General features: G+C 40.6%; 114 protein-coding genes and 1 pseudogene (1 of these 115 cut by a window edge). 35 read left to right on the forward strand and 80 right to left on the reverse strand.

Going from position 1 to position 115,343, the window contains the following annotated elements:
• The 9 genes from F3G76_RS03000 to F3G76_RS03040 all read right to left on the reverse strand — a co-directional run.
• A partial coding sequence (locus F3G76_RS03000; RefSeq protein ID WP_149705872.1) for a cache domain-containing protein occupies positions 1-1,320 on the reverse strand: 1,320 nt, incomplete at its 3' end.
• Between the two features lie 114 nt (positions 1,321-1,434).
• Positions 1,435-2,004: a ComF family protein gene (locus F3G76_RS03005; RefSeq protein WP_149705873.1), complete on the reverse strand. Its 570-nt coding sequence runs from the start codon at positions 2,002-2,004 to the stop codon at positions 1,435-1,437.
• The gene (locus F3G76_RS03010) at positions 2,004-2,561 is read right to left on the reverse strand and encodes a YajG family lipoprotein (RefSeq protein WP_012001474.1); all 558 of its coding nucleotides are present in this window, start codon (positions 2,559-2,561) and stop codon (positions 2,004-2,006) included. Before F3G76_RS03010 ends, F3G76_RS03005 begins: the two co-directional genes overlap by 1 nt.
• A gap of 10 nt (positions 2,562-2,571) precedes the next feature.
• Positions 2,572-3,294: a hypothetical protein gene (locus tag F3G76_RS03015; RefSeq protein ID WP_149705874.1), complete on the reverse strand. Its 723-nt coding sequence runs from the start codon at positions 3,292-3,294 to the stop codon at positions 2,572-2,574.
• Entirely contained in the window at positions 3,288-3,518 is a 231-nt protein-coding gene (locus F3G76_RS03020) for a 2-hydroxymuconate tautomerase family protein (protein ID WP_009294206.1), read from the reverse strand. Before F3G76_RS03020 ends, F3G76_RS03015 begins: the two co-directional genes overlap by 7 nt.
• Positions 3,519-3,705: 187 nt before the next feature.
• Positions 3,706-5,496: a translation elongation factor 4 gene (lepA, locus tag F3G76_RS03025; protein ID WP_149705875.1), complete on the reverse strand. Its 1,791-nt coding sequence runs from the start codon at positions 5,494-5,496 to the stop codon at positions 3,706-3,708.
• Positions 5,497-5,585: 89 nt separating this feature from the next.
• Positions 5,586-5,981 (reverse strand): transporter, encoded by a 396-nt coding sequence (locus F3G76_RS03030; RefSeq protein ID WP_107936215.1) that lies wholly within the window; start codon positions 5,979-5,981, stop codon positions 5,586-5,588.
• Between the two features lie 26 nt (positions 5,982-6,007).
• Positions 6,008-6,928, reverse strand: a complete 921-nt coding sequence (locus F3G76_RS03035) for a cation diffusion facilitator family transporter (protein ID WP_149705876.1) — start codon at positions 6,926-6,928, stop codon at positions 6,008-6,010.
• Entirely contained in the window at positions 6,906-7,790 is an 885-nt protein-coding gene (locus F3G76_RS03040; RefSeq protein WP_149705877.1) for an ABC transporter six-transmembrane domain-containing protein, read from the reverse strand. The genes F3G76_RS03035 and F3G76_RS03040 overlap by 23 nt, the downstream gene beginning before the upstream one ends.
• A 151-nt stretch (positions 7,791-7,941) precedes the next feature.
• Between F3G76_RS03040 and F3G76_RS03045 the strand changes: the two genes are divergently transcribed.
• The 3 genes from F3G76_RS03045 (at position 7,942) to F3G76_RS03055 (ending at position 9,480) form a co-directional block, all read left to right on the forward strand.
• Complete coding sequence (locus tag F3G76_RS03045; protein WP_149705878.1) at positions 7,942-8,316, forward strand: cupin domain-containing protein; 375 nt, start codon at positions 7,942-7,944, stop codon at positions 8,314-8,316.
• Between the two features lie 26 nt (positions 8,317-8,342).
• Positions 8,343-8,966: an NAD(P)-dependent oxidoreductase gene (locus tag F3G76_RS03050; protein WP_223227418.1), complete on the forward strand. Its 624-nt coding sequence runs from the start codon at positions 8,343-8,345 to the stop codon at positions 8,964-8,966.
• A gap of 100 nt (positions 8,967-9,066) precedes the next feature.
• Entirely contained in the window at positions 9,067-9,480 is a 414-nt protein-coding gene (locus F3G76_RS03055; RefSeq protein WP_149705880.1) for an Rrf2 family transcriptional regulator, read from the forward strand.
• Positions 9,481-9,527: 47 nt separating this feature from the next.
• On the opposite strand, the gene F3G76_RS03060 is transcribed toward F3G76_RS03055, so the two are convergent.
• The 15 genes and pseudogenes from F3G76_RS03060 to F3G76_RS10430 all read right to left on the reverse strand — a co-directional run.
• Positions 9,528-10,553: an aspartate-semialdehyde dehydrogenase gene (locus F3G76_RS03060; RefSeq protein WP_002939724.1), complete on the reverse strand. Its 1,026-nt coding sequence runs from the start codon at positions 10,551-10,553 to the stop codon at positions 9,528-9,530.
• 70 nt (positions 10,554-10,623) lie between these two features.
• Positions 10,624-11,778, reverse strand: coding sequence for a sigma-54-dependent transcriptional regulator (locus tag F3G76_RS03065; RefSeq protein WP_149705881.1), 1,155 nt, complete (start codon positions 11,776-11,778; stop codon positions 10,624-10,626).
• A gap of 12 nt (positions 11,779-11,790) precedes the next feature.
• Positions 11,791-12,183: a hypothetical protein gene (locus tag F3G76_RS03070; RefSeq protein WP_149705882.1), complete on the reverse strand. Its 393-nt coding sequence runs from the start codon at positions 12,181-12,183 to the stop codon at positions 11,791-11,793.
• Positions 12,159-12,659, reverse strand: coding sequence for an LPP20 family lipoprotein (locus F3G76_RS03075; protein WP_107964898.1), 501 nt, complete (start codon positions 12,657-12,659; stop codon positions 12,159-12,161). Before F3G76_RS03075 ends, F3G76_RS03070 begins: the two co-directional genes overlap by 25 nt.
• A gap of 44 nt (positions 12,660-12,703) precedes the next feature.
• The gene (gene gyrA, locus F3G76_RS03080) at positions 12,704-15,325 is read right to left on the reverse strand and encodes a DNA gyrase subunit A (RefSeq protein WP_149705883.1); all 2,622 of its coding nucleotides are present in this window, start codon (positions 15,323-15,325) and stop codon (positions 12,704-12,706) included.
• 88 nt (positions 15,326-15,413) lie between these two features.
• Positions 15,414-16,238, reverse strand: a complete 825-nt coding sequence (locus F3G76_RS03085) for a CheR family methyltransferase (RefSeq protein WP_149705884.1) — start codon at positions 16,236-16,238, stop codon at positions 15,414-15,416.
• Positions 16,228-16,794 carry a CheB methylesterase domain-containing protein gene (locus F3G76_RS03090; RefSeq protein WP_021092891.1) on the reverse strand — a complete coding sequence of 189 codons (567 nt, stop codon included), beginning with the start codon at positions 16,792-16,794 and terminating at the stop codon, positions 16,228-16,230. The genes F3G76_RS03085 and F3G76_RS03090 overlap by 11 nt, the downstream gene beginning before the upstream one ends.
• Before the next feature lie 34 nt (positions 16,795-16,828).
• Positions 16,829-18,529 (reverse strand): methyl-accepting chemotaxis protein, encoded by a 1,701-nt coding sequence (locus F3G76_RS03095; RefSeq protein ID WP_149705885.1) that lies wholly within the window; start codon positions 18,527-18,529, stop codon positions 16,829-16,831.
• Between the two features lie 65 nt (positions 18,530-18,594).
• A complete protein-coding gene (locus F3G76_RS03100; protein ID WP_223227339.1) occupies positions 18,595-18,861 on the reverse strand; it encodes a FlhB-like flagellar biosynthesis protein in 267 nt (88 codons plus the stop codon).
• Positions 18,858-20,504, reverse strand: coding sequence for a flagellar hook-length control protein FliK (locus F3G76_RS03105; RefSeq protein ID WP_149705886.1), 1,647 nt, complete (start codon positions 20,502-20,504; stop codon positions 18,858-18,860). Before F3G76_RS03105 ends, F3G76_RS03100 begins: the two co-directional genes overlap by 4 nt.
• A gap of 3 nt (positions 20,505-20,507) precedes the next feature.
• Complete coding sequence (locus F3G76_RS03110) at positions 20,508-21,752, reverse strand: MFS transporter (protein ID WP_107796577.1); 1,245 nt, start codon at positions 21,750-21,752, stop codon at positions 20,508-20,510.
• Complete coding sequence (locus F3G76_RS03115; RefSeq protein WP_223227400.1) at positions 21,742-22,257, reverse strand: hypothetical protein; 516 nt, start codon at positions 22,255-22,257, stop codon at positions 21,742-21,744. The genes F3G76_RS03110 and F3G76_RS03115 overlap by 11 nt, the downstream gene beginning before the upstream one ends.
• Positions 22,244-22,522, reverse strand: a complete 279-nt coding sequence (locus tag F3G76_RS03120; protein ID WP_149705888.1) for an AtpZ/AtpI family protein — start codon at positions 22,520-22,522, stop codon at positions 22,244-22,246. The genes F3G76_RS03115 and F3G76_RS03120 overlap by 14 nt, the downstream gene beginning before the upstream one ends.
• Complete coding sequence (gene hemL / locus F3G76_RS03125; RefSeq protein ID WP_149705889.1) at positions 22,522-23,805, reverse strand: glutamate-1-semialdehyde 2,1-aminomutase; 1,284 nt, start codon at positions 23,803-23,805, stop codon at positions 22,522-22,524. The genes F3G76_RS03120 and hemL overlap by 1 nt, the downstream gene beginning before the upstream one ends.
• 293 nt (positions 23,806-24,098) lie before the next feature.
• Positions 24,099-24,434, reverse strand: a pseudogene (locus F3G76_RS10430) (c-type cytochrome); the annotation flags it as partial.
• A gap of 83 nt (positions 24,435-24,517) precedes the next feature.
• Here F3G76_RS10430 and folD point away from each other — a divergent pair.
• The 3 genes from folD to F3G76_RS03145 are packed head-to-tail and all read left to right on the forward strand — an operon-like array spanning position 24,518 to position 26,929.
• Positions 24,518-25,369 (forward strand): bifunctional methylenetetrahydrofolate dehydrogenase/methenyltetrahydrofolate cyclohydrolase FolD, encoded by an 852-nt coding sequence (gene folD / locus F3G76_RS03135; RefSeq protein ID WP_149705891.1) that lies wholly within the window; start codon positions 24,518-24,520, stop codon positions 25,367-25,369.
• An 11-nt stretch (positions 25,370-25,380) separates the two neighbouring features.
• Positions 25,381-26,286 (forward strand): signal peptidase I, encoded by a 906-nt coding sequence (gene lepB / locus F3G76_RS03140; RefSeq protein ID WP_149705892.1) that lies wholly within the window; start codon positions 25,381-25,383, stop codon positions 26,284-26,286.
• Entirely contained in the window at positions 26,273-26,929 is a 657-nt protein-coding gene (locus F3G76_RS03145) for a site-2 protease family protein (RefSeq protein WP_149705893.1), read from the forward strand. Before lepB ends, F3G76_RS03145 begins: the two co-directional genes overlap by 14 nt.
• A gap of 18 nt (positions 26,930-26,947) precedes the next feature.
• Here F3G76_RS03145 and F3G76_RS03150 read toward each other — a convergent pair whose 3' ends face one another.
• The gene (locus F3G76_RS03150) at positions 26,948-28,333 is read right to left on the reverse strand and encodes a DUF4139 domain-containing protein (RefSeq protein WP_149705894.1); all 1,386 of its coding nucleotides are present in this window, start codon (positions 28,331-28,333) and stop codon (positions 26,948-26,950) included.
• Positions 28,334-28,442: 109 nt separating this feature from the next.
• Here F3G76_RS03150 and rpiB point away from each other — a divergent pair, with 109 nt between their 5' ends.
• Genes rpiB through ychF form a run of 6 tightly spaced genes read left to right on the forward strand, consistent with a single transcriptional unit; the run spans position 28,443 to position 32,926 of the window.
• Complete coding sequence (gene rpiB, locus F3G76_RS03155; protein ID WP_149705895.1) at positions 28,443-28,886, forward strand: ribose 5-phosphate isomerase B; 444 nt, start codon at positions 28,443-28,445, stop codon at positions 28,884-28,886.
• Entirely contained in the window at positions 28,883-29,215 is a 333-nt protein-coding gene (locus F3G76_RS03160; protein WP_002939538.1) for a hypothetical protein, read from the forward strand. The genes rpiB and F3G76_RS03160 overlap by 4 nt, the downstream gene beginning before the upstream one ends.
• A 20-nt stretch (positions 29,216-29,235) precedes the next feature.
• Complete coding sequence (apt, locus tag F3G76_RS03165) at positions 29,236-29,784, forward strand: adenine phosphoribosyltransferase (protein ID WP_149705896.1); 549 nt, start codon at positions 29,236-29,238, stop codon at positions 29,782-29,784.
• Between the two features lies 1 nt (position 29,785).
• A complete protein-coding gene (locus F3G76_RS03170) occupies positions 29,786-30,391 on the forward strand; it encodes a DedA family protein (protein WP_054196332.1) in 606 nt (201 codons plus the stop codon).
• Positions 30,372-31,823: a leucyl aminopeptidase gene (locus tag F3G76_RS03175; protein WP_149705897.1), complete on the forward strand. Its 1,452-nt coding sequence runs from the start codon at positions 30,372-30,374 to the stop codon at positions 31,821-31,823. Before F3G76_RS03170 ends, F3G76_RS03175 begins: the two co-directional genes overlap by 20 nt.
• A complete protein-coding gene (ychF, locus tag F3G76_RS03180; RefSeq protein WP_149705898.1) occupies positions 31,823-32,926 on the forward strand; it encodes a redox-regulated ATPase YchF in 1,104 nt (367 codons plus the stop codon). The genes F3G76_RS03175 and ychF overlap by 1 nt, the downstream gene beginning before the upstream one ends.
• A gap of 863 nt (positions 32,927-33,789) precedes the next feature.
• Here the strand turns inward: ychF and F3G76_RS03190 are convergent.
• Positions 33,790-35,061 (reverse strand): anthranilate synthase component I family protein, encoded by a 1,272-nt coding sequence (locus F3G76_RS03190; protein WP_149705899.1) that lies wholly within the window; start codon positions 35,059-35,061, stop codon positions 33,790-33,792.
• Between the two features lie 144 nt (positions 35,062-35,205).
• Between F3G76_RS03190 and F3G76_RS03195 the strand changes: the two genes are divergently transcribed.
• Positions 35,206-35,946, forward strand: coding sequence for a sulfite exporter TauE/SafE family protein (locus tag F3G76_RS03195; RefSeq protein WP_021087879.1), 741 nt, complete (start codon positions 35,206-35,208; stop codon positions 35,944-35,946).
• Between the two features lie 29 nt (positions 35,947-35,975).
• On the opposite strand, the gene F3G76_RS03200 is transcribed toward F3G76_RS03195, so the two are convergent.
• The 25 genes from F3G76_RS03200 to lpxB all read right to left on the reverse strand — a co-directional run bounded on the left by F3G76_RS03200 (position 35,976) and on the right by lpxB (position 62,510).
• Positions 35,976-37,436, reverse strand: coding sequence for a methyltransferase regulatory domain-containing protein (locus F3G76_RS03200; RefSeq protein ID WP_149705900.1), 1,461 nt, complete (start codon positions 37,434-37,436; stop codon positions 35,976-35,978).
• Positions 37,436-38,515: a phosphoserine transaminase gene (gene serC / locus F3G76_RS03205; protein ID WP_149705901.1), complete on the reverse strand. Its 1,080-nt coding sequence runs from the start codon at positions 38,513-38,515 to the stop codon at positions 37,436-37,438. Before serC ends, F3G76_RS03200 begins: the two co-directional genes overlap by 1 nt.
• A 2-nt stretch (positions 38,516-38,517) precedes the next feature.
• Entirely contained in the window at positions 38,518-39,684 is a 1,167-nt protein-coding gene (gene xseA, locus F3G76_RS03210; protein ID WP_149705902.1) for an exodeoxyribonuclease VII large subunit, read from the reverse strand.
• Positions 39,677-40,399 carry a bifunctional demethylmenaquinone methyltransferase/2-methoxy-6-polyprenyl-1,4-benzoquinol methylase UbiE gene (gene ubiE, locus F3G76_RS03215; RefSeq protein ID WP_149705903.1) on the reverse strand — a complete coding sequence of 241 codons (723 nt, stop codon included), beginning with the start codon at positions 40,397-40,399 and terminating at the stop codon, positions 39,677-39,679. The genes xseA and ubiE overlap by 8 nt, the downstream gene beginning before the upstream one ends.
• Before the next feature lie 13 nt (positions 40,400-40,412).
• Complete coding sequence (locus F3G76_RS03220; RefSeq protein WP_223227401.1) at positions 40,413-41,819, reverse strand: CYTH and CHAD domain-containing protein; 1,407 nt, start codon at positions 41,817-41,819, stop codon at positions 40,413-40,415.
• A gap of 139 nt (positions 41,820-41,958) precedes the next feature.
• Positions 41,959-42,369: a Fur family transcriptional regulator gene (locus tag F3G76_RS03225; RefSeq protein ID WP_009294652.1), complete on the reverse strand. Its 411-nt coding sequence runs from the start codon at positions 42,367-42,369 to the stop codon at positions 41,959-41,961.
• A 71-nt stretch (positions 42,370-42,440) separates the two neighbouring features.
• Positions 42,441-44,267, reverse strand: a complete 1,827-nt coding sequence (dxs, locus tag F3G76_RS03230) for a 1-deoxy-D-xylulose-5-phosphate synthase (RefSeq protein ID WP_149705904.1) — start codon at positions 44,265-44,267, stop codon at positions 42,441-42,443.
• The gene (gene fliH, locus F3G76_RS03235) at positions 44,260-45,126 is read right to left on the reverse strand and encodes a flagellar assembly protein FliH (RefSeq protein WP_149705905.1); all 867 of its coding nucleotides are present in this window, start codon (positions 45,124-45,126) and stop codon (positions 44,260-44,262) included. Before fliH ends, dxs begins: the two co-directional genes overlap by 8 nt.
• Entirely contained in the window at positions 45,123-46,154 is a 1,032-nt protein-coding gene (gene fliG, locus F3G76_RS03240) for a flagellar motor switch protein FliG (protein WP_012001435.1), read from the reverse strand. The genes fliH and fliG overlap by 4 nt, the downstream gene beginning before the upstream one ends.
• Positions 46,154-47,851: a flagellar basal-body MS-ring/collar protein FliF gene (gene fliF / locus F3G76_RS03245; RefSeq protein ID WP_149705906.1), complete on the reverse strand. Its 1,698-nt coding sequence runs from the start codon at positions 47,849-47,851 to the stop codon at positions 46,154-46,156. The genes fliG and fliF overlap by 1 nt, the downstream gene beginning before the upstream one ends.
• A gap of 4 nt (positions 47,852-47,855) precedes the next feature.
• Complete coding sequence (gene hisC / locus F3G76_RS03250; protein ID WP_149705907.1) at positions 47,856-48,953, reverse strand: histidinol-phosphate transaminase; 1,098 nt, start codon at positions 48,951-48,953, stop codon at positions 47,856-47,858.
• A complete protein-coding gene (gene pheA, locus F3G76_RS03255; protein WP_009294657.1) occupies positions 48,953-50,032 on the reverse strand; it encodes a prephenate dehydratase in 1,080 nt (359 codons plus the stop codon). Before pheA ends, hisC begins: the two co-directional genes overlap by 1 nt.
• Positions 50,016-51,239 carry a diaminopimelate decarboxylase gene (gene lysA / locus F3G76_RS03260; RefSeq protein ID WP_103608949.1) on the reverse strand — a complete coding sequence of 408 codons (1,224 nt, stop codon included), beginning with the start codon at positions 51,237-51,239 and terminating at the stop codon, positions 50,016-50,018. The genes pheA and lysA overlap by 17 nt, the downstream gene beginning before the upstream one ends.
• Before the next feature lie 55 nt (positions 51,240-51,294).
• On the reverse strand, positions 51,295-52,359 hold the full coding sequence (locus F3G76_RS03265) for an LptF/LptG family permease (RefSeq protein ID WP_149705908.1): 1,065 nt from the start codon (positions 52,357-52,359) through the stop codon (positions 51,295-51,297).
• Positions 52,356-52,904 (reverse strand): aminoacyl-tRNA hydrolase, encoded by a 549-nt coding sequence (gene pth, locus F3G76_RS03270; protein ID WP_149705909.1) that lies wholly within the window; start codon positions 52,902-52,904, stop codon positions 52,356-52,358. The genes F3G76_RS03265 and pth overlap by 4 nt, the downstream gene beginning before the upstream one ends.
• Positions 52,905-52,915: 11 nt before the next feature.
• Positions 52,916-53,452, reverse strand: coding sequence for a 50S ribosomal protein L25/general stress protein Ctc (locus tag F3G76_RS03275; RefSeq protein ID WP_002939542.1), 537 nt, complete (start codon positions 53,450-53,452; stop codon positions 52,916-52,918).
• Positions 53,453-53,519: 67 nt separating this feature from the next.
• Entirely contained in the window at positions 53,520-54,680 is a 1,161-nt protein-coding gene (locus tag F3G76_RS03280; protein WP_103598339.1) for a type IV pilus twitching motility protein PilT, read from the reverse strand.
• Positions 54,680-55,672: a transaldolase gene (locus tag F3G76_RS03285; RefSeq protein ID WP_149705910.1), complete on the reverse strand. Its 993-nt coding sequence runs from the start codon at positions 55,670-55,672 to the stop codon at positions 54,680-54,682. Before F3G76_RS03285 ends, F3G76_RS03280 begins: the two co-directional genes overlap by 1 nt.
• A gap of 4 nt (positions 55,673-55,676) precedes the next feature.
• Positions 55,677-56,303 (reverse strand): phosphoserine phosphatase SerB, encoded by a 627-nt coding sequence (serB, locus tag F3G76_RS03290; RefSeq protein ID WP_149705911.1) that lies wholly within the window; start codon positions 56,301-56,303, stop codon positions 55,677-55,679.
• An 8-nt stretch (positions 56,304-56,311) separates the two neighbouring features.
• On the reverse strand, positions 56,312-56,809 hold the full coding sequence (locus F3G76_RS03295) for a chemotaxis protein CheW (RefSeq protein WP_021087872.1): 498 nt from the start codon (positions 56,807-56,809) through the stop codon (positions 56,312-56,314).
• A 10-nt stretch (positions 56,810-56,819) separates the two neighbouring features.
• A complete protein-coding gene (locus F3G76_RS03300) occupies positions 56,820-59,171 on the reverse strand; it encodes a hybrid sensor histidine kinase/response regulator (RefSeq protein ID WP_149705912.1) in 2,352 nt (783 codons plus the stop codon).
• An 8-nt stretch (positions 59,172-59,179) separates the two neighbouring features.
• The gene (locus tag F3G76_RS03305) at positions 59,180-60,133 is read right to left on the reverse strand and encodes a chemotaxis protein (protein ID WP_107914591.1); all 954 of its coding nucleotides are present in this window, start codon (positions 60,131-60,133) and stop codon (positions 59,180-59,182) included.
• Positions 60,133-60,924 (reverse strand): UDP-2,3-diacylglucosamine diphosphatase, encoded by a 792-nt coding sequence (locus F3G76_RS03310; protein WP_149705913.1) that lies wholly within the window; start codon positions 60,922-60,924, stop codon positions 60,133-60,135. The genes F3G76_RS03305 and F3G76_RS03310 overlap by 1 nt, the downstream gene beginning before the upstream one ends.
• A 62-nt stretch (positions 60,925-60,986) precedes the next feature.
• On the reverse strand, positions 60,987-61,472 hold the full coding sequence (greA, locus tag F3G76_RS03315; RefSeq protein WP_012001423.1) for a transcription elongation factor GreA: 486 nt from the start codon (positions 61,470-61,472) through the stop codon (positions 60,987-60,989).
• Between the two features lie 3 nt (positions 61,473-61,475).
• On the reverse strand, positions 61,476-62,510 hold the full coding sequence (lpxB, locus tag F3G76_RS03320) for a lipid-A-disaccharide synthase (RefSeq protein WP_149705914.1): 1,035 nt from the start codon (positions 62,508-62,510) through the stop codon (positions 61,476-61,478).
• Between the two features lie 102 nt (positions 62,511-62,612).
• Here lpxB and surE point away from each other — a divergent pair, with 102 nt between their 5' ends.
• On the forward strand, positions 62,613-63,389 hold the full coding sequence (gene surE, locus F3G76_RS03325; RefSeq protein ID WP_149705915.1) for a 5'/3'-nucleotidase SurE: 777 nt from the start codon (positions 62,613-62,615) through the stop codon (positions 63,387-63,389).
• Positions 63,379-64,029, forward strand: a complete 651-nt coding sequence (locus F3G76_RS03330) for a tRNA threonylcarbamoyladenosine dehydratase (protein WP_109146826.1) — start codon at positions 63,379-63,381, stop codon at positions 64,027-64,029. Before surE ends, F3G76_RS03330 begins: the two co-directional genes overlap by 11 nt.
• Before the next feature lie 815 nt (positions 64,030-64,844).
• On the opposite strand, the gene F3G76_RS03340 is transcribed toward F3G76_RS03330, so the two are convergent.
• The 9 genes from F3G76_RS03340 to pheS all read right to left on the reverse strand — a co-directional run bounded on the left by F3G76_RS03340 (position 64,845) and on the right by pheS (position 75,304).
• Positions 64,845-65,456, reverse strand: a complete 612-nt coding sequence (locus F3G76_RS03340; RefSeq protein WP_149705917.1) for a DUF4304 domain-containing protein — start codon at positions 65,454-65,456, stop codon at positions 64,845-64,847.
• A gap of 24 nt (positions 65,457-65,480) precedes the next feature.
• The gene (gene efp, locus F3G76_RS03345; protein WP_004317246.1) at positions 65,481-66,047 is read right to left on the reverse strand and encodes an elongation factor P; all 567 of its coding nucleotides are present in this window, start codon (positions 66,045-66,047) and stop codon (positions 65,481-65,483) included.
• Positions 66,048-66,068: 21 nt separating this feature from the next.
• Positions 66,069-67,649, reverse strand: coding sequence for a phosphoglycerate dehydrogenase (gene serA, locus F3G76_RS03350; RefSeq protein ID WP_223227419.1), 1,581 nt, complete (start codon positions 67,647-67,649; stop codon positions 66,069-66,071).
• Positions 67,643-68,125, reverse strand: a complete 483-nt coding sequence (locus tag F3G76_RS03355) for a hypothetical protein (RefSeq protein ID WP_148788322.1) — start codon at positions 68,123-68,125, stop codon at positions 67,643-67,645. Before F3G76_RS03355 ends, serA begins: the two co-directional genes overlap by 7 nt.
• A 5-nt stretch (positions 68,126-68,130) precedes the next feature.
• Entirely contained in the window at positions 68,131-69,807 is a 1,677-nt protein-coding gene (locus tag F3G76_RS03360) for a 30S ribosomal protein S1 (RefSeq protein ID WP_148788323.1), read from the reverse strand.
• A gap of 80 nt (positions 69,808-69,887) precedes the next feature.
• Positions 69,888-70,712 (reverse strand): 4-hydroxy-3-methylbut-2-enyl diphosphate reductase, encoded by an 825-nt coding sequence (locus tag F3G76_RS03365; RefSeq protein ID WP_021093116.1) that lies wholly within the window; start codon positions 70,710-70,712, stop codon positions 69,888-69,890.
• Positions 70,693-71,979: a 3-phosphoshikimate 1-carboxyvinyltransferase gene (gene aroA / locus F3G76_RS03370; RefSeq protein ID WP_149705919.1), complete on the reverse strand. Its 1,287-nt coding sequence runs from the start codon at positions 71,977-71,979 to the stop codon at positions 70,693-70,695. The genes F3G76_RS03365 and aroA overlap by 20 nt, the downstream gene beginning before the upstream one ends.
• A complete protein-coding gene (gene pheT / locus F3G76_RS03375) occupies positions 71,976-74,312 on the reverse strand; it encodes a phenylalanine--tRNA ligase subunit beta (RefSeq protein WP_149705920.1) in 2,337 nt (778 codons plus the stop codon). Before pheT ends, aroA begins: the two co-directional genes overlap by 4 nt.
• Complete coding sequence (gene pheS, locus F3G76_RS03380) at positions 74,309-75,304, reverse strand: phenylalanine--tRNA ligase subunit alpha (protein ID WP_004317202.1); 996 nt, start codon at positions 75,302-75,304, stop codon at positions 74,309-74,311. Before pheS ends, pheT begins: the two co-directional genes overlap by 4 nt.
• A gap of 118 nt (positions 75,305-75,422) precedes the next feature.
• Between pheS and F3G76_RS03385 the strand changes: the two genes are divergently transcribed.
• On the forward strand, positions 75,423-75,776 hold the full coding sequence (locus F3G76_RS03385) for a histidine triad nucleotide-binding protein (protein WP_004317216.1): 354 nt from the start codon (positions 75,423-75,425) through the stop codon (positions 75,774-75,776).
• 56 nt (positions 75,777-75,832) lie between these two features.
• Here the strand turns inward: F3G76_RS03385 and F3G76_RS03390 are convergent, their stop codons facing one another.
• Genes F3G76_RS03390 through F3G76_RS03405 form a run of 4 tightly spaced genes read right to left on the reverse strand, consistent with a single transcriptional unit; the run spans position 75,833 to position 81,717 of the window.
• Positions 75,833-78,712, reverse strand: coding sequence for a DNA-binding transcriptional response regulator (locus F3G76_RS03390; protein WP_149705921.1), 2,880 nt, complete (start codon positions 78,710-78,712; stop codon positions 75,833-75,835).
• Entirely contained in the window at positions 78,702-79,436 is a 735-nt protein-coding gene (locus F3G76_RS03395) for a hypothetical protein (RefSeq protein WP_149705922.1), read from the reverse strand. The genes F3G76_RS03390 and F3G76_RS03395 overlap by 11 nt, the downstream gene beginning before the upstream one ends.
• Positions 79,433-81,250 carry an excinuclease ABC subunit UvrC gene (uvrC, locus tag F3G76_RS03400; protein WP_149705923.1) on the reverse strand — a complete coding sequence of 606 codons (1,818 nt, stop codon included), beginning with the start codon at positions 81,248-81,250 and terminating at the stop codon, positions 79,433-79,435. Before uvrC ends, F3G76_RS03395 begins: the two co-directional genes overlap by 4 nt.
• Positions 81,244-81,717, reverse strand: coding sequence for a hypothetical protein (locus F3G76_RS03405; RefSeq protein ID WP_188116561.1), 474 nt, complete (start codon positions 81,715-81,717; stop codon positions 81,244-81,246). Before F3G76_RS03405 ends, uvrC begins: the two co-directional genes overlap by 7 nt.
• A gap of 9 nt (positions 81,718-81,726) precedes the next feature.
• Between F3G76_RS03405 and F3G76_RS10435 the strand changes: the two genes are divergently transcribed.
• From F3G76_RS10435 to guaA, 3 genes are all read left to right on the forward strand, one after another.
• The gene (locus F3G76_RS10435; RefSeq protein WP_012001408.1) at positions 81,727-81,894 is read left to right on the forward strand and encodes an LptM family lipoprotein; all 168 of its coding nucleotides are present in this window, start codon (positions 81,727-81,729) and stop codon (positions 81,892-81,894) included.
• A gap of 113 nt (positions 81,895-82,007) precedes the next feature.
• Entirely contained in the window at positions 82,008-83,396 is a 1,389-nt protein-coding gene (gene nhaD, locus F3G76_RS03410; protein WP_009294572.1) for a sodium:proton antiporter NhaD, read from the forward strand.
• Positions 83,397-83,406: 10 nt separating this feature from the next.
• Positions 83,407-84,939: a glutamine-hydrolyzing GMP synthase gene (gene guaA, locus F3G76_RS03415; RefSeq protein ID WP_103638370.1), complete on the forward strand. Its 1,533-nt coding sequence runs from the start codon at positions 83,407-83,409 to the stop codon at positions 84,937-84,939.
• Positions 84,940-85,348: 409 nt separating this feature from the next.
• On the opposite strand, the gene F3G76_RS03420 is transcribed toward guaA, so the two are convergent.
• The 6 genes from F3G76_RS03420 to mscL form a co-directional block, all read right to left on the reverse strand.
• Positions 85,349-86,149, reverse strand: a complete 801-nt coding sequence (locus tag F3G76_RS03420; RefSeq protein ID WP_149705925.1) for a phosphatidylserine decarboxylase — start codon at positions 86,147-86,149, stop codon at positions 85,349-85,351.
• A 1-nt stretch (position 86,150) separates the two neighbouring features.
• Entirely contained in the window at positions 86,151-87,263 is a 1,113-nt protein-coding gene (locus F3G76_RS03425) for a metallophosphoesterase (protein ID WP_149705926.1), read from the reverse strand.
• 221 nt (positions 87,264-87,484) lie between these two features.
• A complete protein-coding gene (locus tag F3G76_RS03430) occupies positions 87,485-88,852 on the reverse strand; it encodes a multiheme c-type cytochrome (RefSeq protein WP_107952959.1) in 1,368 nt (455 codons plus the stop codon).
• A 9-nt stretch (positions 88,853-88,861) separates the two neighbouring features.
• The gene (locus tag F3G76_RS03435; protein WP_009294580.1) at positions 88,862-89,434 is read right to left on the reverse strand and encodes a cytochrome c3 family protein; all 573 of its coding nucleotides are present in this window, start codon (positions 89,432-89,434) and stop codon (positions 88,862-88,864) included.
• 120 nt (positions 89,435-89,554) lie between these two features.
• Positions 89,555-90,193 (reverse strand): Crp/Fnr family transcriptional regulator, encoded by a 639-nt coding sequence (locus tag F3G76_RS03440; RefSeq protein ID WP_149705927.1) that lies wholly within the window; start codon positions 90,191-90,193, stop codon positions 89,555-89,557.
• 100 nt (positions 90,194-90,293) lie between these two features.
• Complete coding sequence (gene mscL, locus F3G76_RS03445; RefSeq protein ID WP_002940088.1) at positions 90,294-90,701, reverse strand: large-conductance mechanosensitive channel protein MscL; 408 nt, start codon at positions 90,699-90,701, stop codon at positions 90,294-90,296.
• Between the two features lie 147 nt (positions 90,702-90,848).
• On the opposite strand from mscL, the gene gltX reads away from it, so the two are divergent.
• The 3 genes from gltX to F3G76_RS03460 are packed head-to-tail and all read left to right on the forward strand — an operon-like array spanning position 90,849 to position 94,058.
• A complete protein-coding gene (gltX, locus tag F3G76_RS03450; protein ID WP_149705928.1) occupies positions 90,849-92,144 on the forward strand; it encodes a glutamate--tRNA ligase in 1,296 nt (431 codons plus the stop codon).
• 8 nt (positions 92,145-92,152) lie between these two features.
• Entirely contained in the window at positions 92,153-92,443 is a 291-nt protein-coding gene (locus F3G76_RS03455) for a YggT family protein (RefSeq protein ID WP_149705929.1), read from the forward strand.
• Positions 92,421-94,058 (forward strand): lytic transglycosylase domain-containing protein, encoded by a 1,638-nt coding sequence (locus F3G76_RS03460; protein WP_149705930.1) that lies wholly within the window; start codon positions 92,421-92,423, stop codon positions 94,056-94,058. Before F3G76_RS03455 ends, F3G76_RS03460 begins: the two co-directional genes overlap by 23 nt.
• On the opposite strand, the gene F3G76_RS03465 is transcribed toward F3G76_RS03460, so the two are convergent.
• Positions 93,979-94,458: a hypothetical protein gene (locus tag F3G76_RS03465; protein WP_149705931.1), complete on the reverse strand. Its 480-nt coding sequence runs from the start codon at positions 94,456-94,458 to the stop codon at positions 93,979-93,981. The genes F3G76_RS03460 and F3G76_RS03465 overlap by 80 nt on opposite strands.
• A 121-nt stretch (positions 94,459-94,579) precedes the next feature.
• Between F3G76_RS03465 and mobB the strand changes: the two genes are divergently transcribed.
• From mobB to F3G76_RS03490, 5 genes are read left to right on the forward strand one after another with little or no spacing between them, the layout of a single operon-like run.
• Positions 94,580-95,059 (forward strand): molybdopterin-guanine dinucleotide biosynthesis protein B, encoded by a 480-nt coding sequence (gene mobB, locus F3G76_RS03470; protein WP_107915997.1) that lies wholly within the window; start codon positions 94,580-94,582, stop codon positions 95,057-95,059.
• Complete coding sequence (locus tag F3G76_RS03475) at positions 95,059-95,922, forward strand: class 1 fructose-bisphosphatase (protein WP_002940090.1); 864 nt, start codon at positions 95,059-95,061, stop codon at positions 95,920-95,922. The genes mobB and F3G76_RS03475 overlap by 1 nt, the downstream gene beginning before the upstream one ends.
• A complete protein-coding gene (locus tag F3G76_RS03480; RefSeq protein WP_103595766.1) occupies positions 95,922-96,140 on the forward strand; it encodes a hypothetical protein in 219 nt (72 codons plus the stop codon). Before F3G76_RS03475 ends, F3G76_RS03480 begins: the two co-directional genes overlap by 1 nt.
• 15 nt (positions 96,141-96,155) lie before the next feature.
• Complete coding sequence (gene metG, locus F3G76_RS03485) at positions 96,156-98,087, forward strand: methionine--tRNA ligase (protein WP_149705932.1); 1,932 nt, start codon at positions 96,156-96,158, stop codon at positions 98,085-98,087.
• Positions 98,088-99,065 carry a ferrochelatase gene (locus tag F3G76_RS03490; protein ID WP_149705933.1) on the forward strand — a complete coding sequence of 326 codons (978 nt, stop codon included), beginning with the start codon at positions 98,088-98,090 and terminating at the stop codon, positions 99,063-99,065.
• 34 nt (positions 99,066-99,099) lie between these two features.
• Here the strand turns inward: F3G76_RS03490 and hcp are convergent, their stop codons facing one another.
• Complete coding sequence (gene hcp / locus F3G76_RS03495) at positions 99,100-100,428, reverse strand: hydroxylamine reductase (protein WP_103615712.1); 1,329 nt, start codon at positions 100,426-100,428, stop codon at positions 99,100-99,102.
• A 220-nt stretch (positions 100,429-100,648) separates the two neighbouring features.
• Here hcp and F3G76_RS03500 point away from each other — a divergent pair, with 220 nt between their 5' ends.
• Positions 100,649-101,293 carry a flagellar biosynthesis protein gene (locus F3G76_RS03500; protein ID WP_149705934.1) on the forward strand — a complete coding sequence of 215 codons (645 nt, stop codon included), beginning with the start codon at positions 100,649-100,651 and terminating at the stop codon, positions 101,291-101,293.
• A gap of 56 nt (positions 101,294-101,349) precedes the next feature.
• On the opposite strand, the gene queC is transcribed toward F3G76_RS03500, so the two are convergent.
• Positions 101,350-102,048, reverse strand: coding sequence for a 7-cyano-7-deazaguanine synthase QueC (gene queC, locus F3G76_RS03505; RefSeq protein WP_262974840.1), 699 nt, complete (start codon positions 102,046-102,048; stop codon positions 101,350-101,352).
• A 24-nt stretch (positions 102,049-102,072) separates the two neighbouring features.
• Here queC and ybeY point away from each other — a divergent pair, with 24 nt between their 5' ends.
• Positions 102,073-102,510: an rRNA maturation RNase YbeY gene (gene ybeY / locus F3G76_RS03510; protein WP_103585628.1), complete on the forward strand. Its 438-nt coding sequence runs from the start codon at positions 102,073-102,075 to the stop codon at positions 102,508-102,510.
• 13 nt (positions 102,511-102,523) lie between these two features.
• Here the strand turns inward: ybeY and F3G76_RS03515 are convergent, their stop codons facing one another.
• The gene (locus tag F3G76_RS03515; protein ID WP_149705936.1) at positions 102,524-103,078 is read right to left on the reverse strand and encodes a DUF1523 family protein; all 555 of its coding nucleotides are present in this window, start codon (positions 103,076-103,078) and stop codon (positions 102,524-102,526) included.
• 71 nt (positions 103,079-103,149) lie between these two features.
• Positions 103,150-105,381, reverse strand: coding sequence for a nitric-oxide reductase large subunit (locus F3G76_RS03520; protein WP_149705937.1), 2,232 nt, complete (start codon positions 105,379-105,381; stop codon positions 103,150-103,152).
• A gap of 218 nt (positions 105,382-105,599) precedes the next feature.
• On the opposite strand from F3G76_RS03520, the gene F3G76_RS03525 reads away from it, so the two are divergent.
• From F3G76_RS03525 to F3G76_RS03540, 4 genes are all read left to right on the forward strand, one after another.
• Complete coding sequence (locus F3G76_RS03525; protein WP_087581093.1) at positions 105,600-106,655, forward strand: ABC transporter substrate-binding protein; 1,056 nt, start codon at positions 105,600-105,602, stop codon at positions 106,653-106,655.
• 3 nt (positions 106,656-106,658) lie between these two features.
• A complete protein-coding gene (locus F3G76_RS03530) occupies positions 106,659-107,666 on the forward strand; it encodes a FecCD family ABC transporter permease (RefSeq protein ID WP_021084752.1) in 1,008 nt (335 codons plus the stop codon).
• The gene (locus tag F3G76_RS03535; RefSeq protein WP_149705938.1) at positions 107,666-108,439 is read left to right on the forward strand and encodes an ABC transporter ATP-binding protein; all 774 of its coding nucleotides are present in this window, start codon (positions 107,666-107,668) and stop codon (positions 108,437-108,439) included. The genes F3G76_RS03530 and F3G76_RS03535 overlap by 1 nt, the downstream gene beginning before the upstream one ends.
• Before the next feature lie 111 nt (positions 108,440-108,550).
• Positions 108,551-108,874, forward strand: a complete 324-nt coding sequence (locus F3G76_RS03540; protein WP_149705939.1) for a hypothetical protein — start codon at positions 108,551-108,553, stop codon at positions 108,872-108,874.
• A gap of 287 nt (positions 108,875-109,161) precedes the next feature.
• Here the strand turns inward: F3G76_RS03540 and recG are convergent, their stop codons facing one another.
• Genes recG through F3G76_RS03555 form a run of 3 tightly spaced genes read right to left on the reverse strand, consistent with a single transcriptional unit; the run spans position 109,162 to position 113,248 of the window.
• Positions 109,162-110,982, reverse strand: coding sequence for an ATP-dependent DNA helicase RecG (gene recG / locus F3G76_RS03545; protein WP_149705940.1), 1,821 nt, complete (start codon positions 110,980-110,982; stop codon positions 109,162-109,164).
• Positions 110,972-112,201, reverse strand: coding sequence for a M16 family metallopeptidase (locus F3G76_RS03550; protein ID WP_149705941.1), 1,230 nt, complete (start codon positions 112,199-112,201; stop codon positions 110,972-110,974). Before F3G76_RS03550 ends, recG begins: the two co-directional genes overlap by 11 nt.
• Positions 112,202-113,248, reverse strand: coding sequence for a dehypoxanthine futalosine cyclase (locus F3G76_RS03555; protein WP_149705942.1), 1,047 nt, complete (start codon positions 113,246-113,248; stop codon positions 112,202-112,204). It lies immediately after the preceding gene.
• 132 nt (positions 113,249-113,380) lie between these two features.
• Between F3G76_RS03555 and F3G76_RS03560 the strand changes: the two genes are divergently transcribed.
• Entirely contained in the window at positions 113,381-113,593 is a 213-nt protein-coding gene (locus tag F3G76_RS03560; protein WP_103617023.1) for a hypothetical protein, read from the forward strand.
• 20 nt (positions 113,594-113,613) lie between these two features.
• Here the strand turns inward: F3G76_RS03560 and F3G76_RS03565 are convergent, their stop codons facing one another.
• Both F3G76_RS03565 and F3G76_RS03570 read right to left on the reverse strand, forming a co-directional pair.
• The gene (locus F3G76_RS03565; RefSeq protein ID WP_149705943.1) at positions 113,614-114,006 is read right to left on the reverse strand and encodes an NfeD family protein; all 393 of its coding nucleotides are present in this window, start codon (positions 114,004-114,006) and stop codon (positions 113,614-113,616) included.
• On the reverse strand, positions 114,003-114,917 hold the full coding sequence (locus F3G76_RS03570; protein ID WP_021089647.1) for an SPFH domain-containing protein: 915 nt from the start codon (positions 114,915-114,917) through the stop codon (positions 114,003-114,005). Before F3G76_RS03570 ends, F3G76_RS03565 begins: the two co-directional genes overlap by 4 nt.
• 82 nt (positions 114,918-114,999) lie before the next feature.
• On the opposite strand from F3G76_RS03570, the gene F3G76_RS03575 reads away from it, so the two are divergent.
• Positions 115,000-115,343, forward strand: the 5' portion of a protein-coding gene (locus tag F3G76_RS03575) for a copper resistance protein NlpE (RefSeq protein WP_087581100.1). The gene runs 85 nt beyond the window's last position; the window shows 344 of its 429 coding nt (coding positions 1-344); the start codon lies at positions 115,000-115,002; its stop codon lies beyond the right edge, outside the window.

The raw sequence follows: 115,343 nt of genomic DNA on the forward strand, positions 1-115,343 counted from the left end.
AAAGTCTTGGTTTTTATAAGTGTTTAGTAGATCAAGTACATCTTTGCCGTTACTTGAGATTGCATTTTTAAGAGCAAGTTGTAGATCTTTAAATGTGCTTTTTAGTTGATTTAGAGCTGGGTTATTAGTATCTGCTTCTAAGCTTGCTTCATAGTTGCCATCTTTTATCTCATTTACAAAGGTGTTGGCTTTTTGGATGAAGGTGTTCTCTTTTTCTTTAGATGTTTGGATCTTTTGGATGTTTTCATTTATAAGAGAAGACATAACGCCAAATTCATCTTTAGAAACGATATTTGACTTAACTGGCTCTTTGATCTCGTAGTTTAGAAATTTAAAGAACGAAATAAGCGAATCAGATATCTTTGAGAGTGGCTTAAGCGATCTGCTAACGATAAATATAAGAAGCGCTACGATGACTACTATAAATATAACTGATGAGATGACTTGTGAGACAAGCGTTTTGCTAAGGCTTGCATCATAATCGCTCCAAGAGTTTGCAGAGCATACAAGCCAGTTTGCTTGATCGTAAAGCTCACAAGCAAGAAGTCTTTCTGTGCCTCTAAGATTATAAGTAAATGTTTTATCTCCATTTTTCTTATACTCGTTTGAGTAGTCGTCAATGATCTTCATAGCTTCACTAGAGTCAGATAGCACAAGGTCTTTATGAGTAAAGTGTATGATCTTTTTGTGCTCTAAATCCATCAAAGCTATTGCGCTACTTGAAGTTGGTTTTATCTTATTAAGCTCATTATCAAGCTTATCTATACCCATATCCACGCCAAATACACCAACAACCTTGCCATCAACGACTATCTTTTTAGCGATAGTTAAATTTAAGCCACCAGCTGAGCTTGTGTATGGAGCTGAAAAGATAATGCCCTCTTTTGCGATAGCGTCCTTGTACCAGCCTTTAACCCTCGCATCATAGTTTTTTCTCTGATCAAAAACCATAAATTTACGCTCTTTGCCATCAAGCACAGCGTTATAAACAGCACCATCAGCTGCATAGCCAAAGTAAAACTCAGAAAAATCAGTAACCTGCGCTGCGTTCATCAGCACTTTTTCTAAAGCCTCTTTGTCATCCAAAATTTGCGGATGCGCCTCGATGTAACTAGCAAAATTTTGAACGGCTGCAAGCTTATCTTCAAAAAATGCATTCATATAAAACTGCAAAATTTTTGAAGATGAAGTCTTAGACTCCTTTGCTAGATCGTAAATCCTCTCCTTGGTATTTGTGTAATTCACCGTTGAAAACACGCCAAGCGAGACAACTAAAAGCACCACGATAATGAGTGCAATCTTGTTTGCTGCTTTTTTCATAAACAAAATCCCTTTGTGTAAAATTTTATCTTTATATCGGCAAAAAATTTTTATGGTTAATAGCTATTTACAATTATTTAGGTGTGAAATTTCAAGTCAAATTTCACATAAATTTTAGTTTCTAGCATCTGCTAAAACAAGTGCAAAAAGCGCATCAATGCCTGCTTTTTGAAGCGTATCTCTAGCTTCTAGTATCGTTGTGCCAGTGGTTACTATATCATCAACCAAGATAACTGGCACGGTGATCTTTTTTAAAATTTTAAAATTTCTTGGATTGTTTTGTCTAAATTTAAGATCCTTGCCGCTGTAGCTGACACTGCTTGTCGCATGCAGGGTGTGAAAGATGGGTTTAAGGTTTTTAGCACGAAGTTCATTTGCCAAAATAGCCGTGTGCGAGTAGCCATGATGCACTCTATCATCTATCGGCAGAGCATAAATTTGCTCTGGAAAGCTAAAGCTTTTAGCAAATTTCTTAAATGCAAATTTGGCTAAATTTTTATAGATAAAAAGTCCGTGCATTTGGTGCTTTGAGTGGATGAGCTCTTTGATCTCAGAGTAGCCGTAGAAGCTATAAATTTTAAAGCCCTCTAGCTCTCTTACCAAAGGGCTTGGCTCGCTTAAAATTTGCGAGCAGGTTTTACAAAATGTCTTTAGCGTAAAGCTCTTGCAAAATGCACAAAACATCAGCTATTTAAGATAGCGATCGCAGAGCGTTTAACAGCGTCATTTATGATGTCTGTTAAGAATGGCTTAAATGCTCCGCCAGTGCGAACTAGCTCAAATTTGGTTTGGTTGTTTGAGATATTTTTGATGATGCTTTGATCGCCTTTTTGGATTTTAAGAGTGATCTTTATCTTGCCCTTTGTGTTGTCGCTGCCATATCCGCTCATATTTGCTTCAAATTCGTTTATGAAAACTTCAACCACGACGCCACCCATGCCATTTACATTTGCGCCACGTGCCGCAAGCTCTCTTTTAAGGGAGTCACTAAAGTAAGTCGCAAGATCGTTTTGAAGCACGACATACTCTTTTACAGTGCCTCTGCCATCGGTTATAGTTGCGATAGTGCTTTTGTTTTTGCGACTATCATGCACCGCGCTTATATAGACTTCAAGTCCGTTAGCTTGCTGACTTGCAGCAGTTTTGTAAGGATCGAAGGCAACTACTGTCTGAGTAGGAGCGCAACCGCTCAAGAATAGGACAAAAAGTCCAAAGATAGCTAGAAATTTAAATTTACTCATATTTTTCCTTTCAAAGTTTAGTGATCTCATCAGCCACTTTTATGGCAGCTTGCTTGACTAAAAGTGCGATAAAGAAGTCGAACTGACCGCTTCTTGACGCCTCAAGCTCCTCCACATGGTGTCTAGTCGAGATAGGAATTCGTTTTTTGAAATTTATATCTGAAAGCACAAGCTCGCCATATAGATGTCCGTTTAAAATTTCAGAGCTTCTAGAGTAAGTGCCTCTAAGCTCGTCAAATCTAAAATCAAGCCTATATGTATAAGGCGATGTTTGCGTATCCACGACAACGATGCCACGCGAATTTAGCTCACGTTTTAAAAACATATAAAAGAGCACTTCAAGGCGTGGATTTGAGTTAAAGACTACGCCGCTACCATCTTCTCTTGTGTAGTAAATCGACCTTGCGCTGCTTCTAGCATCCACGATCCTGTGAAAATAGACCTTCTTTAGCCCGACATTTATGTCGATCATATTTTTTTCTAAGCAGCAGTTTATCGCCACGTCGCTTCTATACTTGACGCCATTTATAAAGACGCCATCGCCCCTGCCCTTGCACGCGCTGCAGTCGGCTGGTATGCGTAAAACCTCTTCAAAATATGTCTTATCTTGGCTGCTTATGCTTGCACTTTGCACGCCGTCTATGCCCTCGCACGATAGACAAAGGCTAGCTTTTGCCACGCAGCCAGTTAGAAAGACGGCTGCAAAAATTGCTAATAATGTCGCTCTTAGCATTTCACTTCCTTTTGCTCTTTTTGTTTTTTGCGGAGATTTTTCACGCTCTCGCCTGCGATGCCGTAGTTGTTCGTATCGATCTCATCGATAATGACAACGGTATTTTGAGCGCTTCTACCTAAAATTTCGCTTATTAGCTTTGTAACTCCGCTTATCATCTTCTCTTTTTGCTCCACGCTTGGGCTATCACCCTCTTTTGTCACGCAAATTTTCACAAACGGCATAGAACTCCTTTTTGTAAATTTAGCACTTAAATTTTAATCAAAAACTATCCACAAAACAAGCTCCCTAATGCGGCAGTATCGCAAAGTCAGACAAGGCGTGGGTAAAATTTACGACGGGAGTTACCATGGCAGGTAATGACCGAGTAAATTTTAGACACAACGAAGTATGACAAAGCGAGACAACGCATTAGTCTATTTTTAGGACTGATAAAAACGCCTCCTGCGGCAAATTCACCTTACCTATCGCCTTCATCCTCTTCTTACCCTCTTTTTGCTTTTCTAGCAACTTTCTCTTACGAGTGATGTCGCCGCCGTAGCACTTGGCGGTGACGTTTTTGCCCATTGATTTTACGGTTTCACGAGCTATGATTTTGTTGCCGATGCTAGCTTGTATCGCCACCTCAAAGAGCTGACGTGGCACGATCTCTTTCATCGCCTTTACGAAGTCTCTGCCCTTTGTCTGTGCCTTGCTCTCAGGCACGATGATAGAGAGCGCATCGACCGTCTCGCCGGCCACTTTGACATCAAGCTTCACTAGATCGCCCACGCGGTAGTCGCTTGGCTCATAGTCAAAGCTTGCGTAGCCTTTGGTGCTTGACTTTAGCTTGTCGTAAAAGTCCATCACGATCTCGTTCATCGGTATGTCATACTCGAGCAATACGCGGTCAGTCGTGATGTAGTCCATCTTTGTTTGGATGCCGCGGCGATTGTTTAAGAGTGTGATTATATTGCCCAAAAACTCGCTTGGCGTGATGATAGTAGCCTTCACGTATGGCTCAAGGATTGAGTCTATTTTATTGACTGGTGGCAACTGACTTGGGTTTTGAATTTTTAAATTTAGCCCATCAGTTTGGATGACTTCATAAGTCACAGTTGGCGCTGTGGCGATGAGATCAAGGTCAAACTCACGCTCTAGCCTCTCTTTGACGACCTCCATGTGAAGAAGACCTAAAAAGCCAACCCTAAAGCCAAATCCAAGTGCGACCGAGGTCTCTGGCTCGTAGCTAATGGAGCTGTCATTTAGCTTTAGCTTATCCAGCGCGTCACGCAGATCTTCAAATTTATCAGTTTCTATTGGATAAAGTCCCGCAAAAACAAACGGCTTAGCCCTCTCAAAGCCACCAACTGGCTCTTTTAGAGGATTTCTTGACTGCGTTATCGTATCTCCAACTTGCACGTCACTAACGTTTTTAAGCCCCAAAACCACGATGCCAACCTCGCCAGCGCTAAGCGTTTTGGTCTTGATCGGAGCTATAGGATTTGGATACATGAGGTCTAGCACGATATGTTTTTTGCCCGTGCCCATGACCAAAATTTCATCATTTTTTGAAATTTCACCATCATAAACACGCACAAGAGCAAGCGCGCCAAGGTAGTTGTCAAACCAACTATCGTAGATTAGCGCCTTTGTAGGCTTGCTTACGTTGCCATTTGGCGCAGGGATCCTCGTGATGATCGCTTCAAGCAGCTCTTTTATGCCAACGCCTGTTTTTGCGCTCACTTCGATCGCTCCTGAGCAGTCAAGTCCGATGATGTGCTCGATCTCGTCCTTTACCCTAGCAGGGTCAGCCGCTGGTAGGTCGATCTTGTTGATGACTGGGATGATCTCTAGGTTGTTTTCAAGCGCGATATAGACGTTTGCGATGGTTTGCGCCTCCACGCCCTGGCTGGCATCCACAACAAGCAGCGCGCCCTCGCAGCTAGCTAGGCTACGGCTCACCTCATAGCTAAAATCGACGTGTCCTGGGGTGTCTATCAAATTTAGAACAAAATTTTGCCCATTTAGTGCGTAGTTTAGGCGGACAGACTGGGCCTTGATCGTGATGCCACGCTCTTTTTCGATGTCCATCGTGTCCATGATTTGCGAGCTCATCTCACGGTCGCTTACAGCGCCACACTCCTGAATGAGGCGATCAGCAAGCGTGCTTTTGCCGTGGTCGATGTGAGCTATGATGCTAAAGTTTCTAATGTTTTTCATGAAATCCCTAGTTAAATTTTAGGCGATTTTATAAAAAAAATCGTTAAAGTTGAGTAAAAATGAGTTTGCTAGGCTAGCAAGGCTTAAATTTAAAGCTCAAATTTAGCTCTTAAAATTTTACGCAGATCACAGAGCACAACGCAAAGCGAATATAAAAAATAGGCGTAAGCCACAAGCGGCAAAAAAATAAGAAAACCTGAAGCATAAACTAAAGCACTAAGCATGTATGTCGCATTTGCAAGCGCTGGCACGTGATAAGTCCAAAGCTCTGGTTGTTCAAACGGAGCATCTATGGCATTAAAATATAGAGCAAAATTTAACCCTAACAACAAAATAAATATATAGCCCTTTTTCATACAAAATAGAGCGCAGATCAAGGCTACTACAAAATTTACTGCGATAAGAGGAACTATGACACTGCCCATAAAAGTGCAAAACAAACCCATAGCCACGACCATTAGATATTCATTTTTTATGCGAAACATTAAATTTAAACCTTTTGCGTCAAATTTTAGTGATGATGCCCAAAATGTTCGTCCTTATGCGCGCTTTTTAGCTCGCAGATGAGATCGTCTTTATGTCCAAGGCTCTCGCTCTCAAACTGAAGCGTGACATGGCCGATGCCTGCGTGAGAAAGCTCGTGTTCGATGCGCTTTATCATCTTTGAAATTTCAGCCACGCTTAGCGCATCATCCACCACCACGTGGGCTATGAGCGCGTTTGTGCCAGCATTTATCGCCCATATATGCAGGTCATGCACGATTTTAACGCCATCTACGCCCTTTATGACGCCCAAAATTTCATCCGTATCAAGCTTAAGCGGCACAGCTTCGATTAGGATATTAAAGCTATCTTTTAGCAAGCTAGCGCCGCTTTTTATGATGAGTAGCGAGACAAAGATGCTTGCGATGCTATCAGCCTGCGTGAAGTTAAATTTCATCACAAGAAGCGCTGCAACGATGGCACCAACCGAGCCAAGCGTGTCGCCAAGCACGTGCAGATAAGCACCTTTCATATTTAAATTTTCTTTTGTATCAGCACTTTTGTGCATGTAAATAGCCACGACTAAATTTACCACAAGCCCCAAAATGCTAACAAATAGCATCGTTTCAGCCTCTATCTCTGGCTCGTTAAAAAGTCTGATGATAGCTTCGACTATGACAAAAACGGCAAGTGCGATAAGGGCGATGGCGTTTATGAAAGCAGCGATGATCTCGACCCTTTTGTAGCCAAAGGTCTTTTGTAAATTTGCCCTTTTTTCTGCGATCTTAAAAGCAACCAGCGACAAAAAGAGAGCCGCGGCGTCTGAGAGCATGTGAAATGCGTCGCTAATAAGCGCAAGCGAGTTTGAAACGAAGCCAAAAACGGCCTCAACTATCATAAACGTGAAAATTAGAAAAAACGAATTTCTAAGAACGCTCTTGTTGTGCATCATTATCCTTCTTTTCGGCGTCGATCCTCTTGCCGATATCTTTTAAATTTGAAAATTCCTCGATGAGCTTTGGCGAGTCGTCAAGACTGATGACGAAATTCCATATATAGGTCATCACAGAGTAGATGTGGCCGGCATTTGTCTGCTGCGAGCTTAGCACTATTATCGCCACCAAAAAGAGCAGCGAAGCGCTAATGCCGATGATAAAATAGCTCATCGCCTCCCTATTTGAGATCGCTATACGAAATTTAGAAACGACATCGTAGTGCCTATTTAGCGTGCTTTTATTAAAAACACCTATCACCTTTGCCTCTTTTTCTAGGCGGTCATTTAAGCGAAGATAAAGGTCGTCATTTTTCTTAATATATCTTGGTAAAAATATAAGAAAAAAGGTCATCACTACAAAGCACGCCACAGCGACCTTTGGCTCGACAAAGATGAGCATAAACGCTGAGCCGATGATCGAAATGACCGATGTAAAAAACATAGGAAAATGCGTCTCAAAGAAATTTACAAACTCTCGCGAGAGCGCTACTCTGGCGATGATGGCGGAGTCGTCTTTGGCATTTTGTTTTTCATTCATGATGACATTTACAGCAAGCTTTGCGTAGATATTTGCAAAAACTTGCGTATCCACGCGGCGCCTAATGGCTCCTACAAGCCACGCTACGAGCACAAAAAGTGCGTAAATGAGGGCATTTAACGTATTTCCCTGCATGATTGCGTTGATCGCAAAGCCCGCAAATATCGGGTATGCTAGAAAAAGTCCGTTCTCTGCTAGCACCAAGGCAAAGGTCAAAATGAGCTTTTTGTTGTGCTCGGTCGCTATGCTCTTTAGCGTTTTAAAGGCGTTATTTTGCAAATTTACTCCTAAAAATTTTGCGAATTTTAGCTCAAATTTATAAATTTTGAAAAATTTTTGTTGTAACTCTTGACATTACAACAAAAAATTACTATACTTCGCTCATCGGTTGTAAATAAAAATATTACAACATAAAAACAAGGAGAACAAAATGAAAAATTATCAGGTTGCAAAGGTCGCAAACGAGCCAAGAGTCGAGCTAAAAGAGGCTTTAAATTTAACTGGCTGTGAGGTATCTATAAACGAACTTCCAGCAAATGTGAGCGTGCCATTTGTCCATTCGCACAAACAAAACGAGGAGCTTTACATCATCACCGATGGCGATGGTGAGCTTTTCATCGACGGCGAAGTGATAAAAGTAAGCAAAGGCGACGCAGTGCGCATAGATCCAGATGGTAAAAGGTGCTTTAGGGCTGGCAAAAACGGCATCAAAATGATCTGCATCCAGACAAAACGCGGTAGCCTAGAGCAATACACAATGACTGACGGCGTGATAGTTGATGACGTAAAGCCAAGCTGGCTGTAAATTTAAAAAGCAAAATTTAAATAGCAATCTTAGGCACAAACGGCAAAAGCGGTGCAAATTTAGTAAATGAGGCCCTAAAACAAGGTTACGACGTCACAGCGATCATTAGAAACAAAGAGTATAAAAACGAAAGCGTAAAGGTCGTTTACAAAGATATTTTCGAGCTTACAAAGTTTGGTCTAGCCGGCTTTGACGCGGTTATCAGCGCATTTGCAGCATGGAGCGAAGAGACTTTCCCACTTCACAAAAAAGTGGCCGCCCACCTAGTAAATTTACTAGAAGGCACTAGCACAAGGCTCATCGTAGTTGGCGGCGCTGGCACGTTATTTGTTGATAGCAAAGGCACTATGGTCATGGATACGCCAGACTTCCCAGCAGCATATATGGGCGTGGCAAAGGCGACGGCGGAGTCATATTTTGAGCTAAAAGGTAGCACAAATGTGCTTTGGACATACGTAAGTCCAGCAGGCGACTACGACGCAAACGGCGCTCGCACGGGCAAATACGTGCTTGGCGGAGATGATCTCATACTAAACTCAAAAAATGAGAGCTACATAAGCTACGCAGACCTTGCACTTGCGATCATCGATGAGCTAAAGAACAAGAAATTTATCCAAAAGCGCTTTACCGCGGTCGGCGAGAGAGCGTGAGTTTATAAATTTGACAGCTGGCGAAGGCTCGTAAGTCAAATTTAGCTGGCTGTCTTTGGCAGAAAATTTAAGTATAATCACGAAAAATTTAAGGACGATCATGCAAGTTGGCATTAAATTTTCAACCGCGATACACGCGCTTTTGTGTGCTAAATTTTTTGAAAATGAGAAGGTTACAAGCGAATTTATAGCTGGTAGCATAAATACAAACCCAGTTATCGTTAGGCGCCTACTTGGCACTCTAAAGGCCGCAGGGCTAGTAAATGTCGCAGCTGGAGTTGGTGGGGTGAGCCTTACAAAAGAGCCAAAAAATATAAATTTACTTGAAATTTTTAACGCAGTAAACGACAAAGAAAAACTTTTTAAAATTCACTCCGACTCACCAAAAGCCTGCCCAGTCGGCGGCAGGATAGAAGAGCTTTTGTCTGGGCACTTTTTAAGAGCGCAAACTGCCCTAGAAAATGAGCTAAGAAACGTCACTTTGCAAGATTTATTAGACGAACTTGCGGGATAAATTTAGGCTAGAACTTGATCCTTTCTAGCCAAAGACAAATTTACAAACTACTCCTGCATCGTGATCCATTTTTGTGCGATCCTGACGGCATTTGTCGCAGCTCCCACACGGATCTGGTCGGCACTGCACCAAAGGTGAAGCACATTTGATCTAAAGTTATCAACCCTAATTCTGCCAACGTAAGTCTCGTTTGTATCACTTGAGATAGTAGGCATCGGATACTCTTTTTTAGCTGGATTATCGACTACGACGACGCTTGGAGCTTTACTTAGAACCTCTCTTGCCGCATCTGCACTCACGTCTTTGTCAAAGTGGATAGTGATCGCCTCAGAATGGCTTCTAAGCACCGGCACACGCACGCATGTCGCGCTCACTTCGATATCTTTGTGAAGAATTTTTTGCGTTTCATTGACCATTTTCATCTCTTCTTTTGTATAGTCATTATCCAAAAAGACGTCGATGTGTGGGATCACGTTTAGCGCTAGGCGGTGCGCAAAGACCTTTGGCTCGCACTCATCAAGCTTAAATTCAAAAAACTTTTGCATCTGAACAACAAGCTCCTCCATGCCCTCTTTGCCAGCGCCACTTGCTGCTTGATAGGTAGAAACATCGACCCTGTTGATGCCAAAAGCGTCGTTTAGTGGCTTTAAAATTTGCACCATTTGGATAGTTGAGCAGTTTGGATTAGCGATAATGCCGCGGTTTTTCCACATAGCGATGTCACTTGGGTTACACTCAGGCACGACTAGCGGGATATCTTTATCCATCCTAAAATGGCTAGTATTGTCGATAACTACTGCGCCACTGTCGGCTGCAAATTTGGCAAATTTCTCTGAAACTGAGCCGCCTGCACTAAAAAATGCGATATCGATCTCATGCTCGCTAAAAACTTTCTCGGTTAGCTCTTTTACTTTGTAGTGTTTGCCCTTAAATTCGATCTCCATGCCAACGCTCTTTGCACTTGCAAGTGGCAAAAGCTCACCAACTGGGAAATCAACCTCCTCCATAACTCTAAAAAGCTCTTCGCCGACCGCTCCAGTAGCACCAACGACCGCTACGTTAAATTTTCTCATCTGCTCTCCTTGGTTTCTTTTAATTTTCTTAATTTGCATAATTTTACTAGCCAAAAACTTAAATTTTTACCTATTTTTTACTTCTTGCTTGCAAAAATAGATCTTTTGGCAAAATTTCATCGCCCTCGCTTAGTATCGCTGCACGCTGCACGACCGAGATAAGCTCTCTTATGTTGCCTGGATAGTCATAGCCCAAAAGCTCCTCTTTGGCTGCTTTTGAGAAATTTTTAGCCTCAAAGCCATACTCTTTGCAGCATTTGTCCAAAGCATCCTGCGCGATAGGCAAAATTTCATCCTTTCGCTCGCGAAGTGGCGGGATGAAAAGCGGGATCGTGTTTAGGCGGTAGAAAAGATCCTCTCTAAACCTGCCCTCTTTCATCGCAAGCTCTAAATTTGCATTTGTAGCGCAGATGATGCGAACGTCTATCTTTTCGCTCTTTGTGGCGCCAAGTCTTGTTATCTCGCGCTCTTGAAGCGCACGAAGCAATTTTGGCTGTAAATTTATAGGCATCTCGCCGATCTCATCTAAAAATAGCGTCCCACCATTTGCCAGCTCAAACTGCCCTTTTTTGGTAGTAGCTGCGTCGGTAAAAGCGCCCTTTTCAAAACCAAAAAGCTCACTTTCTATCAAATTTTCAGGTATCGCAGCCATATTTAAAGCGATAAATGCAGCATCTTTTCTTGGTGAGTTTTCGTGGATAAATTTAGCAAAGACCTCCTTGCCAACGCCACTTTCGCCACTAAGCATGACAGAAGCGTCAGTTCTTGCAGCTTTTAGCGCGATATTTAGCGTCGCTTCAAGCGCTTTTGAAGTGGCTAAAAAGCCGTTATTTTCACTTTTAGTTTCAACTTTTTTTATGCTTTTTGGAGTCTTTTGTTTTAGCGTCTCTACCCTTTTTATCGCTTCATATAGCGTTGAGACGTCAAATGGCTTTGTTAAAAAGTCCTTCACGCCGAGCCTAACGCTCTCGATCGCCTTGTTAAGTGTGGCGTTTCCAGTCATTATGATGACGTCAAATTTGCCGTTTAACTCCTTAATGAACTCAAGTCCGTCCATCTTTGGCATGTTTATGTCGGTGATTATTAGATCAGTGTCGTCGCTTAGCTTTTTTAGAGCTTCAACTGCGCTCTTATAGCTTTTGATGTTTAGCTCTTCATACTCGCCAAGTGCGATCTCAAGCGACTTTCGCATATTGATGTCATCTTCTACTATGACGATATTCATTTGATCTCTTTTTTATTGAAGTATGCCGATGATAGCGGATTTTGGCTTAAATTCCACCATAAATCTAACTGGCAAAATTTTCAAATTTGAAGCATTTGTGACCTGCGTATTTTTGACATTAAGCTCATTTTTTATCATCACTTTTTTTAAAGCAAAGCAGTCAAAAATTTCATCTTTGTGTAAATTTAAAAAACCAAGAGTTGTGGTGTTTTCATCTTTAAAGGCGTCTATCTGGCAAAGAAATTTTGGTTTTGGATTTGGCGTTAAAGTCATCGCCTTAGAAAATGAAATTTCCTCATGAGCGATGATATGATTTGTCGTATCGACCTTTGCCCAGAAGATAAACTCCTCCAGGCAAAAGGCGAAATTTAAAAGTATCGTTAGTAAGAAAAGACTTCTCGCCACTTATCTTCGTCTATCTTAAGCTCCATATTTACCTTATAAAGCCCGTCTTTGAAATTTTCATTCACGATCCTTGCGTTTTTAACAAGGCCTTGAACCTTTGAAGTGATAGATGAGTCGTTTAGCATCGCGTCTCTTACGGTGTCTTCAGCGTTGATCTTTACGCCATAAAGCTTGCCTGCAAGCTGCGAATAAGCATCAGCCATCGCTGCTCTTTTTGCAAGAGTAACTGACTGAGCGTATGAGAGCGAATTTAGCGGAGCTATGCCCTCGCCTGTGGCTCTAAAAGTGGTCTCTCTTGGAGCGCTATCATATATCATCTTCTCTTTTTTCATCACCTCTCTAAGATCGTCTTTATCGACCTTTTGGATGACTACGTTGCGGTTTGATGTGCTAGTTGGCTCGCCCATAAAGCCATTAAATGAGCAACCGCTAAAAATAGCGATCATCAAAGCAAAAGATAAAATTTTAACCTTCATAAACAACCTTTTTTATGCTTTTATTTAAAATTTAATAGCAAAATTTATTCCAAAAGCCCCATATCTTCGCTTGGTGCTTCATCCTCGTCTTCGCCATCATCTGCCTTAGGACATCTTGCGATACTTACAACATCATCGCCATCGACGTTTACGACGATAACGCCACTTGTGTTACGTCCTGCTTTGCGGATGCTTTGCATATCAACTCTTATCATCTTGCCGCTTGATGTTAGAGCCATTAGGTCTTGCTCTTCATCAACCATTACAACGCCTACTAGATCGCCTGTTCTGCTTGTTAGCTTCATGCAGATGACGCCTTTGCCGCCGCGGTTTGTCAAGCGGTACTCATCAGCGGTTGTGCGCTTGCCGATACCTTTTTGAGATATGCTTAAAATTTCTTGGTCGTTGCTTTCTATGACTGCTGCGCCTACGACTTCATCGCCTGGCTCTTTAAATTTAATGCCAGTTACGCCACGTGCAGTTCTTCCCATTTGGCGAACCTTGCTGATCTTAAATTTAAGACACATACCTTTTTTAGTAACGACAAATAGCATTGTCTCATCGCCTGAGTTTGCATCCTCTTCAGCATTTGCGCTATCTTCATCGATCTCGTTTTGAAGCTCTTCAACTTCAAGCACCTCTGTCTCTACGCTTAGCTCATTTTCAGGGTCAGTGACCGGCATATCATCGTATGTTTGAGCAATGAGCGCAGTTACAAGCTCGTCGTTCTCGTCAAGACTGATCGCTCTTACGCCAACTGAGCGGATATTTTTAAACTCACTTAAATTTGTGCGTTTTACGATGCCGTTTTTAGTGAAGAATGCTAGCGATTTGCTCTCGTCAAAGTCAGTCGTTGGGATGATAGCTTTGATCTTCTCATCAGGCTGTAACTGGATCAAATTTACAACTGCTTTGCCCTTTGCCGTGCGGCTTCCCTCTGGGATCTTATAGACTTTTAGCCAGTATAGCTGTCCGCGATCAGTCACAAACATAAGCGTATCGTGAGTATTTGAAGTAAAGAAGCTCTCTATAAAGTCATCGTCGTATGTCGTGACCGCTACTTTGCCCTTACCGCCGCGTTTTTGCTTCTCGTACTGCTTGCTTGGCACACGCTTGATGTAGCCGCGGTGAGTTATGGTTACGACCATATTTTCATTTGGTATGAGGTCTTCAATGTCGATATCATCGTAGTCATCAACGATCTCAGTCACTCTTGGTACTTTAAATTTATTTTTGATCTCAAGAAGCTCTTCTTTGATCAAATTTTCAAGCAATGTCTCGCTCTTTAAAATTTCATCAAGTCTTGCGATCTCAGCCATAAGCTCAGCTAGCTCGGCCTCTAGTTTTTCTCTCTCTAGGCCTGTAAGCTTGCTTAGACGCATATCAAGGATAGCGTTTGCTTGAAGCTCTGAGAGGTTAAATTTACTCATCAAGCCTTCTCTGGCAACCGCCGTATCAGCACTATTTCTAATAAGCTCGATTACCTCGTCGATGTTATCAAGTGCGATCTTTAGACCCTCTAAAATGTGGGCTCTTGCACGCGCTTTTTCAAGCTCAAATATCGTCCTTCTAATGATAACGGTTTTTCTGTGATTTAAAAATAGCTTAAGTAGCTCGATAAGGTTAAATACCTTTGGCTCTTTGTTATTAATAGCAAGCATAATAACGCCAAAAGTGCTCTCCATCGTGGTTGATTTAAAGAGATTATTTAGCACGATGTCACTCATTGCGTCGCGTTTTAGCTCGATGACTACGCGGATGCCGTCCTTGTCAGACTCATCTCTAACCTCGCTGATGCCATCTATCTGCTTATCTTTTACAAGCTCGGCGATCTGCTCGATAAGCCTTGCTTTGTTTGTCTGATAAGGTAGCTCGTCGATAACGATGACATCTTTGTTTGGCTTTTTTTCTATGTGAGTTTTGGCTCTTAGTTTGACCCTGCCACGACCTGTGCGGTAGGCCTCTATGATGCCTTTTTTACCAAAGATGATACCGCCAGTTGGGAAGTCTGGACCTTTTATAAATTCCATCACCTCTTCAAGTGTCGCCTCTTTGTTTTCAAGAAGCAGCAAAAGACCGTCTATTAGCTCATCAAGGCTGTGTGGTGGAATATTTGTCGCCATACCGACCGCGATACCGCTTGAGCCATTTAATAATAAATTTGGCACACGGCTAGGCAAAACATCTGGCTCAACCTCTCTATCGTCATAGTTTGGTACAAAATCAACCGTGTCTTTGTCGATATCTTTTAAAAGTTCTTCAGTAAGCATAGTCATTCTAGCTTCGGTATAACGCATCGCAGCTGCGCTGTCGCCATCAATCGAGCCAAAGTTTCCTTGTCCATCAACGACTGGATAGCGCATAGAAAATTTCTGAGCCATACGAACAAGTGCGTCATAAACCGCTATGTCGCCGTGTGGGTGGTACTTACCGATGACTTCACCGACGATACGAGCTGACTTCATATAAGCACTTCTGCTGCCAACGCCGAGGTTATCCATAGCGTATAAAATTCTTCTATGAACTGGCTTTAGTCCGTCTCTAGCGTCAGGCAAAGCACGTCCAACGATGACACTCATAGAGTAGTCAAGATAGCTATTTTTTATAGAATCTTCGATATCAACTGAAGCGATATCTTGAGTTAATTCAAGTAGATTGTCTTTCATTTTTATCCTTAAATTTAGCTTGTGGGATTTTAGCCAAAAATTGATAAAAACTTTCTAAGGGCAAAGCGGCCTGGGTTAAATTTAACCCTTAGGCGCGCTCGTAATATGTAGCTCCGTTTGAAAAACGCTTTGTGTAAAGCGGGGTGTATGGCACAAGATCAGCGTGTCCAGCATAAAGCCTGCCCTCTGGTTTAAGCATCCTATGCAGCCTCTCAACGCACTTTAGTCTAAATTCGTCGTCAAAATATATCATCATATTTCTTGAAAGGACGATGTCAAATTTACCAAGATTAAACATTGCATCGTCAAAAACATTTAAAATTTTAAACTCACACCTTGGTAAAATTTCTTTTTTGATGAAAAATTTGTCATCTTTTTTTGTAAAAAATCTCTCTTTTTGAAACTCGCTTAGCCTATGTAAGCTCCTCTCGCCGTAGCATCCGACGCTACAAGCTTGTATAGCTTCTGAGTTTATGTCGATGCCAGTTAGCTGGATATCGCTTTGTTTAAGGCCAAATTCATAAGCAAGCATAGCAAGCGAATAGACCTCATCGCCGCTCGAGCAAGGCGCACATAAAATTCTAGCCTCCCCAAGCTCTTTTGCGTAGTAGATCACGTCTTTTAGCTGGGCTAGCTCTCTATAAAAATATGTCTCATTTACGGTGACTAAATTTAAAAGATCTTGCCTAAGTAGCGTGTCAAATCTTATCATCGAAACTAACTCTTTAAAGCTTTTTATCTGGCGATTTTTGGCAAATATACTAACTCTTTGCAGAGTGATATCCCTCTTTGGCTCTAGATCGACCCCGCAAAGCGTCTTTATAGTGCTCATAAATTCGTTAAATCCATCCATGTCGCTTGGTGCTTTTGCCTCTAAAACTTCGCTTTGTTTATCCACTTTGTTAAAAAGCATTTAAAAACTCCTCAAGCTCTTTTCTTATCATCATTAAATTTAACGATTTTAAATTTTGATTTAGCTCTTTAGCACGCTTTGGCATGCCATAAACTATCGCGCTCTCTTCGTTTTCAGCTATGCATTTTGCACCTGCTTTATAGAGCTTATCAAGCCCAGCTGCGCCATCATCGCCGATGCCAGTTAGCAAGATCGCAAGTAAATTTACATTTTTGGCGATCTGCGTGCCTGAGTTAAAAAGCACATCAACATTTGGCGTATATATCGTTTTTATCTCAGGTTGTGGCTTTGCACTAACTGGCAAAGTCGCTGAAATTTCAAAATTTTGATCACAGATATAGACGATATTTTCTCTTAAATTTGTCTTTTCGCTTAGAATTTCAACATTTATATTGCACTCCCTGCCCATTTGCGTGACAAATGAGTTTATAAACATCTTGTTCATGTGCTGAGCGATGACGACCATCGCACCATTTAAATTTATATCTTTTAATAGTTTTTTTATATGACCTGGGCCTCCTGTTGAAGCCCCTATTAAGACCAGTTTTTGAGCCACTAATTGCCTTTAAAATTAAAATTTATCGCACAAATCAAGTTCTAAATTCGCCAAGTTTTGCATTTAGCGTATCTGTCATCTTATTTAGATGCTCAGCAGCTGAAGCTATCTCTTCTACGCTTCTTGCACTTTGAGATGAAATTTGACTTATGCCCTCCATGCTTTTTACTATATCGTCAATATCCTTGCCAGTCTTTATATAATCCTCGATAGTCTTATCAGATAGTCCTATGGCTGATCTCATGATACCACTCATATCTCTTATGGTGTTTTGCGCGTTGTTTGCCACGCCTGTTAGCTCGCTTATTTGCTTAGAGTTGATGCTCATTTGCTCGCTACTTTCATTTATCGCTTGAACGATGACGTTGATAGTTGCGTTTATCTCAGTAAGGCTCTTTTGAGTGCGCTCAGCTAGCTTTCTAACCTCATCTGCAACGACTGCAAAGCCACGTCCATGCTCGCCTGCACGTGCTGCCTCAATGGCTGCATTAAGGGCTAGTAAATTTGTCTGATCTGCTATGTCGTTGATAACAACAAGGACTGACTTTACCTGCTCGGCATCTCGGCTAAGCTGCTCGATCTTGCCAGCCATTTGATTTTCTATATCTGATGTCTGAGCGATCTCTGAAGATAAATTTGAGATGGTATTTAAGGTCTCATCAACGTAACTTAGCGCCTTTTTAAGATCATCTTTGCCGCCTTTTGCAACTTCGATTGACTCTTTCATATATGATTGTATCTCAGTGCAATCCTTCCCAGCGTCCTCAACTATCTTGCTTGAGTTTTCTACCCCGCGACCAGTTTGGACTGAGGTTGAGCTAAGCTCATTTGCGATGGAGCTATTTTCATTTGAGATATCTTTTGCCTCCGAGATTAAAACCCTTACTTTTTCTATAAAATTATTTATGGCTTCGCTGGCTTTTGCTATCTCATCCTTGCCAACGACTTCTAGTTTTCTTGTTAGATCGCCATCGCCGCTTGAGAGGTTTGTAGCTCGCAAGATTAGCTCATTTAGCGGTTTTGTGATAGAAATTTTAGAATAAAGCATGGCAACTATTAGTGAGATGATTAAAACCACAACGGCTATAACAACGAAATTTGTAGTGTTTGCCTTGGCGTCATTTTGCATAGTGGCTGAAATTTTATCTATCTCTTTATACATACCCTCAAGATTAACAACAGACATCAGCACTACATCTTCATGAAAGAGGTTTAGTTTTAGCCCTTTTCCTATCTTTCTAGTCATTGAGCCATCTTTTGCTTTAGCTACAAAATTCACAAAAGCGCCCTCACTATTTTCTGAGGCTTTTTGCATAAGATCTTTTATGTATTTATAGCCATCTGCATCAGTTGCTTCAAGTCTATCAAGACCGTTATACTCAGGCACTCCAGGGCTAGAGATAACCACACCTTTTGTAGTGTAGATACTAAAGTATCCCTTTTTATCATCGCCAAATCTAGCCTTTGAGAGATAGTCGATGATATCTTCTTTTTGATCTTCAATGGTCTCGTTTGCGTCGTCATAGACCTCTTGAATTTTAAGCAAAATATTTGAAACAATATCCATCTCTTCACTTAAAGCTGCCCTTTTGTCGGCTAAGATCGTTTCAGTCAGCTGTTTGGTAGAAAATTCTATTGCTTTGTTTTGCTCGTAAATGTTTAGAAAGACTAAGATGGCTCCAAGCACCAGTAGGGACGAGACAATCATCATCGTTACTTTTGATGAAATTTTCATAATACCTCCTTTTAATGTTTAAATTTCCTTAATTTTGAGATTATAGCACTATTAAAGTGCAATATTTACTTTTTATTTGTGATCTTATATAAAAAGCTAAATATCTCAGCCACCGCTTTATATAAATTTGGCGGTATCTCTTGATCGACCTCGACCTTGCTTAAAATTTCAATGAGATCAGGGTCCTCTTTGATCGGTATATCGTGCTCTTTTGCAAGGCTTATTATCTTGTTTGCTATCTCGCCAGCACCGCTTGCAAGCACCTTTGGAGCGTTATCTTGCGATCTGTTATAGCCAAGAGCGACGGCTTTTTTCTTATTTACTTGCATCAAATTTTCTTATCAAAGCCCACATCAAGGCCGCCAAAATTTTTAAATCTATCGTTTAGCTTCACCTTTGGCAAGGTTTTGATGTTAAAATTTGAAACGATTAGTCCAAGCTTTGAGATCGCTTGCTTTAGCTCGCTTGAGCTAGATAAAATGAGCTCTTTAAACTCATTTGTCTGCGTTGCCACCGATAGATCGATATAGCGTTTATCCACAAGTCCCACCATCACATTTATCTGGCCAAATTTCTTAAAATTTAGATCGATTTGGGCATAAAATTTATCCTTTTTGCCCTGTTTAAACGCGACATTTCCGCCCTCCACGCCGTCCCAGATATAAGGCATATAAGTTTGTATGCCTCCTTGCAAGCTTGAGACCATCTGATGCATCTCGATCTGCGAGATCATCTTGTTTGCAGCATTTACAGTTTGGGCGTTTTGACTCTTTTCGCTTATGTTTAAAAGCGTGCTTTTTACATCTTGATTTAGCACCTTTGAAATTTCACTCTGGCTCTTTGTCGTGATGTTGTTTATGTCGTTTGTAGCAAGTTTTAGCTGTTTTAAAAGCGCCTTACTCTCAGTTAGATCGCTTTTAGCTGTGCTTGCTTCTGGGTCAGCTAGACTTAGGCTATGAGCGAGGCGTCTTGCTGCACTTTGGAGCTTATCTTGTAAGCTACCCTCTTTCGAGACGTCGCTAACCTCATTAAATGCCTTTACAAGTCCAGCCTCATCGCCTATGTTATTTAGCATTTTTAGATCTTTTTTTAGGCTCTCAAGGATAGCTTTTAGCTCTTTGTGATTTGAGCTAAAAGCCACACTTTGATTTAGTTTTTCACTCGCTAAATTTCCTACCTTCTCGCTTAAATTTGAGATGAAATTCTCCATCTTACTGGTCTGATTTTTAACAGCGTCTGCACTTTGCTCTTTTGAGAAGTTTTTATCCAGAAATTTAGCCACATTATCAAGCTTATCCACATCTTTTAAAAGCGTTTTTATGCTTGAGTTATCAAGGATGTTTTTAGCATCACCGCTCGCTTTTTCAAGCATAGAAGTAAGCTTCATAAATGAGTTTTGATTGTCCAAGCTCTCATCATTTAGAGTTAAAATTTGACTAAGTAAATTTTGATTTGAGAGATTTTTTATATCGCTTAGTAGCTTTTGTATCGAGCTTGGCAGCTTCTCTGGAGTAAGCGCATCTTTTAAATTTGCTTCAAGCATGACGCCTGAGTTTTTGATCTGATCATTTAGCGAGCCAGCTTTGAGATCTGCTATTGGCTTTAGAAATTCTTTTAGTTTTAGTGCAAGGCTCTTTATCTCAGGGCTTTCATTTTGCGCCGCTTCTGCCTCTAAGCTTTTGGCAAGATCAGATAGCTCGCTAGCTAAATTTGGAGCGATCTTCGTATCTTTTGCCTGCGATAAAATTTGCTCAGCTTTGCTAAGACTTGAAGCGCTTTTTAGATCATCAAGCACCCTTGCAACTAGCTTGCCAACGTTATCAAGGGCGTTTGAGACGCTCTGTTCGCTTGGCGTCCCAGCTGGCTGATTTTTAAAAAGCGAACCCTCGTTTTTGCGAACAGGCGCGTTTTGGGTGGCGTTTTGCCCAGTTTGAACCGAGGTGTTTGATATATTTAGAGAATTTGCTACGTCCATTTTCTACTTTTTATTTTCTCTATCGGCAAAATTGCCATTTTGCTGAATAGTCGCGATACCAGCCGTCCTTGCAACGAGCCTGTCGTTGTAGTCTTTTCTCATGTGCTGTGGTATGGTCTTTTGCGTTAGCGCAAACAAGATGAGCCCAACATAAAGTACCAAATAGACATAGATAAAGCCAAATGCGCCAAAAATTTTCATCGCATAGCTCATAAGAAGCGGCGAGAAAAGCGAGGCAAAAGAGTAGCTAAAAAGCAGCGCACGCGCCACTTGGACGCTCTTTGTCTTGTCTGTGATCTCGTCATTTGCCCTAGCAAGCGAAAGTCCGTATGTGCAGAAAATGCCGCCGCCAAAGAAAAATGAAAGGATGTATTGAATGATCAAATTTGAGCCATTTAGCAAAAAGAGTGCTGCGCTAACTAATGCCACGGCGCTACAAAGCAAGAGTGCTGGGCGTCTACCGTATCTATCTGAAAAGCCTCCGATAAATGTTTGAGCTAAAAAGCCTCCAGCCATCGCTATGGTCATAAAAAATGACGCCTCTTTTGCGCTATATCCTTGAAGCAAGACAAAGAGGCTTGCCATAGAAAAAAAGCCATTTATCGCAAGTCCTGCAACTAGCGCTCCTACAAGGGCAAGTGGGACGATACCAAAAATTTTTGGGATGTTTATAGGTTGGCGCTGCGGGATTTGAGGCTGGTTTATGCGGATTAAATTTAAAGGTATGCTTGAGAGCATGATAAAGGCTGCGCTGATGATGAAAATTTCAAATGCGCTAAGATCAAGCGCTAAGATCAAAATTCCAAGTCCAAAACTTGTATAGAAAACGCACTCATAAAAGGCGATGACGCGCGATCTTATCTTGTTTGGGATCTTAGCATTTAGCCAGCTTTCTATAACCATCAAAAGTGCGTAGTAGCAATATCCCAAAAAGGCTCGCAAAATCGCCCAAAATATCAAATTTTCACTTATGGCGTGAAGCATGGCTGAGACTGCAAAGATAGCTGAAAAGATAGCAAAAGCTCTGATGTGACCGGTGGTTGAGATGACCCTGTGCGCTGTGATCGTGCTAATTAACGCTCCTATGAAAAATCCAGTGTTAATTAGTCCAATCGCAAGCTCGCCTACGCCATTTTGCTTAAGAAGCGCACTACAAGATGCGATGACTAGGCCATTGCCTATAAAAAGCAGGCTCATGCCCAAAAATAGCGGTCCCATCGAGCGAATGATCCTAAAGCTACTTGCCATCTGCGTCCTTTCTTAAATTATTTTGCATTATCCCAAAGATAAAAGCTCCAATGGGCATTGGAGCAAGCCCCACTAAAAAGCCAGGCACGTTTAGTAAATTTTCATTTTTTAAAAATATAAATCCAAAAAAAAGTATCGCATACGCAACCAAGCGATAAGGCATAAATGCCGCCACAAAACTCCTATCTTTAAAAGAAAATTTCTGCTTTTTTAGCCTTGCTTTTTCATCTTTTAGGCTAAATTCTTTTGCCTCTTTTTGGGGCAAAATTTCATCATCTTCTTCGTCCTCTTCCTCTATCTTGGCTAAAATTTCCTCTCTTGCATTTTCTAGCCTTGAGTTTATGCGGTTTTTATAGGCAAAAAAGCTAGCCGTTAGGATGATAAGCGAGGCAAAAAATGAAATTTGCGAGCTTGTAAAAAATTGATTTGATATAAATTTGCCAACCACGCTAAGGGCGAGCCAAAGCGCAAAGTAGCAAACAAAAAGCCTCCTAATCGTCCTCATCATCATCTTTTTCGTAGCTTTTAAACCTTTTGTCGTCTTTTAGCTCATCTAGGCTTTTTACCTGCGCTTTGTAGGCTTTATAGACATTTAAAATGGCAGCTGCGATGCCAAAGGCAAGCCCTATCCAAAGTGCTGGCGTGAAATTTGTAGCCTTTTTTACAAGATACCCCAGCCCAGTGCCGATCACCACAGCCACAACCATCGATATACCAAGGCTTAGCTGCTCAGCTCCTGCTACGATATCTTTTATCTTAAATTTTGCCATTAAGCTTTTATCTCCAAAAATGCCTCTTTAGCTGCATTTACCGCTAGGTCAATATCCGCTTCACTCATCGCATCGCAGATAAATCCCGTCTCAAACTGACTTGGCGCTAGATAAATTCCACGCCTAAGCATCGCTTGGTGAAATTTAGCAAAGAGTTTTGTATCGCTCTTTAGCGCATCGTCGTAGTTTTTCACAACGTGATCTGTAAAAAAGTAGCCAAACATCGAGCCACGAACCTCGGTTTGTATAGCGACACCAGCGCTTTTTGCTGCCTCTTTAAAGCCGTCCATTAGTTTTTTAGCTAGTTTTTCAAGTCTAGCGTATAAATTTACGTCACTATTTATCTTTGAAATTGCCGCTATACCAGCGCTCATCGCCACTGGGTTGCCACTTAGCGTGCCTGCTTGATATACTGCACCCTCTGGGCTTAAGCAGTCCATGATCTCCGCCTTGCCACCAAATGCAGCGACGTTCATGCCTCCACCTATAACCTTGCCAAATGTGACAAGATCGGCATCCACCTCGTGAAATGGATATGAGCCAAGGCGAGAAGCCCTAAAGCCACTCATAACCTCATCAAGAATGAGCACAGCGCCAAATTTATCGCAAAGCGCTCTAAGCTCTTCTAGGAATTTCTTATCAGCTGGCACAAGCCCCATATTTCCAGCGATAGGCTCGATGATGACGACGCCTATTTTGTCTTTATTGTTTTCAAAGATGGCTTTTACGCTCTCTATATCGTTATAGATAGCTAAAAATGTGTTTTTCACAACATCTTGTGGCACGCCGCCGCTTGAAGCGTTGCCATATGTCGTAGCGCCACTTCCTGCCTTGATAAGAAGTGCGTCGCTGTGTCCGTGGTAGCAGCCTTCAAATTTGATAAGTCCATCTTTTTTGGCATATCCTCTAGCCACTCTGATGGCACTCATAGTTGCTTCTGTGCCAGAGCTAACGAAGCGAATTTTATCTATTTGTTTAAACTCATCACATATTAGCTTTGCTAGAGCTGTCTCTTTTGGAGAGGGAGCGCCGTAAGAGACGCCTTGTTTTACAGCAGAGATGATCGCTTCTTCTATGTCTTTGTCGCAGTGACCAAAGATGAGCGGGCCCCAGCTTTGGATGAAGTCAAGATATTTTTTGCCCTCGACATCATAGATATAAGCGCCCTTAGCATGATCTATCATTATAGGTTCGCCACCAACACTGCCAAATGCACGGACAGGCGAATTTACGCCACCTGGGATATATTTTTTAGCTTCGCTAAATGCCTCTTTATTTGTCATTTTTTATCCTTTTGATTTTGTGTTTTTAAATTTGTCTTTTGATTATCTTTTTGATTTATTGCTGGCTTTGCTGGTGCCTTTTGTGCCTGCGTGCTAGCTGGCTTTGTGGGATCAGCTGGCTTAGCTGGTGTCTTTGGCGCTTGCGCGGTGGCTGGTGTCTTTGGCGCTTGCGTGCTAGTTGGCTCTGCTGGTTTTGCACTTGGTGCAGCTTTAGCAGGTTCAGGCTGTTTTTGCGTAGCGGCTGGCTTGGTTAAATTTTGTGTTTTTGCCGCTTTTGCAGGAGGTTTCATCTGATTTGTGATGTATTCATAAAGGATGGTTGTCTCCTCGTCTGTCAAAAAGTAGCTTGGCATGACGCCTTTTGGCTTTGTAAGAGCTGCTTTAAAGCTCTCAAAGTCTATATCATTTATCTTTGGCGCTCTTAGCTCATCATCAACTGTTTTGTTTGCCTTTTTGTCAAAATGTTTATATTTGGATATCAGACTGCCCTCGCCCTTTGCACCGTGACATTTATCACAGCCTATGCCACGTGGATTTAGGTAGAGCATCTTGGCGTACTCGGTCTTTGTGATAAAATCAGCACCAAAAATCGCCACGCAAAAAAGCAAAATCAAAAAAACAGACCTCATAAACCTCTCTTTTAAAAATTTAATTTATTTTTAGGTATGATACCACCCTTGTGATTAAAAAAGCTTTTAAGTAAGGATCAAATATGAAAATTTTAGACGGAAAAGCCGTATCTTTAAAGGTCAAAGAAAGCGTAAAAGTAAGAGCTGATGAGCTAAAGAAATTTGGTGTCGAGCCAACCTTGGCCGTCGTCTTGGTCGGCGAAGATAAGGCATCTCAAACATACGTTAGAGCCAAAGAGAAAGCCTGCAACGAATACGGCATAAAAAGCGTGGCTCACCGTCTAAGCGAAAATACAACCCAAAACGAGCTACTTGCCCTTATAAACGTGCTAAATTTAGACGATAGCATCCATGGCATCTTGGTTCAGCTGCCACTGCCAAAGCACATCGATACAAACGTCGTGCTCGCAGCGATCGATCCACGAAAAGATGTAGATGGTTTTCATGCTGTAAATGTTGGCAAGCTTGTTAGCGGGCTTGATGGCTTCGTGCCTTGCACACCGCTTGGCGTGATGGAGATTTTGAAAGAGTATGGCATAGATGTAGCTGGGCTAAATGCAGTGGTGATCGGCAGAAGCAACATCGTTGGCAAACCTATGGCAAATTTACTCCTAAATGCCTCTGCAACGGTTACAGTGACACATAGCAAGACTAAAAATTTAAAAGAAATTTGCAAAAATGCTGACCTCATAGTTGCAGCCATTGGCAAGCCATTTTTCTTAAAGGCTGACATGGTAAAAGATGGCGCGGTAGTCGTTGATGTGGGTATAAACAGACTTGATGATGGCAAGCTTGTGGGCGATGTGGATTTTGATGAGGTCGCACCAAAATGCTCATACATCACGCCTGTTCCTGGCGGCGTTGGTCCGATGACCATAGCCATGCTTTTAAACAACACAATCCTTGCTGCACAAGCAAAGATAGCTAAAAATTAAAGAGTGAGATAATGAAGAGAGCTTTTACTAAATTTTATGACTTTTGCTCGAGCTGGACAGGCACGGTTATCATCGTTTTGCTTGTCATTTTCTTTGTGGCTCAAGCCTTTGTGATCCCGTCTGGTTCGATGAAAAACACGCTTTTGGTTGGGGATTTTTTATTTGCTAAAAAGTATGTTTATGGCATACCAACACCAAGAATTCCATGGTTTGAGGTGAAAATTTTACCCGAGCTAAATGACAATGGTCACCTCATCACAGGCGATGGTCCTGCAAGGGGCGATATAGTCGTATTTCGCTATCCAAACGATGAAAAAACTCACTTTGTAAAGCGCTGCTTTGCAACTAGCGAGGACGAGATCGTTTTTACTGAAAAAGCCCTATATCTACGCCCAAAAGAGGGAGATAGCTTCATAAAGGCAAACTGCCGTGAAAATTTAAACGGCAAAGAGAGTAAATTTGGTTACTCATGCAGCGATATAGCCGAGCTTGATGGCAAACTTTTCATAAAAGAGCCATATAGATTTAGCGGCATCCACTACGACGAAAATGTAAATTTATTTGAGCAGATGGTTTTCATGCTAAATACAAATAAATCAAACGTTTCTATGAAGCCAGCGCTCATTAGCTCACTACCGCAAAATCCAAATTTTAACTTTAACGCTTTTTACGTCAAAGTGCCAAAAGATGAGTACTTTATGATAGGCGATAACCGCGACCACTCAAACGATAGCCGTTTTTGGGGAAGCGTGGCTTACAAGGACATAGTCGGCCAGCCTTGGTTTATATATTTTAGCTGGGACAATAACTACAATGTGCGCTGGGAACGTATTGGACGCTTTGTAGATACGATAGAAAACGATGAGTTTTTCACAAAACAAGCTCTAAAAGAGGGAGAAGTTGATGGACTTCACTAATTTTGACCCTATCAAAGTCGTCACTATCGTCCTCTCTTTAGTAATCGCCATCGTCGGTCACGAGATCGCTCACGGATATGTCGCTTATAAATTTGGCGACAACACCGCAAAAAGCCTTGGCAGACTTAGCATAAATCCTATAAAACACATCGATCTTGTTGGCACTATCATCGTGCCACTGGTGCTTTATCTAAGCACTGGCATGATGTTTGGCTGGGCAAAACCAGTGCCTGTAAATACCTACACAGTCGTGCGAAATGGCGGCTACAAGGCAGCTATCTACGTAAGTCTAGCAGGCATCTGCTACAACGTCATCTTAGGCATCTTATCGCTTTTTGTGCTAAAGGCTCTACTAAATATAGAAACCTTTGAAATTTTACTTCAGTTTTTATTTACGCTTGCGCTTTTAAATTTGATGTTAGCTATCTTTAACCTCTATCCGATCCCGCCACTTGATGGCTTTCACGCGACCCAGTACGCGCTTAGAAATTTTGGCTTTCACGCACTAGCTGAAAAGCTTGAGGGCATCTCAAGATATGGCTTTGTCATCCTTATCATCATCCTCGTCTCGCCTTTAAAAGATACTATCTTTTATCCGACAAGATACGTTTTAGATATCGCAAGTACCTTTATAAATGGCTAAATTTAGAGCAAATTTGCTCTAAATTTTTGGCTTTGTGATCTTATAAGAGTACTCTTTTTTAAATTCCTCTTTTGGTGCGAGGCTAAATTTAAGCTCCACCTTGCCATCTTTGCTGATATCTTTTTTATCAAAGCCCTTTATCTCGACCTTTACCGCCTCGTCAGCAGAGACTGGCACGCGGTCAACCAAAGTGACATCGACACTTTTACTTGAGTTATTTTTGACACTTATCTCATAGTCCTCTTCGCTTATGCGCTCTTTGCCAAGAAGCGAGCTCTTTTTAAATTTATTTAATCGCTCTTTTTTAAGCTCGATTAGCTCGTTTTGTCCTAAAAATAGCTCAGAGGCCTCATCTTTAGCTTTCATCTCAAACTCGCTTGGACTGCCAACACTCACGCCATTAACATAAAACTGCGTTTTGGCTGGCGTTAGATCGTCATTTAGCTTAAAGCTAGCTACGTTATATGCCTTTAGCGAGCCGTAAAAATCAGCAAAAACGCTAAAATTTGCATCCATTTTTTGCATGTCGTAAGTTATATATTTGCTCTCGCCTTTTGCTAAATTTATCCCATCTATCTTCCAAATTTTGGCAAACTCATTCTCATCTCTTTGCACACGCATATCAGCGACCTCAGCAGTGACTTTCGCGGCTCTTAGCATATTTTTTGAAGCGCCGTAACCATCAGCCTCCGCCTCGCTCTCCTCGTACCAAGGGTAAAATTTGCTTGGAGCAAGCGCCTTTTGATATCTGGTCGGATAGATGGCGAGTTTTAAATTTTTAACTTCGCTGGCAAATGGGTTTGTGAGTAAAATTTCTTGTTTTATCAAGATATTTTTGTTTTTTGTGTCTGCATAAATTTCATTTAGCGTCTTTGGCGCCTCATCATCCATGTATGAAAGCGTCGCCTCTTTTGGGTCGCAAGCAAATTTCATATCAAGCTGCAAAAATCCAGCCATTTCGCTCTTTGGCTCATTTTCTTTAAGCGCTTCAAGCTCACTTTTAGCAGCTGAAATTTTCTCGATATTTTCTAGGCTAAATTTATAAAACTCATCAGCCCTTTTTGTCACATCGTTACTTTTGTTTTCTTCTACCAAAGCTTGCTCTATAAACCTACCTCTCGCATTTAGCGCCTCAAGCTTGTTATTTAAATTTGCAACTTCTTGCTTCCATTTTATGTAACTTGGGCTATTTTCTTCGCTGATCTTTTTTAGATAAGCATTCGCGTCACAATCCCCATTTATAGTGATGTTCTCACTCTGCACACCCTCTGGCACAAAGGCGCTAAAAGAGCTATTTGCGTCACTAAATTTTTGAGTGATGATGGTTTGATCTGTGTAGATCTCTATTAGATTTTCATTTGCAAAGGCTAGCGTAGAAGCCACTAAAAAGAGTGCTTTTTTCACATTTTCTCCTTTAAATTTTTGGTAAATTATAGCTTCATTTTGGCTGAGAGTAAAATTTTATTTTAATGCAACTTTGACTATAATCAACAAAAAATTTAACGGACTTTTCATGAAGATAAACAAAGTTTTCTTAGCTAGCGATCACGCTGGTTTTGAGCTAAAAAACGAGCTTAAAGAGGCCATTAAAGGGCTTGGATACGAAGTGGTTGATCTTGGTACAAACGATAAAAATAGCGTTGATTACCCTGATTATGCACATTTGCTAGCAAGCAAGCTTGAGCCTAACTGCTACGGCGTGCTAGTTTGTGGCACAGGCATTGGTATCTCGATCGCTGCAAATAGACATGAAAACGTAAGATGCGCCCTTTGCCATGATGAATTTACCGCAAGGCTTGCCAGAGAGCACAACGACGCAAATGTCATCGCTTTTGGCGCAAGAGTTATCGGTGCAGGCGTTGCTATATCGGCGGCTGAGGCGTTTTTAAAGACTGAGTTTGCAGGCGGCAGGCACGAAAGAAGAGTCAAAAAAATAGAGCTTGAGGCAGGCAAATGATAGGCGAGTGGATCGTTTTTACCGCTCTTGTTTGTGCCGCGATCTACCTAACCGTCATGGTTTTTTACTTCAAAACGCTTCTAAAAAAAGAGCGTGCGACAAAAGATTTTATGAAAAATAACCTCCAAGACACCGAGGTCGTCATAAGGAAATTTCAGATCCAACTCCAACGAAGTCTAGGCAACATCGACATCTTGACAGACGAGCTAAACAAAACTAAAAACGACGTAACCTCACTTCGCACAAGAAATTCCCAGTACCGCTTAGAAAACGACAAGCTAAGACAACGCATCCGCGAGCTTGAAGGCAAGATCGAAGCGCTACTATAATCTCAAATTTAAGGAAATTTATGAAAATTTTAGATCAAAAAGGCAAAGAATTTTTACTAAACTCTATTCGCTGCATAAACGATTTTCCAAAGCCTGGCATAGTTTTTCGCGACATCACGACGCTACTAAATAACAAAGAGGCATTTAACTTTTTGATAGATCATTTGATGGCTAGATATGAGGATGCAAATATCGACTACATCGCTGGTATCGAGTCACGAGGCTTTATCTTTGGCGCGGCGCTTGCAGCAAGGCTAAGGCTACCTTTTGTGCCTATTCGCAAGCCAAAAAAACTGCCATATATCACGCTTTCTCAAAAATATAGCCTAGAATACGGCGTCGATGAAGTGCAAATTCATATCGACGCCTTTGAAGAAAAAGTAGGTGCTAGAGTGCTTTTGATGGACGATCTCATAGCCACTGGAGGCACTGCAAAGGCTTCAGTAGAGCTTATCAATCAAACTAATGCAACCTGCGTAGAAGCTTGCTTTCTCATAGATCTAGTCGATCTAAAAGGTAGCGAAAAGCTAAAGTCGCTTACTAAAATTTACAGCGTTTTAGAGGTTTAGCATGGAAGAGTTTTTTATAGAACTGCTTAAAGAGTACGGCTACATCATACTTTTTGTCTGGTGTATCATGGAGGGTGAGATGGCCTTAATAATGGCTGGAATTCTCGCTCACACCACGCATATGCACATCGCGCTTGCTATATTTGTGGCTGGACTTGGAGGCTTTGTGGGAGATCAAATTTACTTTTATTTAGGGCGTTACAATAAAAAATACATCGCAAAAAGGCTTCACACGCAGCGGAGAAAATTTGCAGTGGCGCACATAATGCTGAAAAAATACGGCTGGCCGATCATCTTTTTGCAACGCTATATGTATGGTTTTCGTGTCATCATCCCGCTTTGCATAGGACTTACGGGCTATGACGCTAAAAAATACGCCTTTATAAATTTGATCAGCGCTTGGTGCTGGGCGGCGATCACCACCATACCTGCTTGGATACTTGGCGAGCATATACTTGTGCTTTTGCAAGAAGCAAAAGAGCACTGGTATGTCGCTATCCCAGTGGTTGCCATATTTATGGGGCTTTTGATCTATGCATTTAAGCGCATCGAAAATAAAATTTTAAACGAAAGGAGAGACAGAAGACATGCAGTTTCAAATAGTTGATAAAAAATTAAAAGATATAAAAGCTGATATTGAACTAATTTTCGTAGTAGATAAGGACTTAAAACATAAATTTATAGGCGATAAAGAGGCTATTAAATTTAACAATTACAAAGGCGATAGCGTCCTCATCCTAAGCGAAGCAAAAAGGGCTTATGTGCCACTTTCTAAGCTTGATCTTGACGAGCTTAGAGTTGCAGCCGCTAAAGCTTACAACGCTCTAAAGTCGCTAAATATTAAGAGCATAAAGTTAGCTTCTTACGTAGCGCAGTGCCAAAAACTAAGCTTTGAGGCGTTAGCTGAGGGCTTTTTGCTTGGAAGCTATGAATTTAACAAATATAAAGAAAAAAAAGAGAAATACACCCTTAAGGAGATCATCTTTGCAACTGAAGAATTTTCTGGCAAAAAGATCGATCTAAAGGCAGCAAACGAGGGCTTTAAAGAGGCAGAGATAATAGCAAGTGCTACAAATTTCACAAAAGATATCGTAAATGAAATTCCAGAAATTTACACACCACAAAAGATGGCGCAGGACGCTTTAAATTTAGCCAAAAACATCGCAAGCATAAAGTGCGAGGTCTATGACGAGAAATTTTTAGCTAAAGAAAATATGAACGCATTTTTAGCGGTAAATCGCGCAAGCGTGCATAAACCAAGGCTCATCCACCTAACCTACAAGCCTAAAAAGTCTAAAAAACGCATCATCTTTGTCGGCAAAGGGCTAACATACGATAGTGGCGGCCTTAGCTTGAAACCGGCTGATTATATGCTCACTATGAAATCAGACAAAAGCGGCGCAGCAGCAGCTCTTGGCATCATAAAAGGTGCAGCGGAGCTAAATTTACCATTTGAAATTCACGCCATTTTAGGCGCAACTGAAAATATGATCGGTGGCAACGCTTATAAGCCTGATGACGTGCTTATTTCAAGAAGTGGTGTTAGCATAGAGGTGAGAAACACCGACGCAGAGGGGCGTTTGGTCTTGGCTGACTGCCTAAGCTACGCACAAGACTTTAAGCCAGATATCCTAATCGACATGGCAACCTTAACTGGCGCTTGCGTCGTGGGACTTGGCGAATACACAACAGGCATCATGGGTAACAGCGAGAGCCTAAAAAGCGAGTTTAAAAACAAGATAAAAGATAGCGGCGAGCTAGCGACTACTCTTGATTTTAACCCTTATCTTAGCGAGCTTATCAAAAGCCAGATCGCAGACGTTAGCAACTGCGCCTCAAGCAGATATGGCGGCGCGATCACAGCTGGCATGTTTCTAGCTAAATTTATCAAAGATGAGTATAAAGATAAGTGGCTACACCTTGATATCGCAGGTCCAGCGTATCGTGAAAAGGCTTGGGGATACAACCAAGCAGGTGCGAGTGGGGCTGGTGTGAGGATGAATTTATACTTTTTACAAGCACTTAGTAAGGAGAATTGATGGGACTTTCAGTTGGAATAGTAGGCCTACCAAATGTGGGCAAATCAACAACATTTAACGCACTTACAAAGGCACAAAATGCCGAGAGTGCGAACTATCCGTTTTGCACTATCGAGCCAAACAAAGCCATCGTGCCAGTGCCTGATAAGCGCCTAAATGAGCTTGCAAAGATAGTAAGTCCTAATAAAATTCAATACTCAACCATCGAATTTGTCGATATCGCAGGCCTTGTAAAAGGGGCAAGCTCTGGCGAAGGACTTGGCAATAAATTTTTATCAAACATCAGAGAAACCGAGCTTATTTTACACATCGTTCGCTGCTTTGAAGACGAAAACATCACTCACGTCGAGGGCAGCGTCGATCCAGTAAGAGACATCGAGATCATCCAAACCGAGCTGATACTAGCTGACATCGAGCAATTAAATAAAAAGATAGAAAAGCTCACAAGAGAGGCAAAAGCAAATGCAAAAGGTGCAAAAGAGGCGCTTGAGATAGCAAATTTACTTTTAGCTCACCTAAATGATGGCAAAAGCGCAAGTAGCTTTGAGCAAAGAGATAGTGAGGCGTTTTTAGCGCTCAACAAAGAGCTAAGGCTTCTAAGCGCTAAAGAGGTAGTTTATGGCGCAAATGTCGATGAAGAGGGGCTTAGCGAAGATAATAAATTTGTAAAAGCGCTAAAAGAGTATGCTAAAGCCTCAGATCACGAGGTGATCAAGCTTTGCGCCAAGGTCGAAGAGGAGCTAATCGGCCTAAGCGACGAAGAGGCTCACGAGTTTTTGGCATCTCTTGGCACGAACGAGAGTGGCCTTGAAAAGATCATCAAAACGTCTTTTGCAAAGCTAAATTTGATAAGCTATTTCACCGCTGGCGTCGTGGAAGTTAGGGCTTGGACGATCACAAATGGCTGGAAAGCGCCAAAAGCAGCAAGTGTCATCCACAATGACTTTGAGAGAGGCTTTATCAGAGCTGAAGTGATAAGCTATGATGACTACATCGCACATGGCGGCGAAAATGGAGCCAAAGAGGCTGGCAAGATGAGACTTGAGGGTAAAGACTATGTCGTGCAAGATGGCGACGTGATGCACTTTAGGTTTAATGTCTAAATTTAGCCCTTTTTGGGCTAAATAGCTTAATTTTGTAGATAAAATATTAAAGCCTTGGGTTGCAAGGCAAATTTAAGCTTCTTTGTTGCAAGTTAATAAAATTCTTTTAAAAATATATCAACTCATAATCTTATATCTTATTAATATATTTAAATGATGTAAAAGCTATCGACTTAGTAAAACAAATACTAGCTTTATAATAGATGAGCCAATTAAATCTTAATCCTAGAGAAATTTCGATAGATAAAATAATACGTTCGTCATCTTTTACAAGCCTTCATACCTATAATATTTTGAAGACTATAACTCATATTATAATGGATACAAAAAATTGATCATTAGATAAGGTATAAAAATTTACTCATATACTTAGTGTATTTATTTTATAAGCCTGATCGCCTCAGTAAATTTTAGCTCTTTATTTTCAAAGAGACTATACTTGGTTGCATTTCTCGCCAAGTATGACAATGATTGAGCCAAGCTCGAAATTTACAGATATTCACCTTTTTTGATGTGTAAATTTTTATACTCATAAATTTGCGTGAAATTTGCCACCACATTTGTCTGGATACGCTCGTCAAAGCTAAATTTCATCTTGCCAACGTTTAGTGCGACTACGAAAATATGGTCGATAGATAGGATAAATTTATCTTGGCATTAGTTATTCTTTTTAAAGCCAAACAATACAAATTTGCTTTTGCAGATTAATTTGCACCTTTTAAATTTAATAAATTTTATCTATCTTTCTTTTGCAAACTATTTTTATTGTCCTTATGCGCCATAAAGCACGCACATATAAAAACAAAAATCGTTATAGCTAGGATTAAATTTTGTCCTGGCATGAAAGCTCTTGATTTGTAAGTCTAAACCTCTTTTGCGCTGTTTTTAAAGACATTTACCACACTGGCACGTTTGTGACAAATTTCAGCATACTCTTTCTCGCTTTTTGAGTCATAGACTATGCCAGCTCCAGCTCCGACAAAGACGTCGCTAAAGCCGTTTTTAGCTGGCACAAAGATAGCTGAGCGGATGAGGATTGCAACCTGAGCGTCGCCATTAAAATGCAAAAATCCAATGCCCCCGCCATAGATATTTCGCTCAAAAATTTCAAGCTCGTTAATTATCTGCATGGCTCTGATCTTTGGCGCACCGCTTAGCGTGCCAGCTGGGAAGATGCTAGCTAGCACGTCAAAAAGGTTAAGCTCCCTGGCGCACTTGCCATAGACGTCGCTAACGATGTGCATCACTTTTTCAAATTTTTGGATATGCATCGCATTTTTTACCGCCACGCTCTTTGGCTCTGAGACCCTGCCGATGTCGTTTCTGGCAAGATCGATTAGCATCTTATGTTCAGCTAGCTCCTTTTCGTCGCTTAAAAGCTCATTTTCAAGCGCCACATCAGCGTTTGCATCGCCACCTCTTGGTCTTGTGCCTGCGATCGGTGCTACAAAAATTTGCTCGCTTTTCATCTCAAAAACAAGCTCAGGCGACGAGCCAACCACATCGCCATAAGGCGTAGGAAAATGAAACATATATGGGCTAGGATTTGCAGTGGCTAGCTTTTTGTAAAAGTCTAGGCTACTCATATTCGTTGAAATTTCAAGTAGCTCACCAAGCACCACTTGAAAGACGTCGCCGCTTCTTATGTATTCTTTTGCAACTTCAACCATATCTTCAAAGTGTTTCTTTTCGCTACTAAGATCAGTTTTTATGCTAAATTCGCACTCTTTTTCACCCCTGTGCTCTGCCTTTAAATTTAGCAAAAAGTCATAATACCTCTCTTTATCCCCATAAAAAGTATAAATTTTACTCATCTTATCAAAGTGCAGATATGCTTTAGCGTCAGCGTAGATAAATTTTGGAAACTCATACTTTTTAGCTTTCTCTTTGCCGATATACTCAAAGTATCTCACGCCATCATAAGCAAAAACGCCAAAAAGTCCTGCAAAAGGTGCGAGCGCTCTGTTACGATTAGTATCAAAGTGGCTTCTAAGTCCGTAAAAGTCCATATCTTTTTCGTCGATATATTCGCAGTCGATGCCGATTATCGTTTGAGTCTTATCTTCAGCAAGGTAGCTATTTTTAAATTTCTCTCTGATCGCTTCATAATAAAAGAGTGGTTGTTCTAAGAGCATATTTTTCCTTTTAAATTTTTATTGATTATAAAAAATTTTCGCTTTTACTTTTTAGAATTTTGACTAAATTTTTAAAATTACGCCTTTTTTACTATTTTTTTAAGAGCCCCTTGGCTAAAATTTGCGCCAGTCGAGGGAGAAAAAATGCTTTTTGTAGAACTATTTATAATCGGTATCGGCGTTGGTTACATCGCCGGATTTTTTGGCATCGGTGGCGGCACGGTCGTCGTTCCTATCATGGTCGCCTTCGGATACGACGTCAAAACTGCCATTGGCATAAGCGTCATGCAGATGATCTTTAGCGCGACATTTGGCTCGTATCTAAACTACAAAGCTGGGCTTTTAAAGCTAAATCGTGGCGTCTTTTTGGGGCTTGGAGGCTTGGTTGGAGCTAGCTTTAGTGGCATCATCGTGTCGCACGCGCCTGCACTTTTACTTGAGTCTATGCTACTTGCGACATTTGTCTTTTCGCTTATAAAACTATACTTTTCGCCAAACAGCGACGGCTCAAATGCGAACAATTCACTCTTTTTGCTATTTTTAGTTGGTGTTTTTGTTGGTGTTTTTGCCATTAGCATTGGCATCGGCGGAGGCGTCTTTATCGCTCCTATCTTGGTTGGCTTTTTGCGTTATGAGCTTAAAAAAGCCGTTTCTATGGGCGTATTTTTCGTTATGTTTGCAGCCATTGCCGGCTTCATCTCACTCTCACTAAATGGTCACATCTCATACGCTGAGGGCACATTTTTAGGTCTTGGCTCGCTAATTGGCGCATACTTTGGCACCAAAAAGACGCAACATACCGACAAAAAAACACTTAAAAAATGGTTTTTGGTCTTTTACATAGCGATGATATGTTTGATATTAAAAGATATGTTTTTTGAGTAAGAGCATGGCTAAATTGCCACGCTCTTTTTTTAAATTTCTTCAAAAAAGTAAGCTTCACTTAGTTTAAAAGCAAGCTCTTTTAGCTCAACTTCACTTAAATTTACACCCTTTGCGATCTCTTTAAAGCTGGCTTTGCCGTCAAATTTCAATGCAGCCTTGATCTCTTCAACGCTTAAACTAAGCTTGCCATTTAGCTCATTTGCCAAAGATATGACTGGCGAGCTAGCATCCAAAAAATACCCAAGATAGGCCGCTGCTCTAGGCTTTAGCCTAGTTTTTTTAGGCTCATAAGCAAGTGCAATAAGCTTTGAGGATGAAATTTTGGTGTTTTGATCATTTAAAATTTCAAGTAGCCCCATAAATGCTTCACCCTCGCTCTCTCCAAGTGCAGCCTTTACTTCGCTTAAATTTAGACTTTGCGGATAGGCTTTGCTTAAAATTTCTTGCGTTTTTGTCCTTGGCTGCTCGCTAAAGTAGGCAAAATACAGACTATTTAGCTCGCTCTCTCCAAGCACCGCGTCAAAGTCATCAGCGCCACCAAGCCTTTCTTTGTGCGCGATGAGGCTTTTTCTAAAGGATCTATTAAACAAAAAGTCGTTTAGCTGCTCTTTCTTGATACGAGTGTTGTAGCTTTGCTCGATGTGCGCGTCAAAGCGATATATCCCAGTTGAGCTTGCAAAGATGTCATTTAGCGAGGCGTCTATGACGTAGCAAAGCCCGTGTTTATCGATATGCCTAGCAAATTTATGAAAGTATGTTGGCTCGTTGCTAGCCTCCAAAAAGTCGTGCAAAATGTAATAATCACTCCCCTTTGCGATGATGCCTTGTAAGAAATTTAGCTGCGTCAAAAGTAGCTTCATGCTGTCTTTATAGACGACGTCGCTTTGGTTTTGCAGGCTAAATTTCAAATAATCCTGTAAAAAATTTAGCTCCTCTTTGACGTGAGGTAGCGACTCTTTATCGCCCCTGTTTGCGCTCGCAAAGAGCATGAAGTCCCTTAAGATATCAAGGCTCTTCCAACCTGGATAGGTGTTATATGAGACGTAGGCGATACCATCTTTGCTAAGTAGCGCCTTTATCGTTGCAAGTAGTGCGTCTCTTACGTTTGGGCTCACCCAGCTATAAACGCCGTGAGCGATGATGTAGTCAAACTCGCCAAGCTCTTTTATGTCGTGCTCATTCATGTGTAAAAAGTCACGCTCAAGAAGGGTGAAATTTTTTAAACCCATCTTCTTTGCTATCTTGTTGCCCTCTTCTACTTGGTGGCTTGAGATGTCGATGCCAACGACCTTTGCCTCTTTGTGTGAAGCTGCAAATGGCAAGATATTGCCACCATACGATGAGCCAAGCTCCAGCACTCTGGCATCTTTTAAATTTGCCACCTTTAAGCCTAGAAATTTAGCAACCGCCTCTATCCTAACGGGCGAGCAGTCGCTAAATGCAGCTGAGAAATAAGGAATTTCGTCGTAAGCTTTTTTTGCCTTGTTCATCAGCCGTGCTTTCTGGCAAATTCTCTCATGAACTCGCCAAGTTTCTCAACGTCGCTTTGGCTAACGGCGTTGTAGATAGAGGCTCTTATGCCGCCAAGATGTCTGTGACCTTTTAGCCCTAGCATGCCCTCTTTTAGCGCTTCTTCGACGAAAACTGGCTCAAGTGCATGATCTTTTGGTATCGTAAAGCTCACGTTCATATCTGACCTGCTTGATTTTTTAGCGTGACCCACATAAAAGCCATTTGAGCTGTCTATGATGTTATAAAGCGTGCTTGCTTTTTTGGCATTTATCTTCTCAACCTCAGCAAGTCCACCAAGGTCTAGCAGGTGCTGCATGGTTAAATTTAAAAGATAAATTCCAAAAGTTGGCGGTGTATTATAGAGTGAGTTTGCCTCTACGTGCGTTTTGTAGCGCAAAAACATAGGGACGTTTTGGCTACTCACGCGATCAACTAGGTCTTTTCTTAAAATGACGATAGTCACGCCGCTTGGGCCTGCATTTTTCTGAGCGCCGCCGTAAAGCAAACCAATACTGCTAAAATCAAGCGGTCTAGCGAAAAAGTCGCTCGAAGCATCGACAACTAGGGGCGATTTGGTCTTTGGCATAGCCTTATACTGCGTGCCATAAATCGTGTTGTTTGAGCAGATGTAGGCGTAGTCGGCATCGTCGCTAAATTTAAACTCAGGGATGTAAGAGAAATTTTCATCCTCGCTGCTTGCAACGACATCTACATTTACGCCAAGCACTTTTGCCTCTTTGATCGCTTTGTTTGTCCAAACGCCGGTGTTTGCATATTCAGCCTTGCCACCTTGATATAAATTCATCGGTATCATGCTAAATTGCAAGTGTGCGCCGCCTTGCAAAAATAAAATTTCATACTCATCGCCGATGCCGTAAAGCTTTCTTATCTTCTCCATCGCGCCAAAGTGGATCTCCTCAAAGGTCTTGCTTCTGTGGCTGATCTCCATGATCGAGTAGCCCTCGCCTCTGTAGTCAGTAAATTCGGCCTTTGCGTGCTCTAAAACGTCTAGCGGTATCGCACTTGGGCCTGCGCTAAAGTTGATTTTTCTACTCATTTTTACTCCTTGATAATTGCTTTTTTATGTGTATTTTGCGAGATAAGCTCGATCTCATCATTCAAATTTAAATCTCTAAGATCAGCTCTCTTGCCATCTTTTCTAACCTCGATAAGCCCCTTCGTGCTCTCAAAAAAGAGCTCCCTCATCTCATAAGCCTTCTCAAGCGAGCTAAGAGCTGAGCTAAGAAGCAAGATCTTTCTTTGCACGGCGTTTGTTAGGGCATTTTGCTTGTTTGCCACCTCGCTAAATTTTAGCTCAATCCTAGCTTTTAGGGCGTTTGATGAAAATTTAGAAAGTAGTAAATTTAGCAAATTTTGCTTCTTTGTGATCTTTAAATTTAAAGCACTATCAAGATCATCGCTGAGCCTATCAAGATACTGAAAAAACGCCTCTTCATCAGGCAAAAGATCAAGCATGGCTGCACTTGGCGTAAGCGATCTGCGGTCTGCTACAAAGTCACTTATAACATAGTCGATCTCATGTCCGATAGCGCTTATGACTGGCGTTTTTGTAGCGTAAATTTCACGTGCCAAGCCCTCGTCGTTAAAGCACCAAAGATCCTCTTTACTACCGCCTCCTCTAGCTAAAACGATCACATCAACGCCGTATTTATCGGCTCTGCGTAAGGCTTTTATAAGCGAGCTTGGAGCATTTTCACCCTGAGTTAGCGCGTCAAATATATAAATTTCACTTAGCCTCCAGCGGCTTCTTACCACCTTTAGCATATCCTGAAGTGCAGCTGAAGTGGCACTTGTGACAAGGGCTATTTTCTTAGGTAAATTTGGTATCTCTTTTTTTGCGCTGATGTCAAAAAGCCCCTCGTTTTCGAGCTTTTCTTTAAGCTGCCTAAACGCAAGCTCAAGCTCGCCCTCGCCATCAGGCAGCATCGCACTAGCCACCAGCTGATAGGACCCACTTGGCGAATAAATGGTCACTTTGCCATAAATTTTGACCTTCAAACCCTCTTTTGGCAAAAATTTCACCTTTTGGTTATTCATGCGGTACATCACGGCTGAGATGCTTGACTTTTCATCCTTTAGCGTGAAGTACCAGTGCCCAGAGGCGTGTTTAGTAAGGCGCGAAATTTCCCCACTTACCTCGACGTAGTCAAGTGTCGCTTCAAGCAGCGCCTTTGCTTTTTCGTTTAGCTCAGATACGCTAAGCATTGATCTCTTTGACCTTTTTAGCGATAAATAGCGTCGAGATGTCCATGCTAAAGCCCTTGCAAAGCTCTATCTCAAAACCTGCATCAACTAGCTCATCACAAAAGCTCTTTGCGTCCAAGAAATTTTCTATCGAGCTTGGCAGATACTCGTACGCCTCTTTGTTTTTTGAGATAAAGCCGCCGATACTTGGCAAAATTTTACTTAGGTAAAAATCTCTTAGTGCAGTTATAAAGCCCTTTTTCTGGCGCTTTGTAAATTCAAGCACGACGACGTAGCCATCTGAAGCAAGCACTCTATTAAACTCCCTAAGCGCAGCCTTTCGCTCGACCACGTTTCTTATGCCATAGCTTATGCTTAAAATTTGAGCCTCACCGCTTGCAAGCGTTGTATTATCAGCGTAGGCCTCTATAAATTTAAAATTTGGAAATTTTGCTCTCGCCTCTTTTAGCATGCCACTTGATGGATCGATACCAGTAAGGCTTTTCACCTCTACGCCAAATTCTTTTGCCATTTCGCTCCAAAGCCCCATCATATCGCCAGTGCCGCAAGCCACATCCACGATATTTATACTCTTGTTTTTAAAAATTTCTAGCATATATCTGCAAGCAAATTTCCTCCAGCTCACATCCACGCCAAGGCTTAGCACCCTGTTTGCGACGTCGTAAGTCGGAGCGATCTGGTTAAACATATCAACTATTTTTTCTTGTTTTTGCATAAATTTTAGACCTTTATATGTAGTAAATTTTTAAATTTCGCGAGATCTTGCGAGTTGCTTTTATAAATTTAAGCCGTTTTTTTAGTATCTCTTCTCTGGTTTTGTAAATTTGTTTGTAGATTTTACTCTCTAGTTTTTCTTTACCAGCAGCCACTGGCAAGCGCTCTAAGATGCCCAGCCAGACATCATAGTCTTGAAGCGCACCAAAGATCTCTTGCATATCTTTTAGCCGCTCTTCATACTTTTTAAGCCCGTCAAAATAAAAAATCTCACTCAAAAACTCATAAGTGTATCTCACCTTTTTAAGCTCGATCCTGATCTTATGAAAACTCTCGTTTGGGCAGTCTTGATCTAGGCTTTTTAGCCTTTTTTGAGCTAATACCATAAGTGTTCTTAGCTTAAACGAGCCAAGGCGCGAAAGGCTTACATCAAAGAGCTTTGATCCATAAAACTCGCCCTCGTTTAAAAATATCTCCCACTCTTTTAAAAAGGCGTAGTTTTCCTCATCGCTAAGGTAACTTTTAACGTTTTCATACTCTAAATTTAGAGCCTTTTGCACAAAATAAATTAGCTCATTTGCATGCTTTTGCTCGCTTAAAAAGCCTAAAAATATGTCTAAGTCTCGCTTTTTGTTGGTTGAGTTTGCCAAAATTTTAAAATTCTCTCCAAAAAAAAGCGTCACTTTCTCATCAAAAACTCCGTTAAAAATTTTAAGTAGCGACCTAACTTTTCTTAAATTTACTCGCAGACTATGTAAAATTTCTTCGTCGTGATTTTGCAGATAGTCGCTCTTTAGCCTCTTTATCTCTTTAAATATACTTAAAAATAAAGCTCTTAAAGCCTCGCCACTTTTTAAATTTGCAGCAAAATTTGGCGAAATTTCTTTGTTTTTAAAGACATTGTAGGCTCTTTTGTAGTCGATTTGTTCATTTTCATTTGCGTGAATGGCAAGAAATTTGTTTTTATATCTTTTATCGCAGGTGACATCGGCCTTACAAAACTGCTCCAAAAAAGCTGGCAGTTTAAAATATACAGCCTCGTTTTCATCAGCAAATTCAATCTCAAATGTGCAAAGTCCATTTAAGCTATCTTTAAAAACATCGATGTTGCAAGGATTGTTGTTTAGCCGAAAAATGTATCTATCTTTTGTGATGACGCGCCCGATGCGGTTTTTTAGAGCCTTTTTAAACTCCACCTTTTCGCAAAATTCCTCATTTTCTTCTCTTATAAGATCTTTGCCAACCTTGATCGTTTTTATAAATTTACCCTCTTCGCTTCTGAAGCGGATCTCTTCATTTTGCGTGATCTTGGTGTAAAACTGAGAAATTTTAAGGTGCTTAAAAACTAGCCCAGCCTCTTTTAGAAAATCTAGAATTTGAGAATTTTTGAGTAAAAATTTACGCTCTATCTCCAAACCCACATTTTTCTCCGAAATTTTTTGCTTATTTTAGCGAGTTAGTGCTTAAAATAATGAGAAAAAAGCTAATTTCAGGCTTGTTTGAAGTGTTTTATGAAGAAAAATAAAAATTTATGTTGCGTAGTGCAACATAAATTTTGCCTTATCGGCAGTGTTTACAGCTTTTTACGCTAGCAACGATATTTAGGCGCTCGATGATGTTACCGATCTTTTTTTCAAGCGCTTCTTGGTATTTGCCAAGCTCTGAGTCATCATAGCTCATATCCTCGACGCTACCGCAGTTTTCGCAAACCACGTGGATGTGCGGATGCTCATAAATGTCGTATCTCGCCTTTTGATTGACAATATTTACTTCAACCACTAGACCCTCGTCTTTTAGAGTGTTTAGGTTTTTATAGACAGTTGCGAGCGAAACCGATGGATTTTCTTTCAAAATTTCATCATAAAGCTCATCGATCGTTGGATGTGTATGACGATCAAGAATTCTCAAAACGCTAAGACGCTGCGGCGTTACTTTAAGCCCAGACTGTTTTAGCAACGATACATATTGCATAATTTTCCCCTATACAAATTTTTGCTTTATGCTAGCAAAAGTAATATTAAACGTTTCTTTATTAAATGATATTAATTATTCTCTAGTAATTTTTGGGTAATTTGCTCAGCGCTTATGCCAAGGCTCTTTTCAACCTCAGCTGTCGAGCCATGCTGGATAAATTTATCATCATACTCAAAGCTAACAACGCTTACATTTGATATGCCATTTTCTTGTAAAAATGCACTTACAATCTCGCCAACACCGCCTTTTTTAGCGCTATCACTAAAGATATACCACTTTTTAGTGCGTTTTGCTAGTTCACATAAAAGCTCTCTATCAAGCGGCTTGACAAAGACTAGATCGACAAGGATAGCCTCAAGCTTGCCAGCTAGTAAATTTCTAACCAAATTTGCCCTGCCAACGCCATTGCCATAGCCTAAAAATGCGGTATCCGACTCTGCGTCAGCCAAAATTTCACCCTTGCCAAACTCTAGCGGCTTAGCCTTAAATTCATCCCTTAAAATAAACGCCCCACGCGGATATCTAAACGCGCTAACACCCTTGTAAGAGTAGGCAAATTCCATAACATTTTTCATGCTCTCTTCGCACCTTGGAGCAAAAAGAACCATGTTTGGCACAGCGTTTAAAAAGCTGATATCAAAAGCGCCCTGATGTGTTTCGCCGTCCTCGCCCACTATGCCCGCTCTATCCATCGCAAAAGTGATGTTTAAATTTAGTATAGAAGCGTCGTGGATGACCTGATCGTAGGCTCTTTGCATAAAGGTCGAGTATATCGCGACAAATGGCTTAAAACCCTCTTTTGCCATGGCTGACATCGAGGTGACAGCGTGCTGCTCGGCTATCGCCACATCCCAAAAGCGGTCTGGAAACTCATGTATGAGCGCATCCATGCCAGTGCCTGTTGGCATCGCAGCCGTTACGCCAACGATGTCGCTGTGCTCCCTTGCCATCTTTAAAAGCTGCTCGCTAAAGATCGCCGTAGCTGACTTGTTTGACTGTCTTTTTATAAATTCGCCACTTTTTAGATCAAATGGCCCAACTCCGTGCCAATTTTCATAGTAACCCTCGGCAAATTCATATCCTTTACCCTTTAGCGTCTGCACGTGGACGATGACTGGCTTTTTCATATTTTTGGCTGTTTCAAATGTGCTAAGAAGCGCTGAAAGGTCGTGCCCATCGACTGGGCCTATATACTCGAGTCCAAGCTCTTCAAAAAACATACCAGGAGTGATGAGCCTGATGCCCTCCTCCATGCGTCTAGCCATATAGGCTGCGGAGTCTGGCATGTAGCTTAAAAAGCGCTCAACCCTGCCTTTAAATTTTTGATAAAACTGCCCTGCCATCATCTGGCTTAGATACTTGCTGAGTGCGCCTATTGGCTTACTTATGCTCATCTCATTGTCGTTTAGGATGATGACGCAAGGATATTTTCTATCCCCCAGCTCATTTAGCGCCTCATACGCCATGCCGCCACTTAGTGAGCCATCGCCTATGACAGCCACTGGCAAGCGCTCTTCATTTTTTAGTTTGATCGCCTTTGCAGCACCAACTGCAAGCGAAATAGACGTCGAGCTGTGACCTGCCACAAAGTAGTCAAATTTGCTCTCGCTTGGCTTTGTGTAGCCGCTGATACCGTTAAATTTCCTAAGCGTATCAAATTTGTCCCAGCGCCCAGTTAGTAGCTTGTGCGCGTAGCTTTGGTGGCTCACGTCAAAAATAAACGGATCTTTTGTAACGTCAAAAATTTTATGCATCGCAACGATGATCTCGACTGCACCGATATTTGAGCTAAGATGACCACCATTTTTGCTAACGGTAGCTAAAATTTTATCTCTGATGTCGTGGCAAAGCGCGTTTAGCTCATCGACATTTAGGCTTTTAACGTCTTTATTCATTATTTACCAGCATTTTTAGCTTTTCAAGCCTTGTTTGCATCGTCGCATCGATGTTTCCGCCCTCGCTTATTATCACTACACCGCCTTTACTTATGGCATCATCAGCGCTTACTTTTACGCGTTCGTTTTTACTAAACTGCTCTTTTAGATACTCGCTATCTTCTGGATTAACGCGAATTTCTATATTTTTTACGTCGCTTAGCTCTTTTATAAGCGAATTTGCTAGGTGATGAGCGATCTGGCTAGAAGCCGTTGAGACCTCTTTTTCTATCACCTCTTTTGCGATCTTTATCGCAGTTTGACCAAGCTCGTCTTCGCTCTTTTTCAAAAATTCATCAAATTTAGCGTACTGCTCATCTAACTTTGCAGCTGAAGCGTTAAATTTAGCCTCAAGCTCCTTTATCTTTGCCTCATTTGCAGCGTTTGTTTGAGCGATGCCTTCGTTTTTGCCATCCTCTTTTGCACGAGAAATTTCAGCTTCAAGACGTTTTGCAAATTCACTCTCTTGATTTTCTATTTGCATTTGAAGCTTGATGATGTTGCTGCTTAGCTCATCTGTCTTTTTAAGTAGCTCCTCGACAAAGCTAGAGTCAAATCCAGGCTGGTGAGCTTGGCTATTTTGAGACTGAGGTGCAAAGTGATTTTGCATGTTTGGTTGCACTGGGTGCGGCATCTGAGGTGCGAAATTTTCAACACCTTGCTCTAAATTTTGTTCATTTAGCTCTTCACTAAGATTATTTTCTTCTATCAAAACAGGTGTGCTATCTTGGGCTCTTTCGTTACTTCCAAGCACCTTAAATCTATAATTTTCTATAAAGTGAGCCGGCGAGGTCTCACTTGTTATTACGCTACTTTTCATTCTATCATCTCATCTGCTTCGCCAACTTGGAAGACACCTTGATCAGCTAGACCTTGGACGACCTCAACTATGCGTCTTTGCGCCTCTTCAACATCTTTTACACGCACAGCGCCAAGGTATTGCATCTCTTCTTTGAAAGCTTCGGCTGCACGCTGAGACATATTTGATAAAAATTTATCCTTAATGCCATCGCTTGAACCCTTAAATGCAACCATAAGATCCTTTTTATCGACATTTTTGAGAATTTCTCTAATCGCAGTTGCGTTAAGATTGATAATATCTTCAAATGTAAACATAAGCTCTTTGATCGTTGTAGCAAGCTTATCGTCACTTTGCTCGATGCGCTCGATCGTGCTTTTGCTAGCTTTTTGACCAAGCCTGTTAAGCACTTCTGCCACAGCTCTTGGGCCACCAACCTCGACCTTGTAAGATGTGAGGCTTTCAAGTTTGCCCTCAAGTACTGTTGAGACACGCTTGATCACTGATGGGCTGATCTCGCCAAGATTTGCCATCCTGATCACTACCTCGCTTCTTAGCTCATCTGAGAAAAAGCTTAGCGTCTCGGCGGCACTTGTTGAGTCCATGTGGGCTAGGATTAGCGCGATAGTTTGAGGGTGCTCTTTTACGATGAAGTCTGCGAGTTGCTGTGGCTTTATCTTATCAAGATAGCCAAAGCTCTTTGAGTTTTCCATGCTTTTAGCAAGCTTGTCTAAAATTTTCTGAGCAGCTTCTGGACCAAATGTTCGGTATAAAATTTCTTTTGCATACTCTAAGCCGCCACTTCTCATATATTGATTTGACTGCATGAGAGCGTAAAATTCTTCCAAAATGGCGCCTGCGACTTGTTTGTCTATATTTTTCGCAGTTGCTATGTAGCCTGAAATTTCGGTGATGACGTCAACATCCATGTGCGAAAATATAAGAGCTGTCGCCTCTTCGCCAAGCTGTATTAGTAAGATAGCGATCTTTTCTGGCATCGAAAGATCGTCATATATCATCTTTTGCTTATCGGTTAGTTTTATAGACATTAAATTTCCTTACGCATGTTAAAGTCACTATCGTTTTTAACCATATCTTGGAGTAAATTTGAAATTTCCTCGCTTCGTTCAGTGACTACTATCTTCATCTTTTCAAGAAGGACGTCGTATTTTAGCTCATCTTCGTTAAATTCACCGCTAAGACCAAGCTGCTCCTCGACCTTCTTGCGAGCGGCTTTAAATTTCTCGAGCGTATCTTCAGCATCCATCTCGATATCTTCAAGATCGTCTTGGACTTGCTCCTCTTCTTCTTTCGTCTCTTCAAGCATCTTTTGCATAAATGGCACGATGACTTTTTTGTAGAAGATGTAAAGTAGCAGTGCTGCAAAGATGTATTTAAGTAGCGGCAAGAAAGGCATCACGTAGTTGTTCATAAAGCCATCCATCTTCTCGCCAGTGCTGACATCTTTGCCAGTTTTAAACTCAAAGTTATCTAAGCTTACCTCATCGCCTCTATTTTGATTGTAGCCGATTGATTGTTTGATTAAATTTGTGATTGATTCTCTTTGCTCTTTGGTAAGCGGAGCAAATTCAAGCTCGCCAGTTGGTTTGCCGTCTTTATCCTTTTTGCTTTGATAAAGTCCGTCTATAACGACAGCTGCGCTCACTCTGTTTATGCTAGCAAACTGCCCTTTGACATTTGTCACTTTCTTTGAAATTTCGTAGTTTGTCTGCTGCGAGCTTTTGTTGTACTGCTCTTTTAAAGTGCTGTCATCTAGCCCTTGAACAGGGCCTATATTACTAACCGCACCTGGTACGCCGCCTACTTCATTTGGAGCCGAGCCTTGGCGCTTTTCTTCGATGTTGCTCTCGCTTCTTACGACGTTATTTGGGTCATAAACCTCGCTTTTTGTATCTTTTTTATCAAAGTCAAAGTCGATATTTACCTTCGCTACGACCTTATCTGCCCCGCCCACGATAGGAGCTAGGACATTTACGATCTTTTGCTCGTAATTATTTTCAAACTCGCGCTTATAGCGGATCTGCTGAGCTATGGCATCACTATCAAATTCACCGTCTTCATCGCCAAGTGCAACGCCATCTTGATTTACTATCTTGACATTTTCGGTGCTTAAATTTGTAACAGAGGCGGCAACTAGGTTTTTAATGCCAAAAATTTGCTTCGCATTTAGACTAACGCCTGGCTTTAGCTCAACGACGATAGAAGCGGTCGGAAGTGCTTGTCTTTCAGTAAAGACGCTCTCTTTTGGTATGGCTATTCTTACGGTTGCTTTTTGGATAGATGAGAGGCTCTCGATCGTTCTAGCTAGCTCACCCTCAAGCGCTCTTTGAAATTTAACTCTCTGCTCGGCGTCCGTTGCTCCAAATTCTTGCTTGTCAAAAATTTCAAAACCGATCTTGCTCTCTTTTGGTATGCCAAGCGTTGCAACAGCGATACGCTCTTTATATACATCACTAGTTGGCACCAGTATTGTGCCTTCATTTGCTAGTTTATACTTGATACCATCTTTGTTTAGCTGATCGACTATTAAGGCTGAGTCGCTTGGGCTGATGTTTTCAAAAAGGACGCTATATCCTGCAAAGCTATCACTTTTACTTTTGTAAAGCGTTAAAAATACCAAAAAAGCCACAACTAAGACGATCGAGCTGCCTGCGACGATCTTTTGTTTTAGTGAAAGCTTTTGATAAATTTGACTTATTTGATGAAGTAATGCCTTAAAATCCATATCCCTACTTTAAAATTTGCTCTAACTCTTCAAAAACTCTATCGTTTTGCCATGCCTGACCGATGGTGATTCTCACCGCATTTAAGGCGTAGCTTTTTAAATCTCGTAAAATTATACCTTTTTTTAGCATCTTTTCGCATATCTGGCTTGATTTTGGCTCGTTAAATTTAAAAGTTATGAAATTTGTGTAGCTTGGGATAAACTCGATGCCATTTTGCTTTGCAAACTCCTCATATCTCTTCATCTGCTCGAAGTTGTTTTGCATAGTTTTTTGCACAAATTCATCATCTCCAAGCGCTACTACCGCTGCTCTTAGGCTTGGTGTCGTGATGTTAAATGGAGCTCTTAGCTTTGAAAGAGCGCCTATGATCTCTTCATTTGCCACGCCGTATCCCACGCGCATGCCACCAAGTGCGTAGGCCTTTGAGAAAGTGCCAAGATAGATGGCATTTTTAAATTTCACCACCTCACTTGGCTTTATCTCTTTTTTGCTATCTTTAAATTTAGCAAATTCGTTGTAAGCGCAATCAAGCACCACAAGCGTGTTTTCATCAATGTTTTTTATAAATTTATAGACTTCATCGGCATCGATGCATTCGCCCAAAGGGTTATTTGGCAAGCAAAGAAAAATGACAGAAATTTCATCTTTGTGCGCATTATAAATTTCTAAAAACTCGCTCAAATTATGCTCCACACTCTTTGTGCGGTAAATTTTAGCCCCTGTTTGTTTTGCGTAAATTTCATACATCGCAAATGTCACGCCAGCCATCAAAACGCCGCTTTGTTTGTTCGCCTTTGCGTGAAGTGCAAACTCTATGATCTGGTCACTTCCAGAGCCGATGATTAAATTTTTGCTAGTTACGCCAAATTTCTTAGCCAGTCCCTCTTTTAGCTCAAAGTAGCTATCGTCTGGATAGAGATGTGCGTTTTTAGCGACCTCTTTTAGCGCCTCTTCTACGCGTTTGCTCGTGCCAAAAGGGTTTTCATTACTCGCTAGCTTTATCACATCTTTTGCATCGATGCCAAACTCTCTAACTACAAGCTCGATCGGCTTTCCAGCCTCATAATTTACTAGATCATCTAAAAAGTCATTAAATTTCATTACTCATCTCCGTTTAAATAGCTTCCAAGCCAAGTTATCTCAGCGCCGCTCTCTTTTGCAAGTTCAAAGGCGTTTTGCACCTTCTCATCGTCGATATGCCCTTCAAAGTCAAGGTAAAAAATTGACTTAAATTCGCGCTGCTTTATAGGACGTGACTCAAGTTTTGTGATATTGATATTTTCATTTTTAAAGATAGAAAGCAGATCAGCAAGGCGTCCTGGACTGTGATCAGTCTTTGCTAGGATCGAAGTTTTCGAGTTTTCAACCTTGGCATTTTTAAAGTCACTTAAAATCAAAAATCTCGTTCTATTTGCCATATTATCTTCAATAGTTTCATAGACGATTGGCACGTTGTAAATTTTAGCTGCGATTTTTGAGCAAATGGCGGCTGATTCTCTATCCATAGATGCCATATATGCGGCTGCTGCGGTTGATTTGGCTGGGACAAATTCGACCTCATTTAGCAAGTGATCTTCTAAAAATTTACGGCACTGGTTATAACCTTGCGGATGCGAGTAAATTCGCTTTATCTCTTTTAAATTTTCATTTATGCTAACAAAGCTGTGGTGGATATCTACGTAGAGCTCTGCCACTATCTTTATATCATCAAATTTACTCAAACAATCAAGCGTAGCTCCAACAGCGCCTTCAGTGTTGTTTTCGATAGGCACGACGCCATATTTTGCCTCTTTTTGAGCTAGCTTCGTAAAAACTGCCTCGATCGTAGCAAGTGGCAAATATGCGCTCATCGCGCCAAATCTACTTTGCGCCGCTTGATGTGTATAAGTGCCCTCAGGTCCTAGATAGACGATCTTTTGAGGCATCTCTAAATTTCTACTAACAGCAAAAATTTCAAGATAAATAGCCTCGATAGCTGCCTTGTTTAAAGCTTTATCTTTGCTAAGGCTAGTTAAGCGGTTTATGATAGCTCGCTCGCGCTCAGGGCGATATATAGGCGTCCCAGTCGTTTGCTTTAGCTTGCCGATCTGCTCGACAAGCTTCATTCTTTCATTTAGTTTATTTAAGATGAGATCATCGATACTATCGATCTCTTTTCTAAGCTCATTTAGCTCTTGCATCAGCGCTCTCCAAAAACTCAATCTCAGGTGCCACGACGTCCTCGAAGCTCTCACGTCTTCTTATCAGCCTATCTTTGCCATCAAGCACGCAAACTTCAGCAGCTCTGTTTCTTGTATTGTAGTTTGAACTCATGCTAAATCCATAAGCTCCAGCCCCTTTAACCACTATGACGTCGCCACTTTCACACTCTGGTAGATTGATATCTTTTGCTAAAAAGTCGCCACTTTCACAAACTGGACCGACCACATCGCAAGTGCCTAAATTTTCATCCTTGCCATCGACAAAAATTTTGTGATGTGCGCCATAAAGGCTTGGTCTTATAAGATCATTCATCGCGCCATCAGTGATGACAAATCTCTTTTTGCCATTAAATTTCTCATATAAAACGCTTGCGACAAAGTAGCCAGCATTGCCCACGATGAAGCGGCCTGGCTCGCAAACGATGGTCACATCTTGACCCTTTAGTGCGCCTAAAATTCCTTGTGCGTAGTCATATAAATTTATCTCTTTTTCGTCGTTATAGATGATGCCAAGTCCGCCACCAACATCAAAGAATTTGATATCGATCTCAAGCGCTCTTAGCTCTCTTAAAAGCTCACTAACGATCTTTGCAGCGTCTATTATCGGGCTTAGTGAAGTTAGCTGTGAGCCGATGTGAAAGTGTATGCCAGTTGGCTCAAGAAACTCTGATGCTTTGGCGTGGATATACATCTTTTTGGCCGTCTGCGCATCGACGCCAAATTTGTTTTCATTTAGCCCTGTCGAGATATATGGGTGTGTTTTTGCATCAACACCAGGATTTACCCTGATGCTGATCCTTGCCTTTAAATTTAGCCCTTTTGCTATCTCTTCAAGCCTTAAAAGCTCAGCAAAACTCTCAACATTTATAAGCAAAATTTCATTTTCTAAAGCCTCTTTTAGCTCTTCATCGCTCTTGCCAACGCCGCTAAAGATGATCTGATATCTCTTAGCTCCCGCTAACAGCGCTCTTTTGACCTCGCCGATGCTCACGCAGTCAAATCCAGCTCCAAGATCAGCCAGAAATTTTAAAACGCTTAAATTTGAGTTTGCTTTTACAGCGTAGCAAACTAGAGATTTTCTAGCGTAAAATGCGTTTTTTAGCGCCTCGTAGCGCTCTTTAATGTAGTTAAAATCATAAACGTAAAGTGGGGTTTTGTATTTGCTTGCAAGCTCTTTAAAATCCATAAAATAGCCTTTTTTAAAATGGCTTGATTTTACAAAAAAGTTGCCAAAATTTGGCTTAACGATGCGTTTTTATGAGATAAATGGCGTATGCAAAAAACAAAATAACAGGGAAAACCATGCCGATCTCTGGCAAGATGACTGAGGTTTGAGCAAATTTGGTTAAGATAAAGAGAAGTCCCCAAACTACGAGTGTTATCACAACAAAGATAAATGTTGAGAGTGCGAGGTTAAAAAACCTGCCAGTTACTGGCAAATGATAGTAGAAAATAAGCAATAAAAATGGCGCAAAAAATGGCGTGATAGCAAGGTTATAAAATGCAGTCCTTGCGCTATCAAGCCCTATGCCTTCGTTTTTAAATGTCTTTATAAAATTTATCGCGTCAGGTATGTTAAATTTTGAGTTTTCAACACTTGCAGCACTCTCAATGCTCTTTGGCTTAAAGCCTCTTAACGCATCTAAATTTTCGCTTTTTACCTTGCTAAAGCCATTTTCGCCAAGCTCTAAGCTTTGAGGCAAAAAGGTCTGATTTACATCTTCTAAAACCCACTCATTGTCTTTAAATTTGGCGTGGTCGGCAAAAGTTGTCGAGAGCAAGTCAGTGCCATTAATGTCAAAAATTCTCACGTCATTTGCTCTTTGCTTAGCTGAGCTTAACTCTTTTATATAGATAAATTTGCCTTCAAATTTCAAAAATGAGTCATTTGTACTTTTTGAAAAAGCGGTGTTTTTAGCGATACTCTTTTGATAATCATGCGCATAAGCAAACGGCGTAAAATTTAGCCCAACGTAAAAAATCGTCACAAAAAGTGCGATGAGAAATGGAGGCAAAATGAGCTTGTTTTTACTGATGCCAAGAGCATAAAAGCTGATTAGCTCGTTTGATCTGACCATATTTACATGCAAAATTATTAGCGCAAAGATGAGTGAAAGTGGCAAAACATAGCTAATGGCACTTAGTGCAGTAAGGCCAACGTAGAGTAGCTGAAGGTTGGCAGATGGTGGCAGATCTTTTAAATTTGTAAGCAGATCAATGCCAACATAAAATAGCTCAAGCGCTAAAAATACGATAAGAAAAGATTTTATATAGACCCAGCCAACGTATCTGGCGTATAGTTTCATTTGATAAGACCTTTTTTTACCGTAAATTTTTGTGAAATTTCGTTGATGTTGCTCTTTAGCAGCTCGCAAACCGCATTTTTTGTATAGGCTAAAATTTCATCTAAAGCCTTTTTCTCCTCGTCGCTAAACTCGCCAAGGACAAAATTTTTAGCATCGCCCTCATGTCCTATGCCAACACGCACTCTTTCGTAGTCGTTGCCTATTAGATTATCGATCGATTTTATGCCGTTATGTCCGCCGCTACTGCCGCCTTTTTTAAATTTAACCGCGCCAAAACTAAGATCAAGATCATCGTGGATGACGATTATCCTATCTGGCTTATAAAAGTCTTTTACTGCTTTTACGCTTTGACCTGAGAGGTTCATAAAGGTTGTTGGTTTTAGCAAGATAATGTCATTAAATTTAAAAACTTCGCCTTGAAATTTGGCTGAGCTAACATCTTTGAAATTTGAGTCTTTTAGGAGGTCTATAAGCATAAAGCCTATGTTGTGTCTAGTGTTTTCGTATTTGGGGCCAGGATTTCCCAGCCCCGCTATTAGTGTCACAAAAGCCCTTTTTATTTAGCTTTAATAACTCCAAGTACCGCAACACGGTCAGCGTCAATGATAGTAACGCCTTTAGGAGCTGTGATATCACGAACCAAAATCGTATCATCAATGTCAAGTTTGCTTACATCAACGTCAAATGAATTTGGTAAATTTTCAGCCGTGCATTTTACGCAAAGACGTCTTTTTGACTGGATCAAAACGCCCTTATTTTTAAGACCAATAGGTGTTCCAACTGGCTTAACTGGGATCATATATTTTGATAAAACGCCTGGAAGTGCTACTTTTAGATCTACGTGTTTAAGATCGCTTGTAACAACATCTCTTTGGTAATCAACAATAACGACATTATAAACTTTTCCGCCTACTTTTACATCAAAAGCAAGGCTCTCTTTTTTGCGTGCCTCTTTGATAAAGTCATTTACTTTAAAAGCAGCTGCAACATTCTCTAATCCCTTGCCATAAATGTTGGCGATTAGATAACCATCTCTTCTCAAAGCCTTCGCAGACTTCTTACCGATACTCTCTCTAACGATTCCTTCTAACATCGTTTTCCTTTCATAAAAAATAGGTGCTGATTTTATCTAATGCTTTATAAATTTCACATAAAGCTTATTAAATTTCTTTAAGTGCGATCACTTCAGGTTGATCTTGTTTGCTTTGAGGTTTGCCAAAATTTACACCATTTTCAAAGCTAAAGCCTGCTACATTTGAGCTTTTTATCTTAAGCTGCAAATCGCCCCTATTGCTAGCATTGTCAAGCGCCACTTCGGCACTAATTATCTTATTTTCATAAAGCTCAAGCAAGTGCTGATCAAAAGTTTGCATGCCATAAGTATTTTTTGACTCAGCTATGGCAAGATCGATCTCGTCAAATTTCTCTTCAGATATGAGCTCTTTTATGCGGGTATTTTTTCTCATGATCTCAACTGCTGGGCGTCTTGTACCAAAAAGCGTCTTAACTAGCCTTTGTGAGATGACGCAAGCAAGTACTGAAGAGAACATAAGGCTGACCTTATCTCGCTCGCCTTGTGGGAAGCTATTTACTATTCTATTTACGCTCTCTTTTGCATCAAGTGTGTGAAGTGTCGAAAGCACCAAGTGTCCAGTCTCTGCGGCTCTAATGGCAGTCTCAATGGTCTCAAGATCTCTCATCTCACCCACTAAAATGATGTCAGGATCTTCTCTTAATGAAGCCCTTAGTGCATCTGAGAAATTTAGCGCATCTGCCCCGATAGAGCGCTGGTTGATTATACTTTTATCGTCGTTAAATACATACTCAATCGGATCTTCGATAGTCACGATGTGTGATCTTTTTGTCTGGTTGATGAAATTTATCATGCTTGCAAGCGTCGTTGTCTTGCCGCTTCCAGTTGGGCCAGTCACTAAAATGATGCCACGAGTGGTCTCGGTGCAAATTTTTTCTATCACGCTTGGTAAATTTAGATCTTTTATGGTTGGAATTTTCGTTGGAGTGACACGAAAGACAGCAGAAATTCCATTTATCTGCAAAAACATATTTACACGAAAGCAATACTCATCATTTAGTTTATAAGAAAAATCTATATCTTTTTTATCCATAAACTCATCAAATTTAGCCCCCAAAAGTTCATTTGCGATAGCTACTGCGTCACTTGGGTCTAAATTTTCTTCACTAAGTGGCATGATCTCGCCATTAAATCTGCCATAAACAAGGCTTGCAGACTTTAGGTGAAGGTCGCTGCCGCCTTTATCCACTAAAGAGCACAGATATGAGTCTAGGTCTTTTTTGGTCATTAAAGCGATTTCATAATGTCGTCAAATGCTACAACAAACTGTTTTAAGCCGTCATTTAAAAGCTCTTTATAAGTAGCATTTATATCGATCTCATTATTTTTTATGATATGAAAAAAGCTTGAGATATTCTCTTTGCTAGGGGCATTTTTTGCCTCAGCTTTTTCTTTTATAAATTCTTTTATCGTATCTATCGGAGCTGTGTTTATAGAGTTTTTATACATTAGTTCTCTAACGTAATAATCCCCTCTTAAGCCACCACCTTTTACGCCAGTGCTTGCAAAAAGTGTCCTTACGTTTTCTAAGCCAAAATCCTCAATGATATGATAGATATTTGCAGCGTTCATTATGCCGATCTGCCCAGTTGGCAAGCTCTTTGCAGCCATTGTCTCATCAAGCTTTCTATCAAATCTACTAACAAAAACGCTGATCACACCTTTTGGCATCGTCGTATCCACAAAGCGGCTTGCATAAGCCTTGCTACCCTCTTTGAAAGCCTCTAGGCAGTTTTTGGCCTGATCTGGCGAGAAAATGAGCGTCGCATTTACGCTGATACCTCTTGCCATAAGCGCGCTCATCGCTTCATAGCCCTCTTTTGTAGCTGGAATTTTTATCATAACATTTGGCATTGAGATAAGGTTGTGAAGCCTGATGCCCTCTTCTATCGTCGCAGCTATTTCGCCACTTAAATTTGGATCAACCTCGATGCTAACAAAGCCGTCATCGCCGTTTGCGTAGTTTTTTAACATTTTACATGCGGCGATCTTGATATCTTGGGTTGCTAAAATTTCATAAAGATCTTTTGGATGACGCTTGTTGCTGTTTTGTATGATCTGTTTGTAAGCAGGTGATGCAAAAGCTGTTTTAAAGATAGCTGGGTTGCTTGTAGCTCCGTTTATAACGCCTTTTTCTAATAAAGAGTTGAATTCGTTTTGTAAAAAATCTCTCTCTATAAAGTCACACCAAAGAGAAAATTTAGCTTCATTGTCATACATTTTTTTACCTTATATAAATTAAAATTTCACGCAGATCCTTGACATCCACGCAATGCGTCGCCTCTTTTTTTAAAATTTCTTTCGCACAAAAGGCAATTTTTAGATCACATTTTCTAAACATAGATACGTCATTGGCTCCATCGCCAACGCACATGATCTCACTTTTATCTAAATTTAATAGTCCCTTTAAGCGATCTATCATCTCGCCTTTTGAGCTACCAAACATCATCTCTCCGCCAACTTCACCTGTTAAAATTCCATCTTTGTGGTGCAAGATATTTGCAAAATTTGCATCAAATTTAAGTTTTTCTTGCATCTTATCAGTTGCGATGTGAAAACCACCACTAAAAACCACGACCTTTATGCCTTTTTGCTTTAGAGCAGCTATAAGCTCGCTAGCTCCTGGCATGATGGGTAAATTTTTACAAATTTCATCTGCTTTTGAAAGTGGCATTCCTTTTAAAAATTTTACTCTTGCTGTAAGACTTTCAAAAAAATCAAGTTCGCCGTTCATCGAACGCTTCGTTATACTAGCCACCTCATTGCTAGCGTTATTGGCGGCGGCGAGGATATCAATCGTCTCGCCGTCCATTATCGTAGAGTCAAAGTCAAAAACACAAAGTTTTATCAAGCTATGCCCTAAAAATCACGCTTTAAAAGGCTTTCAACCTTTAAAATCGTAAGGATGTTTTGATCGCGTTTGCCGATACCATAGATCATGCCTTTGTCTTTTACCAAAGTCTCTGGCGGCGGATCGATCCTGTTGCGGTCTATTCTGATAGCCTCCGTCAAACGGTCTATCACGAAGCCTGCGATATTATCCTCATCTTTCATGACGATATATCTTGTATTTGAGCTTTGTTTTGTAACATTTAGTGAAAAACGTTTTCGCAAATCAATAAGCGGGATAACGTTTCCACGTAGGTTAAAAACACCAAGAACATAGTCAGGCACGCTAGGAACACGGGTGTATTCGATAGGCTTGATTATCTCTTGGATATTTAAAATAGGTATCGCATACTCTTCTTCGCCAACAACGAAGCCTACAAGTTGGACTATATCTTCGTTGTTTTTTATCTCAGGCTCGTCAATTTGCTGTTTTTGTTTGCTTAAAACTTGGTTTAGTTTATCATTCATCGCCTAACCCCTAACCTAATTTAATATTTTTTCTAACAACGTTTTCAAGGTATTCTGACGAATATGGTTTTGTGATATATTCAGTCATACCAACCTCTACTCCGCGCAATCTATCAGTTTTAGACGTTCTTGATGTTACTGCTATTAGCGGTAAAGTGCGATACTTAGAGTATTTGCGAATTTCACCTGCTAGAGTATATCCGTCCATCCTTGGCATCTCAATATCAATGAGCACCGCATCAAATGCATGCTCGCCTGATTTAATTATATTGAGTGCTTCTACTCCGTTAGTTGCTTCTATGATTGTGACGCCGATTGGCTCAAGCGATTTTTGCATAATGGTTCTATCCATCTTAGAGTCATCAACGATTAGGACCTTATAATCGCTTGGTTTCTCTTTTGCTTTAGCACTATCTTCCATTTCGGCTCTAATATTTACCTTAATATCCTTTGCCATCTCCATCATAGCACCAACGTCTATGATAAGAGTTACGCGGCCATCGCCTCTTATAGTAGCTCCAGCGATGCCTGGGATATTTTGCAAATAATCACCCATTGACTTAATAACGATCTCTTCTTGACCGACTAGTGTATCTACAATGATGCCCAGTTTTGCCTCGGCAACGCCGATGATAACGACATAAGTTTGATCTCCGCCGTCAAAGACTTTATTGACACCAAAGACATCTGAAAGTCTAACAAGAGATAAGACCTCATCCCTTAGTCTTAGAACGTTTTTGCCATCGATCGTATAGATATCATCGATAGGTACGCGAACAGTTTCAAGAACGCTCGCAAGTGGTATCGCATAAAATTCCTCTTGTGTTCCGACAAGAAGTGATTGAATGATCGCAAGTGTAAGTGGAATTTTAAGCTTCATAACTGTGCCTTTTCCAACTTCACTCTCAATATCAATGATACCATTTAGCTTTTCGATATTTGTCTTAACAACGTCCATACCAACGCCACGACCAGATACGTTTGTAACCTTTGCAGCAGTTGAAAATCCTGGCTTAAATATAAGACCAAAAGCCTCTTTCTCACTCATTGCATCAGCTTCTCGCTCAGTAATGATGCCTTTTTCTATAGACTTAGCTTTAAGCATATCAGCATCTAAGCCCTTACCATCATCAACTATCTCAACAACGATATGGTTGCCCTCATTGTAAGCTTTTAGCTGAACAAGGCCTTTTTCAGGTTTGCCCATTGCCTTTCTTGTCTCAGGATCTTCGATGCCATGATCGCATGAGTTTCTTATGATATGAACTAGCGGATCGCCGATCTCTTCAACGATTGATTTATCAAGTTCAGTCTCTTCACCTGAAATTTCAAGGTCGATCTGCTTACCAAGGTCGCGGCTAAGGTCGCGTATCATACGTGGGAATTTATTAAAGACTTTTGCTATTGGAAGCATCCTTGTCTTCATAACAGCAAGTTGGATATCAGTCGTAACTAAACTTAGACTTGAGACTACTTGATTTAGCTCTTCGAGGAATTTCTCGCCCTCATATCTCTCTTCTACGTCATCATAAATTTTTAACAAGCGGTTTTTACCAAGGACAAGCTCGCCGATTAAATTCATCAAGTGATCAAGTCTTTTTACTTCAACACGTATCGTTTGCTCTTGTGCTACCGCACTGTTACTACTAGCTGCTGGCACTTTTTTATCCGCATCTCTTTCTCTACTAGGAGCTGGCTTAGGTGCAGGTGCTGGTGCAGCGCTTGTGGCTGGAGCTATCTCTTCAGGAGATTTTGGAGCTATGCCTTTTGAAGCACGTCTTGCTTGATCTTCTGCTTTTCTAACTTTTAAAAGTCTTTCTATCTCAGCTTCAACCTCAGAGTCGCTTAGTTTTGAAAGCTCAGCATCGCTTACTTCAGGAGCTGCCTCTTCAGCTGGTGCGGCTGGCTCTGGCTCTTTTACTGGCTCAGGTGCTGGTGCGGCTGGAGCTTCTGGGGCTGCGCTTGGAGCTTCACCTTCTGAAATTTGAGTAAGTCTTACACAAATATTTTTGATATCAATGCCAGCGGCTGCGTCACTACCGTTATCTCTAATGCTCTCAAGTAGTCCCTTCATCATATCAACTGATTCAAGAACAACATCCATGATATCTGGAGTGATCTTTAGCTCGCCTTTTCTAGCTTTGTTCAAAACATCTTCCATGTGGTGAGTAAGCTCTGTTAAAACGTCAAAATTTAAAAAGCTTGAGCTACCTTTTACTGTGTGAGCAACACGGAAAATTCTATTTAAAAGCTCCAAATCTTCAGGGTTTGCCTCTAGTTCAACAAGGTCATGGTCTATCTGCTCAATAAGTTCGAAAGCCTCTATTAAAAAGTCTTCCATTATTTCTTTCATATCATCCATACTTCACCTCACTTCGCAGATTTAGAATGTGCTTCAATCACTTTTAGCACCTCTTGATAAAATACACCAGCATCAAATTTTGTAAGATACGCAGCACCACCGGCTTCTTTACTCTTAACCTCACTAAATTCGTTGCTTAATGAAGAGTTAAACACAATCGGAACATCTTTAAATCTATCATCATTTTTAATAGTTGAAGCAAAGCGGTATCCATCCATTTGTGGCATTTCGATATCACTTAAGATAACTCTAAGCTCTTTTGTTAAGTTATCTCCATATCTTTGATAAAGCTCTTCCATTCTCTCTAATCCCTCAACGCCGTTTTTAGCTTCAACTACGCTAAGACCCATCTTCTCAAGTGCGTCTTTTACTAGCTTTCTAGCAGTTGAGCTATCATCTAGAACTAAAGCAGCACCTTTGATCTTTTGATCGTCTGTTACGTCAAATTCGATCTTTGGTGAGTAAATTCCTAGCTCTTCAACGATGCTTTCAAGATCAAGAATTAAAAGTACTTCGTCATTTTCTATTCTTGTTACACCTGTGATCTTGCCTTTGTCTAGAGTGCCAGCTCCAGCAGCAAAATTTGCAGGCTCTATGTCTTTCCAGTTTATACGTCTGATCCTCTTGGCCTCATGGACGATAAAACCGATTAATATACCGCTAAATTCAGCGATAATAACACGTGGCTTTATGACTACACCCTCAGTTGGCTCGATGATATTCATCCATCTTGCCAAATTTATGACAGGGATAACCACACCTCTTAAATCAAAAATTCCCTCGATATACTCAGGAACGCCAGGAAGCTCGGTAAGATTTGGCATCTTAATGATCTCCCGCACCTTTGCGACATTGACTCCGTATATTCCTTCATATACTTTGTTTTCGGCCTTTTTAAAGATACGAAAATCAACAAGTTCCATCTCGTTTGAGCCCGTTTTTAGTACGTTGTCTCCAAACATCAATGTCCTTTCAAACTCATTTTGAGCAAATTCAACTTTTGCTGGGCGTATTCTACAACAAAATAACTTTGCTCGCATGCAAAACAAGGTAAATTTATATAAAATCTATCGTAAATATCAAATAGCTCACCTTGATGATAGTGTCCCTCTATCACTATACTTGCGTCAAAGCCCTGCAAATGCTTGCTCATTAGCTCCTTGAAGTTTGAAATTTTATAGTGCAGATTTTTCTTAGTAAGTTTGGCTAGTATCGCTTTTGAAATTTTAAAATTCAAAATTTTATCAAGCGCGTTCATAAATTTCAAAAACCATCTAAGCCTTAAAAACCTAAGCGCATACTTATCTATAAAAGGCAAAAATATATCGCCATGCGCGATCTGGACGTGCTCGCCACTTATAGTTCTAAATTTCACTGGCTGAGCGCAAATGTCATAGACCTTTACCCCCTCAAAGCTTAGCCTCTCGCCTTTGTCCCAAAAATCTCTAGTTTTATTAAATAAATTTGAAAGTCTAAAATCGTGGTTGCCCTCGAAGTAAAAAATTTCCACCTTTTGTGAAATTTTATTTATAAGTCTTAAGTGCTCAGCGTAAAATTCTTGCGTATATTCACCCTCGCCCGTTAAAAAATCAAATATATCGCCAAGCAAGAAAATCTGCGGTGGCTCCTTGATCTCTCCGCTATCAACGGCATGCAAGAATTTCAAAAATCCATCTCTATTTACATTTTCATGCGCATCAGCCAAAAAGATCGCGCCTTCTTTTATAACGGGGGCATATAGGTATTCGCTCAAATTTTGCCTTAATTAAAAATTAGCAGAGCCAAAAAGCAGTTTTTAGCTCTTTGCCTCGTCTTTTAGTCAAATTTTATAGGTTTGTAGCAGATCTTAACAATCTCAACGTCGCTTCTACCTTTTGGTAAATTTAGCGCTACCTCATCGCCCTCAGCCTTGCCTAAAAGCTGCTTTGCAAGAGGTGAGTTTATCGAGATATAGCCCTTGTCTAGGTCACTTTCACTCACGCCAACTATCGTGTAAGTATGCTCTACCTCGGTCTCTTCGTCCATTATCGTCACACTAGAGCCAAATCTCACCCTATCATGCTCGTAGCTACTTGGATCAATAACTTCAGCATTTGCCAAAAGTGCGCTAAGCTCAGCGATCCTAGCGTCTATAAAGGCTTGCTTCTCTTTTGCTGCGTGATACTCAGCATTTTCTTTTAGATCGCCGTGGCTTCTTGCGATGTCGATCTCTGTTACGATTTGTGGGCGCTGTACTAGCCTTAGATCTTTTAGCTCAGCTTCTATCTTCTCGTATCCGTGCATTGTCATTGGTTCACTCATTTTTTACTCCATATTTTTTAAAATTTTTACTACATTTTTACTGCTACCATGCCCTAGGTAAGCCCTTAGCTCATCGCAGCCTTTTAAGAATTTTTGCCTATCGCAGCTCTTGTAGGCTCTTAGCAAATTTTCAGCCGTTGCAAACTCTTGGATAAACTCCTCATGAAGCGGCTCTTTGCCCATGAAGTCAAACATTATATTTGCAAGTCCAGCGTGCTTGATCTTTACAAATTTTCTAGCGATGAAAACATCTATCGCTTTTGCCTTATATGCTAGCACAAATGGCGTGCCAATGAGAGCTGCCTCAAGCGTAGCAGTGCCAGAGCAGACAAAGGCAAAGTCGCTCTCATACAAGGCTTCAGGCGTGTTTGAGACGACCTCAAATTCGCTCACATCGCCATAAATTTCACCCACTTTATCAAGCAAAAATGGCGGCACGACAAGCAGCCTTTTTGCTTCTATCTTTTTAGCAAGCTCTCTATAAACTGGCATCAGCCTTGAAATCTCTGACCTTCTTGATCCTGGTAAAAAAGCCACTTTGCCACTGCTACTTAGGCTAGTTTTCTTAAGCTTTATCTCATCCATCAAAGGATGGCCCACGTAGGTCGAGCGACTATAAAATTTAGAGTCAAATGGCAGGATCGAAGCAAGATTGTCACAGTATCTCTCCACAACGCTCACTCTTTTTGGCTTCCACGCCCAAACTTGAGGCAAGATATAGTATGTCACGGCTGCTTTTGCACCGGCCTCTTTTATCGCCTTTGCAAGCGGCAGATTAAAGGCTGGACTGTCTATTAGCAGCACTGCATCAGCCTCTTTTGCCATCTGGCTCATCACTTTCATCGCCTTTTTTGCCTTAAAAATGAGTGGCAAAACCTCGACAAAGCCCATCGCTGAAAACTCGCTGCTTTTCATATATGGTGTGCCAAGCTCTTCGCTAAAAATTCCCATTAGCTCAAATTCGCCCTCGAAATTTTTCAAAATTTCTTTTAAATGCAAATTTGCCGATGGCTCAAGAGCGGAGACTAAAATTTTCATTTACACACTTTCATCAGGTCTTTTTTTGGGGGCATTATACGCAAAAATTCTTTAAAATTTTAAGAAAGCTGTGATAAAATCCAACCCTTTAAAGGATAAAATTTGAAAGAAATTTTGATAACAAATGACGATGGATTTGAGGCGGCTGGACTGCTTGCCTTAAAAGAAGCTTTAAGCGAGCTAGATGGCGTAAATGTCACGATCGTAGCTCCAAGCTCTGAAAAATCAGCCTGCGCTCACTCTTTGACGCTCACAAGGCCTCTTAGGTTTATAAAACTTGATGATAGCTTTTTTAAACTTGACGACGCAACGCCCAGCGACTGCGTCTATCTCGCACTTCATGCACTTTATAATAAAAAACCAGATCTAGTGATAAGCGGCATAAATCACGGGGCAAATTTGGGCGAAGATATCACCTACTCTGGCACGTGTGGAGCGGCGATGGAGGGCGTTTTGCAAGGCATTAGAAGCATCGCTTTTTCGCAGTTTTATGAAAACAACTCACTAAATGAACTTGGCTTTGAGCTAGCAAAAGAGATCGTTAAATTTGTCGTACCAAAGGTGCTAAATGATGAAATTTCGCTAAATCAAAGAGAATTTCTAAATGTAAATATCCCAGCCACAACTAGCAAAAATTTCAAAGGTTATGCCGTCGTGCCAGCTGGCAGACGCACTTACGCCACGCATGCCACGCTTAATCGCAACCCAAGAGGCATCGAGTACTACTGGCTTGGAAACGCCGCACTTGAATACGAAAAAGGCGAGCCAAGCGACATCAGTAAGGTAAATGAGGGCTTTGCAACGATAACGCCCATAAAACTAAACATGACTTCATACGAGAGCTTGGAGAGCTTAAAAGGGAAATTTGATGCAAAATGATAGATTTACAAGGATAAGATGGCTCTTTGGCGAGGATGGTTTTAGCAAGCTTCAAAGCGCAAAAGTGCTAGTTTGCGGAGCTGGAGGCGTTGGTGGGATGTGCGTGGATGCGCTTGCTAGAAGCGGAGTCGGAAGCATCACGCTGATCGATAAAGACATCTTTGACGTGACAAATCAAAACCGCCAAATTTACAGCGAAAACGTAGGAGGCGTAAAGGTGGAGGAGTTTGCCAAAATTTATCCTTGCATCACGCCTATACAGACGCTGATCACGCCTGAGTTTGTCGCTGGATTTGACTTTAGTAAATTTGACGTGGTGATCGACGCGATCGATGATATCGCTGCTAAGATTGCCCTTGCAAACGCAGTAGATCCTAGCAAATTTATAGCCTCTATGGGTGGTGCAAAAAGGGTCGATCCTACAAAAATAAAGGTGGCTAGCGTTTGGAAAACATCGGTCGATCCACTAGCTAGAAAATATAGATATGAGCTCAAAAAATCAGGCTTTAGCGGTAAATTTGACGTGGTTTTTTCAACAGAAGAACCACTTTGCAAACCACTTGGCAGCTTCATGGGCGTAACTGCCTGCTTTGGGCTAAATTTAGCCTCACTAGCTGTTAAAAAGATAGTTGAACAGTAAACCTAAATTTACACTCCGAGCAAAATTTCAAATTAGAGCTAAAATTTTGGATAAATTGAACAGCCAGCTCTACAATACACAAATTTAACAATCCAAGATGAGCATCTAGCAAATTTTAAAATTTGTGAACGAGTAATTTTAGTAGCAATTCTTGTGAGTGAATGAAATTTTAAAATTTGCAAAGATAGCTTGATTAAATTTATAAATTTTTTTATTCAAAAGGGAGACAAGGGGACTCAAGTTACGAGGCCGTCCCCTTATCCCCCTTTTTAAATCCCCCAAACCCCTCGCACGTTAGAGGTACATGCAACGGTGCTTCGCACTGCATGCGGTTAAAAACTCAAGCAAATTTTAAAATTAGAGCTGACATATCATGTCTTTAAATTTAGTACTAAACGATGTGCAGCCTAAAATTAGTAGTCTGCTAAGGCGAGTGAATAAGATTTTAAAATTTGCAAAAGTAGATTTTTATAAATTTAAATTTTTTATCAAAAAGGGTGACAAGGGGCTTGAATTTTGCTTCTCAGGCTCGCAACTGCAGAATAGACACTAAAAACCGTCCCTTTATCCCTCTTTAGCCTCACGTCTACTTGCAGTTACGAGACGAAGCCAGAGCGAAAACCTCTCGCACCTTCAAAATGCATGCTTTAATGCTGGTGCATCGCAAACCACAACAAATTTCTATTTTAAAATATAGCTTTAAATTTATAAGTCCTAAATTCTAGTAAGTAGTTTAAATAAATAAAAATTTAAAATAGACGCAAAGTTTACATATTTATCTGATCGTACTTGCTGTTTTTACAACCAAATGCGATTTAACATTTAAATTTTGTCTCATCTTTTTTATATTTTCTAAGTAGCTCATTTATCTGGTTTTCAAATTTACCCCACCTTGCCTCACTGCCGTGCTTTGCGAAGAGCTTTTTGGCATGAGAGATCAAAATTTCACTTTTATCTTTTATCAAAAGATATTCGTAGAGCTGATTTATCGCTGCAAGGCCGTTTTGTTCGAGCATTAGTTCTATTAAATTTTCCTCCGAGCTATTTTGCTCAAAAAATTTAAAAACAAAGCCAAGGTCGTTTGCTACATTTTCATAAATTTTAGTCACGTCACTATCTGGCTCTAGCTCGTAGTATGCAGCAGCCGTGCGAGTGATTTCATGTGCTCTAGCTCTAAAATGGCACTCATACTCTTTTGGCTTGCTAAGCGCTTCTTTGCCAAGAGTGGCCTCTATAAAAGGGGCGTAAATGCCGCAATTTATATAAAATCTCGTGCGCTCTGAGCCATTGCCGCTGCTTTTTTGAAAATTTACAACATAGATAAAATTTGGAGTATTTTTGTAGAAATTTAAAGCGCTCTTGCTAAAGCCATTATCCTTAAATAGCGGCTTTAGCAGAGCGATAAGCTCGTCAAATTTCTCTTTCATAAATTTAACGTGCCAGATGTATGGTTATTTATTTGCGCGCTCGATGTACTCGCCACGAACGGTATCAACGCGGATGACCTCGCCTTCTAGTACGTGAAATGGTATCTGAACTACCGCACCACTCTCAAGAGTAGCTGGCTTTTTGCCGCCTTGTGTGTCGCCCTTGAAATTTGGTGGAGTTTCAACTATCTTGAGCTCGACTACTTGTGGCACTTCAACGCCGATTGCGTTGCCGTTGTGAAATAAAATTTCAACCATCATGCCATCGATCATCCATTTTTTAACATCGCCCACATCCTCGTCGCTGATCGCAACTTGCTCGTAAGTAGTCGTGTCCATAAACTGGCAAAACTCACCATCATCATAGAGGTACTGCATCTCTTTTTCTTCAAGATGCGGCTGCTCGCACTTATCGCCTGCGTGAAAAGTCTTTTCAAGAACCTTTCCGTCGACAAAAGACTTGATCTTTGCACGAACAAAAGCTGCACCCTTGCCCGGTTTAACGTGTTGATATTCTACGATTTTATAAGGAACGCCGTCGATCTCGATCTTTAGTCCCTTTTTTAGATCGCCCATTGAATATGAAGCCATTTTTTATCCTTTCGTAATTTGTTATATAACTGCGTATTGAGCCCAAACACAAGCTTCAAGTGCGTTTAATCTCTCTAGCGTTTCTGTTTTTATATGTTCATCAACCAAGATGACCGCAAGCGCCATGCCGTGTTCATCTCTACCAAGACGGAAGTCTGCGATGTTTATCTTCTCGTCAGCTAAAATTTTACTGATCTGAGCGATAACACCTGGTACGTCGTGGTTTTTAAAGATGATCATCTTGCCTTTTGGCTTGAAGTCAGTCTTAAAGCCATTTACGGTTACTATGCGTTGTTGATTTTCCCCAAAGACCGTGCCGCCAACGCTTACGATGCCGTTTTCAGTCGTAAGACGAACTGTGATCTTGTTTTTAAAGATACTGTCTCCACCTGTGCTAGTTTCGGTAGTTATGCCTTTTTCGTCGCATAAAAATTTAGCATTTACGTAGTTTATCGCATCGCCAAGACTCTCTTTTAAAGCGCCCACAATCGCAAAAGTTAGCATTGAATTTGCATATTCGCCAATCTGCCCGTGAGTCTCTATGCGGATAGCTTTGATGGCACTTTTGTTTATCTGAGCTGCAAGAAATGCCATCTTGCTTGTAAGATCGATATAAGGCTCAACAAATGGCGGTAGATCTTCTGTTTTGATAGGTAAATTTAAAGCGTTTGGATAGCTTATACCGCGTGCTGCCAAGATAGCTTGCTCGACTGCCTCTACTGCGATGTTGCGCTGCGACTCAAGGGTGTTTGCTCCAAGATGAGGTGTGACGCTTACATTATTTAGATCAAGAAGCGGATGGCTTGTCGCTGGCTCTTTTGTAAAAACATCGATACCAGCAAATGCTATCTTGCCACTTTTTAGCCCTTCATAAAGCGCCTCTTCGTTATAAAGACCACCTCTAGCGCAGTTTATAAGCCTTACGCCATTTTTCATCTTTGCTATCTCTTTAGCGCCGATCATATCGGTTGTCTCTTTGGTCTTTGGAGTGTGGATCGTGATGAAGTCGCATGCCAAGATGTCATCAAAATTTTTAGTATAAGTGCCGCCCATATCGATGACTTTAGATGGATCGATATATGGATCGTATGCGATGATATCCATGCCAAAAGCTTTTGCGCGAGCTGCTACTCTTGAGCCGATGTTACCAAAGCCGATCACGCCTAGCTTTTTCTTAAAAAGCTCAACTCCATACCACTTCTCGCGTTTCCAAATTCTATCTAGTTTTAGATCGTTGTGAGCGTATTCAAGTGATCTTGCAGCTGCTAGCATGTGTGCCATAGTTAGCTCAACTGCTGCGATAGTATTTGCAGTTGGGACGTTCATAGCGATGATGCCTCTTCTTGAACAGCCATCTATATCAACGTTATCCACGCCAACACCAGCTCTAACGATAGCTTTTAGCTTCTTACCAGCTTCTAAAAACGCTTCATTTACCTCAGTCGAGCTTCTAGTGATCGCTACATCAGCCTCGCCTAAAATTTTTAAAAGCTCATCTTTTGGGGTATTAACTGCGTCTATTACATTTATGTCTTGTTCTTTTTTTAAAAGTTCAAAACCTACTGGGTGTATCGCATCACAAACAATGATAGTTTTCATAATTTTACCTCTCTCACACTTGAGTGGATATCATAAACTCTTAACTGCAAAATGATATTTTGCAAAAGCCTTGAGTCTTGGGTATTTAAAAAGATCTGGCTCTTAGCGCCATCTCTTACTACAGTAAAATCAACCTCACTATTTCTTAAAGTCTGCATCAAGCAAAACATAGAGTAGATGTCGTTTTTATCTATCAAAAGTTCGTATGCTGTGATCTTTGGCTTTTCTATCTTAGGTCGGTTGTATTCTATAAAAATTTCATTTACGGGCAATACGTAATCTTTTTTCTTAATAGTTGCCAGCTCGTTGATCCAGTTTTCACTGCCGGCTGTATTTTTGGTTATATTTTGCTCACTTGTAATATTTTTTTCAGTAGTTTGGCTGAAATTTACGCTTGCAAATTTAACAAGATAAATTCCAACCAAACCTAACATCACAAAGAGCAGAACAACTACTAATAAAAGCGTGCGTCTGCCCATTTATACTAGCGTAATTGTTCTTTTATGATGTCGCCAAGTGTTACTTTATCGTCGTTGTCGTTGATCTCATTTAACACTTCACGCTCTTTTTGTTTTGCTAAACGGCGTATACTTAGGCGAATTCTATTTTTCTTCTCATCGATAAATGCGATAGCAGCTTCGATCTCGTCGCCAATTTTTAGCGTGTTTGCATCTACGCTACCTAGATCTTCTTTGCGGATTAACGCATCGACATTATCGCCAAGCTCAACAAACACGCCAAAATCTTTAATGTCACGGATCGTTCCTTTTACGATGTCGCCTACACTAAATTTATTAGCAAATGCCTGAACTGGACTTTGTTTTAGATCTTTTAGGCTTAGAGAAATTTTTTGCTCAGCGCTGTCGATCTTGATGATCTTTACTTCTAGCTCATCGCCAGCTTTGAACATATCTTTGCACTTATCATTTCTATCCCAAGATGCATCTTCGTTGTGTAGCAAGCCCTCAACGCAGCCTACTCTAACAAATGCGCCAAAATTTGTGATAGTTGTCACAACGCCTTTTACTACGTCGCCCTCTTTAAATTTCGCTTTAAATTCATCAAATGGCTTTGGAAGTAAATTTTTAAGGCTCACTCTTAAGCGATGTCCTTTTGCGTCTATTTCTATAACCTCAACATCGATCTCTTGACCTTCACTGATGTGATCTTTTGGATTTTTGATATTTTTGTCCCATGAAATTTCAGATATGTGTAAAAATCCTTCAATATCATTTCCAAGATCGACAAATGCGCCATAAGGCTCGATATTGCTAACTGTTACTTTTATAGTGTCGCCAACTTCTAGGCCGTCGCTTATGATCTCTTCCCAAGGATCTGGAGTAGCAGCCTTGATAGATAGAGATAGGTGGCGTTTTTCGTTGTCATAGCTGATAACTTTAACTAAAACTTTATCGCCTTCTTTGTATAAAGAGCTAGGATTTACTGGGCCTTTGTAGCTTATCTCGCTGTAATGCACAAGTCCGTCTACACCGCCCACATCAACAAACATACCATAAGTTGTGATCTTCTTAACTGTGCCCTCTATAACGCTATCGTTTTCTACTATATTTGATAGAGCTTCTTTGCGTTTTTTGCGGTCGTCGTCTAAAATTTTCTTTCTTGAGACAACGATGCTATTCTCTTCTTTATCGACTTTTATAACTCTTACTTTGTATGATTTTCCAACTACACCCTCAGCGTTTTTAAATCCGCTGTGCGTTCTTGGTAAGAAAAATTCTACGCCATTTGCGTCTTGAGTGATAAAACCACCTTTATTTTTTCCAACTACTTTTACGTCGATTTCGCCAGAATTTTCAGGATCGTAAGCTTCGATGAAAGCTTTAACTTTCTCTTTTCTAAGTGCTTTTTTGTGCGACACTATAGGTCTTCCATTTCTTGATCCAGTTATTACAACTTTGATCGTATCGCCAACTTTATGCGTCAGGTTGCCGTTTGCGTCAGTGATCTCAGAAACATTTAAAATGCCTTCTGACTTCTTGCCAACGTCGATTAAAACCTCATCACCATTGATACTGACGATCTTTGCGTCACTATCTTCTTCAGTCTTTTTAAAAGACTCCTCTAACATCGCAGCAAAATCGATATCTTCGATATCTTCGTCTTTTGCTTTTCCTAATTGAACACTTTTGTTCACAGCCATCTTGATCCTTTAAATTTTATTATGCCAGTAGAGGCAAATTGGCTTATTATAGTTAATTGTGGCTTTAGCTAGGATAAATTTTATACTTTTTTGATTCTGTCAACGACTTTTTGTATGATCCAGTCAGGTGTGCTAGCGCCCGCACTTATGCCGCACAAATTTTTGCCGTCAAACCATGATCTTTCAAGCTCTTCTTCGCTTTCAATAAGATAGCTATCTTCGCAGAAATTTTTAGATATTAGGTAGAGTTGTTTTGTGTTTGAGCTGTTTTTTCCGCCGATGATTATCATCACGTCAGCCCTTTTTGCTAAATTTTTAGCAGCCTCTTGGTTTTCAAATGTCGCATTGCAGATCGTGTTAAAAACGCGCAGCTCTTTTACATGAAGCATGAGATAGTTTGCGATCTGCATAAATTTCTCAACTTTTCTAGTAGTTTGGCTAACGAGCGCGACCTTTTGCTTAAATTTAATGCCCTCTAGCTCGCTCTCTTCAAGCACGACATAGACATTGCCCTTGGCATACGACTTCACGCCTTTTACCTCTGGGTGATGCATATCGCCAAAGATCACCACATCATAGCCCTCTTCGCTCATTTTTTCACAAATTTGTTGTGGCTTTGTCACAAACGGACAAGTTGCATCGATCACTTTTATATCGGTCTTTTTTAGCTCTGCAAGGTCGTTTTTAGTGATGCCATGAGTGCGGATGATCGCCTTTTTCTCATCTTTTAGCTCATCTATGCCCTCAAGTGTCTTTACATTGTAGTTTTTCTCAAGCCTGTTTATCTCTTCGTTATTATGGATGAGCGGGCCGATAGTTGCGGCATCTCCAGCGTTTTCAGCTATCTTTATCGCTCTTTTTACGCCGAAGCAAAATCCATAACTACTAGCAAGTTCGATCTTCAACTCTAGCTCCCATTTTCTTTAAAATTTCAGCAAAATTTGGAAACGAAGTAGCGATAAATTCGCTCTTTTCTATCTGCATGCCACATTTTAGTCCAAGTATGGCAAAGCTCATGGCGATCCTGTGATCTCCGTGGCTATCTATCGTGGCAAATTTCGCCTCAGAGCCATTTATAATAAAGCCGTCTTCAAGCTCGCTAGCATCGACACCACACTGCTTTAGTGCATTTATCGTGACAGCTATCCTGTCGCTCTCTTTTACGCGAAGCTCTTTTGCATTTGTTAGCTTGCTTTGACCCTTAGCGCAGGCAAATGCGATGGCTAAAGCTGGGGCTTCGTCGATGAGCCACGAGATATTTTCGCTAACCTCTACACCTTTTAAATTTGGCGAGTATCTAACTTCAATATCGCCGATATCTTCGTATTTGCTTGAGGTTTTATGAAATTTTATCTCAGCGCCCATTTTTTCTAAAACTCTGTAAGCTTCGATGCGAGTTTTATTTAGCAAGATATTTTTTAAAATAATGTGCGAATTTGGGATGATTAAAGCTGCGACTGCAAAGAAAAATGCCGAGCTTGGGTCATTTGGCACGTCTATATCAAGTGGCGCAAGTGGGCCTTTCATCGGCTCTAGAGTGATCTCTAGCTCGTCACGCTTTATATCAGCTCCCATGCCTGCAAGCATACGCTCAGTGTGGTCTCTGCTTAGCTCTGGCTCGCTAAATTTGCAGCCATTTGAGTAAAGAGCCGCTAGCAAAAGCGCGCTTTTTACCTGAGCTGAGGCGATCTTGCTATCAAAACTAAATCTTTCAAATTTCGTCCCTCTTATGCAAAGAGGAGCGTTGTTTGCGTTATTTGCACCATCTATCTTTGCACCCATATCGCTTAGAGGCTTTGCTATCCTTGCCATCGGGCGAGAATTTAAATATTTATCGCCACTTAGCACGAAAAAGCCGTCCTGCGCGGCTAGTAGCCCCATAAAAAGCCTCATCGCCGTGCCAGAGTTGCCACACTCTAAAATTTCATTTGGCTCTTTTATCTTTTGTGGCGGAGTGATCGTTATCTCAGCGCCATTATCTTCGATCTTTGCGCCAAGGAGCTCGACTATTTTTAAGGTATTTAGAGTGTCGCCTGCTCTTAGGTAGTTTCTAACGCGAGATGGCTTGTCACTTAAAAGCGAAAACATCGCGCATCTATGCGAGATAGACTTGTCAGCTGCGATGTCATCGATGGTTAAATTTAGACTTTTTTCTAGTGGATAAATTCTCATCTTATTCCGATATTTAGTTTCTCTTTTAGCTCGCTTAAAATTTTATCCATAAGCGCGTTTATATCGTCATCTTCGAGCGTTTTTTCCATATCTTGGAATGTAAATTTAAGGCTAAGGCTAATCGCGCCGTTTAGTTTTGCATCTTTATAGATATCAACCGGCAAGAACTCTTTTAGCTCTTTTAAATTTAGCCCTCTTATGCACTCATAAATTCGTCCAGCCTCGAAATTTTCAGGCACGATGAGGCTAAGATCCCTTGTAGTGCTTTGAAATTTTGAGTATGGTACCGCTAAGATCGGCTCAAATTTAAGTTTTGCAAAGTCTATCTCACAGACATAAGTTTTAGGTAGATCCCTTTTTGCCTCTACTCTTGCATCGACTCTGCCGATATAGCCGATCTTTTCGCTATTTTGATAGATATGTGCCTGCTCGTATGGGCTAAGATACGAAATGCCCTGGCAAGGTTTTAGCTCAAATTTACCTATGACATTTTGCACCATCGCTGCAAATGCGTAGAAATTTGCCTCCTCGCCCTTTGCACCGTTTATAAGTGTTGGCTCTTTTAAAAGGCCTGATACGACAAAGCCTAAATTTAAGCCTTGGTTTGCATTTTCGTCAAAGACTTCGCCAAGCTCAAAAAGTCTAACTGAGCGTTTTGAGTTTTTGATGTTTTTCTCGCTTGAGCTTAGAAGGTGATTAACAAGTGCTGGCCTAAGCGTGTTTAGCTCGTTGTTTATAGGATTTAGTATCTTGATTTTGCAAGGTTTGAAATTTAGCTCACTTAGCTCATCAAGGCTGTCAAATACGTAGTGCACGCTTTCAAAAAAGCCATTATCAGCTGCACGGCGCCTTAAATTTAAAGCATTTTTATAGTCAAAATATGTCTTATTTAGCCTATTTTTCTCAGAAAAATTTAGCGGCGTTGAGGCGATATTGTCGATGCCTATTATCCTTACGATCTCCTCGCAGATATCATGAGAATTTACGATATCGTGGCGAAATAACGGCACTTTTACGTTAAAGCTCTCTTGCTCAACATTTACCGCGATCTCAAAGCCAAGTTTCTTTAAAATTTTAACGACATCGTTTCTTGCAACCTCTTGACCGATCATATTTTTAAGATCGCCAAGTGAGATACTAAGCGTGATAGGCTCGGTGCCAAGTAGCGACTGCTGTGATCCTGCAAAAAGACTTAGGTTATCTTTAAAGCTAGCTAGTCTTTTAAAAAGATAGTCCGCCCCGTAAGCTAAATTTGGCTCGCTGCCGCGGCTTGAGCGATACACTTGATCGCCTTTTGGTAAATTTTTATTTTCAAAAATGGCTTTTGAGACAACATCTGGTTTTACGTAGCTAGCCTCTACCAAGATCACCTTTGAGCCCTCATCGACCCTAGCTTCATCGCTTTGGTAAATTCCAGCAACACCTAAATTTTTATCCTCACAAAAGACCACGCACTCGCCATTTTCGCCATTTTTTATGTCAAAAACTGCCTTTTCGCCCTCGCCTACAAGCTTAGCGTGATCATAAGCTCTAAACAAGACGCCCGTGCAAAATGTCGCGTATTCAAGCAGTCTTTCTACTAAATTTGTCTTTTGACAATCAATTAGAGCTAGCCTCAAGCGAGTTAGTAAATTTTCACTTAATGCATTTTTTAGCTCAAATGCTTTATACAAAAACGAGCCATTTACCTTATCTTCAGTTCGCACAGATGCGATCCTGCCGATGCCTAGTAAATTTTCGCTATCTTCATTTTCGTGGCTTTCTTTCATATTTAGATCAAGTGCGGTGCAAATTTCTCTTGCGATGCCGTGTAAATTTTGGCAGTCACCCCTATTTGCTGTGACATCAACCTCGATGATCACATCTTTAAACGCTTCAAATTCGCCAAGGCTTGTGCCAAGTTTTAGCTTGCCGATGCTCTCATCAAGTGGCAAGATGCCGTCATTTGTCTTAGGTAGCCCTAACTCAGTTGAAGAGCAGATCATACCGCATGATTCGATACCTCTTAGCTTTGCCTTTTTGATCTCAAGGCCATTTGGCATCGTCGTGCCAATGAGCGCGACTGGCACAAACTGACCAGCCTCGACGTTTTTAGCCCCACACACGATCTGAAGCGTTTCGCTGCCAACATCAACCTGACAAACGCTTAGCTTATCGGCATCTGGGTGCTTTTCTCTGCTTTTTACGTAGCCAACTACGACGCTTTTTGGTAAATTTATCTCTTTATAGCTATCAACTTCTAAACCGATTGAATTTAATGTCTTTGAAAGTGTCTCGCCGCTAACCTCGCTAAGATCGACCCACTCGTTTAACCAATGCTTTGAAATTATCATTTAAACTGCTCCAACAATCTTAAATCTCCCTCAAAAAGTGACCTTAGATCAGGCACTCTATGAAGCAACATCGCAAATCTCTCAACCCCAAGGCCAAAGGCATATCCACTTACATTTTTATAGCCAACCGCCTTAAATACATTTGGATCAACGACGCCACATCCAAGCACCTCAAGCCAAGTAGTCTGCTTGCACACCCTGCAGCCCTTGCCATGGCAGAATATACAACTAATATCAACCTCTGCGCTAGGCTCCGTAAATGGAAAAAAGCTAGGGCGAAAACGCACTTCAACGTCGCCAAACATGTGCTTTAAAAAGCCCTCTAACATTGATTTTAAATTTGCAAAGCTAACTTTCTCAGCATCCTCCACCACAAGGCCCTCAACCTGATGAAACATCGGTGTATGCGTTAAGTCCATATCACGTCTAAATACCGTACCTGGCGCTATCATGCGAATAGGCGGCTTTTGATTTAACATAGTTCGCACCTGAACTGGGCTTGTATGCGTCCTTAAAAGTCTAAAATCATCTAGGTAAAACGTATCTTGCATATCCCTTGCTGGGTGGTATTTTGGTAAATTTAGCGCCTCAAAGTTGTGAAAATCATCTTCTATAAGCGGCCCGGTCTCGAGCGAGAAATTTAGAGCTAAAAAGTACTCAATTATCTTATCCATTGTAGCCATCACAGGGTGCAGCGCCCCGCTAGCAACAGGCTCGTTAAAGAGCGTGATATCAGCGGCCTCTTTTTTCATCTTATTATCTATCTCTTGCTCGCTAAGCTCAGCCTTTTTAGCTTCTATAAGCGCGCTTAGTTCATCTCTTTGCTTGTTTAAATTTGCTGCAAATTCCTTTTTCTCATCCTCGCCAAGCTCTTTTAGCTTTGCAAAGCCTTGTGCCAAGATGCCCTTTTTGCCAAAAATTTCTACCCTGACTTTCTCAAGATCATCAAGAGTTGAAATTTCATTTTTGATTTTATTAATGAAATCTTGCAATTTTTTACCTTTATGAATTTTTGCATCGATTTTATAGAAAAAGAGTTAAAATCAAGATAAAAAGCGCGAAATTTAAGCACACTTTGATATAATTTCTCAAACTTTCAAAGGAGCTAAAATGACCATATTTGAAAAGATCGTTGCTGGTGAAATTCCTTGCAACAAAGTGCTTGAAAGCGAGAAATTTCTAGCTTTTAACGACATCAACCCAAAAGCGCCGATCCACATCCTCATCATCCCTAAAAAACACTACAAAAACTTCCAAGAGATGGATCCAGTTTTGATGGGCGAGATGACTAAATTTATCCAAGAAGTGGCGAGCTTAATGGGCGTTGATAAGAGCGGATACCGACTCATAACAAACTGCGGCGAAAACGGCGGTCAAGAGGTTATGCACCTACACTTTCACCTGCTTGCTGGCGCAAAACTTGGCTGGAGCGAAGGCGTAGCTGATCCACAAAGCACATTTTAAAAAAAATTTAGACTCTTTTTGAGTCTAAATTTCACTTCAAATTTTTACTTCAAAACTCAAACCTTAAATTTTATAAATTTAAAGTTATTCTTTAGTTCATTTTGGGTCGAATTTATCTCGCTAAGCTCTGATTTTACGAAGTTTGTAAGCTCTATCTTGCTCACGCTTGGAGATAGGATTTTTATATACTCTTTTTGGTTTTTAAGCTCTAAGTTGTTGCTAAAAAGAAGCACTCTGGCATCTAGCTTTAGCCCAGCTCTAAGCTCAGATATCGTAGCTAAAAGCTCTTTTATATCAAAGCCCTCTGCCGTTTCATCCACAAGTGCTAGAGAGCAAGGTTTTGTCTTTATCTTTATCAAAAACTCGCTAAAGCTATTTGCGACCTCAAGCGTGTTTTGAAACTCGCCAAGAGCTCCAGCAAATATCTTATTTTCAAGCTTTGTGCTCTTGTAAATCACTATGTTTTCATTTTTACTAAAGTATCTATTTTCTTTACTTGGCTTATAGTTTTTTATAAATTTAGGCAAAATTTGATTTAGCTCATCTTTGCTAAAAGGCTTTCTGATCTTCTCATCAAACGCTGGCAGCAGCTCTCTTTCAGGGATATTTGAGGTATTTGAGACCACGGCGACTAAATTTAGCTTCTCTTCTTGAAGCGATCTTATCTCTTTTACGAAATTTGCCACGCCATTTTCAAAAAATGAAGCATCGATAAAGACCGCGTTAAATCTATTTAAAAGAAGTGCTTGTTTAAGCTCTTTGTGGCTGCTAACGCCTATGACTTCGCAGTCTAAGAAGCTAAAAGCGCGCGAAAACATCTCAAGACTAAGTGGGTTTTTGTCGCAAAGCAAAAAGAGCACCTTCTCTTCAGCCAAGCTCTCGCCCCTATTTTTCTCCATATAGACAAGCCGCGCAACGCTAAGTGGCGTGAGCGGATCTTTTAGTAAGACAGCATTTTTTATATTTATATTTTTACTCGCACTCTGCCTTGCAAAGACGATATCGTAGTTTTTAGCTTGTGCTTGGTTGTTTGAGATGATATTTTGAAACCTAAGCCCCATATCTTCTAAAGTAGCTGCGAAAAATTCATTATATTTTGCATTTATATCAGGCAGATACGCGATCCTTAGCTCGTGATTTAGGCTGAAATTTTGTAGTTTTTGCACCTTTTTTAGACTAAGGATAAATTTAAACTCATTGCCAGCTCCGCCAAGCGTGCTTATATCAAGGCTTGAGTTAAAAAGCTTTAGATAAAAGCTAGCAAGTCTTAGATAAAACTCGCTATTTTCGTCATTTATCTCATTTTCATCTTCTGCGTTTAAAGCTTTTATCTGCTCTTCATTTATGAAAATTTGATTTGTCCTTATCTTTGTTTCGATGAGCAAAAGACCGCTTTGACTAAGGGCGTCGCTGACATTTTTTATCTCTACTATCAAGTTGGCAAATTTATCGCATTTTGTCACGACAGCTTGCATGATAGAGCCAAAGACGACGCTTATCTTCTCGCTATCGCCCTCTAGCTCGTCGCTGATGTTTGCATCAAGATAGGTTAAGAAATTTAGCTTTTTCTCTTGCGTAAAAGGTATCTGCGCTTCAAGGATGTTTGAAAACAAAATTTGTGGGTTAAATGGCTTTAAATTTAGTCCAACTTCGCCATTTCTGCTATCAAGTAAGCCTTTTATATTGCTGTAATTTATCGCGATTATCTGGCTATTTTTTTCTAAATTTTCAAAAACAAGCTCATTTTTAAGGACATTTTCATCTTTTTTTAGCGTAGCGACCGAGCTTAAAATTTGCTCTTTTGAGAGGTAAAATTTCTTATTTAGCCTAACAAGCAGTCTATCTTTTATCGCGGCAAAACTTCTTTCTTGCTCATATTTTTGAAGTAGCTCTTTATATAGCGCGATGAAACTTTCTATTAAATTTTGTGGATTTCTATCACCTCTTTTTAAAATCTCATCTCTTACAAGCTTCATTTTTTGGTTTAAATTTTCTAGAGCTTTTAGCCAGATATATGTTTTATAGCCAGCGTAAAAGAGCCAAAGCGATAGAAAAAACATCAAAAATATTAGACTAAGCACCTTTACTCTAAAGTTATCATTTAGTCTCTTTAGCTCGTCACTTAAGACATTTGCTATCTTGCTAAAGAGCTTGGCTCTATTGCTTTCAAAGGTATATATCTGCAAAATTTCATCACGTGTTAGCTCATTTTTTAGCTTTAGCTTAAAGCGGATCTCGTCATAACCTTGCGTAGTCTCTATATTATCAAGCCTATCTATATCTCTTATTATGTTGTCTTTTATATCGCCATTTGGGAGTAAATTTGCATTTATATCGTTGTATTTAAGGCTATCTAGAGATTGTTTTAACAAACTTTCAGTAATTTTTTCTTTACCCATAAGCACAGCCAAGATATGCTCTTTTGTGGTATTTACGTTTTGAAGTAGCTCATAGGCTCTGATTAAAGAGAGTATATAACGCTTCATATTAATATCTAAAGCAACATCTCTAAATAAAATTTGCCCACTTTCTACGACAGAATTTGCTAACTCAACAAAGCTAAGAAACGAGAGATTAGAGCTCTCCCAACTTGCATTTGCGTTTTTTAAAACTTCATTTAGCCTATCTCTTATCCTTTTATCATCTGGTGTGTTAGAAAGAGTATTTGATAAACTTTTTACAAACAAATTCTTAGCAGCATTTGCCTCTCTTAAAGCCGTCTCGTCTTGTGGCGACCTAGTTTTTTCATATCTTTCGTAAGCAATTCTTTCTGAAACGATCGCATCTAAGGTTTTTCTTATCAAACTTTCTCTTTTTACCTCGCTATTTATGCCATAAGAGATCCTAAATTTATCAAAGTAGAGTGCGCCATTATAAAAGCAAGCGAAAGCCGCCAAAAATATCGGCAAAAGAACTAAAAATTTACTAACCCTCATTGCCAAGCCTTTTTGAAAATTTATTGCAAAGCGTGCTTATTTCGCCTAGTCTTTCGTTTATCTGAGCGATCTTTTTGATCTTGTTTGGTCTAGTAAGAAGCGCATCGAAATTTGCCACAAGCGGAGTGATCTTTAAATTTAGCGCTGGCTCTTTTAATATCTTTATGCTCTCTTCTAAAAATTTAGCATCTCGCGCTTGCACCGCACTTTGGATAAAGATCATCTTGTCTTTGGCCTTGCTTAAAAATATACCAAGATAGGTCGCAAACTCGCTTTTGCTTAAATTTAAAAAGCTGGCTGTCTCGCTAAACCAGCTCTCGTTTAAGACCTCTTCTTCTTTATCCAAAAGCTCTTTTTCATCTACCTTTAAATTTGGCAAGCGAAGCTTTGTCTTTGCTTTTATCGCAGCTTGCTGGTTTTGGCTGTAAATTTCTGTTTGATCGAGGATTAAAAGCTCAAAATACTCTTCATTTTTTACTGAGCTGATCTTTGAAAATTTAAGCGTCGCATTTAAAATTTTGCCGTTTTTGGTCTTTAAATTTACTCTTAAATTTGGTCTTTTAGCTAGATAGTCTATGAAAACTCCAGGCTCTTTGTAGTCTAAAACTAGCTCGTCAATGTCTTTATGCTCGCTTAAAAACTCCCTTATATCTTTAAATTCAAGCAGACCAAGAGAGATATCTCCCATCGCTAAAATTTGACCGTTTTTGTCGTATATTATCACTTCAAATTTCCTTCTTTGAGCGTTAAAAGCTTTGCCGCTACGCTTTTGTTTGTTATTTTTGCCACTTCGTCTAAATTTGCTTCGCTGATTTTATCAAAACTTCCGTAAAAGCTGATTAATTTCGCGATACTGCCCTCAGATACGCCAGCTTGTCTTAGCACTGATCTTTGCATATCGTTTTTTTGCCTTGTTTTTCTATGAAAACTGATGACAAATCTATGGCTCTCATCACGCATTTTTTGGAAAAACTGCAGCTTTTTATCGCTCGTGCTTAGGCTAAAACTGCCATTTTTTGTATAAATTTTATCCTTTGCCTCGCCCTTTGCGCGGTGAGCTTTGGCGTCTATTTTTTCTTTTGAGATAGCGATCACATCGACGTTTGCCCCGCTGCTTGCTAAAATTTCGCAGGCTAAGCTTAAAAGCGCTTCGCCACCATCAATGACCCAAAGATCAGGCGGACTAAGCTTATCAAACCTAAGCGCTCTGGCAGTGAGGCTCTCTCTCATCTGATCGTAGTCGTTTTTGGAGCTTAGGTGCATGTGGCGGTAGTTTTGCTTCGCCCACTCGCCATGCTCATAGCGCACCATCGCCCCGACACTTGCCTCGCCAAAAAGGTGCGAGTTATCGTAGGCTTCGACCACGTAAGGCGTGTGAGCTAGATTAAAATACTCTTTTATCTCGTTTAGTAGCTCGTTATCGTGCGTTTTTAGGTATTTTTCGATGCTAACTTCAGCGTTTTTTGTAGCGATCTCGCAAATTTTACGCTTATCGCCTATTTTAGGGCAAGTGATGCTAAATTTACGCCCAAATCTCTCGTTTAAAATTTCCTCCACCAGCTCGCTATCTTCAAAGTTTTCATTGACGTAAATTTTAGTGCTGATTATTGGCTGACCAGCGATGAAACTTTTTAAAATGGCCTGCTTATAAGCCTCGTTTATCTCGTCTTTTTGAGCGTTTTTAGCCTGCGTGATATCGGTTTTTACGCCTGTTATCTTGCCACTTTGCACGCTAAATCTCACCGCGCAGATCATATCATGCACGCAAGCGACTGAGTAGGCTTCAAAGTCTTCAAGCTTGGCTAGATCAACTTCAACCTTTGTTTGCATATTTTTAAGCGTTTGCATCTTATCTCTAGTCGCGGCTGCTTGCTCGTAGTCTTCGGCCTTAGCGTAGTTTAGCATGAGCTCTTCAAGGCGAGCGATTAGCAAATTTGGATTTTGCAAAGCGGCTGTGGCGTCAGCGACTATTTTGGCGTAGTCTTCTTTTGAAATTTTGCCCTCGCATGGGGCGTAGCAACGTTTTAGCTGATAAAATAGGCAGGCTTTTTTGCCTTTGATGCAGGACTTTTTTTGAACTAGGTTGAAATTTAGATAAAGCGCCTCAAGAAGCTCTCCTGCTCCACTAAAATATGGCCCAAAATAGCGTATATTTGAGCCTTTTACAACCTTTCTAGTGATCTCAAATCTAGGGAATTCATCGTTTAAATTTATAAAGATATAAGGGTAGGTCTTATCGTCACGAAGCAAGATGTTGTATTTTGGCTTAAGCTGTTTGATAAATGAATTTTCAAGTATGAGCGCGTCTGCCTCGCTTGGCGTGACGATGTATTCAAGGTGCACGGCCTCGCCTATCATCTTTGAAATTCTTGGGCTTAGCTTTTCAGCTGGAGCTAAGCTTGGGGTAAATTTAAAGTAGCTTTTGACCCTGTTTTTTAAAATTTTGGCCTTGCCGACATATAAAAGTCTGTTTTGAGCGTCAAAATACTGATATACGCCAGGCTCGTTTGGAAGCGTTCTTATCTCGTCTATTAGCATCTTGCCTGCTCGTTTTTATTTAGCAAAATTTCTCTTAGCTCTTCAAATTTCTTATAAATTTGCTCATTTGTGGCTAAATTTTTAAACTCACCCTTGCTTGCTGGCGTTATAAAATTTGACCTTTGCGTAGGTTGTGGCGTGAAAAATTTTAGATATTTACTCACGATAAATCTTATATTTTCTTCTTTTTTATTTTTTATATAGTTGATCTCATTAAGAGGTTTTGGCTCGATGACGCTTGCAAAAATGCTATTTTTATTAAATTTACAAAAGGTTTTTAATAACCCTTTTATATCATTTATACTACTATCACGTCTAAGCTCCAAAAGCCCTGAGGGATGAGTGAGAACGAAGGTTAAAATGCCTTCTCTAACGTAGCAAAAAGCTATATAAAATCGCTTTGCTTTACCCATGAGGCGAAGAAGCTCTTGGCACTCGTCTGCCATGCTTAATTTTTCTTTATACAAAGGATTTTCGTGGATAGCATCTATCATAAATTTGGCGTCTTTCATAAGGCAATCTTATCATCTTTTATTTTAATTTTCGCTCTTTTTGCACTTAGTGGTTGCGGCTACAAGGACGATCCATTTTATGGCGATGCACCTGTGAAAGAGAAAAAAACTGACAAGATCAATAAAATTTGATCTTAAATTTCGCGTAAGATAAAAATGTAATGCAAGCTTAATAAATTTAACTAACCTAAATTTTAGGCTCATTTAAGTAAAATACGCAAATTTTTATCTTACAAGGAGAGTATATGAGGTTATTTGGACTTCTAGGCTTGTTTTTTGCTATAGCCTTTGGTGCTGACGGAGAAGCTGCGGCTATTGACTTAACTACTACATGGGCGGGAATTTTATCGCTTATCATTTTTGTTGTTGGATACTTTTTCATAGCAGCAGAAGAGAATTTTCACATCGACAAGGCAAAACCTGCCATCTTTATCGGCACTTTTATGTTTTTGCTAATCGGCGTTTATATGCTTATAAACGGCATGGATGTGCATTCGCTAGAGCACGAGGTAAATCACCTGATCTTAGAGATAGCTCAGATCGTATTTTTCTTAATGGTAGCGATGACATTTATCGAAGCACTCGTCGAAAGAGATGTATTTAACGCGCTTAAATACAACCTAGTTTCAAAAGGCTACACCTACAGAAAGCTATTTTGGCTAACTGGTATTTTGGCGTTTTTCATTAGCCCAGTGGCTGATAACCTAACAACAGCGCTTATCCTATCAACCGTTCTTTTAACGATAGATAGAAACAATACAAATTTCTTAGTCGCAGGTGCGATAAACATCGTCGTAGCAGCAAATGCAGGCGGAGCATGGAGTCCATTTGGCGATATCACTACACTTATGGTTTGGGCAGCTGGCAAGTCACCATTTTTAGACTTTTTCGCACTTTTCCCAGCTTCATTTATCGGCTGGTTTGTGACAGCGTTTTTACTTTCACGCATCGTGCCAAATACTGCGCCTCATTTTGACGTGGCAAATGAGCCAAAAGTGGTTATGAAAAAGGGCGGTAAAGCGGTTATCTTTATAGGTGCATTTACTATCTTTTGTGCAGTTATGATGCACCAGTTATTTCACTTACCAGCGATGTGGGGCATGATGTTTGGCTTCTCACTGCTTAGCCTTTATACATATTATTTCAAAAAAGCTCACAAAGACGAAGAGCCTATGAACGTCTTTCACTACATGTCAAAGATCGAAAATAACACGCTATTTTTCTTTTTCGGAATTTTAGCTGCAGTTGGCGCTCTTCACTTTGCTGGATTTTTAAATTACGCTGTGTCACTTTATGATAAATTTGGCTCAACACCTGTAAATATCGGAGTTGGCTTCCTCTCAGCAGTCGTTGATAACGTCCCTGTTATGTCAGCCGTTCTAAAAGCAAATCCAGCTATGGGAGCTGATGCGGGCGAGGCTATGAGTCAGTGGCTACTAGTGACACTTACAGCTGGTATCGGTGGTTCGATGATCAGCTTTGGCTCAGCAGCTGGCGTTGGAGTAATGGGTAAATTAAAAGGAATTTATACCTTTGGTGCGCATATGAAATATGCATGGATGGTAGTTTTAGGATACATCGTATCACTCATTGTTTGGTATGTGCAGTTTGAAATTTTTCACATCTACTTTTAAAAGGTTATAAATGAACAATACGATTATAGTTTTGGACTTTGGCTCGCAGTATACTCAGCTAATAGCTAGAAGGCTAAGAGAAGAAGGAGTTTATACTGAAATTTTGCCATTTAACGCAAAACTAAGCGATATAAAGGCAAAAGATCCAAAAGGTATCATTCTAAGTGGTGGTCCAGCTAGCGTTTATGCCAAAGATGCCTACTTTTGCGATAACGGCGTCTTTGAGCTAAACATCCCTATACTTGGCGTTTGCTACGGTATGCAGCTACTTGCTCACACGCATGGTGCTGAGGTTTTAGCAGCTGATCACAAAGAGTACGGTAAGGCTGAACTTAGCGTCGTAAAAGAGCACGATCTTTTTAAAGATACACCTTCAAAACAAATCGTATGGATGAGCCATAGCGACTATGTAAAAGACCTGCCAAAGGGCTTTGAGGCGATTGCGGTCAGCGAAAATTCGCCTTATTGTGCTTTTGGCGATGATAAGCGTAAATTTTATGCGATCCAGTTTCATGCAGAGGTGCAACATAGCGAGTATGGCACGCAAATTTTAAAGAATTTTGCTAAATATATCTGTGGCTGCGAGAGCACATGGAACATGGGAAGCTTCGCTAAAAATAAGATAGAAGAGATCAGAAAAACAGTGGGCACTCACAAGGTGCTTTGCGCAGTTAGCGGTGGTGTGGATAGCTCTGTGACTGCAGCACTTTTAGCGGCTGCTGTGCCTGAAAATTTGATCCTTGTTTTTGTCGATAACGGACTTCTTAGAACAAACGAAAAAGAGCAAGTTGAAGCTACATTTAGAACAAAGCTTGGTGTTGAGCTAGTTAGTATAGATGCGAGTGAGATCTTTCTTGGTCGCTTGGCTGGTGTCGTTGATCCTGAGAAAAAACGCAAGATCATAGGCGAGACATTTATAGAAATTTTTGAAAAAGAGGCTAAGAAGCATGGCGATGTGAAATTTCTAGCTCAAGGCACTCTTTATACTGATATCATCGAAAGCTCAGTTGTTGGCTCAAGCAAGACGATAAAGAGCCACCACAATGTTGGAGGTTTGCCTGATTGGATGACATTTGAACTAATAGAGCCTTTAAGAGAAATTTTTAAAGACGAGGTTAGAAAGCTAGGACTTGAGCTAGGACTAAGTCGCGAGCTAGTTTTCCGCCATCCTTTCCCTGGACCTGGCCTTGCTATCCGCATCATGGGCGAGGTAAATAAACCAAGTCTTGAGCTGCTTCGTAAAGCTGACGTGATCTTGCGCGATGAGCTAAAAAGTAGTGGCTGGTATAACAAAACTTGGCAGGCATTTTGCGTACTTTTAAATGTAAATTCTGTTGGTGTTATGGGCGATAACCGCACCTACGAAAACGCTGTTTGCGTGCGCGTGGTAGATGCAAGTGATGGCATGACTGCAAGCTTTTCAAGGCTTCCTTATGATCTGCTTGAAAACGTAAGCCGCCGCATTATAAACGAGGTCAATGGCATAAACCGCGTAGTTTATGACATCTCAAGCAAGCCACCTGCAACTATCGAGTGGGAGTAAGAACCCCTTAATTAAAGCTGGCCGATAGATGATATATTACGCCAGCTTTAATCCTGAAATCAAAATATAAAATTAGTTCTTTTAAATAAATACTTTCAATAAGATATTTAAACACAAAAAAGAGCACTTGAATTTATACCTTTTTTATTTTAAAGTAAAAATGTAGAGTAAAGTTACACAACGAAATTTCAGTTAGATATAGGCAAAATAGTAAATTTGCAGATGCCTAAACAGTCATAGAAAATTTATGAGCTAAAAACATTTTGCATAATCTTATAAATATCGCTTAAAAAATTATGTAAGTATCAAAAAATGTTTTTCTGAAATTGATGCATTTTTATAAAAACACCAAACACTTTTTGTTTATTTAATAAGTTCAAACCAAATTCTCAAAAATTAGCTGTAAATTTTATATTTCTCTGATCCTGCCGATCGCTTCAGCAAATTTAAGCTCTTTGTTTTCAAAGAGGTTGTACTCGATCGCATCTTTTTCGCTAAGTATGACGATAGTTGAGCCAAGCTCGAAATTTCCAAGACGCTCGCCCTTTTTAATGTGTAAATTTTCATACTCATAAATTTGCGTAAAATTTGCCATCGCATTTGTCTGGATGCGATCATCAAAGCAAAATTTCATCTTGCCAACGTTTAGCGCACCCACGAAAACTAGCCAAAGCTTTTTGCCATTTTTCATCTCGCAAAGTAGCGCCACACGCTCGTTTTTAGTATAAAGGCTATCCACCTTGCCAAGCCATTTTACTGCCACACTGTAAAGCTTACCAGGGATATAGACCGCTTTTTTTATCGTAATGTCGCAAGGTGCATGATAATGATGGTAGTCTCTTGGGCTAAGATAAATGTTGGCAAAGTCAAACTCGCCTTCAAGCTCGCCCTGTCCTAAAAGCTCCTTTAGACCGTAATTCATACCTTTTATACTAAAAGCTTCTAGCTCTTTTGTAGTGCCAAAGCTAAGGCAAGTGCCATCAACAGGACTTATAAATATCTCATTTGCTTCATCAAATTCTCTTGGCTTTAAGAGCTCTCTGGTAAAAAGTTCGTTTAAATTTTTATACTCATTTGATGGCTTAAACTCGCTCATATCGATCTTAAATAGCTTTACATAAAAGGAGTTGATAAGCTCTTGAAGCGGCTTGAAAAAGTTTATTTTTGCCACCTTGCCAAAAATTTGAGAGAAGAGATTGTCCTTGTTCATTTTAGTCCTTGCTTAAATTTAAAATAGCGATCTCACTAGGAGCAAATATCCTAACCGGAGGTCCCCAAAATCCTGCACCGCTACTAATATAAGCTTGCATTTTATCATTAATCTTATAAAGCCCATGTAAAAAACCTTGATCCAGCAAAACAAGGATACTAAAAGGAAAAATTTGTCCAGCATGCGTGTGACCGCAAAGGACTAGATCAACGTCTTTTTGCATAGTTTTTATAAATTTTGGCTGATGAGAGAGTAGGATGGTCGGTAGATCTGGGTCACATCCTGCTAGCGCTTCATCTAAATTTGGCTCTAAATTTTTAAACTTTATACCAGCTAGATCATAGACCCCTGCTAAATTTATGCCAGCTATTTTTTCATTTTTATTGCCAAGCACCCTAATGCCTAGAGCGCGAATTTTTTCTAATATCCCATCAACTCCGTGGTAGTATTCGTGATTGCCAGGGACATAAAAGGTGCCGTAAGTGCTTTTAAGGTTTTTTAATGGATCTAAAAAATCACCTATAAGCTCAGCTCTCATATCAACCAAGTCGCCAACTATCACCACTAGGTCTGGGCTAGCTAAATTTATCTCTTTTACAAGCTCAGCCATAAAGTCCTTTTGCAAAAACTCACCAATATGCACATCAGTTATCATGGCTATTTTTAGATCATTTTGTAAATTTTTTATTTTTATACTAATTTGTCTAATTTTTGGCGGAGTAAGTGCATTAAAAATTCCTTTTAAAAAGCAAGCAACTATAAAAACAACAAATGTCACATCAAAGCAAAATTTAATAAATTTTCGTCTTGTGGGATTAAAATGAGCTTTTGAACAAATAGATCTAACAACATCATAAAACAAACTAACACCAAATAAAAATAGTGAAAAGCCAATGAGCGTCCCTGCTATCAAATATAGCTCTATATTTAAAAAAGCAAATCTTAGTTGAAGAACAAAGACAAACTCAAGCGCACTAATAATGTAGAAGAATATGCGAATTTTTTTAAGATGTGGAGTAAAAAAAGATACCTTTTTTATAAAACGTTTGTATGAGTATAAATTTGTAAAAACACTAAAGATAAATGCCCCAATAATGATCCGAAAAAGTCCCAAAAATATCTCCTTGAAAACAAAGATTATATTTTATATTTTTAAATTTACATTATAAATTTTATTAATTATTTAGAACAATTTGTAGTGCTAAGCCGTATGATTTTATGATTTAAATTTACAAAAATAATTGTTAAAAGGTATTTGCTTTAGGATAATAACTAAAAGATAAAATTTTGGAATTTAAAAATAAAAAGGTGGGAAAACTCCCACCTTAAAAAGCATTACTCTACTTTACCAGATTCCATTCTTTTTTTGTAGATCTCACGAAGTTTTCTTATATCGTTTTTAACTTCGAATACACCATGCCAGTGTGAGTAGTCAGGACCACCCATTAGAGCGCCTTGTCTCATACGACGACCTTCGTGGTGCCACATATGATAGTAAACATCTTGGAATTCATCTTCCCAAGCGTCTGCGAGTAGTAAGTTTTTAGCTTTCAACTCTTCAAGCATCTTAGTTGCTTCAGCATTGTAAACGTTATAAAGCTCTACTTGCTTATCACCCATAATGAAGAAGTTATCTGTATGAGTTGATGTATGGCAAGCTTTACAAACTAGCTTCATCTCAGCTCTTGCTGCTTCTGGTCCATTTGGATGACCTGCAAGTGGCGTTCCTATGGTTAGTTTGCCAGTTTTTTCGTAAACAACAGCAGCTTGTTCATCACCAGCTGTTCTTAGCTTACTGCTGACGCCCCATAGGTTCCATTTTAGTCTTCTTGAAACATTGTGAGTTGTTGTTGTTTCACCAACACCACTCATGTGGCAAGCTGCACAAGTTGGAGCTCTAAAGTCTGGTACATCCCATGTGTCAGGAGCAGCATCAAAATTCCATTTGTGAGCTTCGCTATTATAGATATGTCCGTGCATTGAGTTGTTAAAGATCTCAATATCTGGGTGATCAGGTCCAAGGTGGCAAGATGCACAAGCAGCTGGTTTTCTAGCTTCAGCTATGCTAAATGTGTGTGCGCTGTGGCATGATTTACATCCGCCTACGCCACCATCAGGATAAACATTACCTATACCGTAGTTTGGCCAAGTCTCTTTTGTAGGTTTGTGATCAGCGTCTAGTTTGATGACGGTTCCGTGGCACTGTGTACAACCAGTAGCGTCTGGAGCCATTTTGTATTCTGGATGATCCATACCTTCATAGTGATACATTAGTTTTACCATCGCAGGGTTAGCATACATTTGCATAGCACCTCTTGCGTGACCACTCTTAACAAATTCTTCAACCTCATTTTCGTGACACTTAGCACAAGTTTTTGGGCTAACTAGCATTGAAACATGGTTGTTAGAATCTTTTGGATGCACCTTAACTGAAGCCATAGGATTATCTGCATTTACAGAGTGGCAATCCATACAGCTTACGCCAACGTGAGCGTGGCGACTATTTTTCCAATCGGCAACTATGCCGGGTGTCTCTTTAGCGTGGCACTCAACACAGCTTTTTGATAAGTCTGACATTTTGTGAGCAACTTTAATGTTTTTTACAACATTAAGGTTTAAAGCGTCAGATTTATTTGCATCCATGTTTGCGGCAAAGCCAAAAGACATTAGACAGGCTAATAACATTAGCGACTTTTTAAACATCTCTCCTCCTTACTTGGTTTTATTGTTTTCTTGTTTTTTAATTGCTTCAAATTTATCGATTTGTAGTCCTAAATTCTTGTGACCAACGTGCTCGTGGCAATCAACACATGATTTTTTATTAGGATTTCCAAGAACGAAATAATCTCTATGTGGCAAGAATGATTTACCAGCTTGAATAACATTTTTTAAATTTGAGTGGCAGGTTAAACATCCACTATCATAGACAAAGTGAGATGCATGCTCGCGTTTTTTACGCCAGTCGATCTTGTCTGTATCTGTAAAAAATGTCTTATAGCCATCATTTATCGATACTTTAAGTTTTGTAAGTACATAGGTATAGGCACTTGTATGGTTTAGGTGACAGGCTGAACATTCAGCTTTTATGCCAAGCTTGTTATTGCCGCCGTGTACATCTTCATGATATGCAGCATTCATAGGATCCATCGTGTGACAAATGGTACAGATGTAGCCGCTACCAGTCGCATGAAGTGCATCAGCTATGCCCATAGAAGCGATAAGGCCGATTACGATGCCTATTATCACAGATGACCAAACAAAAAATTTCTTCTTAACTTCAGCCAAAATTTCCTCCTGAATTTATCAATATATCGTAAATTTTTACGAAAATTTTAGACGAATACTATCCAAAAAAATATAAATTTTTTCTTTAAGTAAATGAAAATATTTATTTGATATTAACTTTCAATAAGAATAAATTTCTTGTAGCCCACCTACATCTTTTTCCAAAATTTGGTTCTTCTCATCAAGTTTGACCAAACCATTTGTTTTAAATTTATTTAAAATTCTAGAAAAAGTTTCTGGAGTCATATTGAGTATTGATGAAATTTTTGTATGTTTTAGTTCATTAAATAGATCTTCATGATTTAAAATGAACCTAGCCACCTTCTCTTCGGAGCTAAGTATTAGTTCTTGGTGGAGTAAATTTGTTGTTATTCTTATCTTTTGAGCCATTGATTTTAGAAATTTCATGCAAATTTCTGGCTTTGTCAAAAATTGTGTTTCAAATTTTTCATAATTTATCTTTAAAACTTCACCAGAGATAGTAAAAATGGCGCTTGCTGGATAAGGTATATTTTCAAAATTTACAACTTCAGCTACAAAATTCATAGGTGCAAGCTGATGGATAAAAATTTCCTTGCCATTTGCCGTAGTTTTATAAAGTTTAACCGAGCCAGTTATCAAAAATGTAAGCCACTTTGGCTCCTCGCCCTCTATAAATAAAAACTCGCCTTTTTTGTATTTTTTAACAACACTTATTGCTTCAAGTTTAGCTAGGTCATCGGCGCTTAGACCTTGAAAAAATGGGATTTGTTCTATCATATTTTACTCGCTTTTAAAGATGAAAAAAGCATTTTAGCATAAAAAATAGGACAAAATTTAACGGATTTCAAAGGGAGCTTTCTCCCTTTGATTTAAGAATTTATTTTTTAAGAAGATCTCTGATCTCAGTTAGAAGTGCTATATCGGCTGGAGTTTCAGGCTCTGCAGGAGCTGCCTCTTCTTTTTTTGGTAGTTTATTTTTAAGTGTATTTAAAGCTTTGATGACGCAAAAGATACAAAACGCAATGATTAAAAAATCAACCATTGTTTGTATAAATGAGCCATAGTTTATCGTAACAGCTGGCGCACCTTCTGCAGCTTCTTTTAGTGTTAGCTTAAGATCAGTGAAATTTACACCGCCTGTTATAGCGCCAACCACTGGCATGATAATATCGCCAACCAGTGATGAGACAATCTTTCCAAATGCTCCACCTATAACAACACCAACTGCCATATCTATGACATTTCCGCGCATTGCAAATTCTTTAAATTCACTGATAAAACTCATTGCTTTCTCCTGTAGATAGTTAAATTTTCGTGCGGATTTTATAAAAACTATGCTTTGCCTAGCCTAAAAATTTAAAATTACATAACTTTAAATTTATCAAGCTAGTGTTATAATCCAAACTTCAAATTTAACGTAAGGAATGAGCTTATGTATCGTTTTGCACCCTCTCCAACAGGAGATATGCACATAGGAAATTTACGTGCTGCTATTTTCAACTATATTTGTTCTTTGCAAGATAAAAGTGGCTTTATTTTACGCATAGAAGATACCGACAAAGAGCGAAATATCGAGGGAAAAGAGAAAGATATCTTAGAAATTTTGAGCAAATTTGGCATAAAACCAGAGCAAATTTACATCCAAAGTGAAAATTTAAAATTCCACAGACAGCTTGCATCAAAGCTTCTCATCGATAAAAAGGCCTTTGCTTGCTTTTGCACTGAAGAAGAGCTTGAGGCAAAAAAACAAAAAGCAAAAGAGCAAGGCGTGGCATATAGATATGACGGCACCTGCGAGAGATTAAGCGACGCAGAAGTTTTAAACTGCGAAAAGCCATTTGTCATCCGCATGAAAAAGCCAACACGCACGATGAGCTTTACAGATGCGATAAAAGGCGAGCTAAGCTTCGAGCCAGACGCCGTTGATAGCTTTGTCATCATGAGAGCAGACAAAACTCCAACTTATAACTTCGCATGCGCAGTTGATGATATGCTTGAGGGTGTGACCTTTGTCATACGCGGCGAGGATCACGTGAGCAACACACCAAAGCAAGACCTCATACGCGAGGGACTTGGCTACACCGGCAAGATGAACTACGCGCATTTGCCTATCCTTTTAAATATAGAGGGCAAAAAAATGAGCAAACGTGAGAACGAATCAAGCGTAAAATGGCTCTTTGAGCAGGGATTTTTGCCTGAGGCGATCGCAAACTATCTGATACTTCTTGGCAACAAAACTCCAACTGAAATTTTTACGATAGAAGATGCAGTGAAGTGGTTTGATATAACCAAAATTTCACGCTCACCTGCTAGATTTGACGTGAAAAAACTTGAGCAGATAAATAGAGAGCACATCAAACTTGCTTCAAAAGAGCGTATAAAAGAGATCTTTGGCGTGGATGATAGCAAGGTTGAGCTGGTTAAATTTTACACTCAAGAGAGCTCACTAGTGCCTGAGATAAAGGCAAAAGTAGAGGCTATATACTCACCAAAAATAGCTCCAGATGAGTACAAAAATGAATTTGAGATCATCAAAAAAGCAGCTCATAATTTAAAACCGTGCGAAACATTTGATGAGTTTAAAAAAGAGCTTATGAGCGCTACAAATTTAAAAGGTAAAAACTTTTTCATGCCGCTACGTGCGCTGATTACAAACGACCTTCACGGTCCTGAGCTTAGCGAGCTCTATCCGCTCATCAAAGATGATCTAGGCAAAATTTTAATCTAGGAGCAAAAATGATACTTTCCACCCTATTTTCAGCGGTCGCAAACATTTTGCATCTTATCATCACGGTATATACGTGGATCGTCATCGCAGCGGCTCTCATTAGCTGGGTCAAGCCTGATCCTAGCTCGCCAGTCGTGCAGCTTTATAGGCTGACTGATCCTGTTTATAGCTTCATAAGACGCTACATCAAAACAGAATTTAACGGTATCGACTTTGCCCCACTTATCGTGCTTTTAGCACTTCAACTCATAGATCAATTTTTAATAAGGCTTTTATTTGTTTTTGCTGCGTCACTTTAGTATCCTCTCTTTAGCCTGCGTTGCTCTTTTAGCTAAAATTTACACCTATGAGGAGCTAAAAAACGAGCCAAAAAGCCTTGCAAAAGACTACTATATAAACCGCCTTATAAACGAAGGCAGCTACACAAAGGAGCAGATAGCTGAGCTTTCACGCGACGTTTTTAGAAAAAGTGGCTTAGTTCAAAAATCAATCAATAAAATTTTACCTCCCAAAGCAGCCCCTAGCAAGTGTCCTGGCATAAACGCAAACAACATCACAAGTGTTAGCTTGGCTTGCCAAAATTTACTAACAACGATGAGCTTTTCTCTAAAACTTGATAGCAAAACTCGTGAAATTTTAGCGGCAAATCTTGCAAGCACAAATCCAGAAAAAGCTAGAATTTTACGCACTTTAAACGAGCCAAACCCAGCTCTTAGCTTTGCAAATGCAAACGATACAAAGAGCTTTTTAGAGCTTTTTAACGCTTCAAGTCCGCAAAGTAAAAGTGCTCTTTTTAGCGTAAATTTTGAAGCGAATTTTATGAACAAGCTCTACATGCAAAAGGGCTTTACAAATTTATTAAACGATGTCGTATTTAATAAAAAATATGAAGGCTTTAGAAGAAATTTACTTAGCATAGATCCAGCTGTAACTGAAAAGAGCGATGCATTCACACTTGGGCTAAACGCCATCTTGCTTGGTAAAAATGACGTTGCATTTAGCTTTTTCACAAGAGCCAAAAACACCTTTGATAGGGCTTGGCAAAGGGATAATGCAACCTTTTGGCAGTATGAGCTAAGCGGCAATGAGAGCTTTTTAAAAGAGCTAAGTGCTAGCAAAGATGCAAATATCTACTCACTTTACGCAAGAGATTTGGTCGGTGGCGAGCCACTTGAAGTGATCGTGCCAAGGCCCAGCAAGCAAAATATAGAAAATTTTGACGTGAGCGATCCATTTTTATGGAATAAAACCGCAGCCCTTGCAAAGGATATGAACGCCACGCAAGCAAGCGAATTTGCTATGAAATTTTACACAAACGAGAGCATCGGCGCATACGCATACTTCATGCAAAAGGCGCATGGCTGGGAGAAGCAGTACTTTTTGATGCCAAACTCGCCTGAGCTTGAAGGCATCAGCACTGAGCGAAAGTCAATGATATACGCACTAGCAAGACAAGAGAGCCTCTTTATCCCAAGCGTCGTTTCTACCTCTTACGCCCTTGGTATGATGCAGTTTATGCCATTTCTTGCAAATGCGATCGGCAAAAAAGAGCTAAAAATCCCAAATTTTGACCAAGACGATCTTTTTAAAACTGATGTCGCATTTAAATTTGCAAATCACCACCTAAACTACCTTGATAAATTTCTTTACCATCCGCTCTTTACGGCCTACGCGTATAACGGCGGTATCGGTTTTACCAAAAAAGTCATCACTAAAGATGATATGTTTAAAGAAGGTAAATTTGAGCCATTTTTATCGATCGAGCTAGTCCCAGTGGCTGAGACTAGAAACTACGGCAAGAAGGTGCTTGCAAACTACGTGATCTATATGGCGCTTAATGGTTCCAGTATAAGGATTTCGCAACTTTTCGAAAATTTAACAAAACCGGCTTTGACTGATAAATTTCGAAACTAAGCGCGAGATCGTCGCTTTGCTTACTTGGTGCGGTCACTTCATAATAAACCGCCCAAGGCATAGAAAATCCAGCAAATTTAAGCATATCGTCACTTTCATCAAGCAGCCTTGCATTTGTGGCATTTGAGTCGCCATTTACCTTTATATTGCTCAAATTTTGCGCATGCTCTTTTGGGTTTATGGCTACTAAAAAGTGCTCTTTGCTCTCGTCTAAATTTGAGTTATATATAGGATTTAGATAGGTTGCGATTATGAGCGTTCTATCAGTGCCATCGATGATCTCGCTCTTGCTTGTGTAGGCTAAAAGCTCATTTTTTAGTGGCTCATGCACGATCACTTTTTGATCAGCACAGCCAAATATCATCAAAACAAATATAAAAAATAGTGTAAATTTTCTCATAAAAAACTCTTAAAACATTAAATTTTCTCGCATTTTAGCATTTTATTTTTTAAATTTCACTCATAAATTTTAAAGCCAATATGAGCTATAATCGCAAGAAATTTTAACGAAAAAGGCTCTTATGAAAAGACTTGCCATTGCTTTTTCTGGCCCTTCAAATAGCGGAAAAACGACGCTTATCTTAAAAGTCGCAAAAAAATTTATAGATGATGGGCTAAAGGTTGTTGTAGTCAAGCACGACCCAGGCGACAAGGCCAAATTTGACGTTGAAGGCAAGGATAGCTTTAAATTTTCCCAGGCAGGAGCCGACGTAGTCGTGATGAGTCCGACTAGAACGACTTATTTTTCACAAAGCTCACAAGAGATAGACGAGGTCATAAGGATGATCGGCGAGTTTGACATGCTCTTGGTCGAGGGGCTAAAGACGCTACCACTGCCAAGACTAAGTGTCTTTAAGGGCGAGATCGACGAAGCATATCTTAGCTTTTCAGACGCGATCGCCACTTATAAAAAGCAGATCCCATACGAGATCACAAATCTAAATTTAGACGATATAGACGCCATTTGTGCGTGGATAATCAAAAATGCAAAGGCTGTATAATGCAAGAACTAAACCAAATTTTTAATACGATAAAAGATATCGCAAAAGAGATAAGCGAAGTCATAAAATACGCCGATCTTGGCTACACAACTCACGAAAATGCAACTGGCGACACCCAGCTAAAGCTTGATGTGAAAAGCGACGAAATCATCACCGCTAAATTTAAGCAGCTTTCATGCGTAAAAGCGCTAATTAGCGAAGAAAAAGAGGACGAGCTTGAGATAAATAAAAATGCTAAATTTATCATCGCTTATGATCCGCTTGATGGCTCAAGCTTAGTTGATGTAAATTTCGCTGTTGGCTCGATCTTTGGCATCTACGAAGACGAGGTAAAACCAGAAAATTTAATAGCCGCGGCTTACAGCATCTATGGTCCAAGACTTGAGCTCGTAATTGCCGAGAAAAAGGGAGCTTTGCCTAAATTTTATAGGCTTGGCAAAGATGGTGAGTTTAAATTTGTAAAAGAGCTTGAGCTAAAAGAAAAAGGCAAGCTAAACGCTACTGGAGCTACGCAAAAAGGCTGGAGCCAAACGCATAGAAATTTCATAAATGAGCTATTTAACGAGGGCTACAGGCTAAGATACTCAGGTGCGATGGTAAGCGACTTGCATCAAATTTTACTAAAAGGCGGCGGCCTTTTTAGCTATCCAGCAACGAGCGATCATCCAAATGGCAAGCTAAGGGTTGTCTTTGAGGTGTTGCCATTTGCCTTTATATATGAAAATGCAAAAGGTGCAACCTCAAACGGCAAAAATCAAACACTTTTTGATATAAAAATAGAAAAAATTCACCAAACTACGCCATGCTTCTTTGGCTCACGTGATGAAATTTCACTTTTGCATAAATTTTACGAGCAAAAATAATGCAAGAATCACAAGCAAACGAGCCACTTGACGCATTTGAGCTAGCCCTAAAACAAAAGGCTAAAATCATGCAAGAGTGTCAAGAGCAAAAAGGGCGCAAAAGCTGTTTTAACTGCGAGGCATTTTTTGACTGCGAGACGAGGATAGAGTATGTAAATAGCTGCTACAACTCGATGTCAAAAGGCAACACCGGCAGTGACGGCGGATTTGATTTTTAAATTTAAAGGAAAAATATGAAAGAAAAAGCTTATATAACTACTCCGATTTATTACGTAAATGACGTGCCACACATCGGTCACGCCTACACGACTATCATCGCTGATACACTAGCTAGATTTAACCGCTTGCAAGGCAAAAATACCTACTTCATGACTGGCACAGACGAGCATGGTCAAAAGATCGAGCAGGCAGCTCGCGCTAGAGGCAAGACACCAAAAGAGTACGCAGACGAGATCAGTGGCAAATTTAGATCGCTTTGGGATGAATTTGAGATAAGCTACGACCATTTTATAAGGACAACCGACGAAGAGCACAAGCAAACCGTGCAAAATGTCTTTGAAAAGATGCAAGCAAACGGCGATATCTACAAGGGCGAGTACGAAGGCTTTTACTGTGTTAGCTGCGAGACATTTTTTAACCAAAGAGACCTACTTGAGGACAACCGCTGTCCAGACTGCGGACGTGTGACATCTTTGGTTAAAGAAGAGAGCTACTTTTTTAAGCTTTCAAAATATGAAGACGCACTTTTAAAATGGTACGAAAACGACGAACTTTGCGTCATCCCAAAGGGCAAGAAAAATGAGGTCATAAGCTTTGTAAAAGGCGGACTAAAAGACCTCTCTGTGACAAGGACGAGCTTTGACTGGGGCATAAAGCTACCAAAGAGCGCAAATGACAACAAACACGTTATGTACGTCTGGCTTGACGCACTCATAAACTACCTAACAACGCTAGGATACTCAAGAGATAACGCTAGAATGGACCTTTGGCCGCATACGACACACATCGTTGGCAAGGATATCTTGCGCTTTCACGCAGTTTATTGGCCGGCATTTTTGATGAGCCTTGGCTTGCCACTGCCAAAACACGTCGCAGCACACGGCTGGTGGACGATAGATGGCGAAAAGATGAGCAAAAGCAAGGGCAACGTCATAAACCCAAGAGAGGTCGCAAACGCCTATGGACTTGAAAATTTCAGATACTTTTTGCTTAGAGAGGTGCCGTTTGGACAAGATGGCGACTACAGCCAAAAAGCCTTGATCGAGCGCATAAACTCAGAGCTTGGTAACGGACTTGGTAACCTGCTAAGCCGCATAGTTGGCATGAGCGCAAAGTATAGTGACTATAAAATCGACTCAAAAGACGTGATCAAATTTCACAAATCCGAGCTAGATGAGGCGAAAGGCTATCTTGATGAGGCTATTAAAAATTTAGAAAATTTATCTACAAACCGCTATTTAGAGGATCTTTGGAAGGTTGTAACTCTCGCAAACGCAGCCGTTGCGAAGTATGAGCCATGGTCGCTTGTAAAAGCTGGCAAAAATGACGAGGCAAACGCACTTGTGGCACTTTGCGCAAATTTACTTGCAAAAGTGGCGATACTACTTAGCCCAGCTATGCCAAAAACTTGCGCCAAGATAGCTGACACGCTTGGCTTTAGCATAGACACGGCTTCTTATGAAACTCTTGTCTTAAAAAATGAAATTTCAAATTTTGTAGCAAAAGCTACTGAGCCACTCTTTCCAAGGATAGAAAAAGAGCTAATGGGCGAGGCAAGAGACCTAAAAGAAAGGCCAAAAGTAGAGGCAAAAGCTGAGCCAAAAGAGGAGAAAAAAGAGGAGATCATTAGTATCGATGACTTTGCCAAAATTGTGATAAAAGTAGGCGAAGTGCTTGAGTGCGAAAGGGTCGAGGGTAGCGATAAACTGCTTAAATTTAAGATAGATCTTGGCGAGGAGCAGCCACGTCAAATTTTATCTGGCATCGCCAAATACTACGAGCCTAGCTCGCTTGTAGGCAAGCAAGTTTGCGTTTTAGCAAATTTAAAAGAGCGAACGATGATGAAAAAATATGTCTCGCAAGGCATGATCCTAAGCGCATCAGACGGCTCGCTAACGCTTCTTAGCACGCAGGGCAAGGTCAAAAATGGCGCGATCGTTGGCTAAATGACGATAGAAAATTTAACCCACATAATAAATGGGCAAATTTTAAACAACCCAAGCATCTCAAGCGTGACTAGCTTCGCGTTTGAGGCCAAAAATATAAAACGAGGCTACGCTCTCATCGCCACGCAAAGCGATCAGATCGCACCTGCGATAAAGCAAGGCGCCTACGCTATCATTAGCGAAGAAGATATCACGCCAAGCGACGATGAGATAGCCTTTATCAAGGTAGCAAGCCTGCAAACGGCTATCATCAAGCTTATGCGCTTTGAAGCGATCCACAAAAATATCAAATTTTGCGCGGTCAATCCCTTCATAAAAGCGCTTTTAGAGAAGTCGCACCTTGAAAAAAACGCCCACGTCATACCTGAAAATTTAACCGAGCTTTTTTATAAAATTTTCCATGCAAATTTGTTTGACACATTTTTTAGCGACGATACGAGGATACTTCAAAGGCTCTCGCTTCTTTACGAGACAGCATGGACTGACACAAATATAAGCGTGCTAAATCCAAGCTCAATCTTTTTTACAACGCTCATTTACGATGACAAATACTATCAAAATTTAAGCATTCCAAGGGTTTTTGCTGGAATGTTTTGCGGACTTCTTGGCTATCTTAAGAAAAATAATATCGGCTTTAAAGTAACAGAAAGCAGAATTTCATCGCACTTTGACCCAGTCTTTATCGACAAAGACTTTAAGCCAGTTGGTTTTGGTAGCAGTTTTAGAGCGGTGATAGCTGAAGAAGACGAGGAGCTATTTTTGACTGAAAGCATATTTCTAAGGCGAAATTTCAGCGAAAGCGAGCTTAAATTTTGCCTGCCAAAAGATAGCACGCTAAAGGTTGAAAACGCCATTTTTTATGAAAATTTAGACGAGATAAAAGAGCTACAAAATTTCGTCTATGCCCTTGTGCTTTGCAAAAAAGAGGATCTGCTTGATAGCCTAAGCCAAAGCAAAGAGCAAAGCGGACTCTTTTAAATTTAGAGCCAGAGCCTAAGCCCTGGCAGTTTTTTTACTCACCCAAAAAATATTTTAGATCAGCTTGAGCGTCGCCACTAATTGGTCTAACGTTAAATTTATCCACTAAGAAATTTATGATCTCTTCATTGAAAAATTTAGGCAAGCTTGGTCCTACGTTGATATTTTTGATACCAAGGCTAAATAGTGCTAGCAAGATGATGACCGCTTTTTGCTCCATCCACATTAGCACGATAGAAACTGGTAGGTCATTTACTGCGATGCCTGTTGCCTCGCTTAGAGCTAGGGCGATCTTAACTGCGCCGTTGCTGTCGTTACACTGGCCAAGGTCGATGTAGCGTGGTAGCTCGGTGCCTGGGACGTTGCCAAAGTCGATGTCGTTAAATCTAAATTTACCACAGCTTGAAGTAAGTATGACGCAGTCTTTTGGAAGGCTAGCAGCTAGCTCTCTATAGTACTCACGTCCCTTGCCAGGTGCGTCACAGCCAGCGATCACGAAAAATCTGCGGATCTTGCCTGAGTTGATCGCCTCTAAAATTTGTGGGGCTAAAGTTAGGATAGTCTTGTAGTGGCCGCCAGTTACTAGGCTCTCGTCGCTATCAAAGCCGCTAACGTCGCCACAGGCTAGTGCGCACTCGATAAGTGGAGTGAAGTCGTCGTTTTCGATGTGTTTTACGCCGTTTGTGCCTGCGATCGAGTAGCCAAATAGCCTGTCAGCGTATGTGCAGTTTGAGCGTAATGGCACGATGCAGTTTGTTGTCATTAGTATCGCGCCCTTAAATTCGTTAAATAGCTTAGTTTGGTCAAACCACGCCTTGCCGACATTGCCTTTTAGGTGGCTGTACTTGCGTAGTTCTGGGTATCCGTGAGCTGGAAGCATCTCTGAGTGAGTGTAGATGTTGATGCCCTTATCTTTTGTCGCTTCAAGTAGCGCTTTTAGAGCGTGCAGGTTGTGGCCGCTTACTAAGATCGCCTTGCCCTCGACCTTGTTTTGGCTCACTCTAACTGGTGTTGGGATGCCAAATTTAGCCGTGTGAGCCTCGCTTAGTAGGTTCATCACCTCAACGCCAGCACCGCCTACTTCAAGAAGCTGTTTGATGTGCTCATCGAAGTTGAAATTTGAGTTTGTAAGCGTGAAATAAAGCGTATCAGCCATAACGCGATCAACGTTGCTAGTATCAGCGCCAAGCTCGTGCGCGTGGTGGCGGTATGCGCTAAGGCCTTTTAAGCCAAAAACCATCGTATCTTGCAAAAGCGCTAGTGTGTCGCTCTTGCCACAGGTGCCCATAGGCTGGCCCTTTGCACCGCATCCATCCTCAGCACTCATCTCGCACTGATGGCAAAACATCTTCATATCTTTCATCGTCTCTCCTTGTAAATTTAAAAATTTAAGCGGATTTTATCCTAGGTGGCTAGTCATTTTGCTTGATAGTAGTCAAGAAAAGTTAAATTTAAATTTTAATTGTTAAGTTTAAGATTTTATGATTATGGATATCAAAATATAAATTTGAAATTTGTCACAAAGAGTTAAATAAATTTACAAAAAAACGATTTACATTTGAAATTTATTTAAAAGGATGAAAATGAAAAATTTATTACTAGCGATATTTGCCGCTTTTATGCTTTGTGGCTGCGCTCCAAAGGGGATATTTGTGAGTTTGCCAGACGAGCAAGCACCTTCAAGCATTAGCAAAAAGACAAAAATTTACATCGAAAGCGTCAAAGATGTAAGAGCCTTTGAAAACGACCCAAAACAAGCAAGCACCCCATCTTTATATAAGCACAATGTAAATGAAGTTAGCGCAAAAGAGAAACAAAAATACATCGGTAGAACCAGAAACGGCTATGGCAAAGGGCTGTGGAACGTTATTTTAGAAAACAACCAAAACGTGAGCTCGGTGCTAAGATCGCGCATAGAAGAGGCTTTTATAGAAAATGGCTACCAGATCGTAAAAGACAAAAGCCTAATCGATGAAAACACGCTCACCGCAAGCGCTAAGATAGATAAATTTTGGTCTTATATAGCTCTTGGTTTTAGCAAGGTTGGGCTAAATATGGATATAGACACGCTCTTAAGTGTCAAAGACAAAGAGATAAAGACTGAGCTAAAACGCTCTGAGTTTTATTTTCTGGTGACAAATGATGACTTTTCAAACATCATAAAAACTTCTCTAAAAGAGTACAAAGAGAAGCTTGCAAAGCAGATAAGTGAGCTAAATTTAGAGTAAATTTTAGGCTAGCTGCTAAATTTATAGTAGCTAGCTTTTAAATTTCAAAGCAGATTTCACTTTTTATAAGGAATTTTATCAACGGCATTTGCTTTTTTAAAGCCATTTAGCCTTAGCCTGCAACTATCACAAAGCCCACACGCCTCGTCCTCGCTCTCATAGCAGCTCCATGTTAGCTCTATTGGTGAATTAAGCTCAAGCGACTTTGAGACGATATCAGCCTTGCTTAAATTTACAAGTGGCGTGATGATCTCGCAAGAAAAATCAGCCGATGTGCCTAAATTTATCGCCTCATTTATGCTTTTTATAAAGCTCTCTTTGCAGTCAGGATACCCCGAGCTATCCTCCTCTACCACGCCTATATAGATCGCCTGTGCCCCCTCTTTTTCGGCAAGCGCAGCAGCGATTGAGATAAATACGCCATTTCTAAACGGCACATAGGTGTTTGGCACGTCCTTACTAACGCCATCTTTTCTTATCTGCAGGCTCGCATCAGTTAGCGAATTTCCGCCTATTTGAGCGATGAAGCTAACGTCTAAATTTATCTTTTTAACCACGCCCAGTCGCTCACATATCTCGTCAAACGCGCGCTTTTCTCGCTTCATAGTCCTTTGATTATAGTCAAAATGAAGTGCGACCACATCATATCCAGCCCTCTTTGCCATCACAGCGCAAAGTGTGCTATCCATGCCGCCGCTCATTATACAAACTGCTTTTTTCATATTTTGCCCTTTAAATTTGCTAAAATTATACAAAATTTTACTAAGGACAAGCCAAAAATGATACTTTGTGAAGAGAGTTATCCAGAAATTTTAGATCAAATTTGCTCATATCTAACGCCTGGAGAAGTTGAGCTTCTATTTATCAACAAAGATGAGATGAGAGAGCTAAACAGATCTGAGCGTGGTATAGATAAAACCACCGACGTCTTAAGCTTCCCCCTTGAGCTTGTCATACACGCCCCACTTGGCTCAATCGTCATAAACAAAGATATGGTAAAAGAAAAAGCAGCCGAACTAAATCACAGCGAAGAAGCCGAAACTGCGCTACTTTTCACACATGGCTTGCTGCATATCTTGGGATATGATCACGAAAAAGACGACGGGCAGATGAGAGAGAAAGAGTGCGAAGTGATAGCTAAATTTAACTTGCCAAAGAGCCTAATCGTAAGAAGCGAGGACGTTAGGCTCATTGATCTAATAAACAAAAAGGGCTGATCTAGCCCATGTTTTAAACACTCTCTTTTTTCGTCTCTAAATTTTCAACTTTTGGCGCAAAGGCCTTGTTTATCTTTCTTATCCAGATAACAAGCGAGATAAATAAGATGAAGTAAAGCACGTAGCTAGCGATAGGCCAGCTAGTACTTGTGCCGCTATCTTTTATCGAGATCACGTTTCTAAACTCATTTAGCATAGAAATTCTATATCCGTAGTACTTGATAGTGACGTTGTTGTCGCTATTTGCAAAGCCTTGAGCCTTGGCTTGGATGTCAGCTGAGTTAAATTTAAAATAAAATGGAAAGCCCCACGCCGTATCTTCGTTTCTATAAGCCATCACCTTTTGGTCATTTTGCGCATCTTTTGCGTAGATAAAATAGACATCTCTAACTGGCCCATCGGCTGGGTTTTTAGCGTCTATGATGCCATCTTTGTCCATGCGTTTTACGTCACCGCCAGTTATCTGCACGCTTGCGTAGTGTGGGAATGAATAATCAACCACAAGAGCCAAAAACAGGTGCAAAAGCACGACAAAACTAACGCAAATTCTTTTTATAAATTTGATCATTTCTATCCTTTAAATTTGCGCTATTTTATGAAAAGATAGCTTAAACAAAGGGGCAAAGCGCCCCCATAAATTTAAGCCTTTTTGTTAAGCATAAATTTTAAAAGCTGAGCAAAGAAGCAGATGCCACCGATTATCAAGATCGTGTCGCCAAGCATTCTTAGCCATCTTAAATTTTGCAAGTGTGACTGCTGTAAAAGCTCAGCACTTCTAGCATACCACATACCTTGATCTAGGCTTGCAAATGCTTGATAGATGCCTATTGGAAGCAGTGAAAGCACGATCATTAGCATAAGTCCTGCATTTAGCCCCCAAAAGCCAACTTTCATTAAATTTTCATCAAATTCTTGCCCTTTATATAGATAAGTAGCCACAAGCCAGACAAAGCCAAGTGCCAAAAATCCATAAACGCCAAATAGCGCTGCGTGTCCATGAACTGGCGTTGTATTTAGCCCTTGGATGTAAAATAGCGAGATTGGAGGATTTATCAAAAATCCAAATACGCCAGCGCCTAGCATATTCCAAAAGGCAACTGCGATGAAGCAGTAAAGCGGCCATTTAAGCGTTTTAGCCCAGCTTTGAGCAAACTGAAGTTTGTAGTGCTCATACGCCTCAGCTCCAAGCAAGACTAAAGGCACGACCTCAAGCGCTGAAAAGCTAGCGCCAATAGCCATTATAGGCGTTGTGGTGCCTGCAAAGTAGAGGTGATGAAATGTGCCTGGGATGCCGCCTATCATAAAGAGTGACGCACTTGCAAGCGTTTGAAATGTCGCAAATCTTTTTGAGACAAGCCCCAGTGAGACAAAGACAAAGGCGAGTGAAGCCGTCGCAAATACCTCAAAAAAGCCCTCAACCCAAAGGTGTACAACCCACCAGCGCCAGTACTCCATCACTGGCAATGGACTCCTTTGTCCATAAAATAGCCCTGCTCCGTAAAATAAGCCAACCGCAACCGCTGACATAGCAAAGATAGCTAGTAAATTTTTATCGCCTTTGTTTTTAAAGCCACCTGCAAATCCACGAAGAAGCAGAAGCATCCAGATGACAAGACCGACAAACAAAATGATCTGCCAAACACGTCCAAGATCGATATATTCATAGCCTTGATGTCCAAGCCAGAAGCTTAAATTTATAGGCATGATGTTTGCGATAGCTAGATATTCGCCCACAAAACTACCAACTACAAGGATAAGTAGCGCATAAAATAGCAGATCAACACCAAGCTTTTGAAATTTTGGATCCTTGCCGCCATTTATGATCGGAGCTAAAAATAGTCCAGCCGCTAAAAATCCAGTCGCTATCCAGAAGATACTAGCTTGTATATGCCATGTTCTAGCAAGCGAATAAGGGATGTAGGCTGATAAATTTATGCCATAAAATTCTTGTCCTTCGACTGTGTAGTGAGCTGTAAAACCACCTATTAAAATCTGAAACGCAAATAGCGCCAGCGTGACAAAGAGATACTTTTTAAGCGCCTTTTGTGATGGTGTTAAATTTAGCTTTTTAAGTGGATCTTCACTGATAGGCTCAAGCTTTTCATCGTCTTTTTTGCCATAAAATGAGCTAAACCAAACAAGGAAGCCAACGCCAGCTAGAAGTATCACGACGCTTGCAATCGACCAAAAGACATTCTCACTTGTTGGCACGTTATCGATTAGTGGTTCGTGCGGCCAGTTGTTTGTATAGGTTGCCTCGCTACCAGGTCTGTTTGTCGCTGTCGCCCAGGCTGACCAGAAAAAGAAGTTGTTTAGATCAGCTCTGTCGCTAGCATTTGGAAGCGTATTTTCTTTCATCGCATAAGCTTCTCTTAAAGGCTTAAATTTAGGGTCATTACCAAAAAGCGCAGCATACTCGCCAGCTACTTGACTTATTGCCTTTAGCCTATCAGCGCTTAGCACAAATTTATCGTCCTTTACGCTATTTTCTCTATACTCTTTTTTGAGCAAAACCTTTAAATTTGCTTTTTGCTCGGCGTTTAGATCGGAGTATTTTAGATGATAAATTTCATCAGCTTTGATCTCTAAAAAGGCAACTAGCTCTTTGTGAAGCCAGTCCGCACTCCAATCAGGCGCTTGATATGCCCCGTGCCCCCAAACAGAGCCAACTTGCATACCGCCTATGCTTTGCCAAGCTTCTTGACCTTTATAGATGCTCTCTTTGTCGATCACAACCTTGCCATTTTCGTCAGTGAAATTTACAACTGGAGGCGAATTTCTATAAACCTCAACGCCGTAGTAGCCTAAAATACTAAAGCAAACTACCAGCACAGCAACGAGTGCGAGCCAGTATCTTTTGTATTCACGCATTAATTCTCCTTTTTTAAAATTTAGGAGAAAGTTTATCTCATTTCAAAATAGTGACTAATGACATATGTCAATAAAAAGAGAATATTTATCCTATTAGCTTTATATGAATTTACAAAATATGCAATTTTTTCACAATGAACATGCAAATTTTACATAACATTAATGTAAATAGCAGTAATATATCAACCAAACTATTTCACACGAAAAAAGGAAAAAATATGCAAATGAATTTCATGCACAAAGTGGCTAAAATAGGCCTTGTTGCTTCACTTTTTGCAGCTCTTAGCCTAAGCGCTGCTGAGTCTGCTAGAAGCATCACAGATATGAAAGGCGTCAAAGTAAGCGTGCCTGAGAAGGTTGAGAAGATCGCAGCACTGTGGAATGCAAACAACGAGATCATCCTAGCACTTGGCGGTATGGATAAGGTTGTAGCCACAACTGATCTGATCAAAACCAACAAGTGGTTTGAGCACGTCTATCCAAAACTTAAAAATTTGCCAGCTGCACTAAACGGCAAAGACCTTCAGATCGAAGAGCTTGTTAAGCTTGCACCTGATGTTATCGTGGTATCAAGCAAAAACTACCAAGACGAACTTATCAAAAACGGCTTTAGTGCTGTAAATTTGATCTTTAGAGACTATCCAGATATGGAGAAAAGCATCTACGCAACAGCTGAAGTCATAGGGACTGATGATGCTAGAAAAAAAGCTGAAAAACTTGCTAATAAAATCCACGATAACTCTGAGTTTGTAACAGCAAGAACAAAAAACATCCCTGACGCTAAACGTCCAAAAGTACTTCACCTTCTTGGCGGAGCGAATTTGCTAAAAATTGATGGTACAAACACTATCCAAAACACTTGGATCAAGCTAGGTGGCGGTGTAAATGCTATCCAAACTGAGGGCTCAATGATCGAAGTTAGCGCAGAAGAGATCATCAATGCAAATCCTGATATCATCATCGTTGGCGGCAATGACACAGACGCACAGATCAAAAAGATAAAAGAGCACCCTGCATTCTCTGGCTCAAATGCTGTTAAAAACGGCAAAGTTTATGGTAACCCAAAAGGTGTATTTAGCTGGGATAGATATGGCGCTGAAAACGTGCTTCAAATTTTATGGGCAGCAAAGACTATCCAACCAGATCTATTTAAAGATGTCGATATAAAAGCAAAAACAAAAGAATTTTATAAAGAGTTCTTAAATCATGATCTTAGCGATACAGAGTACGGCTATATCCTAAAAGGTCTAAATCCAGACGGTAGCAGCAAGTAAGATATGAAAAACGCAAATTTTTCAATAGTTGTTATCTTTTTAGCTCTACTAACGCTTCTTTGCGCCTTTGTCGCACTGGGCGTTGGTAGATTTTACATACCATTTAACGACGTCTTTAGCGTGCTGGCTCACAGCTTTGGTTTTGGAGATGGCGCAGCTAGCAACATCACAAACGTGATAGAAAATTTACGCATCCCACGCATCATCGCAGCTATCCTTGTTGGAGCTGCTCTTAGCGTGAGCGGTGCGGCCTATCAAGGCGTCTTTAAAAACCAGTTAGTTAGCCCTGATCTTCTAGGCGTTTCAGCGGGCGCTTGCGTGGGAGCAGCCACTGCTATCATCTTTGATCTATCGCTATTTTGGGTGCAGGCTTTTGCCTTTGGCTTTGGCCTAGCAGCCGTTGCTATCACGCTAGCCATACCAAAGATGATGGGGCGCACGAGCACGCTTATGCTAGTTCTTTCTGGTATCATCGTAAGTGGCCTTATGGGCTCAGTTATCGGCTTTTTAAAGTATGTCGCCGACCCTGAGACGAAGCTGCCTGACATTGTTTATTGGCAGCTTGGTAGTCTTGCAAAGCTTGATAGTGACAACTTAAAATACATAGCTCCAGTGATGATCATCTGCGCCATTTTGCTAATCGCCATGAGCTGGCGTATAAATTTGCTATCTCTTGGCGACGAGAGTGCGGCAAGGCTAGGCGTAAATGTCTCATTTGAGCGTGCTGTCATCATCATCTGCGCTACGCTTCTTACAGCGTGCAGCGTCTGCATAAGCGGCATAGTCGCTTGGGTAGGACTTCTCATGCCTCACTTAGCGCGTATGCTAGTTGGCGCAAATAACATAAAAAGCATGCCTGCAAGCATATTTATGGGTGCGATATTTTTGCTTTTTGTAGATACTTTAGCGCGCAGCATAAGCGTGAGCGAAGTGCCTCTTGGCGTACTTACTGGCTTTATCGGCACGGTATTTTTCGTCTGGGTTTTATGGCGAAATAAAAAGGTTGCATGATGCTTGAAGTTAGAAATTTAAACTTTAGCTACCCAAATGGGGCTGGCAAATTAGAAAATGTAAATTTAAAAATAGGCGCTGGGGAAATTTTAACCATTCTTGGTCGAAACGGAGCTGGCAAATCAACAACTTTAGGCTTAATAAGCGGCTCACTAAAGCCAGTTTCTGGAGAAATTTTCCTTGATGGCAAAAACGTAGATAGTCTAAGCAACAAAGAGCGCGCTAAGATCATGGCATACGTGGCGCAAAGCGAGGTTACTGAGTATGACTACACAGGGCTTGAGTTTATCACGATGGGACGCGCGGCGCACCTTGGTATCTTTGCAAGACCTAGCCAAGAGGACGAAGAGATCGCTAGAATTTACATCAAAAAGCTTGAGATCGAGTATCTTGAGGATCGCTTCATCACGCAGATGAGTGGCGGTCAAAAGCAGATGTGTATGATCGCTCGTGCGATGGCTGCGCAGCCAAAGATGATCATATTTGACGAGCCAACGAGCGCACTTGATTTTGGCAACCAGTATAAATTCCTACGCACCGTCAAGTGGCTAAAAGAGCTTGGCTACTCGGTTGTGCTAACCACTCACAACCCTGACTTTGCCGTGCTTCTTGGCGGATATGTCGCTCTTGTAAAAGGTGATGGCGAGGTTGGATTTGGCACGGTTGATGAGATAATTAGAAGCGAGAATTTAAGCCAGCTTTATGGACTAAATTTAAACGTGAGCTACATCGACGAAGTAAAAAGAAACTGCTGCCTCACTTATCCACTCTAAATTTATCTGCTCTTAAATTTTTAAGGGCAGATAGTCGTTTTATCTAAAAATTTCTACTTAAATTTACTAACCATAAATGCTAAAATGCAAAATAAATTTAAAGGAAAAACTATGGCTTACCCACTACTAGGCACAAAGATCGTGATCGATGAAGAAAAGGTTATAAGAGAGAAAAAGTATAAGCTAGACGTGATCTATGAGTATTTAGACAAACTTGCCAAACAGTGCGACTTAATCAAAATTAATAAAAACACCTTTCACGCAAAAGGTGACGAAAAAGATTTAGCAAACCTAGCATTATTTGTTTGTAAATACGCAGTAAAAAACGAATGGCTAACGAAAAATATCAAAGAGTGGATTTGGATTAGCGAGCGATGCGGAAATGAGGATATGATAGCAAGATTTAAAAAAGAGAAAATGGGAGTTTGGGAGTAAGCGATAAAAAGGATAAATTTATCCCGCCACATCAAATTTCATATAAATTTTAAAAAGTAGTCTGCGAGAGATTAGATTTTGCTAGGCAAGATAAATTTAGATATGGTAGCTCTAGACTGGCAAGATCAGTCGCAATAATGGGTTAAAATTTAACCACATAAAACTTATAGCGTTATCAAATTTAAAGCCAGCCATGAAAACTTCGGCCTTGCCATAAATTTGACGCAAATTTATATCCTCCTAGCCAAAAGCAATCATCTATCCTAAATTTAACACAACCCATAAGATCAAATTTGAGCTTTATTTTTAAGCTCAGCCACCCTAGCCTTTGCAGCCTGCGTGATATCGTCCTCGTAGTCATAGAAGTTAAAGGTCGCTCCGTGCTGAAAAAAGCCGTTTAGTATGTCGCCGCTTTGGCGGTTTTTCAGATCAAGCTCGGCCACCTTAAAGCCGTCATTTGTCGCGCAAAATTCCTTCAGTCTAGCTGGCGCCTCTTTTAGCTTGGTAAATAAAAAGCAGTATCCATCGCCGCCGTTTCGCCCCACCCTGCCTCGCAGCTGATGAAGCGTGGCAAGCCCCAGCCGCTCAGCGCCCACGATCACTATCGTATTTAGTCTTGGTAGCGAGATACCGACCTCAACAACGGTGGTTGAGAGCAAAATTTCGCCCTCTTCTCTAAAGCGCCTTAAAATCTCCTCTTTTTCTTTGTCCTTGCCGTGCGTGACGAAGACATTTTTAAAATTCTTTAGCCAAAAGCCCTGCGCCTCGCTTAGACCTTGGTAGTTTGAGCTCTCGCTGCTCTCAACTAGCGGATAGATGATGGCTACTTGAAAGCCGCCCGCAAGCTGCTTTTTGATGTGAGTTAGCAGATAGCCAAACTCGCTAGCGCCTAAAATTTGGCTCATTATATTTTTCTTAAACGGCATCTGCTTTAAAAAGCTAAAATTTACGATCTCAGACTGAATAAGACTAAGCGTCCTTGGTATGGGCGTAGCTGAAAACTGCACGAAATTTGCTCGCTCGTTCTTGTTTGAGGCAAGCTCTTCTATCTTTTTGCGCTGATTTGAGCCAAAGCGGTGCTGCTCATCGACCATAACAAGTGGCGAATTTGGTAGCTCGTGAAAGAGCAAAGCATGCGTGCCAACGATCAAATTTACCCCGCTAAAGTCTATCTTTTTCTCCCCGCTTCGCACCAGCATCACATTCATAAAAGCAGGCAAAAGCCTCTTTGCTTCATTATAAATTTGCTCGCTTAAGATGCTTGTTGGCGCCATCAAAATGGCACTTTGCGGATAGACACTAAGAGCTGCTGCTAGGATAACAAGCGTCTTGCCGCTTCCCACGTCGCCCATTATGACGCGCCTTTTTGCCTGCGTGGCAGCAAGGTCGTCTCTGATGTCATTTATGGCATTTATCTGATCATTTGTCGGCGTAAATGGCAGGCTCTTAAGCCAAGAGTTTATGTCAAAAAGCTTGATTTTTGGGCTTTTAAAGTAGGTTTTTTTCGCACTTAGCTTCTTTATGTAGTTAAAAATTTCTACAAATTTTAAAATTTCAATGCCCTCGCCATCATTTTTTAGGCGGTATAAAATTTGCACGCTTTGCTCGTCTAGCCGCTGCAAATCAGCTAGAAATTTAGCCTCTTTTTCGTTTAAGCCCTCGGCCATTAAATTTTGTAAATTTAGATATTTTAAGATGAGTTTTTTTAGCTCTTCGTCTTTTAGCTCGGTCTTAAATTTAGGCACGATCTGGCCTATTTTTGTGGTGATCTTTGGATTTACGATCTGCCACGAGCCAAAGGCGTAGGAGCAAAGCCCATATATCGCCATCTCTTTGCCCGTCTTAAAAGCGCCGTAGTGCCAAGACTTTGCGTTAAAAATGACGATCTTTACGCTACTTTGCCACTGCTCACAAAAGGCAAGTGCAGTTAGCATGCCAGGGCGCGAGGCGAGCGAAGTGATCTTTACATTTATGCAGACCTGCCCCTCTCTTGGACTTTTGGCTATCGTAGTATCCTCAAAGCCCTTTGGTAGCACGAGAGCAAGGTCAAGCAGGCTAAGCACGCCTATTTTTAGAAGTTTTGCTCTGTCGCTTGCTTCAAATTTCATTTTTTAGGACGCAAAAACTTAGCTGATTGATCTCTGCGTGGGCTTTTATGAAGCTATTTAGCTCGCTTAGCGAAAGGGCTGAAATTTTATCCAGATCCTTTAAAAATGCCCCAAGCTCGCCATGCTCATAAAACTCGCCTTGCGCGATGTCAAGTCGCTTAAATAGCGTCTCAAGTCTAAGCGGCAACGAACCAAGTAGAAATTTCTTCGCCTGCTCAAGCTCGGCCTTGCTAACGCCTTTTTTACTAAATTTTAAAATTTCCTCTTTTATAACGGCGATCGCTTCGTCTTTTTTCTCATTTTTTGTCTGCATGTAGCCGTAAAGCTGGCTGTAAGAGAGATTTAGCAAATTTCTAGCGTAGGCGCTGTATGCAAGGCCTCTTTTCACGCGGATTTCCTCCATGAGCCTCGAGCCAAAGCCACCCTCGCCTAAAATAAATGTCGCCACTGCGGCCTTGTATTTTTCTTCAGGTTTTACATTAAACGGCGCGCCAAAGTAGATGTAGGCCTGCTCGCTTTGCCTGATGATCTCGCTGCTTTCGCACTTGCCGCTTGGGCTAAAGCGCTCTAGCTTTCGCACCTTGCCAGGTTTTAGGATTTCTAAAATGCTAGCAAGCTCTTTTGTCTGCTTCTCGTCGATGTCGCCACCAAGCACGCAAAGCAAGTTTGAAAGGTCTAAATGCTCATTTAAAAATTTCCTCACATCTTCAAGCGTGATCGCTTTTACGCTCTTTTTCGTGCCGATACTAGGCTCTGAAAGTACGCTTTTTGGGTATAAAATCTCAAAAAGCCCCTGCCTTGCCACGTAGTCAAAGTCGTTTTCATTTGCTGCGATCTCGCCAAGTGTGACGGTTTTGCACCTATTTAGGATCTCATCTGTTAAATTTGGAGCGAGTAGTAGCTCTTTTAGCTTGCCACATGCAAAGGCAAAGTGCTCTTTTAGGCAGTTTAGGTCTATGCAAAATGTCTCAAAGCCGCAGCTTGCATTTAGGCTAATAGCCCTTACTTCAAGCTCTTTGGCAAATTTAGCCGAGCCTAGCTTCATATCGCCCTCGTTTAGTAAATTTGCACTTAGTCTTGCAAGGCCTGCAAGCTTGCCATTTTGTGAGCTACCAGCTGCTTTGAAAACTAGTTTTAGGCTCACTACTGGCATCGCTTTTGAGCTTTCAAAAACGACTGGAATTTTTACATTTTTTACATTGATATCTAAAATTTTCATCTAAAATTTCTCCAAAATATCGTAGTTTGTGTTGCGTTTAGCTGGAATTTCTCCGACGTCTTTTATAAGCTCGATCATCTGATCTTGATTCATCCTAAAGCTAGCCCCTGCTGCCTTTACGACGTTTTCTTCCATCATCGTGCTACCAAGGTCGTTTGCGCCAAAAAGAAGCGCTAGCTGGCCTACGTAGCTGCCCTGCGTGACCCAGCTGCTTTGGATATTTTTAAAGTTATCCAAAAAGAGCCTTGAGACGGCAAGAAGCCTTAGATAGACGTTTGAGCTTTGCTTTTTTATCTCAGGAAATTCTTGCATAAGCTTTGTGTTTAGCCCTTGAAAGCTCCAAAGTATAAATGCTCTAAATCCAGCCGTTTCATCTTGTAAATTTCTGATATGCTCCCAGTGCTCCACGATCTCGCGGGTGCTCTCAACCGTGCCAAACATCATCGTAGCAGTCGTCTTCATGCCAAGCTCGTGCGCCTCTTTGTGTATGCGAAGCCAGTCTGCGGTGCCACATTTTTTAGGGGCGATGATGTCACGCACTCTGTCGCTTAATATCTCCGCTCCAGCCCCTGGCATCGAGTATAAACCCTTTTCGTTTAGGCGCCTTAAGACCTCTTTTGTAGAAATTTTTGAAACTCTTGCTATGTAGTCGATCTCAACTGCCGAAAAACCATGTATCGTGATGCTTGGATAGTGCTTGCTGATGTAACTTACAAGCTCCTCGTACCACTCGATCTTTAGCTTTGGATGAACACCGCCTTGAAACAAAATTTGCGTGCCGCCGATGGCGATTAGTTCCTCGATCTTCTTGCCGATCTCCTCAAAACTTAGCACATAAGCGTCTTCCTCTTTTGCGTGGCGGTAAAATGCGCAGAATTTACAATCCACCCAGCAGACATTTGTATAGTTGATGTTGCGATCTACGATGAAGGTCGTAATACCCTCTGGATGAAGCTCTTTTTTTCTAGCTAGCGCCATCTTGCCAAGCTCGTAAAGCGGTGCATTTTCTATAAGATCGATGGCTTCATTTACACTAAGTCTTTTCAAATTTAACCTTTTATTTTGCTTATTTTTGGGCGAGAGTTTAGCCAAAAATGCTTTTAAATATGATAAATCAGGCGTTATAAAAAATTAATTTTTAAAGGCTAAAATGTGAGAAATTCTTTAAAGGAGAGAGTTATGAAAAAGGTGATATTTGCCGTTATCTGCGGATTATTTTTAGTTGGTTGTGCTAAAAACGAGCCAAAGCCAGCTGAGCCACAAGGTGCAAGTTGCGGATGTGCTCATCATCAAAAAATGATGCAAGAAAATATGCCAAGCTGCCCTCATCACGGCATGCAAGGGGCGATGCATGGGCAAATGCCAGCAGGCTGCCCAGCCCACGCAAAATAGATAAAGTGCCAAATGGCACTTTATTTTAATATAACTTTGTCGCCTTTAGTGCCTAAAACTTGCACTTTTTCGCCATTTTTTAGCGCTCCGTCATACTTCCAAAGAGTGCCTTTAAAATAGACCATATTTTCTCTGATCTCGCCAACGCCTGGCTCATCTAAAAATTCCTCATTAAAGCTCTCTTTTTTAGCCATAAATTTACTCTTTAACGGCGCTTTTAAGAGCACAAGCAAGATAAAGGCAAGTACTAGGACAGCTAAAATTTGAAAGCTCCACTCAAAATTAAAGCCAAAATTTATCGCCCCAACGATGATAAAAGCGACGCCAAAAAAGAGCAGATAAAATGAAAATAGCATAAGCTCAGCCACGCACAAGAGCGCGCCTATGGCTATCATTATAAAAGGACTTATCACGCCTTATCCTTAGCTAAGAAATTTTTTAAGACACTAAGCGAGCCAATGAGTTCAGCCGCCTCATAAGGGACTAAAATTTTATCTTTTGAGCTATTTTTAGCTAGCTCGCTAAACGCCCCGACCCTGTCGCGCGCAAGCAAAAATTCAGCCGCATTTGCGTTTTTGCTCATGCTGTCATTTATCATATCCATAGCCTCTTTTTGAGCCGTTGCAATGGCGATTTGCTCGTATTTTTTCGCATCAGCCATACGCTCTATCGCCTCTGCTTGAAGCACTTTTTCTTGTTTTAGTGCCTCTGCGTTGCGGATTAGTGCCTCTTTTTCAGCCAAAGCTTTTAGCTCTATCGCGCGCTTTTCACGCTCAGCTTTCATCTGCATATTCATCGCCTCTTCGATGCCAAGTGGGACAGAAATTTCAGAAATTTCCACACGCATGATCTTTACGCCCCAGTTGCCAGCTGCGTCGCCAAGAGCCACTTGAAGTGCGGCATTTAGGCGGTCACGAGAGCTTAGCGTATCATCAAGGTTCATAGCGCCTATCTCGCCACGAAGCGTTGTCATGGCTAAATTTGCAATGGCGCGCTTGTAGTTATCTACGTTATAAACCGCCATTTTTGCGTCAAATACCTTTAAAAAAACGATGCCATCAACACTTATATTAACATTATCTTTTGTGATGACTTGCTGTTTTGTGATATCAACAAGCTGCTCTTTTATAGTTATGATCGCTCTTATCTGATCGACAAATGGGATGATGATATGAAATCCCCCGTCAAGCACCTTGTGAAATTTACCAAGTCGCTCGATCAGCAAGTTATCTGCTTGCGAAACGATCTTAATGCCAGCTTTTAAAAACAAAAATGCAAAAATAACCAAAACAACGACTAAAACGCCAAATGTTTCAACTTGCATATTCTCTCCTTTAATTTATAATTTGTTATTTTCTTAAGTATTATAATACATTTTTAAATTTTATCTTTTAAAAAGGATCAGCATGAAAAATTTTATCTTTGCACTAAGTGCGGCTCTACTTTTAGCAGGTTGCGCTACGTCAAACCAAAGCGCAAGCGTCCCACAAGGCAAATGTGAAGTAAAAGGTAGCTGCATGGCTCCAGTAAGCAACATCGAGGGTACTTACAAGGCGTTTTTACCTTGCGCTAGCTGCATGGGTATAGACTCAACCCTTACGCTTAAAAAAGACGGCACATTTGAAAGTGTGATGAACTACAAGTCAAAAGACAACTACAAAGCCGTTAGCAAGGGCAAATACTCAGTCAAAAACGGCATTATCACAACCGTTGATGAGTATAAAGAGAAGAGCTTTTATAAGATCGAGGG

Origin of the sequence: Campylobacter concisus (genome assembly GCF_902460575.1) — a bacterium.
Classification (GTDB): Bacteria; Campylobacterota; Campylobacteria; order Campylobacterales; family Campylobacteraceae; genus Campylobacter_A; species Campylobacter_A concisus_AW.

Bases quoted from the DNA above. Each gene is read 5' to 3' on its own strand.
- F3G76_RS03530 (WP_021084752.1), top strand. From the start codon at position 106,659: ATGAAAAACGCAAATTTTTCAATAGTTGTTATCTTTTTAGCTCTACTA.
- F3G76_RS03095 (WP_149705885.1), bottom strand. From the start codon at position 18,529: ATGAAAATTTCATCAAAAGTAACGATGATGATTGTCTCGTCCCTACTG.
- F3G76_RS03305 (WP_107914591.1), bottom strand. From the start codon at position 60,133: ATGTTTGGAGACAACGTACTAAAAACGGGCTCAAACGAGATGGAACTT.
- ychF (WP_149705898.1), top strand. From the start codon at position 31,823: ATGGGACTTTCAGTTGGAATAGTAGGCCTACCAAATGTGGGCAAATCA.
- gyrA (WP_149705883.1), bottom strand. From the start codon at position 15,325: ATGAAAGACAATCTACTTGAATTAACTCAAGATATCGCTTCAGTTGAT.
- dxs (WP_149705904.1), bottom strand. From the start codon at position 44,267: ATGAATAAAGACGTTAAAAGCCTAAATGTCGATGAGCTAAACGCGCTT.
- fliF (WP_149705906.1), bottom strand. From the start codon at position 47,851: ATGGATTTTAAGGCATTACTTCATCAAATAAGTCAAATTTATCAAAAG.
- F3G76_RS03265 (WP_149705908.1), bottom strand. From the start codon at position 52,359: ATGAAACTATACGCCAGATACGTTGGCTGGGTCTATATAAAATCTTTT.
- metG (WP_149705932.1), top strand. From the start codon at position 96,156: ATGAAAGAAAAAGCTTATATAACTACTCCGATTTATTACGTAAATGAC.
- recG (WP_149705940.1), bottom strand. From the start codon at position 110,982: ATGAAATTTGAAGCAAGCGACAGAGCAAAACTTCTAAAAATAGGCGTG.
- F3G76_RS03520 (WP_149705937.1), bottom strand. From the start codon at position 105,381: ATGCGTGAATACAAAAGATACTGGCTCGCACTCGTTGCTGTGCTGGTA.
- F3G76_RS03110 (WP_107796577.1), bottom strand. From the start codon at position 21,752: ATGGCAAGTAGCTTTAGGATCATTCGCTCGATGGGACCGCTATTTTTG.
- F3G76_RS03175 (WP_149705897.1), top strand. From the start codon at position 30,372: ATGCAGTTTCAAATAGTTGATAAAAAATTAAAAGATATAAAAGCTGAT.
- F3G76_RS03550 (WP_149705941.1), bottom strand. From the start codon at position 112,201: ATGAAAATTTTAGATATCAATGTAAAAAATGTAAAAATTCCAGTCGTT.
- F3G76_RS03105 (WP_149705886.1), bottom strand. From the start codon at position 20,504: ATGGACGTAGCAAATTCTCTAAATATATCAAACACCTCGGTTCAAACT.
- F3G76_RS03490 (WP_149705933.1), top strand. From the start codon at position 98,088: ATGACGATAGAAAATTTAACCCACATAATAAATGGGCAAATTTTAAAC.
- ubiE (WP_149705903.1), bottom strand. From the start codon at position 40,399: ATGCAAAAACAAGAAAAAATAGTTGATATGTTTAACCAGATCGCTCCG.
- F3G76_RS03480 (WP_103595766.1), top strand. From the start codon at position 95,922: ATGCAAGAATCACAAGCAAACGAGCCACTTGACGCATTTGAGCTAGCC.
- F3G76_RS03065 (WP_149705881.1), bottom strand. From the start codon at position 11,778: ATGAATATCGTCATAGTAGAAGATGACATCAATATGCGAAAGTCGCTT.
- F3G76_RS03535 (WP_149705938.1), top strand. From the start codon at position 107,666: ATGCTTGAAGTTAGAAATTTAAACTTTAGCTACCCAAATGGGGCTGGC.
- hcp (WP_103615712.1), bottom strand. From the start codon at position 100,428: ATGAAAGATATGAAGATGTTTTGCCATCAGTGCGAGATGAGTGCTGAG.
- folD (WP_149705891.1), top strand. From the start codon at position 24,518: ATGAAAATTTTAGACGGAAAAGCCGTATCTTTAAAGGTCAAAGAAAGC.
- F3G76_RS03190 (WP_149705899.1), bottom strand. From the start codon at position 35,061: ATGCTCTTAGAACAACCACTCTTTTATTATGAAGCGATCAGAGAGAAA.
- apt (WP_149705896.1), top strand. From the start codon at position 29,236: ATGAAAATTTTAGATCAAAAAGGCAAAGAATTTTTACTAAACTCTATT.
- F3G76_RS03085 (WP_149705884.1), bottom strand. From the start codon at position 16,238: ATGCTTTTTAACAAAGTGGATAAACAAAGCGAAGTTTTAGAGGCAAAA.
- F3G76_RS03430 (WP_107952959.1), bottom strand. From the start codon at position 88,852: ATGTTTAAAAAGTCGCTAATGTTATTAGCCTGTCTAATGTCTTTTGGC.
- F3G76_RS03015 (WP_149705874.1), bottom strand. From the start codon at position 3,294: ATGCTAAGAGCGACATTATTAGCAATTTTTGCAGCCGTCTTTCTAACT.
- F3G76_RS03055 (WP_149705880.1), top strand. From the start codon at position 9,067: ATGCAAGTTGGCATTAAATTTTCAACCGCGATACACGCGCTTTTGTGT.
- F3G76_RS03195 (WP_021087879.1), top strand. From the start codon at position 35,206: ATGCTTTTTGTAGAACTATTTATAATCGGTATCGGCGTTGGTTACATC.
- F3G76_RS03540 (WP_149705939.1), top strand. From the start codon at position 108,551: ATGGCTTACCCACTACTAGGCACAAAGATCGTGATCGATGAAGAAAAG.
- ybeY (WP_103585628.1), top strand. From the start codon at position 102,073: ATGATACTTTGTGAAGAGAGTTATCCAGAAATTTTAGATCAAATTTGC.
- efp (WP_004317246.1), bottom strand. From the start codon at position 66,047: ATGGCTTCATATTCAATGGGCGATCTAAAAAAGGGACTAAAGATCGAG.
- F3G76_RS03020 (WP_009294206.1), bottom strand. From the start codon at position 3,518: ATGCCGTTTGTGAAAATTTGCGTGACAAAAGAGGGTGATAGCCCAAGC.
- lpxB (WP_149705914.1), bottom strand. From the start codon at position 62,510: ATGAAAATTTTAGTCTCCGCTCTTGAGCCATCGGCAAATTTGCATTTA.
- xseA (WP_149705902.1), bottom strand. From the start codon at position 39,684: ATGCTTAGCGTATCTGAGCTAAACGAAAAAGCAAAGGCGCTGCTTGAA.
- F3G76_RS03420 (WP_149705925.1), bottom strand. From the start codon at position 86,149: ATGAACAAGGACAATCTCTTCTCTCAAATTTTTGGCAAGGTGGCAAAA.
- F3G76_RS03330 (WP_109146826.1), top strand. From the start codon at position 63,379: ATGCAAAATGATAGATTTACAAGGATAAGATGGCTCTTTGGCGAGGAT.
- uvrC (WP_149705923.1), bottom strand. From the start codon at position 81,250: ATGCTAATAGACGAGATAAGAACGCTTCCAAACGAGCCTGGCGTATAT.
- F3G76_RS03440 (WP_149705927.1), bottom strand. From the start codon at position 90,193: ATGATAGAACAAATCCCATTTTTTCAAGGTCTAAGCGCCGATGACCTA.
- F3G76_RS03225 (WP_009294652.1), bottom strand. From the start codon at position 42,369: ATGCAATATGTATCGTTGCTAAAACAGTCTGGGCTTAAAGTAACGCCG.
- F3G76_RS03170 (WP_054196332.1), top strand. From the start codon at position 29,786: ATGGAAGAGTTTTTTATAGAACTGCTTAAAGAGTACGGCTACATCATA.
- F3G76_RS03115 (WP_223227400.1), bottom strand. From the start codon at position 22,257: ATGAGGACGATTAGGAGGCTTTTTGTTTGCTACTTTGCGCTTTGGCTC.
- rpiB (WP_149705895.1), top strand. From the start codon at position 28,443: ATGAAGATAAACAAAGTTTTCTTAGCTAGCGATCACGCTGGTTTTGAG.
- F3G76_RS03145 (WP_149705893.1), top strand. From the start codon at position 26,273: ATGGACTTCACTAATTTTGACCCTATCAAAGTCGTCACTATCGTCCTC.
- F3G76_RS03280 (WP_103598339.1), bottom strand. From the start codon at position 54,680: ATGACCAAAAAAGACCTAGACTCATATCTGTGCTCTTTAGTGGATAAA.
- F3G76_RS03120 (WP_149705888.1), bottom strand. From the start codon at position 22,522: ATGGCAAAATTTAAGATAAAAGATATCGTAGCAGGAGCTGAGCAGCTA.
- F3G76_RS03360 (WP_148788323.1), bottom strand. From the start codon at position 69,807: ATGGCTGTGAACAAAAGTGTTCAATTAGGAAAAGCAAAAGACGAAGAT.
- pheT (WP_149705920.1), bottom strand. From the start codon at position 74,312: ATGATAATTTCAAAGCATTGGTTAAACGAGTGGGTCGATCTTAGCGAG.
- serC (WP_149705901.1), bottom strand. From the start codon at position 38,515: ATGAGTAGAAAAATCAACTTTAGCGCAGGCCCAAGTGCGATACCGCTA.
- F3G76_RS03285 (WP_149705910.1), bottom strand. From the start codon at position 55,672: ATGTATGACAATGAAGCTAAATTTTCTCTTTGGTGTGACTTTATAGAG.
- F3G76_RS03160 (WP_002939538.1), top strand. From the start codon at position 28,883: ATGATAGGCGAGTGGATCGTTTTTACCGCTCTTGTTTGTGCCGCGATC.
- F3G76_RS03300 (WP_149705912.1), bottom strand. From the start codon at position 59,171: ATGGATGATATGAAAGAAATAATGGAAGACTTTTTAATAGAGGCTTTC.
- fliH (WP_149705905.1), bottom strand. From the start codon at position 45,126: ATGAAAAGTAGCGTAATAACAAGTGAGACCTCGCCGGCTCACTTTATA.
- mobB (WP_107915997.1), top strand. From the start codon at position 94,580: ATGAAAAGACTTGCCATTGCTTTTTCTGGCCCTTCAAATAGCGGAAAA.
- F3G76_RS03560 (WP_103617023.1), top strand. From the start codon at position 113,381: ATGAAAAAGGTGATATTTGCCGTTATCTGCGGATTATTTTTAGTTGGT.
- F3G76_RS03045 (WP_149705878.1), top strand. From the start codon at position 7,942: ATGAAAAATTATCAGGTTGCAAAGGTCGCAAACGAGCCAAGAGTCGAG.
- nhaD (WP_009294572.1), top strand. From the start codon at position 82,008: ATGAGGTTATTTGGACTTCTAGGCTTGTTTTTTGCTATAGCCTTTGGT.
- F3G76_RS03200 (WP_149705900.1), bottom strand. From the start codon at position 37,436: ATGAACAAGGCAAAAAAAGCTTACGACGAAATTCCTTATTTCTCAGCT.
- F3G76_RS03455 (WP_149705929.1), top strand. From the start codon at position 92,153: ATGATACTTTCCACCCTATTTTCAGCGGTCGCAAACATTTTGCATCTT.
- greA (WP_012001423.1), bottom strand. From the start codon at position 61,472: ATGAGTGAACCAATGACAATGCACGGATACGAGAAGATAGAAGCTGAG.
- F3G76_RS03515 (WP_149705936.1), bottom strand. From the start codon at position 103,078: ATGATCAAATTTATAAAAAGAATTTGCGTTAGTTTTGTCGTGCTTTTG.
- F3G76_RS03060 (WP_002939724.1), bottom strand. From the start codon at position 10,553: ATGAGAAAATTTAACGTAGCGGTCGTTGGTGCTACTGGAGCGGTCGGC.
- gltX (WP_149705928.1), top strand. From the start codon at position 90,849: ATGTATCGTTTTGCACCCTCTCCAACAGGAGATATGCACATAGGAAAT.
- aroA (WP_149705919.1), bottom strand. From the start codon at position 71,979: ATGAGAATTTATCCACTAGAAAAAAGTCTAAATTTAACCATCGATGAC.
- F3G76_RS03390 (WP_149705921.1), bottom strand. From the start codon at position 78,712: ATGAGGGTTAGTAAATTTTTAGTTCTTTTGCCGATATTTTTGGCGGCT.
- F3G76_RS03385 (WP_004317216.1), top strand. From the start codon at position 75,423: ATGACCATATTTGAAAAGATCGTTGCTGGTGAAATTCCTTGCAACAAA.
- fliG (WP_012001435.1), bottom strand. From the start codon at position 46,154: ATGTCTATAAAACTAACCGATAAGCAAAAGATGATATATGACGATCTT.
- guaA (WP_103638370.1), top strand. From the start codon at position 83,407: ATGAACAATACGATTATAGTTTTGGACTTTGGCTCGCAGTATACTCAG.
- lepB (WP_149705892.1), top strand. From the start codon at position 25,381: ATGAAGAGAGCTTTTACTAAATTTTATGACTTTTGCTCGAGCTGGACA.
- F3G76_RS03465 (WP_149705931.1), bottom strand. From the start codon at position 94,458: ATGAGAAAATTTACACTATTTTTTATATTTGTTTTGATGATATTTGGC.
- pheA (WP_009294657.1), bottom strand. From the start codon at position 50,032: ATGCAAGAGCTAAATGAGCTTAGAAAAGAGATCGATAGTATCGATGAT.
- F3G76_RS03475 (WP_002940090.1), top strand. From the start codon at position 95,059: ATGCAAGAACTAAACCAAATTTTTAATACGATAAAAGATATCGCAAAA.
- F3G76_RS03570 (WP_021089647.1), bottom strand. From the start codon at position 114,917: ATGCAAGTTGAAACATTTGGCGTTTTAGTCGTTGTTTTGGTTATTTTT.
- F3G76_RS03295 (WP_021087872.1), bottom strand. From the start codon at position 56,809: ATGAATGATAAACTAAACCAAGTTTTAAGCAAACAAAAACAGCAAATT.
- hemL (WP_149705889.1), bottom strand. From the start codon at position 23,805: ATGACAAATAAAGAGGCATTTAGCGAAGCTAAAAAATATATCCCAGGT.
- F3G76_RS03355 (WP_148788322.1), bottom strand. From the start codon at position 68,125: ATGGGCAGACGCACGCTTTTATTAGTAGTTGTTCTGCTCTTTGTGATG.
- lysA (WP_103608949.1), bottom strand. From the start codon at position 51,239: ATGGATTTTAAAGAGCTTGCAAGCAAATACAAAACCCCACTTTACGTT.
- F3G76_RS03030 (WP_107936215.1), bottom strand. From the start codon at position 5,981: ATGTTTCGCATAAAAAATGAATATCTAATGGTCGTGGCTATGGGTTTG.
- F3G76_RS03500 (WP_149705934.1), top strand. From the start codon at position 100,649: ATGAAAAATTTATTACTAGCGATATTTGCCGCTTTTATGCTTTGTGGC.
- F3G76_RS03075 (WP_107964898.1), bottom strand. From the start codon at position 12,659: ATGAAGGTTAAAATTTTATCTTTTGCTTTGATGATCGCTATTTTTAGC.
- F3G76_RS03010 (WP_012001474.1), bottom strand. From the start codon at position 2,561: ATGAGTAAATTTAAATTTCTAGCTATCTTTGGACTTTTTGTCCTATTC.
- hisC (WP_149705907.1), bottom strand. From the start codon at position 48,953: ATGAAATTTAATGACTTTTTAGATGATCTAGTAAATTATGAGGCTGGA.
- F3G76_RS03525 (WP_087581093.1), top strand. From the start codon at position 105,600: ATGCAAATGAATTTCATGCACAAAGTGGCTAAAATAGGCCTTGTTGCT.
- lepA (WP_149705875.1), bottom strand. From the start codon at position 5,496: ATGAAAAACATTAGAAACTTTAGCATCATAGCTCACATCGACCACGGC.
- F3G76_RS03035 (WP_149705876.1), bottom strand. From the start codon at position 6,928: ATGCACAACAAGAGCGTTCTTAGAAATTCGTTTTTTCTAATTTTCACG.
- F3G76_RS03275 (WP_002939542.1), bottom strand. From the start codon at position 53,452: ATGTTAGAAGGAATCGTTAGAGAGAGTATCGGTAAGAAGTCTGCGAAG.
- F3G76_RS03005 (WP_149705873.1), bottom strand. From the start codon at position 2,004: ATGTTTTGTGCATTTTGCAAGAGCTTTACGCTAAAGACATTTTGTAAA.
- mscL (WP_002940088.1), bottom strand. From the start codon at position 90,701: ATGAGTTTTATCAGTGAATTTAAAGAATTTGCAATGCGCGGAAATGTC.
- F3G76_RS03340 (WP_149705917.1), bottom strand. From the start codon at position 65,456: ATGAAAGAGAAATTTGACGAGCTTATCGCTCTGCTAAAGCCGCTATTT.